Genomic DNA, 112,269 nt, shown 5'->3' with positions numbered 1-112,269 from the left:
CGCGTCCCAGTCATCGGACGAGAGCGGCCAGCCATGGTGGAAAACGATCGGCTGGGCATCCTTTGGGCCCCAGTCCTTATAGAAGATTTCGGTTCCGTCTGTCGTCTTAGCAAAGCCCATGATCGTTTCTCCTTTGGTTGCGTTGGCATTTCCGGCGCGTCCTGTTGTGCGCCGGTTTGATGGAGGGATGATGACGCAGGATAACAGTTGCGACAATTGCAACAATAATTGAGAGTGAATTGCTGTTTATGAAATTATCTTCGACTGCATGCCGCTTCTGGCACACGCAGCGAGCCGACCCACGCCCCTCACGCCCTGGTGAGAACGAGATCAAGGGCGGCCGGTTCCGTAAATTCGACGTATACTGGGCCTCAGTCTACCTCGGGATCGTATTCTCTCGGGCCGTCGTCCTTCGAAAACAGCACGCAGGGTCCGCGTGAGCCCCGGGGATCATAGGCATATCCCTTGGCGGTCAGGGCCTGCATGATATCGCGAACGCCAGCGAGACCGTAGAGGTGGTCATGCAGCTCCACGAAAATCCGCTCCACGCCGCTCAGGTCGGCCCTGCCAAGCAGATCGCGTTCCGCACCCTCGATATCCATGACAAGCGCCGTAATGCCGCGGCTCGCGATGAATTCATCGATGTTGGCGGAGGAGATTTCGATGCGTTTTTCATAGGGACCCTGATTTTCGTCCATGGACGACATCCAGAGATCCCTGCGAACGTAAAAAGAATAGGAGCTTGGCTCGTCGGCGGTAAGAAGCCCTTGCGAAAACACGACGTTGTCCCGGCAATTGGCCTTGATCACCCGCTCGGCCAGCGTCGCAGTCGCGGGGTTGGCCTCGAAAGCCCATACGGAAACATCCTTGATGCCTGCAATGATCGACGTGATGATCCCGATACCGGAACCCAGCTCCAGCACCCGATCACCGGGCTTGATGGCTTTCAGGACGCTGCGGGCCTCCTTCGCCTCGTAGCTGCCGTCGGTCAGCGCCTGCCAGATGATGGGCGACACCTCATCGGAAGAAAGAGGCAGGGCAACTCCATGCACGTCCAGTATTTCCATGTCTCAAGCCTTTTCGCAAAATCCGGTCGTCTCGCCGCAACGATCCCGTATCAACCGAAAATGCTCTACAGCATCGTTGCGGTAACCGGTATCGGTTTTCGCGCGCGACAGTATCACTTGGTAAAAATTCCAATGGCCGCCAGGACAGGCGCGTCTCAGGCAGAGCTCCAGGCGACGAGTTCCTTGGCCGGCAGCGGCCTGCTGATCAGATATCCCTGAACCTGGTCGCATCCCAGACGCCTGACGCATTCATATTGCTCTTCCGTCTCGATACCTTCCGCAATCGTCGTCATTCGCAAACTGCGGCCGACGCCGACCACGAATTCCACGATCGCCAGCGCATCCCGGTCGCTGGTGATATCGCGCAGAAAGGATCGGTCAATCTTGATCTTGTCGAAGGGGACGCCGCGCAGATTGGCGAGCGATGAATAGCCGGTGCCGAAATCATCCATGGCGATCTTGATGCCGACTGCCTTCAACCGCGACAGCGTGTTGATCGTCTGGTCGCTCTTGTTGAGCAGGATCGATTCGGTGATCTCAAGTTCGAGCCGGCTTGGTTCCAGTCCGCTTTTCTCAAGCGCGCCCATGACGTTTTGAATAAGGTTGGTACTGTGGAACTGAACGGGTGACAGATTGACGGCCACCTTCATGTCCTCGTCCCAGCCCATCGCCTCGCGGCAGGCGGTTTCCATCACCCACTTTCCGAGCGAATGGATGAGACCGGTTCTTTCCGCGACGGGAATGAACACGCTGGGAGGTACATCGCCGCGCACCGGATGTTTCCAGCGCAGCAAAGCCTCGAAACCGCAGAGCTTGCGCGTCTGCGTCGCCACCTGCGGCTGGTAATAAACCTCCATCTCGTCGTTCTGCAGTGCCGTCTGCAGATCGGCTTCGAAGGATTTCTTCTCGGTCAGCTGCTTCTGCATCCGAACCTTGAAAACGCTCGCACGGCCTGGACCGATGGCTTTCGCCTCGTAGAGCGCCAGATCCGCCCGCTTGAACAATTCATCCGCATCCACTGCACCGTGCGATATGGCGATGCCGATGCAGGTGCCGATTTTGACCTCCTGCTCACCCAGCTGATAGGTGCGGCTGATCTGATCGATGAGCTTGGTGGCAAGACGGCGCGCGGCGTCCTCATTCAGATCGTCGGAGACAACCGCGAACTCATCGCCTCCAAGGCGGCAAACCATGTCATAATCGCCGCCGATGGCCGAGAGGCGCTGCGCCACGGCCTGAAGCAGCGCATCGCCTGCATCGTGGCCGAGCGTGTCGTTGACATCCTTAAAGCCGTCGAGATCGAGCAACAATATGGCTGTCGTACCGGTGCCACCAAAGGACCGGCGCAGCCGCTCGATCAGTTCCTGCCGGAACAGCGCCCGGTTCGGCAGGCCCGTCAGCGCATCGTGATAGGCATCATGCTCCAGACGGACATTCTTTGCCTGCAACTCCAGCGTCGCGGCGCGCAGATCGTCCGTCAGCCCGCGCATGCTTTTCTGCGCGCGGTTCAGGAGATCGTTCTGGCGAAGCAGCAATATGACAAGCGCGATGCCACACAGGATGAGACCGCCGGCCAGCGCCGTATAGACGATGTGGAGCTTGCGGACATCCTCATGGGCCGTATCAATCAGATTCACATCATACGCAACGGAAGACGAGGCGAGCGTCGTCATCGGCGCATCCAGCGCGCTCATAGCGGCAAGAAGATCCGGCACGTCGCTCGAATTCAAGCTGTTTATCTGCTGTTCGAGACGCGCCAGAACGGCGTCAAGGCGGGTCACCAGATCCCGCCATTGCTGCTTTTCATTGATGAAAGCGCCGAGGTTGCCCTGCTTCAACAGCTCCAGGCGACTGAGCATGATATCCAGACGCAGCTGCAATTCATCCCGGTCAACCCTGCCGGGATTAAGCGCGAACACAGCGAGTTTATTCTGGAGGCGCAGATATTCGGCTACGGTCTGGCTGACGGCCCATGAGTCATTATAGCGGGCGAACTTCTGCAGAGCGGTCTGCCGCTCGGCAATGACGAAAGCGATATAGCCCGTTGCCAGGACGAAGCAACAGATGATCACCGCCACAAGTTTTCGCAAACGGCACCTTTATTCCACTATCAGTTTGGCGACTTGCCATGCGGACCGCGAATAATAAGTCTGCTTCTGCAGTTCCGGGTCGCTGTCATAGGGATAGATGACAAACAACGGGCCCTTTTCGCGTACTGTCATATAATTGCCATCCAGTTTGATGGCGAGGATAACATTGAATTTCTTAAAGTCTTCAACCGGTATCGTGCTCACATAATCGTTGAGAGCCACCGCCGTGACACTGGTGCCCTTTGCGCCGACGACATCCATCAGCTTGGCAAGCGACACACCGTCAAATCGGACACGGCCGTCGTGCCACGGTGTCGTCGTCTCCACGGTGTCCATGCCGAGCGCTTCCAGCATGTCGCGGTCAAATTCCGCAGCTCCATCGGTATTAGTGTTGGTGATGTTGCCGGATATGGTTAATATCGGTTTTCCCTGCGGCTTGGCTATGTCTCCCGCCTCGGCACAGGAAAGCCACAAGAGCGACATGAACGCACTGAGAAGTACCCGGGCGAAATTCATAATTTTTCTCCATCGATAACGTTCAGGTCGAGGGTTTTCGCCAACCCTGGAAGGTCAAGGGAACCGCCAACAGCATATATATCAGGAACCGATGTTATATCCTCACTGAGATTTTATCCGTATTTTCTCTAGGTATTGAGTAAACCCTTTGGATAATTTTTCCGTCTTATTGTACTTTTTGACGTTGCGCGCCCTGTTATGACGCAACCGGCAACGCCGCGCACCGCCCGCCCCTGATCCGTCCAGCGTGACCACGGCCGAATTGTGGCCGAATTTCCACCGTTTCCTTACGGAGCAACGTGATTCGCGCCCGCCGTTGCGGCCGAAAAACGGCATCGACTTCCATGGCGGCACAAACGGCGAATGATGGTTCCGCGTCACATAAAAATCATGGCATTACCTCGGGCAGCGGTTGAAACATACCGCCCGGAACTTAATATAAGCACTGTCGTTTCCGTTTCCGGCAGTCCAAGACCTCCGCCGGAAAAGCCCAGACACCTGTTCCACGCTGCGAAAGCTGCGACGCCGGATTTCGTCCGGCCAGGAAAATTCTGTTCACCTCTCCGGGCCGGGCGGCATTCGCCGTATCGGCCGCATCATGAAGGTAGCCCCTATGCACACCTATCCCGACATCAAACTTCTCATTGGTGGCGAATGGCGCGATGCCGTTTCCGGTAAGACAATCGCCGTCTCCGATCCGGCGACGGACGAAATCATCGGCGCGATTGCGCATGCCGAGAAGGAAGACCTCGATCTGGCGCTCGCCGCCGCCGAGCGGGGTTTCAAGGTGTGGCGCGACACCTCGCCCTTTGAGCGCTCCAAGATCATGCGCAGGGCGGCCGACATATTGCGCGAGCGCAAGGACAAGATCGCCTACATCATGACCCGCGAACAGGGCAAGCCGCTGGCGCAGTCCGCCACTGAAATCATGGGCGCGGCCGACACCATCGACTGGTTCGCAGAAGAGGCGCGCCGCACCTATGGGCAGGTCATCCCGGCGCGGGCAACCGGTGTCTCACAACTGGCCATCAAGCTGCCGGTCGGACCCGTTGCAGCGTTTACGCCATGGAACTTCCCGATCAACCAGATCGTCCGCAAGCTTTCCGCCGCGCTCGCAACCGGCTGCTCCATCATCGTCAAGGCGCCGGAAGAGACGCCGGCGTCGCCTGCCGAACTCATCCGCGCCTTTGTTGATGCGGGCGTTCCGGCGGGCGTCGTCGGCCTCGTCTATGGCGTACCGTCAGAGATTTCGGAATATCTCATTCCGCATCCGGTCATTCGCAAGATATCCTTCACAGGCTCCACGCCCGTTGGCAAACATCTGGCTGCACTAGCCGGCAGGCACATGAAGCGCGCAACGATGGAACTGGGCGGCCATGCGCCTGTCATGATCTTCGACGACGCCGATATCGACAAGGCCATCGAAGTCACCTCGCTTGCCAAGTTCCGCAATGCCGGCCAGGTCTGTGTCGCCCCTACCCGCTTCCTTGTGCAGGACGGTGTGGCCGATCAGTTCCTTGAAGGTTTTGTGGAAGCAACCAAGGCGATCAAGGTGGGCAATGGCCTGGAAGATGGTGTCGTGATGGGCCCGCTCGCCAATGAGCGTCGCATCCCGGCGCTGGAAGGCCTCATCAACGACGCCGTTTCGCATGGCGGCGAATTGAAGACCGGCGGCCGCCGCATCGGTAACAAGGGCAATTTCTTCGAGCCGACGGTTCTCGCCAATGTGCCGACATCAGCCAAGATCATGAATGACGAGCCCTTCGGCCCGGTCGCCATTATCAACCGGTTCTCAAGCTTCGATGACGCCATCACCGAGGCGAACCGCCTGCCCTTCGGCCTTGCATCCTATGCCTTCACCGGTTCGGTCAAGACCGCGCACGCGCTTGGCCAACAGGTCGAGGCCGGCATGCTGACCATCAACCACAACGGCCTTGCTCTTCCCGAAGTCCCCTTTGGCGGCATCAAGGACTCCGGTTATGGCACGGAAGGCGGCTCCGAAGCGGTCCAAGCCTATCTGGAGACGAAGTTCGTCAGCCAGATGAGCTGATTTTCCCAGAAAATTCTTCTCCCGCCGCGGAGAAGGTGGCCCGAAGTGCCGGATGAGGGGGCAAGCTCGCGACTTTTCGCTGACCTTGCCCTCTCATCCCGCTACCGCGAACTTCTCCCCGGACGGGGAGAAGACGTTTGTGGCGCGCGCTCGGTCCGTCAGCAGTATTCGAAAGCGACTCATTCTTCCCTTGCCTCGGATCTCCTCCTGCCTTAAAAGAACAAAAAGTGAACTTTGAGGACATTATGAGCGACACGGCGGCACCGGCACTGAAGGAAATCTTCAACCACGAGAAACTGCAGCATATCGCCGATCAGACCAGGGCCGTCCATCCGCCCTTTGACGTTTCCGCCTTCATGACGCTCGCCACCGAAAACCTTGAAGCGCTGGGCATCATGCAGCGCATGCGGCAGGTGGCAACAAGCCTGCATGCGACGCTTCCCGGCGACTATGCCCGCAACATCGAAATCCTCACAGCCGCAGCGCCCGGCATCGGCAACGGTTTCGCTTCGATTTCGCTTCCGGAGTATGTCGCGCTTTACGGCCTCGATGATTTCGATCTTTCCATGGACGCGCTGCAATATTTCACCCGCTTTGGCTCCTCGGAATTCGCCATCCGGCATTTTCTGCAAATGGACCTGACCGCCACCCTTGCCGTGATGGAAACCTGGTCACGGCACGAAAATGAGCATGTGCGGCGGCTTGCCAGCGAAGGCTGCCGGCCTCGCCTGCCATGGTCATTCCAGCTCAAGCCCCTGATCGATGATCCCTCGCCGGTTACCGCGATCCTCGACATCATGAAAGCAGACCAGGCGCTTTATGTGCGCAAATCCGTCGCCAACCACCTGAACGACATCACCAAGGATAATCCCGCTTTTGTGCTGGCGCTCATCGATGGATGGCCGAAGGACAACCCGCATACACGCTGGATCGTGCGGCAGGCCTTGCGCACGCTGATCAAGAAGGGCGACACCGCAGCGCTTGCCCATCTCGGGGCGCATGAGGAGGCGCAGATTACACTTGCGGCGTTCGAGGTGTTGCCGGCAAAAGTCGCTCTCGGCAATCCGGTGCGGATTTCCGCCTCTTTCACTTCGACGGCGAAGAGCCGGCAAAAGCTGGTGATCGATTACGCCGTGCATTATGTGAAGAAGAGCGGCGATGCCTCCGCGAAGGTCTTCAAGTGGAAGGAAGTCGAGCTTCCGCCCGCCGAGACATGTACATTGTCAATCAGCCGCGCCATACGTGATTTTACGACCCGCAAACACTATCCCGGTGTCCACCGGGTCGACCTTGTGATCAACGGCAGGCTGATAGCCGAAAGCGCATTCGAACTTCTGTTTTAAGCGGGCAAAGGCCCTTGGCGCCTTACGGCGCCGGGAAAATCTTCGCCCGGCGAATGATGACGGAACCGCGATCTCCGGCGGCGACGTCGTTTTCGGGCGGCACGTCGAATTCCAGAATATCGCCGCCGTCGGTACTGGCGATCACCCGGCGCTCACCGGCGCGGTCAAGGACGCGCTCCACGGACGCCGGTATGCCGTCATGCAGGTCTTCCCACTCCAGATCGCCGGGACGCGCGTAAATATCAACCGCGCCATCGCCCTGAGCATAGGAGAAGGGCAGTTCATTCTCACCCACATACACCTTTCCGCCGCGCGCCACACCGGCAACCCGGTTGGCGTCGCCCAGAAAGCGCATGACGAAGGCACTGTTCGGCTGGCGGCAGACCTCCTTCGGCGTGCCCTGCTGCACGATTTCGCCCTGATTGAGAATGACGACCCGGTCGGCCAGATCGAGCGCCTCTTCCTGGTCATGCGTCACGAAAATCGTCGTGATGCCGAGCGAATCGTGGATCTCGCGCAGCCAGCGGCGCAGGTCGCGACGCACATTGGCGTCCAGCGCTCCGAAAGGCTCATCCAGCAATAGCACCTTGGGATCGACCGAAAGCGCCCGCGCCAGCGCCACGCGCTGCCGTTGGCCGCCGGAAATCTGCGCGGGAAAACGGTCGCCCAGGCCATCGAGCTTCACCAGTCGCAGCAATTCTTCGACGCGCGCGGCGATAGCCGCTCTGTCCCGGTTCACCTTAGAGACCTTCATGCCGAAGGCGATATTTTCGTTGAGCGTCATATGCGGAAACAGCGCATAATGCTGGAACACAAATCCGACACCGCGGTCACGCACCGGAATATTGGTGGCATCCTCCTCCCCGAAGAAAATCTGGCCGCCATCGCTATATTCGAGGCCGGCGACCATGCGCAAAATCGTGGTCTTGCCGGAGCCTGACGGACCGAGCAGCGCCAGAAGCTCGCCGCTTTCGATATCAAGCGAAACATCGCGCACGGCACGGAACGTATCAAAGGTCTTCACCACATTTTCGAGGCGGATTTTCATGGGAATCAGGTCTCCGTGGCGATGGCGGCATCGCCGTTGGTCTTTTTACGCCCGCGCCCTGCGCCGCGCCGTTCCAGCGCCACCTTGGCGATGATGGTGACGACGGCGAGGGTCGCGAGGATCGACGCCGCGGCGAAAGCGCCAGCCGTCTGGTAATCGTGATAAAGCAGCTCGATATGCAGCGGCAGCGTATTGGTCTGACCGCGAATATTGCCTGACACCACAGATACGGCGCCAAATTCCCCCATTACGCGGGCGTTGCACAGCACGACACCATAAAGCAGCGCCCATTTGATGTTCGGCAAGGTCACCGAAAAGAAGGTTCGCCAGCCGGATGCGCCAAGCGAGGTCGCCGCCTCCTCGAGATCACGACCCTGCGCCTGCATGAGCGGAATGAGTTCACGCGCCACGAAAGGTGCCGTCACGAACATTGAGGCGATAACGATGCCGGGAAGCGCAAACAATATCTTGATATCATGCGCGTCGAGGAACGGCCCGAACAGGCCCTGCAAACCATATACGAAGAGATATGCGACACCGGCAACGATCGGTGAAATCGAGAAAGGTATCTCGATCAGCACCAGCAGGAAGCGCCGGCCCGGGAAATCGAACTTGGTGATGGACCATGCCGCTGCAACACCGAAGGCCGTATTGACCGGCACGGCGATCAGTGCGGTCAGCACCGTCAGCATAATGGCGTGACGAGTATCCGGATGGGTGATGGTGGCCGAATAGGCCTCCCAGCCCTGTGAGAACGCTTCGACACCGATGATGACGAGCGGTGCCACAACGAGAAGCGTGCCGATGATGAGCACGAAGGCGATCAGGCTGCGGCGCACAAGAGGTGCATCGCCGACACGGGGCGGTTTGCGATGTGAGGAAACGCCGCTCATCTTCTCAGCCCCTCGCCGTATATCGAAGCGCGCGCGCCTGCAGATAATTGGTCACCGCCAGCATTACGAAGGCGGTGATAAGCAACACGGAGGCGATGGCCGCTGCCGCCTGATAATCATATTCCTCGAGCCGGATGAAGATCAGCAGGGCGGTGATTTCCGTGGAGAACGGCTGATTGCCGGCGATGAAGATGATTGCCCCGAATTCACCCAGGCTGCGGGCGAAAGAGAGCGAGAGACCGGCGAGCAGAGCCGGAGTCAGGAGCGGCAGGATGATCTTGCGGAAAATTTCAAGATCGGAACCACCGAGCGACTGCGCCGCTTCTTCCAGCGCCGGATCGAGGTCTTCCAGCACCGGCTGCACGGTGCGCACGATGAAGGGCAGGCTGGTAAAAGCCATCGCCACCATGATGCCAAGTGGCGTATAGGCCACCTTGATGCCGAATTGCGCCAGCACCGAGCCGAACCAGCCATTGCCGGCAAACAGCGTCGTGAGGGCGATGCCGGCGACGGCGGTGGGAAGCGCGAAGGGAAGATCGACGATCGCATCGACAAAACGCCAGCCGGGAAAGCGGTAGCGCGTCAACACCCAGGCGAGCGCCAATCCGAAGATCACATTGAACAGGGTTGCGGCCAATGCGCAGAGCACGGTGACACGGTAACTGGCAACGGCCCGCGGCGAGGAAATGATGGACCAATACTCGGCGGGCCCGAGGCTTGCCGCCTTGAACACAAGCGCCGAGAGCGGCAAAAGCACAATGATGGCGACGTAAGTGACGGTAACGCCAAGGGACAATTTCAGCCCCGGCAGAACATTCCGCTTCAAACCCCGCCCCCATCAATCAAAAAGCGACCCGGCAGTTTCCCGCCGGGTCATTCAAATGTTGCTGTCGCTGTGATTAGCGGCTGCCGTAGAGCGTATCAAGCGTCGCGCCGGATGCAAAATGCTCTTTCTGGATTTTAGTCCAGCCACCGAAAACGTCATTGACGTTGACGAGGCGGATGGCCGGAAACTTGTCCTTGAACTCACCGACAACCTTTTCATTATGGACACGGTGGCCGAATTCAGCGGCGATGCGCTGCCCCTCTTCGGTATAGAGGAAGTCGAGATAGCTTTTCGCCAGATCGCGAGAGCCACGCTTGTCGACGACCTTGTCCACCACGGCAACCGGGAATTCGGCCAGCAGACTGACGGAGGGCACGACGCTTTCCACCTTCTGGGCGCCATATTGCTTGGCGATGCCGCGGGTCTCCGCTTCAAAGGTAATCAAGACGTCACCGATTTCACGCTCCACGAAAGTGGTGGTTGCAGCACGGCCTCCCGTGTCGAAAACAGGCGTATTGTCGAAGATTTTCTTGACGAATTCCTGGACCTTCGCGTCGTCGCCCTTGAACTTTTCCTTGGCGTAGGCCGTGGCGGCGAGATAGGTGTAACGGGCGTTACCGGAGGTCTTCGGATTGGGGAAAACGACCTTCACGTCGTCGCGGACAAGATCGTCCCAGTCTTTGATTCCCTTGGGGTTGCCGGCGCGGACAAGAAAAGAGGGGAAGGAATAGAAGGGCGATGCGTCATTCGGGAAATCCTTCTGCCAGTCAGCGGAAACGAAACCCTGCTTCACCAGAAAATCGACATCGGTCACCTGGTTGAAAGTGACGACATCGGCTTCAAGACCCTCGACGATGGCACGCGCCTGTTTGGAGGTGCCGGCATGCGACTGATCGACGGTTACGCCCGGATGCTGCTTGATGAACGCCTCGTTCTCGGCCGCGAAGACCTCGCGGGCGACATCATAGGACGCGTTGAGAATGGTAGTCGGAGACTGCGCCTGCGCCGCACCTGAAAAAAGAGCGGCGATGGCAGTTCCGATAATGAGAAGACGTTTCATGAATACCCCCGGCAATTCGAATGGTGCTCAACATAGCGGGCGGCAGCAACGCCCGCGAGAAACAACTATGCCTTGCCGGAGGGTGGATTGGAAATTTCGCCCAAATAATATTCAATTGGAAGGCGAGGATTTCATATAGGCCCCGAACCCGGATTTCTTTTGCGCCTGACTAAAGGCGATGATCGGGAAACAGGTTGCCGGAATGCTTGGCGAGATAGGGCGCAAGGTCCTCCTCCCGCACCTGTTCCAGCCGCGCCGGCGACCAGCGGGGATTGCGATCCTTGTCGACGAGGGCGGCGCGCACGCCCTCATAAAAATCACGTTGGCGCAATATCTCCGTGCCGGCAGCAAATTCCCGCTCAAGGCATTCGATGAGGCTCGCGCTTTCCCGACCCAGGCGCAGCAGCTTCAGGGTCAGCTTCAGGCTGGTGGGAGAGCGCTTTTGCAGAACCTCGAGGGTCTCGCGTGAAAATGCATCTTGGCGCGCCGAGAGCGCGGCAGAAATCTCCTCGACCGTGTCAAAACGGAATGTCGCGTCGATGATCTCCCGATTGAGGGATAAGATGCCTTCGCCGGCCTCAATCGCGTGCGCCGTGATGGCCGTCTCAACACTGTCCGTATCCACCGATCGCGATAGATCCTGAACCAGCCTGCCAAGGCGATCCGAAGGAACAAGATAATCGGCAAAGCCCGCATAGATGGCGTCGGCGGCAGTAACGGCATTGCCCGTCAGCCCCAGCCAGGTGCCGCATTCGCCCGGCGCCCGTGGCAAAAGCCAGGACCCGCCAACGTCAGGAAAATAGCCGATGCCCGTCTCCGGCATGGCGAGTTTTGTGCGCTCCGTGACGACACGATGGCTGCCATGAGCTGAAATGCCAACGCCGCCGCCCATGACAATGCCATCCATCAGCGCCACATAGGGCTTGCCGAAGTGGGCGATACGATAATTGAGCGGAAATTCTTCCCGCCAGAAATCAAGGACCTGTGGGTCCCCCGCCTTGCCGAGATCGTGAATGATGCGGACATCGCCCCCGGCGCAAAGCCCCCTGTCCCCTTCTCCGGTCAACACCACGCAGGCAACGCCGGGTTCCTCCTCGAAACGCTGAAGCGCATGGAACAGGTCGCGCACCATAGGCAAGGTCAGGCTGTTGATGGCCTTCGGCCGGTTGAGGCGAATGATGCCCGCCCCTCCCTGTTTTTCGACGATGACCTGCGCATCCGTTTCCATTCTCCGCTCCAAGACCGCCTCCTCCGCTGCCCGTTCGTTCGGCCATCTTGGCGGCCTTGGCGCAATCACGCAACGTTGATCTTGCGTGGCAGGAACGTCTTTCACTCAAACCGCTTTAACGGGCAGAAAATGCCACAAATCGGTTTTCGCAATGCAGCATGTTTGCTTGACGCCCGGAAAATCATGGCATGTAATGGCCTCTGGAAATGCCGGCATTGATTCCTGTCGAGCGTGTGCCGGACCAAAGCGGAATGTCGCCTTCTCATAGGCGCTGTAAACAGCAACGGGAGACGAGCATGCAGGTTTCGGAACACGAATGGATCAGTAAACGCGCATATACACTCTGGGAAAAGGAAGGCCACCCGCACGGGCGCGATGCGCACCATTGGGAACAGGCCAAACATGAATTTTCGCTGCTGAAGACGTCGGAAGCGACGAAGCCCGCAACGCGCAAGAAGGCCGCTCCCAAGGCCGCTGCGGCAGAGGCGGCACCGGCCGCAGAAGCCCCGACAAAACCCAAGAGCCGGGCGCGCAAGGTTACTGCCTCGAAGTAGCAGCTCCCAAAGCCAAAGTGCACCCATCCATGAAAAAGCCCGACAAACATGCCGGGCTCTATCTATTTATCGTGCATCACAACCAGGATCGCCGATCCGGCAGCCACCGCGAAAATTTTCCGATGCGGGCGCGCGCCGCGGATCGTCCCATTGACGGCGATCCGGCCGACGCTGGCCTTCATCCTGGGTCTGCTGGCCATCGCGGTTGCGGTCGCGATTTTCATCTTCCCAACGGCGGCGGTCATCGTCGCGACGCGGCCTGTCCTGATTTCTGTCGCCCTGGTTCCAGTCGCCGTAGCGACGTTCCCAACGACCATCATTCGGACCACCGCCCTGGCGGGGATCACGCCACTCATCGCGGCGGCCATCACGCCAGTCGTCCCGGCGACCATCGCGCCAGTCGTCACGCGGACGTGGGCGATCCCATCCAGCACTCGGGGGCGGGGCGTTCCAGTAACCGCCTGACGGCGGCGGGCGACGCCAACGGTCACGTTCGCGGTAAAAGTCGCGATCGCGATAATAACGGTCCCAATAACGGCCGGCTTCGAAGGTGATTATGGGAACGCCGAGATCGCGATAATAACGGGGCTCGACGTAGACCCGGTTTTGCCGGAATGTCGTCTGGATGTAGCGGCCGGCTACCCAGCCTCGACCGTTGACGAAAGACACATCACACCACGGCGTATCGGACAGGCAGCCGTGTACCGTCAATGGTGCGCCGACGGGGATCACGACGACAGCCGGATAGGCCGTGCTGGGACCGGAGCGCATATTCACATTCGCGGTGGCGAATCCCCGCGTCGCAGCTTCGGCAAGGGCCGGCGCGGCGAGCATGGCCACCAGCGCAATTGCGCCAAACAGTTTTTTCTTCACTTCTTTCTCCTCAAGCAAAGGCCCGCTTTGCCCTTGTCGGCATCCATCCTGTTCGATGGACGAGTATGCGTTCCGCATACTGCCACGATCGGAAAATACGCGTTCTTCCATGAACGCAGCATGAAACAAATGCGGGGCCGCATCAGTTCCCCTGCGGCAATGAGCGCCCGATAAATCGCTGCCGGGGAAAGCCTCCGGTCTTGACTTCGGGGGGCAATCGTCCGACTTCAATGCAACAGCAATATGGAGCAGAACCATGAGCGAGACCGCACAGACGACCGTCGACCAGAGCGAAGTGGATCGCTTCTCCGCGATGGCCGCAGAGTGGTGGAGCCCGACCGGCAAGTTCCGCCCGCTGCACAAATTTAATCCGGTGCGTCTCGAATATATCCGCAACCGCATCTGCGACAATTTCGGCCGGGACCCGAAGGCGCACCGCCCATTGGAAGGGCTGCGTGTTCTCGACATCGGCTGCGGCGGCGGTCTTCTCTCCGAACCCGTCGCCCGCATGGGCGCCGATGTGGTAGGCGCGGATCCCTCGGAAAAGAACATCGGCATCGCCTCCACCCACGCCCGTGAAAGCGGGGTCAGCGTCGACTACCGCGCGGTGACGGCCGAACAGCTGCAGGAAGCCGGCGAAACCTTCGACGTCATCCTCAACATGGAGGTGGTCGAACACGTGGCCAATGTCGATCTCTTCGTCACCACCTGCGCGAAAATGGTACGCCCCGGCGGCCTGATGTTCGCGGCCACCATCAACCGCACGCTGAAAGCCCGGGCATTGGCGATCTTTGCTGCCGAAAATGTTTTGCGCTGGCTGCCGCGCGGCACGCATCAATATGAAAAGCTGGTTCGCCCGGAAGAGCTTGAGCGGCCGCTGGTTGCAAGCGGAATGGATATCATCCACCGGACAGGCGTCTTCTACAACGTGCTGCAGGATCGCTGGAACCTCTCACCGGATATGGACGTCAACTACATGATGCTGGCAAAGCGCCCGGCGCAGGGGTAACGCCGGGCGCTCCGTAAGCGATGTCTCTGAAATTCAGTTGACGTCGTCGGGCAGCACCGGCAGCGGTGCGATCTCAATGCCCTCTTCCAGCAAGGCCCTGGCGTCCTGCACCGAGGCATTGCCGATGATGCCCCGCTCGTCCGCTTCGCCATAATGGATCTTGCGGGCTTCCTCGGGAAACCTGTCGCCGACATCCTCGGCAGTGGCGCGAATATTGGCGACGGCCTCGCGGATTTTTGCAAGCGCCTCTTTTCTGGCGGCATCCATGGCGAGCGTCTGGCGTTCGTCCTTCTTGCGGGCGGTGGAAACCGACGGCGCCATCAAAAGCTTGGAGACCTGCGCGGAATTGCAAACCGGGCAGGACAGGAAACCGCGCTGCAACTGATCATCGAAATCGTCGCTACCGGCAAACCAGCCTTCGAACTCGTGGCCCTTTTCACAGGCTAGCGCATACCGGATCACGCTGCCTCACCTCCCACAGGTTTGAGGGGAATGACCGTATCCAGCCCGAACTCGCGGGCATTGCGCAAATTGGGAATCTTTCCACGGGCGGTCGCCACCAGCGATGTATCGATCTCGGCGAAGATGATCTCCTCGCCAGCGCCGCCGGCGACTGCCAGAACCTTACCCCAGGGATCGATGATGATGGAATGGCCGAATGTTTCACGCCCGTCCTCATGTACGCCCGCCTGAGCGGCGGCGATGACGAACGCGCCGTTTTCAATGGCGCGGGCGCGCAGCAGAATTTCCCAATGGGCTTCCCCGGTCTGGCGCGTGAAGGCAGCGGGAACCGTCAGGATCTCAGCGCCGGCAAGAGCTTCCGCCCGGAAAAGTTGCGGAAAACGGACGTCGTAGCAGATTGCGAAGCCGAATTTACCCAGCGGCAGTTCAACGATGCGCGCCACCTCGCCGGGCTCGTAAGCGGCGCTTTCGCGCCAGCTCTCGCCATTGTCGAGATCGACATCGAACATGTGGATCTTGTCGTAGCTGCAGATGCGCGAGCCGTCCGGCGCGAAGAGGAAGCCGCGATTGGCGATCTTGCCGTCCGGGCGGGCAATAGCCGTAGAGCCCACATGGACGTGAATACCGAGTTCGCGTGCAAGGCGTGCGGCGGTCGCGACGATGATATCGCCGTCATCGTCGCGCAGCTGGGCCCGCAGCGCCTGCCTGTCCTTCTGGATTGCGCCCGTCATTTCCGGGGTCTGAACATAAACAGCCCCTTCGGCCGCGGCGGCGCGCACAAGCCGATCCATATCGGCGGCGTTCCTCGCCGTATCGACACCGGAGCGCATCTGAATGGCGGCAGCCTTGAAACTCATGATTTCCTCCGTCGGTCGGGCAGATCAGGCCGCCAGCATCGCGTCCAGCTTGCCGGCGCGGTCCAGCGCATGAAGATCATCGCAGCCGCCCACGTGCTGGCCATTGATGAAGATTTGCGGGAAGGTCGTTCCGCCCGATTTCTCGATCATCTCCTGCCGGTATTCGGGCGTCGTCGTGGCGTTATATTCGGCATAATCCACGCCCTTGCTATCCAGCAGCGCCTTGGCGCGCGCGCAATAACCACAAAAATCCCGCGTATAGATTGTCACCGGTGCCATGTTTTCAGAGCCTCGCAAACGTGCGGTCAAGCGCACGGTTTCCTCATGTCATTACGGCTTCATATAGGACCGGAAATGGCCATTGCAAAGGTCAAAACTGTCACTTCCGCAGCACCCGCTTTTCGAAGGGCCCGGCTCGCCGCACGCACTGTCGCGCCGGTGGTGTACACGTCATCCACCAGCACCACGTGCTTGCCTGAAACATCCGCTTCCCGACTAGGGGCAAGAGCGAAAGCGCCCCGCATATTGTCACGCCTGGCGATCGCCGAGAGCCCAACCTGCCGCTCCGTCGATTTCACCGCAGCAGGGTGCCTGCGAGCAAAGGCTTGTCGGCCGCCCGGGCCAGATGCCGGGCAAGCTCGGCGGACTGGTTGAAACGGCGGCGCAGGAAGCGGTAGCAATGCAGAGGAACGGGCACGATGCAATCGCAGGCGCTGACCGCTCCGTCGTCTGCGCGCAGCATCCACAACGCCATCAACCGCGCAAGCTCTGTCCGGTCCTGATATTTCAGACGGTGCACCAGCTTGCGGGCGACGCCCTGATGGCTGGCGGCGGCACGCAGACGGTCAAAAGGCGGCGGGTCGGCAATGGCCTCGGCGCTGACAATGTTTTCGCCATGGTCGCGGACAAAGGGAATGCCGAGAATTTCGCAATAAGGACGCTCGATAAAAACAATGTCCCGCCAGCACTCTGGGCACAACGCCCCTTCTGCGCCGATCATGCGGGTGCAGGCGGCACAGGTCGGCGGGTAAATCATGCGGAAGACCGAACGCAACGCGTCTCGTGCGACCCGCGGTACGACCGCAGATTTCGACAGCACCCCCGAAAACAGACCTTCACCAGCGCCCATGAGGTTGACTTTAGCGCCGAACGGGTGCCTTTGCGAGACAGATCATTCCGGCCGGTGCCGGAAAAGCAATGCCTGAAACGGCATGACACAGAATGCGGCCCCGCCGTACCGATGGCGCCAGAGGCCGAGCAGGCAAGACGATGGACATTCTTTTTGACCAGGCCGTGATCGAACAAAACCGTCGCCGGGCGTGGAACCGGCGCGACGACAAAGCCCTTTTTCTTCTCGACATGGCGGCTGAAGAACTGGCAGACAGGCTTGCCATTGTCGAACGCAAGTTCGAGTCCGCCATCGAGCTGCATGGCGGGACCGGCGTTGCCGCCCGGCGGCTGGCCCAGACGGGAAAGGTGAATTCCATTCGCCGCATAGAGACGGAAAGCTGTTTCACCACGGATGAAAATATTCCGGAGGCGGCATCCATGGAGCATCTGCCACTGGAAGAGGCCTCCGCCAATCTCATCGTTTCACCGCTTGCCCTGCATTTGACCAACGACACGCCCGGCGCGCTGATCCAGATCCGGCGGGCATTAAAGCCGGACGGCCTGTTTCTCGGCGCGATTCCCGGCAGCGGGACGCTGCAGGAACTGCGCGACGTGTTGTTGACGGCAGAGGCGGAACTGACCGGCGGGGCAAGCCCGCGCGTCATTCCCTTCGCCGATGTGCGCGATGTCGGCGCGCTTCTGCAACGCGCCGGTTTTGCGCTTCCCGTCACCGACGCGGAAACCTACACGGTACGTTACGATTCGATTTTCCCGCTGATGCGCGACCTGCGTGCGATGGGCATGGCCAATCCGCTGGCAGGCCGTAGCAGACGACCGCTCAACCGTGCCTTTTTCATGCGGGCGGCAGAGCTTTATGCTGAACGTTATGCCGATCCGGACGGGCGCATAAGGGCGACATTCTCCGTCATCTATGTCTCGGGCTGGGCGCCGCATGAGAGCCAGCAGAAACCGCTGAAGCCCGGCTCCGCCAAAGTGCGCCTGGCGGACGCCCTGAAGACCAGGGAAGTAAAGCTATCCTGAACGCAAGAATGACCGTTTCAGACACTGGCGAAAGTGTCGGCGATGAACTGAAACAGGGCATTGATGTTGCTGCTGATAGCGCTCGCGCCGCCGACAAGGGCGACGGAAATCACGGCCACTATCAGGCCATACTCAACGGCGCTGGCGCCGTCTTCATTCCTGCAGAAATCGATAAATGAACGCAGCACAGAATATGCCCAATCCGCCAGCCGGCAATATGACCTATTGAAGTCGGCTTATTCTAGACGGGCTATGTGAGAGATCGGTTACCGACAATGGTAAACGATCAGCAACCGCTCTCATTGCTGTAGCCCGTCACCACGCAGGGCATTTCCGGCATCGGCTGTGTTATGCTACGGCGGATGGAGTATGTCTTGCCCACATCTGTCTTCTTGATGGAGCCGGTGCTGATCATGTCGTAATTGTCGGGGAACTGCGCCACACGCGTGGAAGACTTTCCGGCGAGCATGGGTGTGATGATCAACGACAGGGCGATGACGGCCGTGCCGAAAAGCAATGCGACGTTCAGAACGCCGGTGCGACTGGATTTATCGGAATAAGAGTGACGACCTTCCACCGTCTTCCAGAAATCCTCGTTCATGACCAACCTCGTAACGCGCAGTTTACCGCTTCTTTAGCTTAACAATCTGCCAGAGGGTGCTGAACGATCTCTTAACACAGACCCGTTTTGACACGGCAAAGCACTGGCAACGGGGCATTTTCACGAAGCTGTGACGGGATCACAAGCGAGGGACGCCGGCGATTGCCTGTTCTAAAGCAGATCCTGCAGGAAGGGGATCAGCGGCTCATCGGCCGGCGGCATGGGATAATCGCGCAATGCCTGCGGTTTTACCCATTTCAGCGCCTGTCCTTCCCGGCCATGCGCAATGCCCTCGTAACGACGGCACACGTAAAGCGGCATCAGAAGGTGGAATGTTTCATAAGTGTGGCTGGCAAATGTCAAAGGCGCAAGGCAGGCGATCTTGGTTTTGATACCCAGCTCCTCGTCCAGTTCGCGCACGAGGGTTTCCTCGGGCGTCTCGCCCTGCTCCACCTTGCCGCCCGGAAACTCCCACAGGCCCGCGAGCGACTTGCCCTCCGGACGTTGCGCCAGAAGAATGCGGCCATCCTGATCGAGAAGGGCGCAGGCGGCGACCAGCAGGATTTTTTTGCCGGCCTCGCTCATTCTCCTGAACCCTTGCGCCAATAGCGATAGCGATAGGCCTCGGAGAAGCCGAATTTCTCATAAAGTGCGATTGCCGGTGCATTGGCGGCTTCAACTTGCAGCCACGCGCTTTTTGCGCCGCTGATCCTGGCCCAGCGCAGTGCGGATGACAGGATTTGCGTACCGAGGCCCTTCTTACGCTGCGACTTTTCGACATCGAGGGAAAGGATGCCGGCAAGATCGTTGTCCTGCACGCAGATGACGGTTGCAAGCGGATTGCCTTCCACTTCCTCATTGATGAAGAGACCGAGCGTCGGCTTGATGGAACTGACGATTTCAGCAATTGCCGGGCGCAGCGCCGGATCGCCATCGCTCACCTTGATGCTCGCCTCTACAAAACGGCCGATATCGTGGCTCGGAAGGCTGACCAGCGTTTCCGGCAACTCCATGTCGGAAAGATCGGCCGTCATGACCACAACCTCTTCGAACATCGACCAGCCGTCATTGACCAGAAATTCCACAAGCTGCGGCGGCATCAGCGTCGTTTCGCGCACCACCAGCGGCCGGCCGAAATCATCGAAACGCTTACGCGCCTTTTCCAGCCGCACCGCGCTGTTTCCGTAATCGGACGGATCGAGCGGCACTACGCAGTTGATACGCTTGGAGGGATGCGAACCCGTGAGACGAATTTGCCAGCTGCCGTCATAAATAACCGACGAGGCTGGCCACGCCCGGAAGCTGACGGCTTCCAGACGGCGAACCAGCGGCAGATTGACGGCCTTGTTGTCCTGCATTCTCTTCGGCTCCAACGGTCAGCTCCGGTAGTCGCCGTTGATCGCAACATATTCTTTCGTCAGGTCACAGGTCCAGACCGTGGCCGTTCCCTGACCGAGGCCGATATCGACCTTTACAGTGATGTCTTCCAGTTTCATGACGGCACTGGTTTCCGCTTCGGAATAGTTCGGGTCGCGTTCGCCGTTGACGGCCACGCGCACGCCGCCGAACCAGATGGCAAGACGGTCGCGGTCCGCCATTTCGCCTGATTTGCCGACGGCCATGACGACACGGCCCCAATTGGCGTCCTCACCGGCAACCGCGGTCTTCACCAGCGGTGAATTGGCGATGGAAAGGGCGATCTTCTTGGCGGCGGCGTCGTTTTCCGCTCCTGTCACGGTAACTTCCACCATCTTGCGCGCGCCTTCGCCATCACGAACGACCTGCAAGGCAAGGTCCTTCAGAAGATCGTTCAGCGCGGCGCGGAAGCCGGAAAGGCGCTCATCATCGGCATTCGTCACTTTCATCTGGCCGTCTTCGGCCGCAGCGCCCGTGGCGAACAGCATCAACGTGTCGGAGGTGGAGGTATCGCTGTCGACCGTTACGGAATTGAAGGTCGGGCCAACGCCGGCCGATAACAGGGCCTGCAACGCGGCAGGCTCAATATCCGCATCCGTCACAACGAAGGAAAGCATCGTCGCCATATCGGGCGCGATCATGCCGGCGCCCTTGGCGATACCGTTGATCGTCACGATCACGCCGCCGATCTCGGCGGTGCGGCTGGCGACTTTCGGATAGGTGTCGGTCGTCATGATCGCCTTGGCGGCTTCCTGCCAGAAATCGGCTTCTGCCCGAACATTCATGTCACCCAGGACACCGGCGAATTTCGAGGCATCCAGCGGTTCCCCAATCACGCCCGTCGATGCCAGAAAGACCTCTCCTTCGGAGCAGCCGACGGCAGCTGCGGCGGATTTCGCCGTCAGCTCGGTCGCGGCCTTGCCCTTGAGGCCGGTAAAGGCATTGGCATTGCCGGAATTGACCACCACGGCGCGCGCCGCGCCGCCGCCGAGATTGGCGCGGCAGAAATCAACCGGGGCGGAAGGGCATTTCGACTTGGTGAAGACGCCCGCAACGCTTGCAGGCTTGTCGAACACCATCAAGAGAACGTCCGTGCGGTTCTTGTACTTGATGCCGGCGGCGGCCGTCGCCATGCGAACGCCGCGGAGCGCAGGCATGTCAGGATAGGATTTCGGAGCGAGCGGAGAAACGGCAACGGACATGGGAAGCGCCTGAAATTCTGGAATGGATGTCTGGAGATGGCCTGAGATGAAACGGGGCGGCCGTTAAGCCGCCCCGTAATCCGAAATTTTACTGCTGCGGCTGTGCCTGCTGTTCCTTCGTGGCTTCGTCGTAGCCCTTCTTCAGTGTCTCATCCATGATTTCGATCTTCTGGTCAGCCTTGGCCTTCTCGATGAGGGCAACGTACTTGTCGCGCATGACAAGCTGACGAACCTGCGGCTCGACCTGCTCGAAAGCCGGCGGCGGCGCGATGCGCTTGTCTTCCAGCTTGATGACGTGGAAGCCGAACTGGGTCTTCACAGGCGTTTTGGTGTAGGCGCCCTTTTCGAGGCCGAAGGCGGCTTCTTCGAATTCCGGAACCATGCGGCCCTTGCCGAACCAACCGAGATCGCCACCGTCATCCTTGTTGGAATCGGTGGATTTTTCCTTGGCGAGGGCTGCGAAATCCTTGCCCGAATCAAGCTGCTTGATGATGTCCTTGGCTTCGTCCTCGCTGGCGACGAGGATGTGAGCTGCCTTGATCTCTTCTTCCTGCGGCAGGGCTGCGACTTCCTTGTCGTAGCGAGCCTTTACTTCGTCATTGGTGACGGCGTCGACCACGTGCTTGCGGAAATACGCGTTATGCAGCTCACGGTCCTGGATGAATTCCATGCGCTTCTTGAAATCTTCAGTCTTTTCCAGACCTTCGGCGCTGGCGTTCTTGACGAGAAGCTTGACATCGATCGCGCCGGAAAGGGCTGCGACCTTCTTCTGCTCGTCGGGAAGCTGCGCGAGTTGCGGATCGAGGTTGCTCATGGCGAGGTCGAGTTCGGACTGGTGGATTTCCAGATCGCCGACCTTGGCGACGACCTTGTCTTCCTGTGCGAAAGCCGGAAGCTGGAGGCCGAGCGTGGCCACAATCACCGCAGCCGCAATTTTATTATAGCGCAACATTTTGAACCTTTCGGGGACAATGCCGGCTCCAGACATGGTTTCCGGCTCTGAAAAAACTTCCAAACACCGGAATGTGGCCATTCTGTAACGGGCAGAACCGTTGACATCATTTGCCCCCCCTCTTATCTGTCACGCAACCTCGCGTCCAGATACGTTGAAGGGCGAAGTCCGTCATTTGTGCTGAAAACAGCGTGACGGACCAAAGCGCCCGGCAAAACGGAATTTCAGAAAGGGCCAGTAAGATGGTCAGTCTCGGCGGAATAGCCCGCAAGTTGTTCGGTTCGGCAAATGATCGCCGCGTCCGCTCTTATAAAAGCAAGATCGCAGCCATCAATGCGCTGGAAGAAGCCACCAAGGCGCTCTCCGACGAAGCGCTGGCGGCCAAGACCGCCGAGTTCCGCCAGCAGCTGGCAGACGGCAAGACACTCGACGACCTGCTGATCCCGGCATTTGCCGTGGCCCGCGAAGCATCGCGCCGCGTTCTCGGCATGCGTCCCTTCGACGTGCAGCTGACAGGCGGCATGATCCTGCATGGCGGCGCCATCGCCGAGATGAAAACGGGTGAAGGCAAGACGCTGGTGGCCACTCTTGCGGTGTACCTCAACGCGCTCGCCGGCAAGGGTGTGCACGTCGTCACCGTCAACGACTACCTCGCCCAGCGCGACGCCGCCACGATGAGCCGGCTCTATCGCTTCCTCGGCCTCACCACCGGCGTCATCGTTCATGGCCTTGACGACGACCAGCGCCGCGAGGCCTATGCCTGCGACATCACCTACGCGACGAATAACGAGCTCGGCTTCGATTACCTGCGCGACAACATGAAATATGACCGCGCCCAGATGGTTCAGCGCGGCCACAACTACGCAATCGTCGACGAAGTCGACTCGATCCTGGTCGATGAGGCGCGCACGCCGCTCATCATTTCCGGGCCGCTGGACGACCGTTCCGATCTCTACAATACCATCGACGCCTTCATTCCGCTCTTGACGCCGGAAGATTACGAAATCGATGAGAAGCAGCGCTCGGCCAACTTCTCCGAAGAAGGCACCGAAAAGCTCGAAAACCTGCTGCGGCAGGCGGGGCTGCTCAAGGGCGAATCGCTTTACGATGTCGAGAACGTCGCGATCGTCCACCACATCAATAATGCGCTGAAGGCCCACAAGCTCTTCACCCGCGACAAGGACTACATCGTCCGCAACGACGAAATCGTCATCATTGACGAATTTACCGGTCGCATGATGCCGGGCCGTCGTTACTCCGAAGGTCAGCACCAGGCTCTCGAAGCCAAGGAAAAGGTACAGATCCAGCCGGAAAACCAGACGCTGTCCTCCGTCACCTTCCAGAATTATTTCCGCATGTATGAAAAGCTGGCCGGCATGACGGGTACGGCAGCGACGGAAGCGGAAGAATTCGGCAACATCTACGGCCTCGATGTCATCGAGGTGCCGACCAACCTGCCGATCCAGCGTATCGACGAAGACGACGAGGTTTATCGCACCGGCGAAGAGAAATTCCAGGCGATCATTACCGAGATCAAGGCAGCGCATGAGCGCGGCCAGCCGGTTCTGGTGGGCACGACGTCGATTGAAAAATCCGAGCTTCTGGCACATCTCCTGCGCCAGTCCGGTTTCTCCGACTTCCAGGTCCTGAACGCCCGTTACCACGAGCAGGAAGCTTATATCGTCTCGCAGGCCGGTGTGCCGGGCGCCGTCACCATCGCCACCAACATGGCGGGCCGCGGTACCGACATCCAGCTTGGCGGCAATGTCGAGATGCGTCTCGAGCGCGAGCTGGAAGGCATGGAGCCGGGTCCGGAGCGCGATGCGAAGGAACAGGCGATTCGCGCCGAAATCAAGGTGCTCAAGGAAAAGGCGCTGGCCGCCGGCGGCCTCTACGTCATCGCCACCGAACGCCATGAAAGCCGCCGTATCGACAACCAGCTGCGTGGCCGTTCCGGCCGTCAGGGCGACCCGGGCCGCTCGAAATTCTACCTGTCGCTTCAGGACGACCTGATGCGTATCTTCGGTTCCGAGCGCATGGACTCGATGCTGCAGAAGCTGGGTCTCAAGGAAGGCGAGGCCATCGTCCATCCGTGGATCAACAAGGCGCTGGAACGCGCCCAGAAGAAGGTCGAAGCCCGCAACTTCGAGACCCGCAAGAACCTTCTGAAATATGACGACGTGCTGAACGATCAGCGCAAGGTGATCTTCGATCAGCGCCTTGAGTTGATGGAAGCCGATAATATCGGCGAAACCGCAGCCGATATGCGTCACGAAGTCATCGAAATGCTCGTCACCAAGCATATTCCCGAAAATGCCTATGCCGAACAGTGGGATATTGCAGGCCTGAAGGCCGGCATCGCCCAGTTCCTCAACCTCGACCTGCCGGTGGAAGAGTGGGCGAAGGAAGAAGGCATCGCCGAAGACGATATTCTCCAGCGCGTCACCGAGGCCGCCGACAAATACGCCGCCGAGCGTGCGGAACGTTTCGGCCCCGAGATCATGACCTATGTCGAACGCTCGGTCATTCTCCAGACGATCGACCATCTGTGGCGCGAGCATATCGTCAACCTCGATCATCTCCGCTCCGTCGTCGGTTTCCGCGGTTATGCGCAGCGCGACCCGCTGCAGGAGTACAAGGCGGAAGCCTTCGAACTCTTCCAGGCGCTGCTCGCCAATCTGCGCGAAGCCGTGACCGCCCAGCTGATGCGTGTGGAACTGGTTCAGCAGGAGCCGCAGCAGCCGGAACTGCCGGAAATGACTGCCCATCACCTTGACCCGAACACGGGCGAGGATGAAATGGCTCAGGGCTTGCAGGCGACGCCTGCCGCCTTCGTGCCGGCCGAGGAGCGCGATCCGAACAACCCCGCCACCTGGGGCCGTATCGGCCGCAATGAAATGTGCCCCTGCGGATCCGGCAAGAAATACAAGCACTGCCACGGCGTTTACGAACAGGCCTGAACGCCGCGCATATCCGATGAAGACCATCGCCCGTAACCCAGGTTGCGGGCGATTTTCTTTGCGCAATTCATTGTTGTTGACGGGCATGATCGGTTTCCAATATGGGAGCTGGATCATCCTCCGGAAAATGCTGCCATGGCCCCTCGCGATCTTGCCGCCTATGTTTTTCTCGCACTCGCATGGGGCGCGTCCTTCCTCCTGCTTCTACAGGTTGTGGATGCGTTCGGCTGGATCGGCGCAGTGACGTTGCGGTCACTGGTGACCGCCACCACTCTTTTCCTGATCGCGAGAACTGCGCGACGCAAACTGGCGTTTTCGGCAAGCTGGCAAGCCTTTGCCATTGTGGGCGCAACCACCGTTGCCGGCCAGTTGATCGGCCTTTCTTATGGCACGCCACTTGTCGGGACCGCCATGTCCGCAATATTGGTCGCGACCATCCCGCTTTTTTCCATGCTCATCTCGCAGGTCTGGGGGCTGGAGCGACTGACGAGGCAAGGTGTCGTGGGGCTGGTTTTGGGCTTCGGCGGCATTGTGCTGCTCGTGGGTTTTCCCGCCGTACCCGTCACGACCGGTTTTGTCATCGGCTGCATCGCCTGTGTCGCCGCCTGCATCTGCGCGGCCTTCGGCAGCAATTATGCCAGCAGGTATCTCAAAGGCGTGGGTTCATGGGAAATTACCATCGGCTCATTCATGACCGGTGGTATCATGACGCTGCCACTGCTGCTGGCAGTTCCGATTCCCCGCATTCCCGCGCCGATCGACTACCTATACCTGCTCATCCAGGCCATCGTCATGAGCGGCCTCACCTACATAACCTATTTCCGCCTCGTCTCGGTTATCGGCGCGACAAAGGCCATCAGTGTGGAGTTTGCAGTCACCGTTGTGGCGGTGCTTATCGGCGCCCTCGTGCTGGATGAGCCGCTGTCGCTGCCTCAGCTCTTCGGCGCGGGCATCATTATCCTCGGCTGCGCGCTGGTGCTCGATCTTCTACCCAAAAAGAAGGCTCCGCCCACACCGGCCGGCGCATGAAGGGTTTGTTAGCGTTTTCCACCAATAGTCGTGTCGGCTAGCGCAGATCACGCGTGATCGCATGTGCGACGCGAGGAGAAAATGCAACCGAGCAGTTCAGATTATGAACATTACTGGGACCCGTTGCGAGCGCTTCTGATGCTGCTCGGCATTCCCTATCATGCCTCACTGCTCTATAGCTACGCCTTGCCCTGGGACATCAAGGATTTTGAGACCAGCACGCTCCTGACCGCGCTTGGTGCCGGGCTCGTCACCTTCCGAATGCCGGCGTTTTTTCTGGTCGCCGGGTATTTTTCCACCATGGTCATCGGCAAAAAAGGCAAAATGCCTTGGCTCAGACAACGTTTCCTCCGCCTCGGCGTGCCCTTCGTCGTGACGCTCGTTCTGCTCGGGCCGCTGCAGCTTTTACTGTTGCGACTGGCCGGTATCGCCAAAGGCGAGATTGCAGCCGAAGGACTGATTGAGAGCCTGCCGGGTCTGCTGCGCCCGAGTGAACAATGGATCATGCATCTGTGGTTCCTGCCCGCTCTCATCGCCTATTCCGTGGTGCTTGCCGCTCTCTTGTATCTTCTGAAACGTCCGCCTTTTGCGCGCGCAGTAGACAGGCTCGACAGCCTGCGGCGGCGACATGCCGGGGTGTTTTTCGCCGCACTCTGCATCCTGCCCATTTTATGGGAGCTGGCGATATATGGTTCCAGCCTGATTGCGGCAGAAACCGAAAGCAGCCTGCTTTCTCTCTATGAGCGCGCTTCCGACCCCTATGGGCGCTACCTGCCCTTCTTCCTTGTCGGAGCCCTGCTCCACCGCGACCGGACCCTCTTTCACCGCTTTCGCCAGACCGGTATTCTCACGGCAATCGTAGCGACGGCCGCCATTGCGGCGGCAGTGACACTCAGGCTGCAAACCCCGTTTTCGAATTCGGCCCTGCTCGTGCTGGTGTCGGCAATTGCCGCAGTAACGGTGAGCCGCCTGCTGATCGACCTCGCCTGCCGGTATTTCGACCGGCCAAGCCGGTTTGCCAGACGGATGACGGATGCGTCCTTCACTATCTATCTGTTTCACCACCCGCTGATTTACGTTCTGGGTACGCTTTTTATTCTCATCTCCCTGCCGCCACTCGTTGAATTCACCATCATCGTCGCAGCCACGACCATCACGGCTTACTCTCTGCACCAGGCGATACGCCGCAGCCCGTTGGCTCTGTTCCTCTTCAATGGCATCCGCAAGCCGCGGGAAGCGAGTGACATCAGGACAGGCGCAGCCGCCTCCCAAACGCTTCGTTAAGGATGAAGGGCTTACAATCGGCCTGCCCATTCAACTGGAAATAATGGCGTGTGGATCATGGCTATCCTCAGCACGGCGGAAAAAGCCTTACCCGCAGGCCTGCGCGCGAAGATTTCGCCGCTGGGCGATAAAATCGCCCTCATTGCCTCCGCGAGGGACGAGGTTGCACGGGCACAGCGCATGGCGCTCGTCGCCTTCGCGGTGCGTATCGTCAGCGCCGGCATCGCCTTCATATCGCAGATCATGCTTGCCCGCCTGATGGGCGAGTTCGAATATGGCCTCTTCGCCTTCGTGTGGGTTCTGGTAATCCTGTTTGGCAATCTTTCCTGTCTCGGCTTTCACACCACCGTCATCCGCTTCCTGCCCGGCTACCGTCTGGAAGATGCCCATGACAAGATCATAGGGCTGACCTCGACGGCCCGCGTGTTCGCCATGCTGTCTGCCAGCACGCTGGCGCTTTGCGGTTTCATCTTTCTGTATTTCTTTGGCGAGCGCATCGCCGCCTATTATCTCATTCCTGTCTCGCTGGCGCTTTTCACCCTGCCGATGGTGGCGCTGGGCGATGTGTTGAACGGCACGGCGCGCGCCAATGGCTGGGCCATCTCTGCCCTTAGCCCCACCTATATCGTACGTCCCGTGCTGATCCTCCTGTTCATGCTGGTGGCCATTGCCCTGGGAGCCGAAAAGACTGCGACGACGGCCATGCTGACGGCGCTTCTCGCAACTTATGTCACCACCATTTTTCACTTCGTCTTGCTGAACCGCCGGCTCAACCGACATTTCCGCAGCGCCGCCCGAAGGGTTCATTTTCGTCACTGGATCAGGTTTGCCTTTCCGGTCTTTCTGATCGACGGCATCGGTTTTCTGATGACCAATTCCGATGTGGTGATCGTCGGCCTTTATCTGCCGCCGGACCAGGTCGGCATCTATTTCGCCGCGGCGAAAACCATCGTGTTGATGCAGTTTGTGTTTTTTTCCGTCCAGGCGGCGGCCGCACCACGTCTCGCGGCGCTGATTTCGGCCAATGACAGGCCGGGGCTTGCGAGCTTCGCCAGCCAGGCCGCACGTTGGGCCTTCTGGCCGTCTCTCGCCGTTGGCAGCGTGGTGCTTCTGGCCGGGCCATTCCTGCTGTCGCTGTTCGGTCCTGGCTTCGTAGAGGGTTACGAGCTGATGTTCTTCCTGTTTGCGGGGTTCCTGGCAAAAGCGCTCATCGGCCCAGGAGAGACACTGCTGAATATGGCCGGCAAACAAAAATTGTGCGTGATGCTTTATATTATCATCTTCGGTTGCAACATTGCACTCAACATGGCGCTCATTCCGGTCTATGGTCTGACAGGCGCCGCGGCAGCGGTGGCGATAGCCATGTCCATAGAGGCTGTGCTATTGCATGTTGCCATACGCCGTACACTCGGGATCGTCCTTTTTGCCTTCAACGACCCCCGGGCGAGTCAAAACACTGGTAAGGCGGTGTAACGATAAGCATGTCCAGCGATCCAAAGAATCCGGATTTTCAGGACCCGCGCATCGCGGCGCTCATGGCGTCTGCGGAGCGTGATCGCCCGGTGGCGGACAGCAGCCGGCGTGTGGGCCGGGAAGGCCGTGAATTCTGCATCTATCCGGGGCAGCTCGGTTACGACATGCAGGAGGAACTCGACTTTCTCTCCAACCGCGTCATGGAGGCAAACGTCTTTTTCACCGGCCGGCTTCTTGCTCCGGCCATGCCGCGTATCGACGACAAGACCGTGCGCTTCGCCCTCATTCGCGATGAGAACGGCGCCCGAAGCCGCATGCGGTTTCTGATGCCTTTTACCGTTGAAAAGCCGGGTTTTTCCATTGGTCCTTCCATTATTCGCGTCTGGGCCAATCCTTTCGGGCCGCTCGGGACGCCGCTGGTTGATACCGAAGGGGCGGCCGAGACCCTCGATAACCTTTTCGACGCCCTTTCCGACCGGGACATGCGGCTGCCGAATGTTCTGGTTCTGCCGGATGTGCGGCTGGAGGGGCCTTTTGCCCGCATGTTCCGAGCCATCGCGCTCAGCCGCAACCTGCCGGTGACGACGACGGGTCATTATCACCGGCCGATGCTGGAAAGCCTGCTCGATGGCCAGGCTTATCTGCAAAAAGCCCTTGCCCCGCATCATTTGCGGGAAATGCGCCGGCAGTGGCGACAGCTCGAGAGGTTGGGCGCGTTATCCTACACTGTTGCCCGCCAGCCGAAGGATATACGCTACCGCATGGAGGAATTTCTGGCGCTGGAGGCAAGCGGCTGGAAGGGCCGCAAACGCACCGCGCTGGTCAACGACCGGTATCGTGCGGCCTTCGCCCGTGAGGCGATCACCAACCTGGCCGAAGCCGATGCCGTGCGTATCCACACCATCGATCTCAACGGAAGCGCCATTGCCTCCATGATCGTCTTCATCACCGCTGGCGAGGCCTATACGTGGAAAACCGCCTTCGACGAGAATTACGCGCAATTCTCGCCCGGCAAGCTGCTGGTACAGAAACTGACCGACTGGCATCTGGACGACGCCAATATTCTCCGCAGTGACAGCTGCGCCGTCCCCGATCATCCTGTCATGAGCCGCTTCTGGCAGGAACGGCAGGAAATGGGCACGCTTGTCGTGGGGCTCACCCAGAACAGTGACAGGGACGTTCGACAGGTTTCCACGCACGTGGACATGTATCGCAACACCCGTAACCTCGCCCGCAGCCTGCGGCAGAAAATCCTGTCCTTTGGTCGCAAGGGCAACTGAGGCCGGAGGACGCCAACGGCATCCTCCGGATTGTTGGGTCCAGCTTCAGCGCGAGGCCGTCCGGATCATCTTGCACAATTGCGTCAAAGCTGCATCGTATCCACCACCCAGAATATCGATGCAACGCCGGGCGAGCCTGATCTGCTCGGTGCGCGACATGTCGTTATAAGCCTGAATGGCGTTACGCATGGCGCCAGGCGTTACCGGCCCCGATTTGCCGGGATTGTTCGGATTTCCCGGACTGCCCGGGTTTCCAGGATTGCCCGGATTACCGGGATTGCCCGCAGAACCTGAACCGCCAATGCCGAGACCGACATCAACGCCCAGGCCGCTGGATCCGCCGACATTTGCGCCGACATTGGCATTGACGCCGTTGGAGCCGCCAACGGAGGCGTTCACGCCCGCATTGACCCCGCTGGAACCGCCGACGGATGCGTTGACATCCGCATTGACCCCATTGCTGCCACCAACCGAAGCGTTGACATCCGCGCCCAATCCGCCGCCGCTTCTGCCGCCGACATCGGCACTGGCGTTGACGCCGCCGCTGCCACCGACGGAAGCATCGACCCCGAGCCCACCGCTGCCATTACCACCCACGCTCGCATTAACCCCATTCTCTCCACCGATCCCTATGTCCAGCGCGTGGGCGTTGACCGGCAGGATCAGGCAGGCAGACAATAATAAATTGCGAGAAAAAGCCCTCATAATTTCCTCCCTATGAGTTGGCTACTCCCGCCCCGCGTGGAAACTCCACCCGGTCATTATAAATTCAATTAGCAATTGCGTACATACTAATTTATTAGAACTATCTAAAATTATCATGAAAACGCAACCGAAGATGTATCATTTCGAGACAGCGTGGGCGGTAAAATCCGTCCACGCTGCCCTCGTCAGTTTCCGAACCGTTCGACAAGCGTTGCGAGATCAACATGGCCCCGGCAGCTTCCATTGCCTTTAGCCGGCTCTCCACGTTCCAGGCCACTCGCATAGACAACAGCGGGATCAGCCTCGAGACGCCTGCGCAACGCGGCTAGCTTTGGCCACCGGCCCGGGTCAGCCACATCGTGAATCTCCAGCCAGCGGGCGACACCGACCAGGATTCCATCCGCGAGGCTCGGCCTGTCGCCGATTGCAAAGGGGGTGACGCCAATCATCTCCTCCAGCAGGTCGTGCCGTCTGATGACGGCGTCCGTTCCATACTGCCGAAGAGCCGATTGCAGGGCCGGGTTCGGCGGCTCCATCTCAAGCGCAACCCACAGCGGGGTGAAAGCGCCGGTGAAGCCGGTGTTGATGAACGCCATAAACTGGTGCATCAGCTCGGCCTCCCGTGAATGGAGATCGAAACTGATACGCCGCTCGGTGTCGCGTGTTTCCAGCCATGCAGCGATCGCCATCGTCTCGGTCAGTATCTCGCCCCTGTCCGTGATAAGGACGGGTGTTTCGACGCGTCGATTGATACGCTTATAGGCTGCCTGCCGCATTTCACCGAGCATATCCACCCGGCAAAGCCTGTACGGCTTGCCAAGCCACTCAAGCGCCGCGACAAGCCCCATCGAACTTCCCGCCGGGAAGCCATAAAGTAAAATCGGTTCCATTTTTCCATACTCTCAGTTTCGAGGGCGCTGCGCAGCGGGTTGAACTTAGCGCCGGGCGGCGCCAAGTAAATTACGAACCTTTTTGTAACCACGAGGCACTGATGAAGGACCTTGTATCCCGCTGCCCCATCGAGGAGGTCATGCAGGTGCTGAGCGGGCGCTGGCCGACGCTCCTGATCTACTACCTGAAGGATGGCACAAAACGCTTCAGCGATCTGCGCAGGGACAACGCGACGATCTCGCATAAGATGCTCACACTGGAATTGCGCAAACTGGAAGACGCCGGCATCGTTCAACGGACAGAGTTTCAGGGTTATCCGTTGCGCGTCGAATACGACCTGACCCCCGCGGGCAACACGCTTGTACCGCTGATCGACTCTCTCGGCCAATGGTGGGAAACGACGAGCGCCATACCGGAAGCCAGCGGCCCGCCCGGCCACGCCCTACCTGGTGCTCAGGCACAGCGAAACGCTTAAAATTCCAGGGAATGGCAACGATGAGCTGCCATTTGAAAGGCGCGAAGTTACACGCTCAAACGCGCAAATTTCCAGCTTTTGGGGTTGCACGCAGGGTCTCGCCCGTGATAGACGCCGTGACATTACCACCGTTGCCCCAATGGCGGAATTGGTAGACGCGCCGCACTCAAAATGCGGTTCCGAAAGGAGTGCTGGTTCGATCCCGGCTTGGGGTACCATTACCTACCCATCTCGATTTTTCCCTGCTCCAGGTGCTTTTTTCAAAGCCGTTTCGATGGATTGCGTAGAGGCTGGTGTCCTCACGAAAGCTTGCTTATCCGCCTCCGTTTCTTACCAGGCTTTCATTTGCCAGTTGCAGAGGACTGGATTAGACGAATCCCGTAACATTCATAGAGATCGGCGACTTAATTTCGCCATCACGCCCGCCTTTTTGAAAGCCCGTTCGGGATATCTGCTTCTTCGCGAAGTTTGGGGAAATTTACATGGCCAATGCGACATCCGCCGATAACAGCCGCACACTCGCCGCTCTTGGCGTCACGGCGGGAATGATCTTTACCGTCGGCTCAGCCCTCGGTTTCCAGCATATTGGCGGTTACACGCCCTGCGCGCTGTGCCTGCTACAGCGCGATCCCTATTATTATGCCATTCCGCTTGGCATCTTGGCCATTGCATCCAGCATTTTCAAATTGCCGGTTCAAATAACACGGCTGCTTCTTGCCCTTATCGGCGTGGCCATGCTGATCGGGGCCGGCCTCGGCGTCTATCATGCGGGTGTGGAATGGGGTTTCTGGGCGGGGCCGATTACCTGCGCCACCGGGGCGCCTTCCATCACGACCAATGCCGGCGACCTGTTGGGCAACCTCAACGCCATCAAGGCGCCTTCCTGCAATGATGCAGCACTTCGCGTCCTCGGCCTGTCGTTCGCCGGATGGAATGTCATCGCAAGTCTGGCACTTGCGGCAGTCGCCTTTTTCGGCGCAAGCCGTAAAAGCCGCTAAGCGGAAAACCGCCTTGCAGTCCTGAAAGCTCAGGGCTGCAGCTCGGTGTCCCAGTAAAGATAGTCCATCCAGCTTTCATGCAGATAATTGGGCGGAAACAGACGCCCATTATTGTGCAGGTCCTGAACCGTCGGCTGGAAAGGCTTCTGCGCCGGGAACATGCCCGCCTGTTTGGGAAGCTTGCTGCCTTTTTTAAGGTTGCAGGGAGAGCACGCCGCCACGACATTGTGCCAGGTGGTTTCGCCGCCATGCGCGCGGGGAATCACATGGTCGAAGGTCAATTCGTCCCGTGTCCCGCAATACTGGCATTCAAACTTGTCCCGCAGGAAGACGTTGAAGCGTGTGAAAGCGGGGTTGCGGGTGGGCTGCACATAGGTCTTGAGGCTGACGACGCTCGGCAGCCGCATGGAAAAGCTGGGTGACGACACCGCATGATCATATTCTGCAATGATGTTCACACGGTCTAGAAAGACGGCCTTGATCGCGTCCTGCCAGGACCATAACGACAAGGGATAATAACTCAGCGGCCTATAGTCTGCGTTCAGAACGAGCGCCGGCAGGGCCTGTGGTGAAACTGCAATCGTCAAGGGCTTCTCCTGAGCGATTCGGCATCTGCACTTGTATATTAGGTCCGTTGTTACAGGATTGTGAAGCCTATAAATGCAGCGGAGAAGAGCTTAATTTTTCAGCGGGAAAAAGGCCCTTTTATGTTCCGGTGAGGCAGGCAGAGGCCGATGGATCGGGCGGCCGCACGACGAGACAGCGGCGGGCGATTCCATGCGCCGGAACCCTCAAATCCTTCTCACGATAGCTGCAGCATCAATGATATGATCAGCGATACGGCGAGATGAAAACGGCGCTGCCGGCGACGACCATTCGCGCGCCCCGGAGGAAACGGAATGACCGCGCATCGGCACCCAACAGCAGCATTTCGGGCGGCCCTTGCGAGCGGCGCATGGATCTTTGCCGCTTGCCTGGCGGGTTCGGCACTTGCCCAGCAATATCAGAATTTCGAGATCGCGCCGGATGGCCGCGGTGGTGCGCAGGGAACGATAGGCGGGCGAAATTTCGAAGTGCCCCGCAGTTACGACAGGCCGCCCGCCGGCCGCGTCTCCCCGGACACGCGGCGCGACCGGAGAACCAGCGTGCCGCAGCAGACATGTATCGTCGACGCCGAAGGCCGAACACGCTGCAACTGATGGCATTCCCGCGAGAAAAATGGGATTTCACTAAAAAGCAATCTATCGACTTAAATGGCCTGCAAGAAAGCATCGCTATGTTCCCGGGCATAAGGAAAACAACTGTGCAGGGGCAAGAACATGGCGAAGAAAACAACCCGTGTGGCGGCAAGTCTGGCCATTGCCATCGGCGTGGCGGCAGGCGTGGCGACGACGGCACCGGCCGTTCAGCTCGGCGGCCTCGCGAAAAACCCGTCGGCCTCGCGGCCCGGCCAATTCATGACGACAAGCCGTCCCACGATCGCGCCGATCGCCTTTGCCAAATTCTGCGACAATGCCGCCGACCAATGCGTGCGCATTGGTGATCGTGACACGATCGAACTGACCAAACAGAAACGCGTGGAGCTTCAGCGCATCAACTCCGAGATCAACACCGCAATAACCTATGTTGGCGAACTGGAGGGCGAAGACGAATGGAAGCTGAACCCGACAAGCGGTGATTGCGATGACTATGCGGTGAGCAAGCGGCAGCGCCTGCTGCGTGCCGGCTGGCCTTCCGGCGCCCTGCGCATCGCCACCGCCCGCACGCCGAGCGGTGTCGGCCACGCGGTTCTGGTGGTCAGCACCACTGAAGGGGATTTGGTGCTGGACAATCGCACCAATGTCGTCAAACCGTGGAAGTCCGTGGATCTGAAATGGATCAAGATCCAGTCGCACGAAAACCCGCGTGTCTGGCTGAAACTCTAGGTCTGACGCACACATGGTCTTTGCAGGCGAAAAAGAGTATCCTGCCGCTCGCCGATCGAGGCCCCGCCGCGCAAAAACCGCTTCTGGCGAAGCCCTCCGGCAGGGGCCGGGAGCGCGATTCTGACCGGGCACTTCCTGTCTCGGGCGGGTGACGCGGCATCAGCTTCCAACGCTCTTGACCTCGTGTAAGGGAGACAGTATCGGCAGCTATGCCCAAGGTGCTCAACTGGATTCGCGGTCGTAAACAACCAGCCCCCCGCGAGGCGCGGAGACGGCGCAGAGTTGAGCTCGGCGACAGGCTGACATCCTTTCCGATCTATGCCATCGGCGATGTGCACGGCAGTCTCGATCTGCTTTTGCAGGCAGAACAAAAAATCCTTGCGGATCTGGCCGGCGACCCCTCTCCCGCCCTTGTCGTGCTGCTCGGCGATTATGTCGATCGCGGACGCGATTCCTGTGGGGTTCTCGAACATCTGCTGCGGCCGCCGCCTGCGCCACTGCGCCGCATCGCGCTGTGCGGCAATCACGAGCAGTTGTTCAGCGACTTTCTCGAAAACCCGCGCGAAAACATGCACTGGCTGGATTTCGGCGGTCGCCAGACGCTTCTGTCCTATGGTGTGGATATTGATTATTTCATTGAAAAGGGCCGCCTGAGGGTTCAACCCTTCAAGGATGCCCTGCTGGGCGCCATTCCCCAGACTCACCGCCAGCTTTTGGCCAATCTGCCGATCTACGCCCGCATCGGGCCCTATATTTTTGTGCATGCCGGCCTGCGTCCGGGTCTGCCGCTCGAAGCGCAGACCGATGAGGACATGCTGTGGATCAGGGAACCTTTTCTGTCGCAGGGCGCGGGACTGGACCTCCTTGTCATCCATGGCCACACGCCGGTGACGGAACCGGAAACCGGGCCGCAACGGGTAGGCATCGATACCGGTGCTTTTACCACCGGCAGGCTGACGGTCCTGAAGATCGTGGAATCGGGTCTTTCGATTATCGTGTAACCCCGTCGCTTCTGTCACCGCCATACAACATGTCGTTTGAATAACCGTTTATTGTTTTGACGAGAGAAATTTCACTTTATTCCTGAAGAAAATTGCCTTTAAAAAAGATGGATACTTAAAATGACCGCCGCATATTTCCGGGAAAAACCGGCCATAATTTAAACATTCAGGACGCCCCCGTCAGACCTGCCGATACAAACAGGAACACTTTCCCTGATCCCCGATGAGGCTCCGCGGGCGTTTCCCACAAGCCTCGCACGCGAAACCGCAGCAGCAGATAACCCGCTCGGTCGTCGCTTCAGGTCCAGGGCCAGCCAACTGCAAGAGGCTTCATGCGTTATTCCATTCTCGTTCCGGCCTTCAACTCCGAAAAAACCCTGGCGCGCTCACTAGAAAGCCTTGGCCAACAGAGCTTCGGTGACTGGGAAGCCCTCATCATCGACGACGCTTCCACCGACGGTACGGCGGAGATGGCAGACGTCCACGCTGCGCGCGACCCGCGCTTCCGGGTCTTGCGCCAGCCGAAAAATGCGGGCCCGGCCGCATGCCGCAACGCCGGCATCGAGCATGCACGGGGAGAATGGATCGCGCTTCTCGATGCCGATGACGCCTACCTTCCCGATCGATTGAAAAGGCTGGCGGAAATATCCGACCGTGTCGGCCTCGATATGATCGCTGACAATCTCCTGCTTTACGACCTCGGGGCCGATACCATCGTTGGCCCCGCCTTTGCGATGGAGAACGCGCTTTCGAAATGGACAATTCGGAGTCTCTGCGAGAACGATGGCCCAGGCCGGCACAGCCACGCGGGATGGCTGAAGCCTGTTTTTCGCAAGCAATTGCTTACGGAGAATAATCTTCGCTACCACGACACATTTCGCGTCGGCGAGGATTTTCTTCTTTATGCCGAATTGATTCTCACCGGCTGCAGGGCAGCCATTCTTGATGAGGCGCTCTATCTATACACCACGCCCACCGGCGCAGTATCGGGTCAGCGTTCGACATCGCAGACAGTCGTCAATAATGCGCACTTACTCGCCTCGAGTGACATGCTCATCGAGCGGCTGCAGCAGGGGGACGGCGGGCGCAACGCCCTTCTTGAGCGAAGGGCGCGTCTTAATCTGTCGCAACGCCGGGAACCGGTGAAAGCCGAGATGGTAAAGCTCTATAAAAACAGGCAATTGCTGGCTCTTGCCCTAAAAACCATCCGTCACCCGGCCGCATTCCGGGATATTCTGCGCCCGCGGCCTGTCTCTCCCGGTCCTGAAAAATTGCGGGCGCTGCCCTTTTCCTGATGGGACACGACGGCGAAATAGTCTGCAATGCCCCGCTTCAGCGGCGCGACAGAATTTTGCGCAACTCTACCACCGAGGTTTTCGCGACCGCGGGCATGGCCGCGAAAATCAGCGCCGCGTAGATGCAGGCGCCCACCACGACCAGACATGCGAGAGAGATGATCGGAGGCAATCTCCCCTCGATGACCTGCTCCAATCCAAATACGGACGCTCCCATGACGATCGATGCACCGAGCGGGATGGCAATGACCCTCATGATTTTCTGGAATTCTACGCCGCCGTAACGCTGGGTATAAAAAACACCCACTGGCCAGACGCCGTATACTTTCGCGACATGCGCCCAGGCGACAGGATAAAGACCGAAAGGGGCGGCAAGGAAACTCAGTCCGATACCGGCGAGCAATTGCAGGACCGAAATTTTGAGATTGAGCCCTGGCCTTTTGATCGCCGCCAGAACACCCCAGGTGAAGGATTCCACCACGAAGGGTATGGCAATGAGGCAGAGGATTTGCAGCACCGGCACCGCGGGTTTCCAGTTCTCGCCAAACAATACTGGAATGAATATAGGCGCGACCGCTGCCATGCCGGCAAAACAGGGAAATGCGAGAAGGCCCGAAAAGCGGATGAAACCGAGACAGGCCTCTTCCACCGAGCCTTTCTGTGCATGGGCCTGCGAGTAGGTCGCCATGGCCACCGAACCGAAAGGAATAACGGCGAACTGGCTGACAAGATCGATACAGCGCCAGGAAAGCCTGATGTAACCCACGGCAGCCGGCGTCAGGAACATGGCCGCGATCAGTTCCTGAAGTCTGAGGTTCATGGCGAGCAGGAAGCTGGCCGAGAAAATTCTGGACCCGAAACTCCATTGGTCAGCCGCGTAATGCCTGACGAAACGGCGGCGCGGCATCCAGCCTGATGCGAGCCAGTTCATGATCGTCGTTGCGATACTGGCCAGCAGGCGCTGGGCCACCATGGCCCATATGCCCCATCCCTGGAGGGCAAGAACTATGGCAATGGCCCCGGCGAGCATGTTGGAAAAAATCGCCCGCATTGCCAGCTTTCGAAACGCGAACGCCCGCTGCAGCCGGGCCTCATGGATACTGCCGGCACCCATGATCAGGAGCACCGCAGAAAGCGCCATCAACACAGGGCCGAGTTCCGCGAGCTCGAACAGGCCGGCGAGGAACGGTGCCGCCACGGACAGCGCAACGCATAAGGTAGCGCCCCAGCCAAGGGAGAACCAGAAGGCTGTATCCGCATAGTCTTCTTCAAGTTGAGGCCGCTGCACCACCGCCTCCGGCAATCCGCCGCGCGCGATGACGAGAATGATATCGACAAAAACCGTGGCGATGGCGACGAGGCCAAACTCATCCGGCGTCAGCAGACGCGCGAGGATAAGAAAAACTGCAAATGAGAGGAAGACATTGCCGTAACCGCCGACGGCGCTCCACATGGCGCTCGTGACCGAACGCCTCTCAAGGCCGGGGGTATCGTCCTTCGTTTTCAACATGGCCGGCTCCAGTGCGGCCTGTTCAACCCTTCACCCACGGCATCGGGAGCAGGCTCGCGCCGTCGGCGGCCCGTCATGCCGCCGCGACCCTGCTTTTTGCCAGGACGTCCTCATAGAGTTTCACATAATTCTCGCCTACCCGACGTGAAGTGGATTCCTCGACAATATTTCCGAAGTCGGCTTCCGTCGGCAATTGCTCGCGTGACAGTGTCAGCACCCGGCGGATACGGGCAGCCAGATCGGCAGCATTGCCGGGTTCGAACAGCCAGTCATGATTGGTCTCGCCGATCAGTTCCGGAATGCCGCCGGAGGCGGCGCCGATGACCGGCACGCCCATCGCATAGGCCTCATAGATCGTGCGTGGTGAGGGTTCTGCCCAGAACGAGGGAACGATGAGAACATCGATCTGTTCGAAAAACTCCTTCGGTTTCGCCCAGCCGATGAATTCGATCGGCAGATCGCCGGCCTGCGCCTTGAAGCGCTCAATGGAATCGTCCATCGCGTGGCCCGCCACCAGACAGCGCCAGTTGCCATGACCGATTTCCCTGAAAGCATCGACCATGTTGCCGACGCCTTTCTCCGTATTGATGCGGCCTATGTAACCGAAGGTCATGGGCTGGCCGCTGCGGTCGATCTGTCGTCGCGCCACGGGGTCGCCTTCCGGGACCGTGCAGGAATAAAATATGACGCGCCGCAGGCTTTCCGGAATATGGTGGAAAAGCCCGTGATTGACATGCGTCCTGAGGATTTCCGTACCGACGCTAGCGACCGCGCCGATATAACGCTGTGTGAATTTCTTTGTGAAATTCACCACCTGACAGCCCAGATGAATATGGTCGCAGGGTTTGCCACCTTTGAACATGGCGGCGTTGCCGCATAGCAGGTCATATTCGCAAATCGTATGCACGATCGGAATGCGGCGCTTATGCGCCGCCCGCCACACCAGCGTGGTAACATCGAGCAACGAATGCGTGTTGAGGACATCGGGCCTGAAATCGTCAAGAACCGCCTCGAATTGCTTCTCGACGTTGAAATTCCATTGTTGCCTGATCTTCTGCATCCGCCTTTGCTGCGGCGTATATTGCGGCCAGTCTTCCAGCCAGAAATCATTGTTGTGGAACATGCGGTAGACGCTGACGCCATTGCGCACCGACTTCGCCTCGGCCTGGCGCTCTATGCAGGCGGCACCCACCGTATGCCCCATGGCAACCAGTTCCTCTGCCAGATGCTCGACCGAGCGTTCGCATCCACCGACGATATGCGGCGGGTAAAGACTGCTGAGATGGAGGATTCGCATGGGGCTACGCTCAATATCCTTTAAAATTTATATTTCCGCACCGGTACCGCTGAACCGACCAAAAGGAACGGTCGTGAAAGGGCGGCGACCAGGCCGAAGGAAGTAACAATTTAAAAAATCAACATCAGAATATCGGGCTTAAAGAGCACCGAAAACACCGCCGTTTCAAGTGATTTTTTTGCGGCGCCGCGGAATTCATGCCGTATTGCAAAAAAGAATCTCCGTTGCTAATTATATTCGAATATAAAACATAACAATATGCAGCCCCGCCGCTGCACCATTGATCTTATTATTTTATTTTAGAAAATTTGGATTCCCATGTCTTCTCAAAGTAGCGGAAAGCTTCCGAGAAACTACAATCTCGACATGTTGCGCGGTCTTGCCGCAGTTTGCGTTGCTTATTCTCATCTGGCGCTGAAGATGCACAATCGTGGCGATACTGATGGAGTGACCCGGGCCCTTTTCGATGTCACCAAGGTTTTTCTCGATGTCGGCAAATTCGGCGTGATCGTGCTGTTCGCGCTCGGCGGTTACTTCATTCTCTCATCGCTGCAAAGTGCCGCCATGCGGTATCGGAAACCGCTTACCGCCTTTGTACTGCATCGGTTTTTCCATCTTTATCCCGCCTACTGGCTGTCACTTTTTTTCGGCGTGCTGCTGCCCTGGGATGACCCCGGCAAGATATTCCCGGCCCATGTCGTCGCCATCAACGCCACGATGCTGCAGGGCTTTTTCATGACAGAAAATGTCATGGGGCTCTACTGGACCCTGCAGATCAATCTGACTTTTTACGCGCTGTGCGTGCTGCTGTTCCTGATGGGACGAGCAGCCGATTTGCGGGTGGTGACGGCTGCAACAGTTGCGCTTTTTGGTTTTGCGGCAATTCTCTCCCTCGTAAGATACAAGCTCGGCATCAAGATGCCGGTTGCCCTGCCGCTGATGGTGGGTGTGTGCTTTCTGGCATCGCTGTGGAAGGCGTCAGATGCCGGGCGCAACCGCGACAGTCGATATTGTGCCTGGATTGCGGTCGGCACTTTCTACGCAATGCTTCTCCCCATCTGCCTCCTGGCCTATTCGCATGACTACGGCTTCGAGGAGACCTGGTATCGCTACGCCATCAGCTACGGCACAGGCATGACGGTTTTCCTTGCGGTTTCGGCGATGAAGAGGCCTGTCCTCAATCGGCTGGCGCCCCTCGGCGGTGCAAGCTACGCCATTTTTCTGTGTCATCCGTCCGTCTATGCGGCTCTCGACAGGATCGGGTTTACGCCAGCCAATACATCGCTGTCCCCATCCATCGTTATGGCTATTTCTGTCCTCTTGGCCATCACATGCGGCCTGGCCGCCAATCGTTTTGTTTTAGCACCCGTGCTCGCCTGGGGAGAGAATGTCGTCAATTCGGCATCCCGCAGACATTTAAGTGCAACCTTGGCCCGTTAAATTGAGATAGGAACATAGTCAGCACGAATAACGGCAGGAGATGTTGATGAAAGAAAACAGGCCTGTCGGTGCTCGCTCCATGACGCGACGCACATTGCTGTCTGCAGCCTCTTTCGCCTTCGCCGCAGCCGGTGGTCTGCGTGCCGCACCGGCGCAGGTCAAAGCCGATTTTTCTGCCAATACCGAGGCATTTCTGGACAGCGTCGGAGTGTGCGGCCATTTCACCCGCACACGTGGTGTCTATCCGGAACAATTCGACCACATCCTTCCGGAACTCAAGGCTCTCGGAGTGCGCCATTTACGCGACGAAGGCATCATCTTTCCTGAAGACCGCCGGGAAAGCGCCTCCTTTAAGCGGCTGCGCCAGATCGTTGCGTCAGGCCTGCGCCTCACCGTCATCTGTTTTGACGATCTCAACCCCTATCTGAGCACGCCATTGGACAGGCTCGTGGATTTCTACGACTGGTGCGATGGCGGCATCGAGGTTTTCGAAGGCAGCAACGAACCCGTGCTTACGTCCGATCCGCAAAATGCGCCGCGCCTTTCGGCGCAACATCAGACGGCATTGCACGACGCGATCCGCGCAAACCCCGCGCTCAGGGAAATTCCCCTTGCCGCGCCAAGCTATGTCCTCAGCAACCGGGCGCTGGCGTTTGATCTCACCAAGGTTTGCCAATATGGCAATATTCATCCCTATGCGGGGATGGAACACCCCGAAACGACCGGGCCGGGCGCCCTCTCGAAGTCTCTTGCCGCTTCCGCGCACATAGCAGCGGGCAGGCCGACGCTCGCCACCGAAATCGGCTACCATAGCGCCCTGAAGACCCAGAGCTTTCATTTTCCTGTCACCGAAGGAATAAGGGCGCGCTACATGCCGCGCACGCTCCTGTGGTGCTTCATCAATGGTATCCGCCGGACATATATCTATGAAATGGTGTCAAGCTTCGCCCAGGATGACACCAATCCCGAGTCCTCCTTCGGCCTGCTGCGCCACGATCTGAGCCGCACCGCCGCCTATGAGGCGGTTCGCGCCCTGCTCTCGCTCCTGACGGCAAGACGCCAGACCGCGCCCACGCAATGCCAGCTCGAATTCATCGAAAGCGCCTCCGAAAGTGTTTCCCTGAGACTGTCGCGACCGGATGGCGCGCTGCTTGTGCCGGTGTGGCTTGCAATATCGGGCTGGCAATGGCCGGCGCAGATCGAAAACCCGCCAGCCGAACGTGCAGCAAGCTTTATCGTTACCGGTCCACACAGCCAGGTGATTGCCCACCGGTTTCAGGACGACGGCTCCGTTATCCAGCGCGTTATTCCGCAGGAAGGCGGGCAATATCGGCTTGCCGTCAGCGACCAGTTGACGGTGCTGGAAGTTTTTTGAACGAAAATGTTGTAGCGCCGGATTTTGTGCATTGCATGAAACTGCTATTTGGCATGATAGTAGCTCCATGTTTTTTACTCTTATGAGCGTCATAATTTTTTATAAATTTGTAGAAAGATGAGAACGCAAATATCTCAAACGTCTTTTGTAGGCGGATCAAGACGCCTCGATACCCTTCAGTTGATGCGCGCGGTGGCGGCCACGATGGTCGTTGCGCTGCATGCCCATGCCAACTGGAACTTTTCTCTTTTTCCGCTGCCAACGGAGAAGTTGGGCGCCGGCGTCGACTTGTTTTTCGTCATCTCCGGTTTTGTAATCGTCTATGCTTCCCAGTCCTATTTCACGAAATCAGGGGGCAGATCGGCCTTTCTGCTCCGTAGACTTATACGCATTGTCCCCCTTTACTGGTTCGCTCTTACCTTGCGCCTTGTAGCACTGGCAGCAGCGGCCATTCTCGGTATTAAGTCCTTCCCGTCACTCGAGTCTATCCTCACGTCTTATTTCTTCATTCCTTATGACAGCATGGGATATGGCGATAGGTATCCGTTCCCAATACTCGATCTTGGGTGGACACTGAACTACGAGATGTTTTTTTACGCAATATTCGCACTGTTCATCGTTCTATCAATGGAACGTGCCGTTTTATATGTGGCGGCGGCCTTGGTCAGTGGCGTCCTAGTGGGCTTGTTCTTCAATGTGGCGTTGCCGTTCAGCTTTTGGCTTCAACCCATCGTTCTCGAATTTGTTGGAGGAATGTTCCTGGCCGTCGCCTACCTTAGAGGGGTCAGCCTCAACCCGGTAATCGGCGCTGCGGTCGGCCTTTGCGGGCTGGCCGTCTGGAGCCTCATAGATCTGCGCATTTTCGAATCCTATGGTAACCCTGGTTTCTATTCCTTTCCTCGCCTTTCCGTTCTCGGCGGCGGTGCCTTTCTTTTGATGGCTGCAGCCACGTTGACACGAGAGATCGGTCTGCCTCGTTTCGCGCGGCCCATTTCGGCGCTCGGAGACTCCTCTTATGCGCTTTATTTGCTTCACCCGTTTATTTTTCTAGTTTTAAAGGGGATTCTCAACGTCGTGGAGATTCAACAGCAATGGAGTAGCGCCATCTATATTTCCGTTATCGGAATAACGATCACCATCGCACACCTCTTTCACCTCTTCGTAGAGAAGCCTACAACAGAATGGCTCAGAAGCCAGTTTAAGACGCGGCGGGCAAAAACGGTCACGTCTTGATGGTGAACATGGGAGTCGGTGAAGGCAGCCGTTAATTGTATTCAGAGTTACTGCGCCCAGAGTATTTTAGCACTTGATCCGCCGCCTAGCCTATGCGATCTAAGAAGAACATTTTAAGTGCTGAATAACCATATCGGCGTTGCGCGTAATTAAAGTCGTATTTTAAAAATTTGGAGAGTTGTGATGTCTCGCCTTCTTAATGGCTCGGCGCTCACCTGTGCGATATTGATTATCGGCACGGTTATAGTTTCCGCCTCAGCCCATGCACAGAATGTCGAACCTGCGCCAGGCGCGCCGCAGCAGCAGGCCGCGCCCGCCCAGAGCGTGGCGACAGGCGCACCGGTCAAATCCCCCGATGAAAGCACCGCCGCCTTTCTGGGGCGGGTGAACACGACCAGTCCGGACATGGTTCCCCTTGCCGCCGCTGAAGCGTTCAAACAGTCTCCGACGTCGCCAACGGTCAGGGATCTGATCGCCGTCGCTTCCAGCACCGATGCCGCCACGGCCGAGCTGGCGGCGAAGGTGACGGGCGGATTTCCGATCATCGCCGTCTCCACCAGTGCCGCGCAGTTTTCCGAGCAGATTTCCGCACTTGTACTGAGCGACTCCAGCCAGTTGCCCGCCGTCGTCGCATTGGCACAGAAGGTCGGCAACAAGGATTTCTCGGAAGTGGTGGGCGAAGGTCTGGCGCTTGCCTATTCCGCGGCGATGCAGAACAACAACACGATCCTTGCGGCCGCCATTCAGCTGCAGACGAAGGGCGCCGGCGTACCTTCCGATCTGCTGATCGCCTTCAGCGAAAACATTGAAGGAACCGCGGCCGGCCCGGCTGCGGCAGCAGCACCCGCGGCCGCAGCAGCCGCCTCGCCGATCGGCGGCGCGGGCTCCACTCCTGCGAGCGGCAACAGCGTCGGTGGTTCGGCGGGCGGCCAGACCGGGGCGGGTACCGCGCAGTCCGGTGGAACAGGCGCGCCTGCCGGCCGTGGCAGATCGCTTTCCACCGGCAGCACCAGTACGCCGGTCAGCACCAGCCCCGTTTAACAGGTCCGGCCTTGCCGATCCCTACGGGAGCGGCGATCGCCCGAAACGTGATGCAACCGGGACTTTGGCAGGCCCTGTGCCTGCCTAAAAAAGCGAGGCTGACAGTTGTTGCAAAGGCACGATCCACTGACGATGGCCGATTTCGATAAAAACGGCTTTACGGCTGACTTTATCGATATAGATGCCGCACTTGCGACAGTTCGCCGTCAGTGGCGCATCGTGCTGGCGGCCGTCGCCGTTGCCGGGGCAATCGGCCTTGCTTTCGCAGCCACAGCCGTTCCGATCTATTCGGCTACTGCAACCCTTTTGATAGACCGCAACAACAGCCAGGTTGTCGAACAGCTTTCGACGATCGGGGGCGTGATCGAGGACGAGGCGTCCATTCTCAGCCAGGTCGAGGTGCTGCAATCGGAAACCATCGGCCTCGCCGTGGTCGACAGCCTCAACCTGACGGAAAACCAGGAATTCAGGGCGACACGCGCCTCGTTCCTAAGCTCCGTGCTGAGCACCATCCGCTCACTTGTCAACGTATCGCAATGGTTCGCGCCGGCGACAAAAGAGGCGGTAGTGGATGACGGAACCCTGAAAAGGGGTCTTTCGGACCGGTTGCTGCAGGGTCTCAGCGTCAAGCGTATCGGCCGGACCTATGCGCTGGAACTCACCTATAATTCGACGTCGCCGGTCCTTGCAGCGCAGATCGTCAACGCGGTCGCCGCAGCCTATCTGGTGGACAAGCTGAACTCCAAATATGAGGCAACGAGGCGGGCGAGCGACTGGCTGTCCGATCGCATTGCCGAACTGCGCCAGAGGGCGCTCGACACCGACCTCGCCGTCCAGAAATTCCGTGCTGAGCATAACCTGATCTCGACCGGCAATAACGGGCTGCTTTCCGACCAGCAGCTGGCGGAGTCGAACAGCGCGCTTATCCTGGCGCAATCGGAAACCGCCAGGGCGCGGGCAAGAGTGCAACGTATCGAACACATCCTCGCCACCGACGATGTCGATGCGGTCGTGACGGATATTCTCGACAGTTCAGTCGCAAACGACCTGCGGAAGAAATATCTCGAATCCTCGAAGGTCGAAGCCGAGATCACCGGCCGGCTGGGCGCCAACCATGTGCAGGCGGTGCGTCTGCGCAACGAGATGCAGGAATATCGCAGGCTGATGTTCCAGGAAATCAGCCGTATCGCGCAAAGTTATAAGAGCGATCTGGAAGTTTCCGAAGCCAGGGAGAAATCCCTGGCCGAAACCGTCGCCAAGGCCACCAATATCAGCAACTCCGCTGGCGAGACGCAGGTTCAGCTTCGCGAATTGCAGCGCGAGGCGGAAACCTACAAGAACATGTATCAGACATTCCTGCAGCGTTATCAGGAGGCCATGCAGCAGCAGTCCTTCCCGGTGACGGAAGCGCGCGTGATCTCCAAGGCCGTACCGCCGAGAACGCCGAGCAAGCCGAACAAGGCGCTCATTCTGGCGCTGTTCATGATCATGGGCGCGGCCGCGGGCGGCGGCGTCGCCATGTTCCGCGAATTCCGCGATCGCTTTTTTCGCACGGGGGAGCAGGTCCGCGACGTGCTTGGCCTGGAATTTCTGGGCAATACACCGCTTGTGCCGAACAAGCTGGCCACAGACACGGAACCGAGAGGGCAAGATGGCGGCCCAACCGTCACGCGCCCCACCGGCGTTGCCCGTTATGCCGTAGACCACCCGCTCTCCTCCTTCGCCGAAACACTGCGCAGCACGCGGCTGGCGATCGATCTCGGCATAGCGGCAAAAAACGGCGCCAGGGTCGTCGGCGTCGTCTCCGCCCTGCCGAGTGAGGGAAAATCGACAATTTCCATCAATCTCGCGCAGCTTCTGGCCGCACAGGGCGCAAGGGTGCTGCTGCTCGATGCGGATATTCGCAACCCGGGCGCCACCCGCGCCCTTGCCCGCCACGCGACAGCAGGCCTGCTTGAAGTGCTGCTGGAAGGTCGCTCCATCCGCGATGCGCTTGTGCATGATGAAAAGACTCGGCTTGCTTTCCTGCCCACGGTCGTCAAGCAGCGTGTCCCGCACTCCTCGGAACTCCTGACTTCCGCGCAGATGCACCGCCTGCTGGCCGAGGCAAGCGGGGCCTTCGATTACATCATCGTCGACCTGCCGCCACTTGGCCCCGTTGTTGATGCGCGGGCGATGGCCGGCCGGATCGATGGCTTCGTTTTCGTCACGGAATGGGGCAAAACCGCACGGCGGGCGGTTCGCAACACCATCGAAAACGAAGTTCAAATCCGCAAGAAATGTCTGGGCGTCATTCTCAACAAGGTCGACACGGAGAAGCTCAAGCTTTACCGGGCTTACGGTTCAAGCGAATATTATCATTCCCGCTACACGCGATATTATCATGACTAGGACCGCTGGCGTGCCGAGCCTGCGCAGGGTCCTGACGGTCACGCCGGTATTGATCGTTTCGCTATTTGTGTTGTTGCTCGCGGCCCAGGCTTTTTCCGAAACACGACGATTTTCCGATATCATCGCTTTGGCGCGCATTGCCGACGAGGACAATGGTCTCTCTCCCGATCTGCTGACGAAAACCGTCGAGGGTCTGCAGCCCGTCATTGCCGAAAAAATCTGCCGTTGGGATATCATCAAGGCCGGGATGCGGCTCGTGCTTGCCGATATCGACGCCCATGCCGGGGATGCATCGCCAGAAGCGGATGCCATGCGCCTCGGTTTTGCCGAAACCTATATGCGCCACGCCCTGTCGTGTCTTCCCGCCAATGGCGATGTCTGGCTGCGCCTCGCCATGGTTCGCTCGTTGCGCAACGCATCTGCCATGGAAATCGCCGTGCTGACGAATTTCTCCCAGCTTTATGGCCCCGCCGATGCCAATCTGATCCGCGGGCGCTTCGTCATCTGGCAACAATTTACCAAAAGCGCCCTACCGCAGGCTGAGGCGGCCCGTGAAGCCGATACCGCGATTGTCTGCGGCAGGCAGGGAGAAATATTGCGATGGTCGTTGCGGCATGTCTGCGCCCCGGAGCTTCGGACCGGCATGCAAAGCGCCAAACCACGGCCCTGAGATACACGGAAGCGCCAAGTCCTTTCTTTAGTTCATCGTCACCACAACAAGCAGATCTCAAAAGCCGAACATCATGCAGACCCTCGACGCTCCACCGGAATTGCTGTCATCCTCGCCGCCCCGGCCGGCATTTGTTCTGCATCGCGCCCAGGCAATCGTCACGATCGCTTTCTGGACCATATTCCTGCTTGCCTTGCTCAATCGCGGCGCAACCGACACCGAAAGCCGGATCGTCATCACATTCGCCGCCTATCTGCTGCTCCTTGCCGCCCTGCCTCTCTTCGGCCCGCCCCAGCCCGCCATAGGGAAGGCCCTGGCAGCGGCCTGTCTTCTGCTCGGCGCACTGATACTTCAGGTCTTGCTTCAGACATCCGCCAGGCACGGCATATTGCCGCCCAACCCCGCCTGGTCCGCCGCAGCGATGTTTACGCAGGTGGCACCCGCGGCCACGATCTCGCTCACGCCGGCAGATGATTGGCTGGGCCTGCTGAGCGCCGCCTTGCCCTTTGGCGCCTTCATGACCGGGCTCGTGATCTGTAATACGGACGAGCGTGCGGCAAAAGCACTGCGATGGTTCGCAATCGCCGGCGGCTGGCTTTCGCTGGGCGCGATCCTGCAATTTCTCCTGTTTCCCGATATGCTCGGCCTTATTCAAAAGCGTTTTTATCTCGGCAGCCTGACGGGACTCTTCGTCAACCGCAATACGGCGGCGACTTTCTTCGGGCTTATCCTGCTCACGCTTGTGGTGCTGCTGAATAACAAGCTGGCGGCTCCGGATTGGGGAAGGGTGAGAGCGCTTGTGGCAAACCGCCTGACGGTGCCGGGCGATCAAAAACGCCTCATCCGCCACGCCGCCTTCATCAGCCTTCTGACCGGGTTCTGTTTCATCGCCCTGTTGCTGACGGGATCACGCGCGGGCATCATGTCCAGTTTCGCGGCGCTGCTTTTGCTCATATTTCTCATCGTTTTCAACTCTCCCGGGCCCGGCCGGAATGTCGCGCCCTCACGGCGCAGAAGACGCGGCTCCAGACGACGCGCAGCAATCCTGCTCGCCATCGCCATCGGCCTCTTCGCCCTTTTTGCAAATCGTGTAGCGCTGCGTATGGAAACACGCCTCGAAGACGACATGCGCTTCTGCTATATGCCCGGTATTGCACGCGCGATAACGGATAACTGGCCCCTGGGCGCGGGGCTGGCCAGCTTTTCAGAAACCTACGCTCCCTATCATTCCGCGCAATGCGGCGTCGATGCCGTCGTCACCCATGCCCATAATGTGTATGCCGAGGGCTTGCTGACCCTCGGAGCCGCTTTCCCGTTTTATGCGGCATTTTTCCTGTTCGGCCAGTTGCTTATTTTCATTCGCGGGGCCCGCAGGCGCAAAACTTATCGTTATGCCTCGCATCTCGGCCTCGCCGGGCTGCTGCTGGTGGCGCTGCACTCGTCCCTCGATTTTTCACTGCAAGTGCCGGGCTTCGCCATGGCTTACGCCGTTTTCCTCGCACCCATCGTCACCCTTTGCCTGCACCCACCAGGAGCAGATCGGCGCAGACAAACTTCGGCCAATGCCGCTTCCTCCGTCTCGGCCGCCGGCACAGGAATTTAAACATGCGTATCTTGCAGGTGACATCACTGTTTTCTCCCGACCGCGTAGGAGGCGCGGAGATATTCGTCGAAGACCTTGCCCGGGGTTTGGCTGGGAAAGGACATACAATCGCGGTTGCCGCCATTTCCCGGGAGCGCCAGACCGCAGAATTGCGAGACGGTTTCGCCATTCATCGGCTTGGACATACGACGCCCTTTTTCATTGGGGATTGGGAGCGGCAAGCAGAATGGAAACGCAAATATTACAAGGTCGCCGTCCAGATCGATCCCCGGCTGGTACAGCGGCTGGCGCGCGTCATTGAGGATTTTCGCCCGGATGTGGTCAATACCCATTCCCTCTCGGAACTGACGCCGCTGATCTGGCCGATGATTGGCAGACGCGGTATTCCGCTTGTGCACTCGCTGCATGATTTCACCAGCATGTGCACCAATGGCTCCCTGTTTCACGAAGGGCATATCTGCGATGGCAGGAGCAAAAAATGCCGGGCCTTGTCCTGTCTGCACCGGCGCTGCCAAGGCGCGGTGGATGCTGTCACCGGCGTTGGCAGCGACATTCTGAAACGCCATCTGGAGGCGGGTTTTTTCACACATGTTCCTGAAAATCGCCGCGCGATAATCTGGAACGCCATCGCGCAACCAGAATCGTTGAACCCCCGCAAAGCCCGTGTTGCAGGAGAACCGCTGGTTTTCGGTTATCTCGGACGTATCGAAGAACCCAAGGGCGCCGATCTCCTTATCGGGGCCATGCGGCTCCTGCCCCCGCAAGGTTGGCGAATGACCATGGCCGGTCGAGCGCCCGGCGGCATCGAAACTTATAAGCGAAAGGCATCAGGCCTGCCCGTCGACTTTCCCGGATATGTCGAGGCCGACAGTTTTTTTGCTGGCATAGATTGCCTCGTCGTGCCGCCTTTGTGGCCGGAGGCTTTCGGCAGAACGGTAGCGGAGGCCATTTTGCGCGGCGTCCCTGTCATTGGAGCCAATCTCGCCGGAGTTGCCGAACAGATTGGCCGCGACAGGCCGGACCGCCTTTTTGCGCCAGGTAATGCCAACGAACTTGCCGCCCGTATGATCGAGGCCATGAAAAATCCTGCCGTTCTCACAGAGTTGGCGCAAACCAGAGAGCGGATTTCTCAAGGCGTCGCGCCGGAACGGGTGATTTCCGCGTATGAAAAACTTTATGCTGATCTGCGGCGGCCGATCACGGCATAGTCAGGCCGTCTCGTGGAAAAGCTGCGCATATGTCTCCGCCGCCTTTTCCCAGGAATAAAGGCTGCGGTTTTCGTAACCCGCCTGGCGCAGCGTCTCCGCAAGCGCCGGCTCGCGAAAGAGCCGCTCCAGAGTTGCGACGAGACTATCGGTGTCCGAGGGATCGAAGGTCAGCGCGCCCATACCGGCAATTTCTGGTGTCGCAGAACGATTGGAGCAGACGACCGGGCATCCCAGTTGCTGCGCCTCCAGCACCGGCAGGCAGAAGCCCTCATAAGTGGAAGGCACGCAAAGGCAGGCTGCATGACGATAAAGTTCCGCCAGTTCCCGGTCATCTATGCCTGAAAGCCGGATAAGCCGGGCCTTCAATCCCGGATCGTCAAGCGTGTTGGCGATTTCTTCCGCCTCGTCGCGGCCCACATGGACAATACGCAGGTCCGGCATCGTCGGGCCCAATCGCGCAAAAGCCTTGCCCAGAAGGGCAAAATTCTTGTTCGAGGTCGCGTTTCCAACCGCCAGTATATAACGCCCCGCGATCGGCGGCGGCGCAGCCGTGGCCCCTGCATCCAGCTTCAACGTGCTGTCGGAATGAATGGTCACGCTCTTGCGGGCAGCGCCGGGATAAAAACGCGCAAGATCCATTCGCGTCGCGTCGGATACACACGCGATCCGGTGCGAACCGGCCAGCATGAGGCGAAAAATGAAATCGGTGGTCAAGGCCGCCCGCCAGCCAATCTGTTCAGGTATGGTCTTGAAATAGAGATCGTGAACAAGGGTGATCCGACGCCTGCCGCCCAGCGGACTGCCAAAAGGATCGGCATTAAAAAGCACGTCAATGCCTTCCCGGCGGCAAAGCACCGGCAGCGTCATGGCCTGCCGCAGCACGTCAAGCACCATGATGTGCGGCCGAGCCGTCTCTATCAGCCGCAGGCGGCTGTCGCGCAATTCCGCGGGCAATTGCGCCCGCGTCCAGGGCGAGCGCAGGATATAATCATCATCAGTCTGCTCCAGAAGCCGCTCCAGCAGGCTGAAGGTTACGCGGGCAACGCCGGAAGCTTTCCCGCCATACTGGCTCGGCATGTTCACGAGAATGCGCATTCCAACCTTCCACCCGTTTGGGATTGCCGCCTGTGAGCGGTCGCAGACCGCAACGTCACGCTACTTCAGACAAAAGCGCGGAGATCGTCCTGCAGGTTTCCTCGAGCGAAAAACGCCGCATCACATCTTCCCGCCCCTTCTTCGCCAGTTTTTCAGCCAACGTCGGGTCCGTCAGGATGCGGCCCAGCGCCGCGGCCAGTGCCGGCGCATCCGCAGGCGGCACAAGCAGGCCGGTTTCACCATCACGGATGATCTCGGTGACCCCACCGCCGCGGGTGGCGACAACCGGTCGTCCGCACATCATGGCCTCCACCACCACACGACCGAACGGTTCGGCAACAACTGAGGTATGGGCAACCGCGTCCATCGCCGCCATCAACTCCGTTACATCCGGGCGAAAACCGAGAAATCGGACACGGGAATCAAGACCGAGACTGGATGCCAGCGTGCGGATGCGGGCTTCGTAAGCCTCCTGCCCGAAAAGCGCGCTGCCAACGATCACGGCCTGGACCCCCTCCATTGCAGCAATCGCCTCCAGGAAAACATGCTGCCCCTTCCATTCGCTCAACCGGCCGAACAATCCGATCAGCGGCTGTGGGCCAAGGCCGAGCTCCCTGCGCAATTGCTGCGCTCTTGCGGGGTCATAAACGGACGCTTTGCCTGGGTCGAAACCGTTATAGACGATGCGGACCTTTTCCTCCTCGCCTCCCGCCTTCACAAAAGCCCTGCCCGTCTCTTGCGAATTGACGGCAACCAGCCTTGCGAAAAGACGCGAGAATGTCAGCGAAGCGCGGCGGTTTGCGGCGCTGAAGGCGGGGTCGGTGACGATATCATGCAGGATCCAGATCAACGGCCGACGACTGAGCTTCGCCGCCAACGCGCAGACAAAAAGCGCCTTTTGCGAATTGGCGCAGATCACGTCATGGTTTTTTGCCTGACGGCTGAGCTGCCAGGCAACGGCCAAAACATCGAGGGCCCCTCGCAGCATCGCACCGAACGACGAATCCCGCCGGATCGACAGCATTTTTTCTCCCGCAGACAGCAGAAGAGGCGGCCTGCCGCATTCCGCCAGATCGTCTGCTGCCCCACCGCCACTGAGGAAGCAGGCTCGCCAGGAGCGCGGCCCGGCCTTGACGATATCCGCCAGAAAAAGTTCGGCACCGCCCTTTTCCCCCGTGTGGCTGACGAAAAGCGCCGATGTCATGCCTTGAGCTCCACGGCATGCAGACACCAAGGATAGCACCACTCCGTCTTGCGGGCATCACCGGGGTCGGGGTCAGAACGACCGCCCCCTCCGTCAGTGGCGGCGGGATATTCGGCGGAGACAGCAATTGAGAAATAACAATACTTGATCGCGCGGAAAAAAAGTGACATTCAAACCTTCGTGCGGATCACAAATCCGACCCAGATAAAATAAAAAATCTATTTTATTTATATGCTTTAGTTGAAATCGAAGAAAATTCGTGACGTGCAGTTTTATTGCGATTCAGCGTCCGGCTCCCTGTGTTTTTCCCCGGGCCTCACCGCGAGGTTATTCTCAAGGGGCAGACAAGGAGACCGAAATGATGCTGCTTGAAGACAAGATATGCATATATATGACCGGAACGGAAGAGGTGCCGGCATGATAGGCGTATCGCTCGGCATTTCCCAACAAAACCGCACGGCGATGGCGGGATCAGTCGATGCGTTCTCCCCCCTGCGGGCCCGTCTTGTTGCGGGCAAGAACGCCACGATCTTTGTGAATGGCGACAGCACCGCCCATGCGGACGACGGGCCATTCCAGCAATTCGCCATCATGCTTGGCGGCCTGCATGATATCAAGGTCGTGCTTTACCGCTGGGCGGAATGGCAGACCCATGCCGCGACGGGTCCCAAGGCCTATGCCGACCCGGTTATACTGCGCGCCGGCACGGGCGCGACGCTGACTGTCTATCTTGCAACGCTGCCGGTTGGCAGGCCGGGCTACATGCTTGCCGAACAGCGCATCGCGGCGCTGCAAATTCCACGCCCCGACCTTTGCATCATGCATCACGGATATAATATGCAGAGCTTCGAAACGCCCGGCGGCATTCGAAGCCCCGGAAGGGCTGCCCTGCTTGGGCCGCTGGGCATGACCGAATGGCATTGGCCGGGCGCTGCACAGCTCATCACCACCCAAAACCCCTGGAAGGATGGAACGGGCTACGACAAGGTCTATCACACCATACTGGACGTCGCCCGGGCGCACCCGAACCTGACGCTGGTGGACACCCATGCGGCATTTATCGCAAACGGCAAGGACGCCACGCTTTACAACGACAATATTCATCCCAGCAGCACAGGTTCGGCGCTCATCGCCAGAACCTTGTTCGCGGCCTATCTGGCGTCAGTGCCGAATAGCGGCTTCGAAACCCCCTGCTGGCCAAAACTATCCGCCACCAACCTGATCGCCAACGGCGATTTCACCGAATGGTCCGGGCCCGCTCCTTCAGGCTGGTCCCTTGCAGAGTCAGCCTCTGCCACCAAAAGCACGGAGGTCACCTTCTCCCCCTCTTTCGCCTATAGCCTCGCCTTGCGAGCAAATGGCGGCGAGTTCAGCGGGCTTTTCCATTATTTCCGCAACGAAGAAGCGGCCGCGATGATCGGCAAGACTCTCTCCTTTGCGGTGCTCTATAAGAACAGCGCAGGACAACGCACTCCTTTTGTAGACTTGGTTGCTAAAAGCGGGGGCGATCTCAGGACGATCATCTGCGGCACCTTGCAATTTGGAGACGCTGGCATCCTCGATAACAGCGGCTGGATGTGGGCCACAGCCAATGGAATTCCGCTGGATCCCGACATCGATCCGAGCGGATACAGTTTCTACCTCCGAGTCCTCCCAGCCTTTGGCTATAGTGTCCCGACGTCCAATGCACCGCTTTACCTTCAAAGGATAATTGCGGTGGAAGGAAATTTGCCGAAAGGTAATCTCACCGGCTGAAGAATAAAGGAAAGGACTTGCACGCCGACGTGATCAGGATCACTATCCAACGCCTCACCCCACGGTCGCGGCGCCCAACAACCTCAGGACAATTTCATTGTCTGCAGCGAAGAATAAAGGCCGCGAATGACAAGTCATGCAAATAACGGGGCTGCTTATCCATCACCGATACCAGGTTTCGTCGTGGCGATGCCGTTTTATCCTTCCAAAATCATCGGTGTGCCTGGCGTGATCCTAGCGATCTTCGTTTTTTCCATTGGCTTTTTTATTCAATGCAACATCGTGACGAGCAATATCGGACTGCGCTTCCTGAACATTAGCGACATGCTGGTGTTGGTAACGCTTCCCGTTATCGCCATTCTCTATATTCGCTGCCTCACCCCCTCAATCATTCTTCTCTATCTCGTTCCGCTGACCGTTTTTTTTCTACTTTCTACTTTCTTCGCGGATGATCGTGGCGAAGGCGAATTTTATACGACAGCGCTGACATATTTTTACGCGATTTATTTCCTCTTTTTCGCCTATATGCTTTTCAAGGAGAACCTTCTCGAATTATTCTCTTGGGGCATGTTCATCGGTTTCATCGCGGTGACTATCCTGTTGTTCCTGGATATCGTCATTCATGACAGGCTCGCCTCGCTTGGCCTATCCTTCATGTTCGATGAGGCGTCGGTGCTGGAGTCCGCGGCTCGAGGTGAAATAAGCCCGCTATTATTACGTTTGGAGAAGGCGGGGGGAATATGGCCGGTGGGCAATACGGCCGGACCGGCTTTCGCTCTAGCCGGTGCGGCAGCCGCTCATCTTGCGGAGCGCTACAAGCGCCCAATGCTCTTTGCTATATTTATACTGGTATATTTGGCCAGCTTCACGCTGACGCTCAATCGATCGGGCCTATTTGCCGTAATCGCGATCGGACTCTATTTTTACTTTAGAAATTTTTCGATACGAATGCTGTTCAGCACCTATTTCGGTTTCGCTCTATCTGCGCTCGTCATCGCTGCCGTTTTGCCCTTCGGAATTCTCGATTTCGCAGAACAGGCGTTCTCGAAACGCTTTGTGGAGGACAGCCACAGTACCGACAACGTGCAGGAACGATGGACAACCATCGCAGGCGGCTTCCAAGTGATGCTCGATCACCCTTTCGGCGTCGGTTTCACGGCACGAATTCAGGAGCTTACGCAGGTCGCGGGTATCGGCACGCCGCATAACGGCTTTCTGGCTACTGCCTACGCCTCCGGCATCCCGTTTTGCCTTCTAGCTGCCTTCGCACTCGTCTATACGATCCTTCGGAAACGCAAAGTCGGTTTTTTCGCCTATTCCGCGATAGCGGTCATTATCGGTTACCAATTTGAAGAACTGAATTTTAATCCCGTCTTCATGGCGCATGTGGGACTAGCACTGGCGTACGCCTCTATCGACCTCGATTTCAGGTTTTTCCTGAAGAACGCCATGATGCGGCTGACGGCAATGGCCAGCGGTGGAGGCAGCTCGGCAGTGCCATTTTCCCGGTGATAATGTTGGTGCCAATGCCAAGGAGCCGGTCACGAAATGTCGACAATTTCAATCTCCCTGTCAGCCAGTCCGACAAAGTCTCCGACCGCTCGTCCCATCAAGGCCCGCGCCACAGGAGAAACATAGGACATCGAGCCCGTGGCGGGATTGGCCTCATCCTCGCCAACGATCCGCAACCGCTGCGTGCGGCCATCGTCGCGGCGGAAGGTTACCAGATTGCCGAATGCCACAACGGCATTTGTGGGCGGATCTGGCATCACCTGAGCCGTACGGACTCGCTCCGCAAAATAACGGATGTCTCGCAATGGGCCGGCGGAAGCGCGCCGCCTTTCATTTACATCCTCGATCGCGCCAGCGGCTTCACAGGCTTCACGGGCCAATTGTAACTGCCCTTCCAGAGCTTTCAGCCCTGTCTTGGTCACCAGATTGGGATGAGGTGAAATCACCCGATCCGGCAGAACCGTTTCGGCTGCGGTCTCCGCACTGTCTTCCTTGGTAAAGGCTACACTCAATCCTGCAACTCCATTGCGACGGGATGCTGACAACAACCGCTAACCCGGAGCGATTTTGCCACTACCGGCAGCAACGCAGCAAGAGCACAAATCCAAGAAACGATCTTTCGATGTCGATCGAACAGGAACAAGCCAACTCTCTGCGTAACATCTCCCGTCCGTCCGGAACGGAACATACCCCTCATTTCTGGCCCTAACAGGAAGCTTTTCGCGCTGTTAGGCTGTTGTTCAGGAGGAGGGAGGAAGCGACGCAAACGGACAGGAGAAGGCTTATGGCCAGAACAGTTGTGAATGCGCTTGGAGACACACTCTACTATAGCGGCAGTTCCACCGGATTTTTCTCCGCCACGGGCTCCGGCCCGCTGCTTGCCGGTACGGCCGGCAATGATTCCATGTGGGGCGACAGTTCCGTCAATGTGACAATGGCGGGCGGCACCGGGGACGATATTTATTATCTTTATTCCAGCATCAATCGCGCCGTCGAGAATGCCGGAGAGGGTATCGATACGATCGACACCTGGATGAGCTATACACTTCCCGAAAATTTCGAAAACTTGCGGGTCACGGGCGATGGCCGTTATGCCTTCGGCAATTCGCTCGACAATATCATCACCGGCGGATCTGGCAGCCAGACGATTGACGGCGGTGCCGGCAATGATGTGTTGATTGGCGGCGGCGGTGCGGATACGTTCGTATTCACGAGCGGCAATGGCACCGATCTCATCATGGATTTCAGCGCCAATGACACGATCCGCCTCAATGGCTACGGCATTACCTCCTTCGATCAGCTTGCAAGCAATGCCACGCAGCATGGCAATGATCTGTGGCTGAATTTCTCGAATGGCGAAGCCGTCGTTTTGGCCGGAACGACCATAGACGATATCCAGCCCGATCAGTTCGAGCTCAGCCTCGACCGGTCATCCCTGACACAAACCTTTGCAGACGAGTTTGATACGCTGTCACTGCGCAACGGTGATCAGGGAACCTGGGATGCCAAATATTGGTGGGCACCGGAGAAGGGCAGTTCCCTGACGACGAATGGCGAGGCGCAGTGGTATATCAACCCGGCATATACCGGTACGTCGGAGGTAGACCCGTTCAGCGTCAGAAACGGCGTCCTGACCATCACGGCTGCCGAGACCCCGCAATCGATCGCCGACGAGGTCGAGGGATATGATTACACCTCCGGGATGCTGAACACCTATTCCTCCTTCAGCCAGACCTATGGATATTTTGAAATTCGCGCCGATATGCCGACCGATCGTGGTGCCTGGCCGGCCTTCTGGCTTCTGCCGGAAGACGGGTCGTGGCCGCCGGAACTGGACGTCATCGAAATGCGCGGCCAAAATCCCAATACGCTCATCATGTCCACACATTCGAATGCGACCGGCGAACAGACTTCTGTCATCAACAATGTCAGCGTGCCGAGCACGGAGGGGTTTCACACATACGGCGTGTTGTGGGATGCCGAACACATCACCTGGTATTTCGATGATGTCGCCGTTGCGCAAACGGATACGCCTGACGATATGCATGATCCGATGTACATGGTCGTCAATCTTGCCGTCGGCGGCATGGCGGGAACACCCTCGGCAGGTGATTTCAGCGACGGTTCGCAAATGATGATCGACTACATCAGGGCCTATTCGCTCTCCGACTGGGCAGGTTGAACAGAAATGCCGGCAGCCGCGTCCGCAACTGCCGGCGTCTCCGGCGTCGGCCGATCGCGGCCGCGCCCAATTCGGTTCCCTTACTCTGCTGCGAGCAGTGTCCGTTCGGCATTAAGCGTCATCAGACGCCGCGCCGTTTCGAGGCTTGCGGGCTGCTCGGCCCGATAGCGACGGCCGATTTCCATCATCAAAACGGTGTCAGGCAGGAAGGTCAGTTCGGAGAAGATGCTCTCCCATTCGATGTCGCCCCAGCCGAGCGGCATATGCAGATCGCCGATGCCGAGCGCCGTGTTTTCCTGCGGAAAATAGGGCTGGTAGAAACCCTGCGGCCGGCCGAAGGAATCGTGGACATGGAGATGACCGGCGACCGGCGCCATGGCACGAAGCTGTTCACGGAAGTCCAGGCCACGATAAGTGGATTCGAGATATGCATGGCTGAAGTCGATCAGCGCCACGACATTGTCGTGGCCGACAGCCTTAACGGTCGCTGCCACCTCAGCCGGTGTCTGGCGGTATTGGCCGGGTTCGGTGGTGAAGATATTTTCGAGCGCAATCCGCACACCATAGGGCCGGCAGAATTCCGCGAGTTCGAAAAGCGCGTCGCGTTCACGATGATCGGCCTCTGCCCGCTCGGCCATCTGGTCAGCGCGCAGCGCGCCGCCATGCTGGACAAGAATACCCGCACCGATGCGGTCACAGAGAACGGCAAGCGCCTTCGCGGCATCGATCTGGTAGCGGCAGGTCACCGGATCCATGAAGTTGGATGAAACCAGGCCGTGCACCGTGTAACGGAAATCAAACTGCCTTGCGAGCGACACGAGACGGTCCGCGCGCTCCTCGATGATACGGCCGCCGGCAACCACGTCGAGACTGGTGGCGGCGATTTCAACGGTGTCGCAGCCAATATCGGCAAGGGCACGCAAATCGTTTTCAAGCGTGGCGAACTCGCCATCGTCCGAGCCGGCGTTAAAACCGGTACCAATAAGATTGCTCACTTCGTCATCTCCAGAGCTAAGAAAGTTATGCGAATTCGCGCGACCGCGCAGCGCGTCATGCCGCATCGAAAAATCAGGCCGGCCAGCACAGACATGGTCTGTCTCGGCCGAAGCGACGTGATAAGAAAAGTCCGTGCCCGCCGGCGAGGCCAACGGGTGGACTGTGGTGATGCGTCTCCATCGAGACCGATCACTCAATTAGGTTTGTTCATTTACAGCTTTATGACATTCCGCTGTGCGAAGTCCGCAAATCGACGTGGCGGAAGCGGCGCTACAGGGCTGCGGAGGAGCCGGACTGGATGTCCACTCAGTTTCGGGGGGTGCGACAGTCTCCAAGTTCCAATGCCCGAATTAGTGGCGGACGATATCGGCGGTTGAGCCCGTTTTTGGGCAGGAGGAGTCAACCGAGATTACGCACCATGAAATAGATCAGCAGACAATGCCCAATCGCAAGCACTGCCCATGCCCATTTCGCGACCCTGATATCGGCGTCGACGACCATGTTGCTGATTTCCGCCCGGCGTCCCGCTTCTTCCCCCTCGCGCACTTCCAACGGGCGCGTCGGGAACGCCACCCTGGCCTCCGCCTCTTCCACGACATGAAGCCTGTCTTTATGAGCTTGCGGACGTGGATCCCCCTCGGCGCGCTCCGTCGAAAACGCACGGCTGTCGGAAGCGCTATTCACCGCCAGAAGCTGCGATGACACCCGCCTGTTACGCATGTTACCTTGATTGGGCATCATAATTTTCCACACAATAAAAATAAAAATATGCACCGGTATTCCCCGACCAAGCCTGAGCTCTGCCAGGTGAATCTACCGAACCCCCTCTGTCCGCGCGCCGCGTTCTCCCCTGAACGCGAAGCACCCCGCAATCAGCGCGCCGCGCCCGCGGGAAAACTCCGCCCGCCCGGGTGAGGTTTCGCCTCCCGCTGGATCAGGAAAACTGATTTCTCCACCGGCAGCGGCTCCACCGTCCGGTAACGCTGAAAACGTCTGGAATATTCGAACCGGATGAGCCTGTCGTCGAATTTACCCGCCAGAACGCGATAGCCGTTGACCACCTCGTTCAGGATTTCCAGTTCCTCTCCCCACAGCCAGCCGCCATAGAAAGTGCCTTCGTTCGAACGCAGCACGATCTCGAAGAAGTGTCCGCCCGCCACGGCAGGCATGCGGAAGAGAATGTCGAGATTGTCCTCATCCTGATCATCGCATTTTTCCGCCGACAGCCTTGCATGCGCGACCTTCGCGTGAACCAGCGCCGAGACCGGATAAAACGGGCGGCCTTTGAACCACATGAATTCACTAACCGCGTATCCGACGTCATCGGCGCGCTGGTAAGGCTCAATACGCGGCTCGAATGCCATGTAGCTTCCGTTGAACGCTATCACTTTCGATGATCCCCGATACCTATCGCCTGCCGGTTCCGCCCGTCATTCACGCTTCTGTTTGCGACAATAGGCAGGCGGCGTCACACCAGCGTCAAATCGAATGCTATGATGACTTTCAATTTCCCGGGCACGTTGTTAGATGGTGATTCAAGGGGGACGAAAGTGGCTGGGAACGATGAACTGATAGCGATCCGGCTTTTTGGCACCCCGCGCTGTGAAGCGGTGCGGGAGGCATTTTTTCCGTCCAAGGGTTTTGCCCTCACGGCCGCCCTGATCCTTGCTCCCAACCAGTCCCTGTCCCGCCAGCACCTCGCATCGCTGCTGTGGGAAGATGTCGAGCAAAAAAGGGCGCTGGGCAATTTGCGGCAGCTCATTCTGCGCCTTCAGAAACTCTTCGGCGACGACGAGGCCATTCTGCTGACGGAAGGGAATGATCTGAAGGCCGGAAAGCTGGCGCAGCGCACGGACCTCGCGCTTTTTCTCGCCGATGCGAGAGCCGAAGACCCGATGCGGCGGCTGAAGGCCCTTCTGGAGTTCGGCGGCGACCTTCTGGAGGGACTGGATGCCGGCCAGGACCATCTCTACCTCTGGCTGCTTTCAGAGCGTCGCCGTCTCAAGGACCTGTTTTTTTCGAGCTACACGCAGCTTCTGGAGGAGCTGACCCGCTTCGGTCGCGCCAGCTCGAATGATATCGCCAGACTTTCCGAGCGCGCGCGCAATATCGAGCCGGAGCGCGAAGAAACCTATCGTGCCGCCATGGCCTCCTATGCGCGGATCGGCAATATCAGCGGTTGCGAGAGCATGTACCAGCTGTTGCTGGAACAGCTCCGCCAGGAGGGACGCCCGCCGGAAGCCGAAACCGTCGCGCTGAGGCGGCGAATACAAAGCCTCACCGCGACAATCGCGACCCCCGCCGAGCCGGAGGAAAGCAGTCGCCGGCAATCGCTGGCAAGACCGCGTGTGGCTTTCGGCCGGCCGGCGCGGGTGGACGGGCTATCCGTTTCACCGGTGATGCAGGCCTTTGTCGAAGACGTCGCAAACAGCCTTGTACGGTATCGGACCTTCACCGTCCTTTCACCGCACAGTACCTTTGCGCTCTCGCATGACCGGGCGGATGACGGATATGCCATGTTGCGGGCCGATTATCGCATCATGTCGACAGTTTTTGACGATGCCCGCATGTCCGTGGCGCTGATCGAGGAAACGACCGGTGAAATCGTCTGGTCGCTGGAGGCGGTGCTGACCGAAAGGCACATCCACGCGGCCTTCCGGCTGCTGTCCAAACAGGTGGCTGCTGCGCTTGCGCGGGAGATCGAGCGGCTTCAGGTGGAACCCGACCGTAACCACAGTGGCGAGGCTTACCGGCAATTGCTGGAGGGCCAGCAGCTTCTGCGCGGCAAATGCGACCTGCCGCTCCTGCGCAGGGCCCGCTCGATGTTCCGCAAGGCTGTCGATCTCGATCACGGAATGGCGGTCGCCCGCGCCCGCGTTGCGCAAAGTCTGCAACTGGAGTGGCTGATGCTGGGCGGTAACGACCCTCACCTGCTGCACCGCGCCAAGGCCGAGGCTGACGCCTCTGTGGAGATTGATCCGGCCCTCGGCGTCGGCCACTGGATGTGCGCGGTGGTGGCGCTTTATCAGCGGGATTTCGACATGTCTGCCGAGAAATTCTTCGAGGCGGAAGCGCTCGCCCCAAACTCAGCCGACCTGCTTCTCCAGCATGCCGATGCGCTCGCCCATTTCGGTGAGGCGGAAGTCGCGTGGGAAAAATTTCAGCAGGCCATCGACCTCAACCCGCTCGCCCCCGATATTTACTGGTGGGCTGGCGCCAGCATCGCATTCAAGCGAGAAGATTATGGGGCCGCGGTGGAACTCTGCGGTCGCATGGAAGACGATGAGCCCGCGCTGCGAGTTCTGACCGCAAGTCACGCGCTCCACGGTGATCTGGCCGCCGCCCGGGAAGCCGGCAGCAGGCTACAGGAAAACTATCCGGGCATGACGGCAAGGGAGATCAGCAGCCTGTCTCCGGACCGCGACCCGGTAGCAAACGAAAAATTTTATCAAGCGCTTCGTTTAGCCGGGATCAAATAGGAGAGAATATGTCGTCGCATTTCTTTATCGTCGGGAGAAAGGGTTTTGGCGTTCTGTTCATTCGCACCACGCCGCTCAGGGTTGCTTCGGTATCGCACGAAACGATCACCGCCTATGAGGCGAGCCGCCCCGGCGTGGATGGTTACGCCCGCGTGGCTGCAGCAGCCAAGGCCATGCTTGTCCGCCAGGACGGCCAACCTGAAGCCGAACTGGACCAGGTCCAGATTCAAGGCATCGAGGCGCTCGTCTCAGGCGGCGCCGTCGTGTCCGAAGCCGATTTCGCCTTTATCGGTGAAGTGGTCGATGCCGGCTGGGATTTCAACCGCATGGTGCTGACGCCAATCGAAGCGGCACTGAAGGCAGTCGGGCCCGCGGGTTCGATCACCGGCGAATTGTTCGACGCGATCCTTGCCGACGACCCGAACGCCGCGCCCTGACGGCGATTGTGAAGCCTTGACCGCTCAAGGTCCTTCCATGTCAGCGACGACGGCCAAAGGTGATGCAGACGCTTCCATCTTCGATCCCGAACTGCTCCGGCGGTTCGGGATTACCCGTGTCGGCGACGTGACCGGCCTCGATATTGTCGGCATACCCGTCTGGTTTGCGGTTCGCCCCAATTCGCGCGGTTTATCGGTGTCACAGGGCAAGGGACCGGTTCCGGCGCAGGCGAGGCTCTCTGCCGTGATGGAGGGGATCGAAGGCGCGGTTGCCGAGGATACCCGCAGACACACGGCCGCTTTCGGCTCAATCCAGGATATGCGCGACAGGGGTTTTCCCCTTATCCCCTTCGAGCGCGTTGGCAGGGTCGATATGGACATGCTCAACCCCCAGCGTGAACGCGCGTGGGTGAAGGGAACATCGGTTCGTCGGCAGCAGGAGATCTACGCTCCCTTTGAGCTGATCGGCATGGATTTTCGAGCGGATTTCCCCTGGGACCGGCAAGCCTTCCTCATGAGTTCGCAGGGCCTCGCAGCCGGTTTCAATCATGACCACGCCGTCCTCCATGCCCTGCAGGAATTGATCGAAAACGACGCCTGCTTTCTCGTGGACGCTTTCGAAACCCGCGCCGTCAGCCCCAGACCGATCCTGTTCCCACCGGGCGTCGAAACATCATTCGACAGGCTTGTCCGGCATCTTTCGGACATCGGTCTGCCGCCCTCCTTCTTTGACATGACAAACGCACTCGGCGTGCCGGTGGTGATGGCAAGCCTGCCGCGGTCGCTTCAAGCGCAGGATGGGCCGGCGACCCGCAGCGCTGCCGGGGCGGCCTGCCGTCCCGACGTTTACGACGCCGCGCTTGCTGCGCTACTGGAGGCGGTCCAGTCGCGGTTGACGGATATTAGTGGTGCCCGCGACGATCTCTCCCCGCTTCGTTATCGGCGTGACGGGGTTGCTTCCAAGCCCGTGGCCCCTGGGGCAAATCAGGCAGAACAGGCGCCAGGCAGTCTCGACTTATCGCGTTTCGAAACCTCTTTGCCGCCATGGCGCCAGCTTGCGGAACACCTTTTTGCGCGTGGCATCGACGATGTCCATGTTTTTACGCTGGAAACGGGCCTTTCCGGGCTGCACGTCGTGCGCGTCCTGGCAAGCGGGCTGGCCCCGCTCAGCCGCGGAATGCAACGCATATCGCAACGAACGCTCGAGGGTTTTCTGAAGGCCGGGGGGACGACATGAGACCGGCGGTTTTTGCGGGCCCATCCATCCACGGCATTGCCGGCCAGTTCGCCGGCCTTGATCTTCGCGGCCCGGCGGCATGCGGCGATATTCTCGGTGCGGTCGGTCAAGGCATCAAGGTCATTGGGCTGATCGATGGGCTTTATGGCGATTGCGCCGCCGTCTGGCACAAGGAAATCCTTTACGCGCTTGCATCAGGCGTCACCGTTTTCGGTGCCGCCAGCATGGGCGCGCTGCGCGCGGCGGAATGCGCCGCCTTTGGCATGATCGGCATTGGTCACGTCTTCGAAGACTATCGGGATGGACGGCGTTTTTCCGATGCCGATGTGGCCGTGAACCACGCCCCAAGAGAGCTCGGTTACAGCCCGCTCACAGTCGCGCTGATTGATGCCGAAGCAACGCTCGCGGCGTGCGGAACCTCTTTCGGGCCCGCAGAGCGGAACGCCCTGCTGCATGCCGCCCGTTCTCTGCATTTCACCCGCAGAACCTGGCGCTCCGTCACCACGGAGGCCGGTCTCGAAGACGAAGCGGCAAATCTTCTTGCCGCTCAAGCTGTTTCCGTCAAACGAAACGACGCCGCCCTGCTTCTGGCCACACTGAACGGCGGCGCGTTACCGACCCCACCGCCGCCAGGCTGGAAATTCCAGAATACTCTCTTCTTCCAGCAATTGGCGTCCGGACGGACCGCGGGAGGTCCACGCGGTGACCACTGATCGGCCTTCGCCTCTGATAGCCGATTGTGGCGGCCTCATTGAGACGATCGCGCTCTCGCTGCCCGCCGCTTGGTTTGCCGACGCCGGGATCGGCTTTACCGTTTCACCTCTTGCTCCCATCGGTAACCTGCTTTTGACCCTGCCGCGAAATGTCGCGGTTCTTCTGCTGGTTGATCGTCCGTGCCTTGCAGCCGCGCGGAGCTGGCTCGATCGTCTCGCTGTCACGTGTCAGGTAGACTTGGTAACGCTTGATGAACCCGGCACCGTTCCGCACCCGTGGATACAGGATATGTTCCATGTCCGGCTGCGCGCAGACGCCCTGACACCGGAATTGGTCTCAAGCGGGGAGAGCGCTGTAAGCCAGGCGCTTGCAGCCCGTTTAGGCTTCGCGACCGCAATCTCCGATGTCATCTTGCCCGGCGGCAACCAACTTGTCGGCCCGGATTACCGGCTGGTCGGCCACGCCAGCCTGCAGGGCGGCGCAGAAAGCGCGCGAAGCGCGCCGGCCACCCTTTCACGTCGTTGGCTGCGGATCGAGGCTCTTGACGCACGGGCCGTCTTCAGCTTCGGCTATAGGCCGGAAGACCTCGGCGAAACAGCCCAACCCGACCTTTCGCAGACGGGGTCCGGACCGGCAATGGCCGCCAGGAACATCCACCAGTGCGGTTTCCACGTCGATCAGTTCGTTTCGATAACCGGACTTCGGCGCGACGGGCGGCCGCTTCTGCTCGTCGCCGATCCGGAAGCCGGTGACATGCGCTACCCCCGTGCCGCCGAGGAGCTGAAACGGAAGCTGGACGCTTCTGCTCTTTCACTCGCGCGCCAGGGTTTCGCCATCCTGCGAAATCCCGTGCCGGTTTTGCCTACCATCGACACCAACAAATGCCTGCCGAGGCTTTACAACAACGTCCTCCTTGAAAACGTGACGCGCAACGGCGAGACCCAGCCGTTGGTCTGGGTTCCGCATTTCGGCGATCTGGAACTGCTCACGAACTTCGATGCGGAAAATCGGCGCATATGGGAAAGCCTCGGCTTTCGTGCGATCGGCGTTTTGGGATTCAGTCATCTTGCAAGCCGCAACGGGGCGTTGCGCTGCGCTACAAAGGTTATAATGCGGGGCCTCTGACAATCGATTCCAGATGAAAAACCCTGTTCTTTTGGCAATAAAGGTTCATAATACCCGTGGAAATTGTGTTGAATGTATACCTTCGACAATATTAATTGACGATCATCGAATTTAGCCCTCACAGCCGGAGGAATTTGTAATGCAAGCGAAACTACCCAGCCCGATCGATGTGCATGTGGGCGCGCAAATCAGAATGCGCCGCAAGTCGCTCGGCATGAGCCAGAGCGCGCTGGCCGGGCGATTGGGCATCACCTTTCAGCAGGTGCAGAAATACGAAAAAGGCGCCAATCGCGTCGGCGCATCACGCCTGCAGGCCATAGCATCCATCCTCGGTGTAGATGTCAGCTCGCTATTCGCCAATGCCACGCCCGATGGCGGAGAAGCTAATCCGGCCCTCGGCTCGATCAACGCCATGCAGACATTTGTCGCCTCCAACGAAGGTTTTTCGCTCAACCAGGCCTTTTCGCGCATCAGGAGCGCCGCCGTGCGCAAGAGTATTGTTGCCCTCGTCACATCATTGGCAGCTTCCGAAGCCATTGAAAATGCTGGCACCGCGGAAACCAAAAACGACGATTGACGCAGGTGTGACGCTCGCGTGACGCTCGATGTGGTCGAAAATGAACAACGCGGTTTCACGCGTTCTCATACTGTCGACTGTCGAGAGGGAATCATGGTCACGCCTACCACAGCAGTACTTGAACAGGACGATGCAGACGAGATTCTGGCGCTTGGGCGGATGGTTTCCTACCTATGCCAGCGGTCGAAATCTCTGGAACTCGGCATGTCGACCTATTTCCTGGAAATGGCCTTGTTGTCGCTCGCCCAGGACATCAATCAGCACGGCCTGCCGCTGACAGCCGCGGAGGCGAATGGGGGTGGTTTCGCTCAGGCCGACCTGCATTGAACAGGCGGCCGGCGTGATCTGCAGGATTGAGCGCCTCCATCTCGATCTCCGGTCATGAGGCGTCGGTCCGCTTTTTTCGTGCCGCTCCGGCGCGGCCGGTCCGTCGGTAGCACTTCCGGTTTTCTGCAAATCCAATAACAAAGGCCCGGCTTACCACCGGGCCTTTGTCATCAACAAGCGCTGCGAAAGGAAGTCCGAAGCCGCTTCGGATTTGCGCGTCTTCGGACGGAATATTCGACAGTCAGGATACGACCGCGCCGGGGCCTGCCACGGCACCCGCAGGCACCTTGCCCAGAATGATCATCCCGAGCACTTCGTCCTTGGTCACATCCTGGGTGCGGGCATGGCCCACCACCTTGCCGTTTTTCATCACGAACACACGATCGGCGAGATCGAAAACGTCGTGAATATCGTGGCTGATGAGAAAGATGCCGATGCCCTGCCGTTTCAGCTCCTTGACGAGATCGCCGACCTGCGCGGTCTCCTGCGGACCGAGCGCCGCCGTCGGCTCGTCCATGATAAGGATGCGGGCGTCAAAGAGAATGGCACGGGCAATGGCAACGGACTGCCGCTGGCCGCCGGACAGCGCCTTTACCGGCTCCTTGAACCGCCGAAAATTCGGGTTGAGACGTCCCATGACCTCACGCGCGGAGGCTTCCATGGCGACATCGTCCAGCGTGCCCCATTTCGTCTTCAGCTCGCGGCCGAGATAAAGATTGGCTGCCGCATCGACATTGTCGGCCACGGCAAGCGTCTGGTAGATGGTCTCGATGCCATATTTCTTGGCGTCACGGGGATTGCGGATATCCGCCTCTTCGCCATTGATGAGGATATCGCCGCTATCGCGCCGATAGGCGCCTGAGAGGATCTTGATCAGGGTCGATTTGCCTGCGCCGTTATGGCCGAGAAGGGCGACAACCTCGCCGGGGAAAAGATCGACAGAGGCGTTTTCCACCGCGTGGATGCCGCCGAAGGAAATGGAAATATTGCGCATTTCCACGAGGGGCGTGACTTGGTCCGTCATAGGAGTTCTCCTCGGTTCTTACTTGGCGCGGGCGCGGTAGATGGTGTCGAGCCAGACGGCGACGACCAGAACCACACCGACGACGATGCGCTGGAAGGGCGTATCGATGCCCACCAGCACCATGCCGGATTGCAGCGACTGCATGACGAGCGCGCCGAGCATCGCACCCGCTATGGTTCCGACGCCGCCGGCAAGCGAGGTGCCGCCGATGACGGCTGCCGCGATGGTGTAGAGTTCATCGAGCTCACCCTGGGCATTGGTAGCGGCATTGAGGCGAGCGGTTGAAATCGCCGCGGCGATGGCGCACAGAACCCCCATCAGCGTGAAGATCTTCACCGTGACCCAGCGGGTCTTGATACCGGCAAGTTCGGCAGCTTCAGGGTTACCGCCGATGGCGAAGACATACCGTCCGAAACGAAGCCGTGTGGCGATAAAGGTCATGACCGCACCGACGGCGAGCGCCATCAAAACGGGAATGGCGATGCCGTGCGGAATGAACAGGCCGCCATCCGGCCAGGCGATGCCGTTGGCATCGGCATAGTTGCGGGCAATGTTGACCGGCCATGGGTAGCTGTTGACGACGGCCACGAAACCGATGACGACAAGGCATCCGAGCGCGGCCAGAAAATACTCCGCCCAGACGGGCCGTAGCGGAAAGCCGAAACGTCGGCGCTGATGACGTGAATTCAGGATTGCCGCCACAATGGCGACGCAGGCGACGGCCGCGGCTATCCAGCTCCATGTCGCACCGATCGAGCCGCTGGTGCCGCCCCCCATCAGGCGGAAGGTGGAATCCATCGGCGCCACCGTGCGGCCGCTGGTGATGAACCACGTGCCGCCGCGCCAGACGAGCAGGCCACCGAGCGTCACGATGAAGGAGGGTACGTTGAGGAAGGCGATGATGGAGCCCTGCAACATGCCGATCGCGCCGCCGACGAGAATGCCGACCGCAAGCGTGACAATCCATGTGGCCCAATGTTCGAAGCCAAGGATCTGCGGCAGGATTTCCGCCTGCATGACACCCATGATCATACCCGAAAAACCGAGGATGGAACCCACCGAGAGATCGATGTTGCGGGTGACGATGACGAGGACCATGCCGGTTGCCATAACGGCCACGGACGCGGTCTGCACGGAAAGGTTCCAGAGATTTCGCGGCGTCAGGAACAGGCCGCCGGACAGGATATGAAATCCGATCCAGATCAGAAGAAGTGCGCCGACCATCCCGAGCAGGCGGGTATCGAGTTCCGTGGCGCTGATGAAGCGCGCAATCGAGCCGGTCTTTTCCGTCTTGGCGGACGCTGTGGAATTGGATTGGGTCATATCGGCCATGAACTGCCGGTGCTCCTCACATCTTAAAGGGCGCCGCGCCATGAACCATGGCGCGGCGCCCGAACCGGGACATATTCGATCAGTCGCAGGCCTTGACGGACCCGGCCTTCACGCCCTGGCAGGCGGTTTCCTTCTTGATCCAGCCCGCATCGATAACGACGTTCAGATTGTCCTTGGTGATGGCGATCGGCTTGAGGAACACCGACTGCATCGTCACCTTCTTCGGACCTCCGTCAAAAGCGGTGACGCCCTTGATCTCCGTCATCTTCTTGCCACCGGCCAGTTCCAGCGCGATGCCGGCTGCTTCCTTGCCGAGTTCGCGGCTGTCCTTCCAGACTGAGACGGTCTGTGTGCCGAGCGCGACGCGGTTCAGCGCGGCGAAATCGGCATCCTGCCCGGAAACCGGGACCGACCCCGCCAAGCCCTGCGCGGCGAGCGCGGCGATTGCGCCACCGGCCGTGCCGTCATTCGAGGCGACGACCGCATCGACCTTGTTGTTGTTCTTGGTCAGGAACTGTTCCATGTTCTTCTGGGCATTTTCCGGCTTCCAGCCATCGGTATAGGCTTCGCCGACATTCTTGATCTTGCCGCCGTCAATGGCCGCCTTCAACACTTCCTGCTGGCCCGCAAAGAGGAAATCCGCGTTCGGATCGGAAGATGAGCCCTTGATGAAAACATAGTTGCCTTCCGGCTTCACCTTGAAGACTTCGGCTGCCTGCAGACGACCGACTTCCTTGTTGTCGAAGGTGATGTAGAAGGCGTTCTTGTTTTCGATCAGGCGGTCATAACCGACAACCGGAATACCCTCGGCAACTGCCTTTTCAACAGCCGGGCCGATGGCGTCGCTGTCCTGCGCCAGGATGATCAGCGCGTTGGCGCCCTGGGAAATCAACGATTCCACATCAGTCAGCTGCTTGGCCGCGGATGACTGCGCATCGGCGGAGATATACTTTGCGCCTGCCTTGTCGAGGGCTGCCTTGATGGCCGCCTCATCGGTCTTCCAGCGCTCTTCCTGGAAATTCGACCAGGATACACCGACGACGAGGTCAGCCGCAATAGCGGCCGTGTGCAGGGAAACGAGTACGGCTGTACCCGCCAGAAGCTTGGCAAATGAATTCATGATGTCCTCCCGGTAAGAGCGCTGCCCCACACCTCCATGCGGGGAAAACGCCTGAAAAAGCTGCCGGTCGCTGTGGTTTCACAATTTTCTCGACAGTCGAGAAAATTAATGTCAGAGATTCCCCATGCTGTCAACAACGGCTGCGGGCAGCATCCGGGTGCCTTGATCTTGTCCAGCACATGCGCCATGGACAGGTCTAGCACGACAGGAAAAAGGCCGTTCAGGGAGCATGCCCCAGCCCATGTCCGCCATTGCAAGCACGGAACTGGTGCGCCAGAAAAACAGCCTGTCGGTGATGGCAGCACTGCGCCTGCACGGCAGTCTCTCCCATACGGACATGTCGACTTTCACCGGGCTTGCTTCAGCAACCGTTTCCGCCATTACCACCGAGCTTGAGCGGGCGGGCCTCATATTACGGAAAGAACAGCTCGCAACCGCCGGTCGGGGCCGGCCGCGCATTCTCTTCGGGCCACGCGGGGCTTTCTGTCACGTCGCCATCATCATCATTTCTTCAGATAGCGTGCAATATTCGCTGGTCGATTATGCCGGCAAGCTGGTGGACCGCTTTACCGAACAGAGGATCGCCGCTGAAAAAGGCACGTTCGGCGGCGCGATCCTTGGCGGCCTTGCACGGCTTGCCGACCGCTCACGCATCGACAGTCATGATATTCTCCAGGTCTCGATCAGCAGCAAGGGGCTGGTTGATGCGGGCGCGGCAACGCTTCTCTGGTCTCCGGTTCTCGGCGACGAAAAGATAGATTTCCAGCAGCTTGTTTCGCAAGACGGGCGCACCCGCGTGACGTTGAACAACGAGACGCTGCTGGCCGCAAAAGCCATCTGGATGGGAGAGCATGCGAAGGGCAATCCCGCGCCGGATGCCCTTGTTACCCTGTCGCTCGGCCATAGTATTGGCCTTGGCGTCGCCCGTGCAACGGGCGGCACGATCGAGGTTAGCGCCCCCAACTTCGGACATATGCTGCATCTGGCCGACGGCGCCTTGTGCCGCTGCGGCACCAAGGGCTGCATCGAGGCTTATTCCGGCTTCTACGCCATCCTGCGCTCGGCTTTCGAGGCCCCACCGCAGGCCGAACCTGCGAAGTTCGTGCCGACAGCCGAGGTGGACAAGATCGCCGCTTCAGCCCGCGCGGGGGGACGCATGGCGCGGTTTGCGTTCCGCACCGCTGGGCTGGCGCTCGGCAACGGCCTTTCACGCCTCTTCAGCCTGCATGGTCATATGCCGGTTTTCATCACCGGCCCCGGCACACGTTATTTCGACCTCCTGGAAAGCGGCCTGCGCGACGGGCTGGCGCAATCGCAAGCAGTGCGTTTCGGCGGCATGCCGGAAATTGCAATAGCACCGAACGAACCGGAACTGGTGTTCGAAGGGCATATGGAACACGCTCTTTCCGCCGCCGATGACTATATATTGAGTGCAGAAAGCTTTCCGAAACCGGCGAGGAACTCCACAGCCTGACACTAGCGGAAGACGTTCAGGCTCGCTCCACCGCAGCTTCCGCCTCTTTCCTTCCACCCGTCAGCTTGGATACGAAGTCATCCAGCTCGGCGGCCTCGGCCTTGTTCAGGCGAAGGCCCTGTTTCGTGCGTCGCCAGAGAATGTCCTCGGCCGTGCAGGCCCATTCCTGCTCAACCAGCCAGCGCACCTCGCATTCATAGAGCGTGCCGCCGAAATGCCGGCCGAGCCCGGCGGCATCGGTAACGCTGCCCAACAATTCCGCAGCCTTCGTACCGTAGTTTCTGACTAGCCGCTCGGCATGGTGTCCATCGAGGAAAGGATATCGGGAGACAAGCGCCCGCACCCGCGTCTCATATCTCTCCGCGCCGAAATCTCCACCTGGCAGGTGTGAGCCCGCCGTCCATGGCTTGCCCTTTTCGCCGATCGCCGCGCCGATCTTTTCCAGCGCATGTTCCGCCAGCCGTCGATAGGTGGTGAGCTTGCCGCCGAAAATATTGAGGAGTGGAGCTTGCCCGTTGCCCTCCTCAACCTTCAGCACGTAATCGCGTGTGGCTTCCTGCGCTTTCGAAGCACCATCATCAAAGAGCGGCCGCACGCCGGAGTAGGTCCAGACGATGTCTTCCGGCCGAACCGGCTCGCTGAAATAGTCGCTGGCGGCGTTGCAGAGATAGGAAATCTCTTCCTCGGAAATGCGAACCTTGGCCGGATCGCCCTTGTAGTCGCGATCCGTGGTGCCGATCAGCGTGAAATCCCGCTCATAGGGAATGGCGAAGATGATGCGGTTGTCAGGGTTCTGGAAGAAATAGGCGCGCGGATCGGAAAACTTCCGGCGCACGATAATATGGCTGCCCTGCACGAGCCGGACATTATGCACATCCTTTCGCCCGAAGACGCCGGAAAGCACCGTATCCACCCAGGGACCAGCGGCGTTCACCAGCATACGTGCCTTGTGCACGCCCGCACGGCCGGTTTTTTCGTCCAGAGTTTCGATGAGCCATAGCCCACCTTCGCGTCGTGCGGAAACGACCCGCGTGCGGTTCATGATCGTCGCGCCGCGATTAGCGGCATCGCGCGCATTGAGAACCACGAAACGGGCATCATCCACCCAACCGTCGGAATATTCGAAGGCCCTGGCAAAAGCCGGCTTCAGAGGCTTTCCAGCCGGGTCCTTCCGCAGATCGAGCGTTCGGGTGGCTGGCAAAAGTTTCCGGCCGCCGAGATTGTCATAAAGAAACAGGCCAAGCCGAACCATCCATGCCGGGCGCACCCCGCCCTTCTGAATGGGCAGGACGAAACGCATGGGCCAGATGACATGCGGCGCCATGGCCCAGAGAATTTCCCGCTCCATCAGCGCCTCGCGCACCAGACGAAACTCGTAATGTTCGAGATACCGCAGGCCGCCATGGATGAGCTTGGTGGCGGCGGACGACGTGCCGGAAGCGAAATCGCCTTTTTCCGCAAGCGCCACGGAATAACCCCTGCCCACCGCATCGCGGGCAATGCCGCAGCCATTGATGCCGCCGCCGATGACAAAAAGATCAAAAATGTTTTCGCTGGACATGAAGCCTCCGCGACAATGCAAGGGAGAAACCCTTTATGGAAAGACAATTACATAAAAACGAAAACAAAACGAATGTCAAAAGAAAACAAACGAACCACGAAAGCACGTGTGAAAGCGCCGCCGTGAGCATTGCCTCACAGGGTCAGCCTCCTAGAAGATTTATGTTTCAGCCGTGTGTCTGAGAAACCTGCTCGAGCTCATAAAGCACCCCGCCCATATCCTTCGGATGCAGGAAAAGAACGGGATTGCCGTGCGCGCCGATCTTTGGCGTGCCATCGCCGAGAATACGGACGCCTTTTTGAATGACGTCGTCGCGCGCCGCCAGTAGATCCGGCACCTCGAAGCAGAGATGATGTGTGCCGCCGCCCGGATTGCGTTCAAGAAAAGTGGCAATCGGCGAGTTTTCCCCGAGCGGGTGAAGAAGTTCGATCTTGGTGTTATCAGCCTGAATGAAAACAACCGTCACGCCATGTTCAGGCAGGGCTTGTGGTTCCGAAACCGCCCCGCCAAGCGCCCTGTAACGGGCAATGGCGGCATCGAGGTCGGGTACCGCGATGGCGACGTGATTCAATCTTCCGAACATGGCCGCCTTCCCTCACACGTTCCGCCTGATGCCTTCGAGCAGGTCGAGCACCTTGTTGGCCGCATCCATGACATTGGTACCGGGGCCGAAGATGGCCGAGACTCCGTGGTCGAGCAGGAACTGATAATCCTGGCGCGGAATGACCCCACCGACAACAACGATGACGTCTTGCGCGCCTTTCTGTTTCAGCGCCTCGACCAGCTGCGGCGCAAGCGTCTTGTGCCCTGCGGCGAGCGACGACATGCCGACCACATGCACCTTGTTCTCAACGGCAAGCTCGGCCGCCTCCGCCGGTGTCTGGAACAGGGGACCGGCCAACACGTCGAAACCAATATCGCCGAAGGCAGACGCAATAACCTTTGCGCCACGATCATGCCCATCCTGCCCCAGCTTGGCGACCATGATGCGCGGTTTTGTGCCGATCCGTTCAGCCACACCTGAAAGGCGGGCGGCAAGCGTAGCGAGTTCCGGCTCATCCTTATAAGCCTCGCCGTAGATATCGCTAACCACCTCGGGCACCGCAGCGTGGTCTCCGAAGGCCGCGCGCAGCGCATCGGAAATCTCTCCCACCGTGGCGCGTGCACGGGCCGCGACGACGGCGGCTTCGAGAATATTGCCCTTGCCGCTGCGGGCCACCTCCGAGAGCGCCTGCAAAGCGGCGGTCACGTCCTTGCCATCGCGGCGCCGGCGCGTGTCTTCGATGCGGCGGATTTGCGCGGCCCGCACGGCGGCGTTATCGATATCGAGAACATCGATATCCTCTTCATTCTCGAGACGATAGCGGTTGACGCCGACGATCACCTCCTCGCCCTTGTCCACCGCCGCCTGCCGGCGTGTCGCGGCCTCCTCAATCAGCCGTTTCGGCAGGCCTTCCGCCACCGCCCTGGTCATGCCGCCAAGCGTTTCGACCTCCTCGATCAGCGCCCAGGCCTTCTCGGCCAGCTCACTCGTCAGGCTTTCCACATAATAGGAACCGGCCAAGGGATCGACGACCCTGGTGACGCCGGTTTCGTGCTGGAGGATCAGCTGGGTATTGCGGGCAATGCGGGCGGAGAATTCCGTCGGCAGCGCAATCGCCTCATCGAAGGAATTGGTGTGCAGTGATTGCGTGCCGCCGAGCACGGCGGACATGGCCTCGAAGGCAGTGCGGACGATGTTGTTATAGGGGTCCTGCTCCTGGAGCGACACGCCCGACGTCTGGCAATGGGTGCGCAGCATCAGCGACGACGCCTTTTGCGGCTTGAATTCCTCCATGATGCGTGACCAGAGCAGGCGCGCGGCGCGCAGCTTGGCCGCCTCCATGAAGAAATTCATGCCGATGGCGAAGAAGAACGACAGGCGGCCGGCAAAATCGTCAACATTCAGCCCCTTGGCCAGCGCCGCCCGCACATATTCGCGGCCATCCGCGAGTGTGAAGGCAAGCTCCTGCACCAGCGTCGCCCCGGCTTCCTGCATGTGATAGCCGGAAATGGAGATGGAGTTGAATTTCGGCATCTCCCTCGCCGTATATTCGATGATGTCGGCGATGATCCGCATCGAGGGTTCGGGCGGATAGATATAGGTGTTGCGGACCATGAACTCCTTGAGGATGTCGTTCTGGATGGTGCCGGAAAGCGCTGCACGCGGCACGCCCTGCTCCTCCCCCGCGACGATAAAATTGGCAAGAACGGGAATGACCGCGCCATTCATCGTCATGGACACCGAGACCTTGTCGAGCGGGATGCCGTCGAACAGGATTTTCATGTCCTCGACGCTATCGACCGCCACGCCCGCCTTGCCGACATCGCCCTCCACGCGCGGATGGTCGCTGTCATAACCGCGATGGGTAGCGAGATCGAAGGCGACGGAAACGCCCTGCTGACCGGCAGCCAGCGCCTTGCGGTAAAAGGCATTCGAGGCTTCCGCGGTGGAGAAACCGGCATATTGGCGGATGGTCCAGGGCCGTCCCGCATACATGGTGGCGCGCGGGCCGCGGGTGAAAGGCGCAAATCCCGGCAGGCTGTTCAGATGGGAAACGTGTTGCAGGTCGTCGGCCGTATAGAGCGGCTTGACCTCGATACCCTCGGGCGTGTGCCAGACGAGTGTGTCCGGTGAGCGCTTCAGCTCCTTTTCAACAAGGTGAAGCCAATCCCGCACCGTTTTTTCACCCGACATGCATCTCTCCCCGTTTACATTTCGCTCTAGCATTCCAGCGGGAGATCAAGGCAGATTCGCCCGGCCCGTCCGCAGGTCCGACCCCGTAAACCGCCCCGGCCGGTATCCGTTCCGGACAAACCGGCAGCGACCTTCACTCGAACTCGAGAATAACCTCATCCACAGCGAGACTATCGCCGGGTTTCGCCGCCACTCTCGCAACACGACCGCGTTTTTCGGCACGCAGGATGTTTTCCATCTTCATGGCTTCCACCGTCGCCAGTGCCTGCCCGGCCTCTACCTCGTCACCCTCACCCACCGAAATACCGGTGATGACCCCCGGCATGGGGCAGAGTAGCAGTTTCGACGTATCCGGCGGCAGTTTTTCCGGCATCAGCAGCGCCAGTTCCGCCACGCGCGGGCTGCGCACGCGGGCGAGAACATCCATGCCACCCCAGCGCAGACGAACCGCTGCGCCTGCAAGATCGACCTTGACGGCAATGACCTCGCCCGCCACCGTAAACAGGCCAAGGCTTTGACCGGGAAGCCAGCCGGTAGCGATGGTGAGCGCTGTCCCATCTTCAAAACGGACCGCCGCGCCATCCGCACCGGTTTCAATGCTGAGCCGGTGGCGAAACGCACCAAACGAAACCATCCAGTCTTGCCCGATAATGCGGCGATGATTGCCGATGGTACCGGAAATTTCCACCGCTCGGTTCTGCACACGCTGATTGATGATAGCGGCAATGGCAGAAAGCCTGCGTGCTGCGGCTTCATCCGGCTCGACGCCGGAGAACCCTTCCGGAAACTCTTCCGCGATGAAGCCCGTCGTGAGCCTGCCAGAGCGAAAGCGCTCATGCTGCATGACGGCCGACAGGAAGGGCAGATTGTGGCCGATGCCCTCCACTTCGAAACGGTCGAGCGCCCGCCCCATGGCATCGATGGCCGTTTCGCGATCCTTGCCCCAGCTGCACAGCTTGGCGATCATCGGATCGTAATACATCGAAATCTCGCCGCCTTCGAAAACACCGGTATCGTTGCGGAGAATGGTGCCGTTTTCCTGCGCCCCCTCCTTCGGCGGCCGATAACGCGTCAGACGACCGATCGAAGGAAGGAAGTTGCGATAGGGATCCTCGGCATAAAGCCGGCTTTCGATCGCCCACCCCTTGAGCTTCACATCCGACTGTCCGAAGGCAAGTTTTTCACCCGAGGCCACACGGATCATCTGTTCTACCAGATCGATGCCGGTAATCAGTTCCGTTACCGGATGCTCCACTTGCAGGCGGGTGTTCATTTCGAGGAAATAAAAGTTGCGGTCGCCATCAACAATGAATTCCACCGTGCCGGCGGAGTGGTAACCGACCGCTCTCGCCAGCGCCACGGCCTGCTCGCCCATGGCATGCCGAGTCACCTCGTCCAGAAACGGCGACGGCGCTTCCTCGATGACCTTCTGGTTGCGCCGCTGGATCGAGCATTCGCGCTCCCCGAGATAAAGGATGGTGCCGTGCCTGTCGCCCAGCACCTGAATTTCAATATGGCGCGGCTGGGTGACGAATTTTTCGATGAAGATGCGGTCGTCACCAAAAGAGGATTTCGCCTCGTTTTTCGAGGACTGGAAACCCTCGCGCGCCTCAGCGTCGTTGAAGGCGATGCGCATGCCCTTGCCGCCACCGCCGGCAGACGCCTTGATCATGACGGGATAACCAATCTGCGAGGCGATCTTCACCGCCTCATCCGCATCCTCGATCAGCCCCATATGGCCGGGTACGGTGGAAACGCCGGCTTTCGCCGCCAGTTTCTTCGACGTGATCTTGTCACCCATAGCCTCGATCGCGCCGACGGGCGGACCGATAAAAACGACACCCGCCTTTTCCAGCGCCTGCGCAAAGGCGGCGTTTTCCGACAGGAATCCGTAGCCAGGATGGACCGCATCCGCTCCAGTCTTCTTGATCGCCTCAAGGATCTTGTCGATGACGATATAGGACTGTGACGAGGGTGCCGGGCCGATATGAACGGCTTCATCTGCCTGTCTCACATGCAGCGCATTGGCATCGGCATCCGAATAGACCGCAACGGTGGCGATGCCCATCTTCTTCGCCGTCTTGATGACCCGGCAGGCAATCTCGCCGCGATTGGCGATAAGGATTTTCTTGATCATGCGGTTTTTGCCCTCTCCCTCAGCACAAACCCTTAAACAGCCCTCAAATCTCGAAAAAATTCTCGAAGGATTCCGGGAAATTCTGCCGGGCGACGCGTTCGTCTATGACGAGCATTGCCTGATAGGAAACAGGGTCGAAATTTTTCTCCGCAGGTACGACCTCGCGGCCGAAAAGCAGGTTGAGGCGGGCGGCGTCGAGATTGCCCCGCTCGAAGGGCTCGGCACCGAAATGGTGCCAGAGCGAGTGCAGAAAGGCGGCATCGATGCGATGCTCCTTGGTGTCGTTGCGCGCCCGGCGGGGTATCATCTTGATCGGTGTTACCCCTTTGGGGTTGGCGCGGCGGATGGTGAACTGGACGCCCGTGCTCGGCATACCGGAAGGAAATCCCTTGTGTTTGGTCATTTCGGGCAGGTTCGCCATCTTTAGTCCTTCTCGTATCTGTTACGCCTTGCCGATCTTGTCCTGCGTCTTCGTGTCGAAGTCGGAGGCATCGTGGCGTTCATGCAATTGTTCAGACGGATCGCCGGAGGTCTTGTTGACGATCACGCCGCGTTTTACAGCAGGGCGTTCGCCGATTTCCAGCGTCCAGCGCATGACGTTCTTATAACCGTCTGCTTCAAGGAAAGCACCCGCATCGCCATATGCCTGGCCAAGCGCGATCTTGCCATACCACGGCCACACCGCCATGTCGGCAATCGTGTATTCCGAACCGGCGAGATAACGGTTTTTGGCGAGATGGCGATCCAGCACGTCGAGCTGGCGTTTGACTTCCATGGCGTAACGATCGATGGCGTATTTGATCTTGATCGGCGCATAGGCATAAAAATGGCCGAAACCACCGCCGAGGAAGGGGGCGGAGCCCATCTGCCAGAACAGCCAGTTCAGCGCTTGCGTGCGTGCATTGCCGTCTTTCGGCAGGAAGGCGCCGAATTTTTCCGCGAGGTAAACGAGGATGGAGCCGCTTTCGAAAACGCGCGTCGGCTCAGGCGTCGAATAATCCATCAGCGCCGGGATCTTGGAGTTCGGATTGACCTCGACAAAACCGGAACCGAACTGGTCGCCTTCGCCGATCTTGATGAGCCAGGCATCGTATTCGGCGCCCTTGTGGCCGGCAGCAAGCAATTCTTCCAGCATGATGGTGACCTTCTGGCCATTCGGCGTCGCCAGCGAATAAAGCTGCAGCGGATGCTTGCCGACGGGAAGTTCCTTTTCATGGGTGGGACCGGCGATCGGCCGGTTGATATTGGCGAACTGGCCGCCATTGCCCTTGTCCCAGGTCCAGACCTTGGGCACTTCATATCCGACGGGGAAATTATCTGCTGAGGATTTTTCGGCCATGAAAATGTGTCCTTGTGCGTTTCAAGAGGACATCCGGACATCCGGGCGCCTGAACATCCATATAGTAAGGTGGCCGAAGCATTTTTCCAGCCCTTCAGCAGATCAGAGCGGAATGGTGTCGTGTTTCTTCCAGCGGGTTTCCACGCTCTTGTTGCGCAGCGACGCAAACGCCCGGGCGATGCGGCGGCGCGAGGAATGCGGCATGATGACCTCATCGATAAATCCGCGCTCCGCCGCGACGAAGGGATTGGCGAAACGCTCCTCATACTCTCTTGTGCGCGCAGCGATCTTCTCGGGATCGGCAAGCTCCGAACGATAGAGGATTTCCGCCGCGCCCTTGGCACCCATCACGGCAATTTCGGCCGTTGGCCAGGCGTAGTTGACGTCCGCGCCGATATGTTTGGAGGCCATCACGTCGTAAGCCCCGCCATAGGCCTTGCGGGTAATCAGCGTCACCATCGGTACGGTTGCCTCCGAATAGGCGAAGAGAAGTTTCGCGCCGTGCTTGATGACGCCGCCATATTCCTGGGCCGTGCCGGGCAGGAAACCCGGCACATCCACCAGCGTCAGCAACGGAATGTTGAAGGCGTCGCAGAAGCGCACGAAGCGGGCGGCCTTGCGCGAACTGTCGATATCGAGGCAGCCGGCCAGCACCATCGGCTGATTGGCGACGACGCCGACCGTCTGGCCTTCGAGACGAATGAAGCCGGTGATGATGTTTCGGGCAAAGGCCTCCTGCAATTCGAAGAAATCGCCCTCGTCGGCCAGCGCGTGGATCAGCTCCTTCATATCATAGGGCTTGTTGGAACTGTCAGGGATCAGCGTATCGAGCCGCGCTTCCAGGCGCGCCGGATCGTCGTGGAACGGCCGCACCGGCGGCTTTTCGCGATTGTTGAGCGGCAGGAAATCGAACAGCAGCCGCACATGCTCCAGCGTCTCGATGTCGTTTTCGTAAGCGCCGTCAGCGACGGAGGATTTTTTGGTATGGGTCGAGGCGCCGCCCAGTTCTTCGGCCGTGACGATCTCGTTCGTCACCGTCTTCACCACATCCGGCCCCGTCACGAACATGTAGGAGGTATCGCGCACCATGAAGATGAAATCGGTCATGGCAGGCGAATAAACCGCACCACCCGCACATGGCCCCATGATGACGGAGATCTGTGGCACGACGCCGGAGGCGACGACATTGCGCTTGAAGACATCGGCATAACCGCCAAGCGAGGCCACGCCTTCCTGAATGCGCGCGCCGCCGCTGTCGTTGAGGCCGATAACAGGCGCGCCGTTACGCACCGCCATATCCATGATCTTGCAGATTTTCTGCGCATGGGTCTCGGATAGCGAACCGCCGAGCACGGTAAAATCCTGGGAAAACACATAGACCTGCCGGCCATTGATGGTGCCCCACCCGGTCACGACGCCATCGCCCGCGATCTTCTGGCCCGCCATGCCGAAATCCACCGCTCGGTGGGTGACATACATGTCGTATTCTTCGAAGGAACCCTCATCCAAGAGCACATCGATGCGCTCGCGCGCCGTCAGCTTGCCCTTTGCGTGCTGCGCCTCGATGCGCTTGACGCCGCCACCGAGCCGAGCCTCTTCCCGCCGCGTTTCCAACTGCTCCAGAATGCCGGGCATGTATCCTCCATGCGTTATGCCAAGATCAATAACCCAGAAAATACTCTGCCAGAAGCCTTGATCGTGCGCGTATGCGTGCCATAAATATTTGCAATATTTAATTTTGCAAAGTTGCAACATGGCGACGGAAAAACTCTTCATCGGCCGCAAGGTGCGCGGCCTTCGCGAAAATGCCCGCGCCACGCAGGCGCAATTTGCCGAACGGCTGGGCATTTCCGCGAGCTATCTGAACCAGATCGAAAACAACCAGCGCCCCGTTTCGGCCAGCGTTCTGGTGACGCTGGTGGAAAAATTCCAGCTCGACATGGCGGAACTGGCGACAGGCGAAAGCGACCGGCTGGTTTCCGCCGTGCGCGAGGCGCTGAAGGACCCGCTGTTCATGAATTATGAGCCGGGGCTTCAGGAGTTGAAGCTGATTGCCCAGAACGCACCTGGTTTTGCCCATGCGCTGCTGCGGGCCCATCAGGCCTATCGCCAGAACAGCGAACAGCTGGTGCAACTGGATGACCGCCTGGGCCGCGGCACCGCACAGGTTGAAAGAACCCCCTATGAGGAGGTCCGCGATTTCTTTCACTTCGTCGACAATTACGTTGCCGAGATTGATCTTCTGGCCGAGGAGCTGGCGCAGGAACTGGAGATCGAGGGAGGCGAGACCGACAGCATTCTGTCAGCGCATCTCAGGAACCGTTACGGCATCCATATCACAAGAACCGCGGCGGCAGGCGGGCTGATCCGGCATTTCGATCCTGTCGGCAAAACGCTCGCCCTCAGTTCCTACATGGCCGCATCCACCCGCTGTTTTCAGCTCGCGTTGCAGATCGCCCAGCTTCACGCCGGCCCGACGGTGGACAGGGTGCTGGCCGGCGCCGGTTTCCGCAACACGGAAGCGGCCGAAATCTGTCGTATCGGACTGCACAATTATTTTGCCGCAGCGCTCATCCTGCCCTATGGGCAATTTCACCGGGCGGCACAGGAACTGCGCCATGATCTCGAACTTCTCGCCGTGCGTTTTGGCGCGAGCCTTGAGCAGGTGGCCCACCGTCTGAGCACCCTGCAGCGACCCGGCATGAAGGGCGTACCCATCTTTTTCGCCAAGATCGACCGCGCCGGCAACATCACCAAACGCCACAGCGCCACGCGGCTGCAATTTGCCCGGTTCGGCGCGGCCTGTCCGCTGTGGAATATCCATCAGGCTTTCGAAAGCTCCGACAGGATCGTGCGGCAGCTGGCGGAAACACCTGACGGCGTGCGCTATCTTTCCATCGCCACCCAGATCGAAAAGGCCGGCGCCGGTTTCAATACGGAAAGGCCGCGTTACGCCATCGCACTCGGCTGCGAGATTTCCCATGCGCAGAATTTCGTCTACGCCGACACGCTCGATCTCGGCAATGCGGCTTCCTTCAAACCGATCGGCATTTCCTGTCGGGTGTGCGAAAGGGTGGATTGCGTGCAGCGCGCCGTGCCGCCGCTGAAACGCAAGCTGCATTTCGATCATCTTTCACGCGGCGCCCTGCCCTATCGGATTGCCGATTTTTGACCCCGCTCAGGGCAGTGGCACCATCGCGCGCCGCATGATGTTGGCGTAATAACCCCAGAAAAGCCGGGCGGCGACGGAGCGCCATGGCGACCAGAGCGTCGCGCGTTCCGCGAGCCATTTCGCTTCCGGCCTGATCTCCAGATCGAGCGCATGTGCCACCGCTGATCTCAGCGCCACATCGCCAACGGGAAAGATATCCGGATGGCCTCCGCAGAACATCAGATAGACCTCGGCCGTCCATGGGCCTATGCCACGAAGCGCCACGAGTTCAGAAAGGGCTGCACTCCCCTCCTTGCGCACCACGCCGTCAAGGTCGATCTGTCCTTCGGTAACGGCGCGAGCCAGTCCTTCCAGCGTCGTCGCCTTGGCGCGCGAAAGGCCGAAGGTGGCGCGCAACTCCTCCGGTGCGGCGAGATAATTTTCCGCCGTGACCGCGCCGCCGGTGCCGGCGATGATACGCGCCCAGATGGCATTGGCACTGGCGCGCGACACCATCTGCGAGACGACGATATGAGCAAGGCCGGCAAAGCCGGGCTCGTGGATGCGCAGTTCCAGCGGACCGGCTATCTCAATGACAGGCGCAAGTGCGGGGTCGAGGCGGGCGAGATGCTCCAGTCCTTCGCTGATGTCATCCATCCCGGTGATGATTTTCATGTCGGTCATTCCATATGCCGCCAGCCCGCTGGCGGGGTGCATTAAAACATGGCAGAAGAAACCATGCCTTCATCCATCCGTCAAAAACCGGTTTACCGTTTCGCGCCAAGCCCCAACGGCCCGCTGCATCTCGGCCATGCGTTTTCCGCATTCCTGAACCATGACATGGCGCTGGACAATGGCGGCCGCTTTCTGCTGCGTATAGAGGATATAGACCAGACGCGCTGCACGCCGCAGCTGGAGCAGGCGATCTATGATGATCTCGGCTGGCTGGAACTCTCTTGGGAAGAGCCAGTGCGGCGACAATCGGAGCATTTCGATGAGTACCGGATGGCGCTGCACAGGCTGATCGAGGCGGATCTTGCCTATCCTGCCTTTCTCAGCCGTGGCGAAACCAGGGCCATTGTCGGTGCCTTCGAAGCGGAAGGCGGGATATGGCCGCGCGATCCTGACGGAGCGCCGCTCTATCCGTCCGTCGACCGCGAGAGACCGAAGGCGGAACGGGCGGCCCTGCTCGCATCCGGCCGGCAACACGCCTGGCGGCTCGACACGGACAAGGCGATCCGCGCCGCCCGCACCCCTCTGTTCTGGCAGGAGAGCGGCGACGGGGTGACGGGGCAGATCGAGGCCCTGCCCGCGCTCTGGGGCGATGTGGTGCTGTCGCGTTCCGACGCGCCTTCGAGCTATCATCTTTCCGTTGTGGTTGACGATGCACTGCAGGGGATCACCCATGTGGTGCGCGGCATGGATCTCTTCCATGCCACCGCCATCCACCGGCTGCTGCAGCAGCTGCTGGACCTACCGCAGCCCGCTTATCATCATCACCGGCTGATTCTGGGCACGGACGGGCGCAAGCTTTCGAAAAGCGGAGGCAGTACCGGGCTTTCCGCCCTTCGCGCCGAAGGAGCGACGCCCTCAGATATCCGCCGGCTTGTCGGCCTCCTCTAGCGCCTGCCCGCGACGCGCGCCATTGCCGCCGATGTTACGGCGGATAATCTGCCGGACCTTGTATTTCATCAACGCGGCATTCACCTCCGCGCCGAGCATGAAGATGACGCCGACCATATAAAGGAACACCAGAACCACCATGACGGAGGCGAGACCGGCATAGGTGGCGGCATAATTGGCGAAGGTGGAGAGATAATAGGCGAAGATAGCCGCGCCGATGACCCAGAATATCATCGTCAGCAAAATACCCGGCCAGACATCCCAGATGCGGCGCTTGCCTGCGGGTAGCCACAGATGCGCCGCCACCAGCCCCGCCGTCAGCACCACGATGGTGCCATAAAGGCCGAGGCTGGAAATGGTGTTCAGCACATCCGTCAGCCACGGAAACCGCCGTTCGGCGAAGGACATGGCGACCGGCACGGCGACGAGCACGGTGCTGATGCCGGCAAAGACCACAACGGCAATCAGGACATAAAGCAGGCTGAGCAGCCGGGTCACATACCACCAGCGCGTTTCCGTGACGCGATAGGCGCGGTTCAGCGAAATGCGCAGCGCCTCGACGCCGTTCGAGGCGAAGTATGCAGCCGCCAGTACCGAAATCGTCAGCAGGCCGCCGCGCGGGATGGTGAGAACCTGCTGCACCTGAGCTGCCAGCGGACCGGCAATTGCTTCCGGCCAGGTGTCGAAAATCAGATGCACCGCCGTTTCTGAGAACTGGTCGGCGCCCAGAAAACCGGCCAGCGCCGTGCCGAAGATCAGGAACGGAAACAGCGCCAGCAGGATGGACAGCGCCATGTGGCTCGCCATCGCCCAGCCGTCATCCTCGGCGAAATGGGAATAGGCATCGAAGGCAACCTTGCCTGCCAGGCGCACTGCGGCAACCATGTCGCCTCCATTCATCGGCATTTCATTTGTAACTTCGCCCCGAATATGGGAAATCAGCTTCGTTTTGTACAGCGCGCAAGGCCGGCTTTCGGTTCCATGAACGAAAAGGATTTCGCGCAATTTAATTTTGTAAACCTGAGCGCACCTTGGCGCAAAGACCATTGGCGGGGCGGAACATGTCTGAAAGACCGGTCATCATCATCACCGGCTGCTCCTCGGGCATCGGCGCCTATTGCGCCGGCGCTGTCCACCGGGACGGCTGGCGGGTCTTTGCCACCGTGCGGCGCATCGCTGACATGGCAGCCCTCGAAAATCAGGGCATAGAAACCCTGATCATGGATTACACCAAGCCCGAAACCATCGCCGCGCTGGTGGACACCGTCGCCGCCCGCACCGGCGGCCGCATCGATGCGCTTTTCAACAATGGCGCCTATGGCCAGCCGGGCGCGGTGGAGGACCTGCCGGTCGAAGCGCTGAGAGCCCAGTTCGAAACCAATGTCTTCGGCTGGCACGATCTGACGCGGCGGGTCATTCCCTTTATGCGGGCGCGTGGTGCGGGCCGCATCGTGCATTGCTCGTCCATTCTAGGGCTTGTACCCTATCGCTATCGCGGTGCCTACACCGCTTCGAAATTCGCGCTTGAGGGGCTGGGGGTCACCCTGCGCATGGAGCTTCAGGACAGCGGTATCCATGTCAGCCTGATCGAACCCGGCCCGATCACGTCGAAATTCACCGCGACGGCGCTTGCTCATATCAATGAGCATATCGATCTCGAAAACTCGGCCCATGCGGCAGAATATAAACGCCAGCTGGCGCGTATGGATGGTTCCGGCCCCGTCAACCGTCACAAGCTCGGCCCGGATGCCGTTTATGCCGTGCTGAAACACGCCCTGACGGCTGCAAGGCCGAAACCACATTATCCCGTTACCGTTCCGGCCAAACAGGGGCTTATGCTGAAACGGCTCTTGCCTGCCGGACTTTTCTATCGTCTGCTGCGCAGATTCGATTGAGGAGGAGTAATACCGCATGTCCGGCTTCACCACCGTTCTGGCCCTTATCGTCATGGGGCTTGTCGTCATCGTGTTGATACGCGGCCTCTTCAACATGCTGAAGGGACAGGACGCCAACCGGTCCAACAAGCTGATGCAGCTTCGCCTGCTTCTGCAGGCCATTGCCATCGCTCTGATCATGCTCACCCTCTGGCTCACCGGAGGCGGCCGCTGACATGGTGAAGCTGAACAAGATCTACACCCGCACCGGCGACAAGGGCACGACGGCGCTGGTTTCCGGCCCGCGCCGACCGAAGCACGATCTGCGCGTCGAAGCCTACGGCACGGTGGACGAGACCAATTCGGCCATCGGTGTCGCGCGGCTTCACACGGCCGGGCTGGAAAAGCTGGATGCCATGCTTTTCCGCATCCAGAACGATCTTTTCGACCTCGGCGCCGATCTTGCCACGCCTGACGATGACGAACCGCTGCCTTACGAACCGTTGCGTATAGTCGAAAGCCAGGTCACACGGCTGGAAAGCGAAATCGACGACCTCAACGCCACCCTCGAACCGTTGACGTCCTTCGTGCTGCCGGGCGGCAGCGCCGCGGCGGCAAATCTGCATTTGGCACGCACGGTTTGCCGGCGCGCAGAAAGGCTGATGGTGGAGCTTTCCGTCACCGAGAATGAGATCGTCAGCCCGGCCGCCATCAAATATGCCAATCGCCTCTCCGACTTCCTGTTTGTCGCGGCCCGTTTCGCCAATGATGCCGGCAAGGCCGACATATTGTGGGTTCCGGGCAAGAACCGCTAAGGCGTTTCAACGACGCAACCAAAGGGCGTTCGATGTTCATACCGCTGCACGATGCGAATTCCCTCAAGCATATCCGGCTGCAATATGTCACCATCGGCCTGATCGTGGTCAACGTGCTGGTCTGGCTGTTTACCGGCGTGCTGGCCAGCGACACCGAAGCCAATGCCGCTGCCCTCGGCCTCGGCTTCATTCCCGCCGTGGTGTTCGATTACGCCTATCTGGAACCCGCCCTGCAGGTCGTGCCTGATGACCTCACTGCCATCACCTATGCCTTTCTTCATCTCGATTTCTGGCATCTGGCCGGCAACATGCTGTTTCTCTGGGTCTTCGGCGACAATGTCGAGGATGCGCTCGGCCATTTTCGTTTCCTGATCTTCTATCTCGCCTGTGCCATCGCCGGCGCGCTGTTTCACGGTTTCGTCTCACCCACCTCGGAAGGACCACTGATCGGTGCCTCGGGTGCGGTTTCCGGCGTCGTCGCGGCCTATTTCCTGCTGCATCCAAAAGTGCGCGTCTGGGTGCTGGTCCTCATGCGCATTCCGCTTCCACTGCCCGCCTTCATTCCCCTGGCGCTGTGGATCGGCCAGCAGTTCCTGATGCTGGCGCTCGGGCTGGAAGAGAATGTCTCCTGGGGCGCGCATGTCGGCGGCATCTTGGCGGGCGCCATCATGGTAATTTTCATGCGCAGACGGGGCGTTCCCCTGTTTGATCGCACCATTGTCCCGCCGAGGGCGGCGCAGTTCAAAAATACGTCGCAAACGGCGGGGTTGTCGCAAATCGAACGCGGCTATGACGGGGGTAGATGAGAGGTCACGTCAGAGATAGAGTATTTACGTTAACGTCAACGTAAGATATGCCTTGTGTGCATGCGATAATGAAGATTGCTCCGTTGTAATTGCGGGAAAAATGCTTATCCATGTCGCCAACCTGTTTTTGGAGGTCCGCTCGGCATTGCCAAGCGGACAGGAGTTTGAGGAAAGCCGCCGATGAAAATCCTTGTCCCCGTTAAACGAGTCGTCGATTACAACGTGAAGATCCGCGTGAAGGCGGATGGTTCTGGCGTTGAGCTTGCCAATGTGAAGATGTCGATGAACCCGTTCGACGAAATCTCGGTGGAAGAGGCCCTTCGCCTGAAGGAAGCCGGCAAGGCTGAAGAAGTCGTCGTCGTCTCCATTGGACCTGCCAAGGCGGAAGAAACGCTGCGCACCGCGCTTGCGATGGGTGCCGATCGCGCCATCCTGATCGAGACCGATGAAACGGTCGAGCCGCTCGCTGTCGCCAAGCTCCTGAAGGGCGTGGCCGAGGCTGAGCAGCCCGGTCTAGTCATTGTCGGCAAGCAGGCGATCGATGACGACTCGAACCAGACCGGCCAGATGCTTGCGGCCCTCCTCGGCTGGGGCCAGGGCACCTTCGCCTCAAAGGTCGTGCCTGCCGACGGCAAGGTTGCGGTGACCCGCGAAGTCGATGGCGGCCTGCAGACCGTGGAACTGAAGCTTCCCGCTGTCGTCACCACCGATCTTCGTTTGAACGAGCCGCGTTATGCCTCGCTGCCGAACATCATGAAGGCGAAAAAGAAGCCGCTCGACAAGAAGGCTCCGGCCGATTTCGGCGTCGATGTTTCGCCGCGCCTGAAGGTGTTGAAGACCGAAGAGCCGGCGGGCCGCAAGGCCGGCATCAAGGTGGGCTCGGTTGCCGAGCTGGTCGAAAAGCTCAAAGCCGACGGCGTCCTCTAAGGTTTCGGAAAAGGGAGATATTCTCATGGCCATTCTTCTTCTGGCAGAACACGACAACGCAACCCTTTCCGACCTGACGGCAAAGACCCTGACGGCGGCAACTCAGATTGGCGGCGACGTCCATGTGCTGGTCGCCGGATCCGGCGCCAGGGGCGCTGCCGACGCCGCAGCAAAACTTTCCGGTGTTTCCAAGGTGCTGCTTGCCGACGATGCATCCTATGCAAACCAGCTGGCGGAACCGCTGGCGGCGCTGATCGTTTCGCTTGCCCCGTCCTATGACGTCATCATCGCTCCTGCGACCGCCTCGGCAAAGAACGTCACGCCGCGTGTTGCTGCGCTTCTCGACGTGGCTCAGGTCTCGGAAATCATCGAAGTTGTCAGCCCGGATACCTTCAAGCGCCCGATCTATGCCGGCAATGCCATCCAGACCGTTCAGGCAACCGATGGCAAGAAGGTCATCACCGTTCGCCCGACGGCCTTTGCGGCAGCGGCAGAAGGCGGTTCGGCAGCGGTCGAGACGATCGCCGCCGCCGAAAACCCCGGCGTCTCCTCTTTCGTTTCTGATGCACTGGCCTCGTCCGACCGTCCGGAACTGACCTCGGCGAAGATCATCATCTCGGGTGGCCGTGCTCTCGGTTCTTCGGAAAAATTCAAGGAAGTCATCCTTCCTGTCGCCGACAAGCTCGGTGCTGCCGTTGGTGCATCGCGCGCTGCCGTCGATGCCGGCTATGCGCCGAATGACTGGCAGGTGGGCCAGACCGGCAAGGTCGTCGCCCCACAGCTTTACATCGCGGCGGGCATTTCCGGTGCCATCCAGCATCTGGCCGGCATGAAGGACAGCAAGGTCATCGTCGCCATCAACAAGGACGAAGAAGCGCCGATCTTCCAGGTTGCCGATTACGGCCTTGTGGCGGACCTCTTCGAGGCATTGCCGGAACTGCAAAAGGCCCTCTAATTTCAAATAGATGATGAAGGCGGCGCGTTTTTTGAACGCGCCGCCTTCTCTTTTTCGGCGATATGCGTAACATCGCCAGCGAATTTGCACATGCAGCACATGGGAGAACAGCATATGACCGCCCCCTTTAAGAACATCGGTGTCATCGGAGCCGGTCAGATGGGGTGCGGCATCGCACATGTCTCTGCGGTTGCCGGCTACAGGGTTCATATTTACGATCTTTCCAAAGACGGCATCGAGGCCGGCCTTGCCACCATCAACGGCAATCTCGCGCGCCAGGTCACCAACGGCAAGCTTTCCGACGAGGCCCGCAAGCAGGCCCTGGCGCTCATCAGCGGTTCGACCGATGTCAACGATCTGGCACCCATGGACCTCGTCATCGAGGCTGCCACCGAGAACGAAGAGATCAAGCGCAAGATCTATGCGCAGATCTGCCCGGTCCTGAAGCGGGAGGCGCTTCTCGCCACCAACACGTCTTCACTTTCCATCACCCGGCTTGCCTCTGCCACCGACCGTCCGGAACAGTTCATGGGCATCCACTTCATGAACCCGGTGCCGGTCATGAAACTGGTGGAACTGGTGCGCGGCATCGCGACCAATGAAAAGACCTTCGATGCGGCCAAGGACTATGTGCGGACGCTCGAAAAGGCGATCACCGTTGCCGAAGATTTCCCGGCCTTCATCGTCAACCGTATCCTGCTGCCGATGATCAATGAGGCGATCTATACGCTTTATGAGGGCGTCGGTTCGGTGGAAGCCATCGACACCGCCATGCGCCTCGGCGCAAACCACCCGATGGGACCGCTGCAACTCGCAGACTTCATCGGTCTCGATACCTGTTTATCGATCATGCAGGTGCTGCATGACGGCCTCTCCGACAGCAAATACCGCCCCTGCCCGCTGCTGGTGAAATATGTTGAAGCCGGCTGGCTCGGCCGCAAATCCGGCCGTGGTTTTTACGATTATCGGGGTGAGACGCCGGTTCCGACGCGGTAAAAATCGACCTTGTGCTGAGGGAGAGGAAATATCTCTCCCCCAAGCCGAAAACTCAAAGCTACCTGGATGTTGCGGCCGTCACCAACGCCTTGGCATCTTCGCTATCCCACGCCGCCGGCCCGTTCATCGCTGCGAGAAGACAGCCGTTTTCATCCAGCAGCAGGGTGGCCGGCAGGCCGAAAGCGAGACCTTCCTTTTTCAGAACGTTGAAGACGCCCATGGAACTGTCGCGATAGTGCTTCAGGGAATCGATCTTGTATTCGTCCATGAAGGCTTTCGGCTTTTCATCCCCGCCCGTATCGATGTTAACAGCCACGACTTCAAAGCCGTTACCGCCCATTTCCTTCTCCAGCGCGTTCAGCGCCGGCATTTCTTCCCGGCAGGGCACGCACCACGTCGCCCAGAGATTGAGCAGCACCGCTTTACCCTTGAGATCGGCAAGGCTCATATCTTTCCCCTCCGACCCTTTGAAGGAGAGCGGAATAACGCGCGGGGTGTCTGCCGCCGACATAGCCGCCACCTGGCCCTTCAGAAAGGGTTTCAGCGTGGCAATGCGGTTCGCCGCACCTTCACATAAACCGGCGTCGGCCACCGCTGCCCCTTGAACCGGGCTCTCAGACCCAATATGCCTGAACCAGACCGCGCCTGCACCGGCGAGCACACCGGCAACGGCAGCAATTGCAACCAATTTGGCGGAAGGAAGCCTGAACGGCCTTTTCTCTGTCATCGAATACTCCAGGGCATCACACATGGCTGACGGCACAGATCAGAAATCCTCCAACCAGATGTGGGGCGGGCGTTTCGCTTCCGGGCCATCTGCCATCATGGAAGAGATAAATGCCTCCATCGGCTTCGACAAGAAACTTTACGCCCAGGATATCCGCGGCTCTATGGCGCATGCCGCCATGCTGGCATCTAAAGGCATTATTTCGCCTGAAGATAAAGACAAGATCACCGAGGGCCTGAACACGATCCTGTCAGAGATCGAATCCGGCAGCTTCGAATTCTCCCGCAAGCTCGAAGATATTCACATGAATATCGAAGCGCGGCTTGCCACCCTCATCGGCCCGGCAGCCGGCCGTCTGCACACCGCCCGCTCGCGCAACGACCAGGTGGCGCTCGATTTCCGCCTGTGGGTCAAGGAAGAATTGCAGAAGACCGAAGGCATGCTGACGGCGCTCATCGCTGCCTTCCTCGACCGCGCCGAGGAAAACGCCGATACGGTGATGCCCGGCTTCACGCATTTGCAGACGGCGCAGCCTGTCACCTTCGGCCATCATTGCATGGCCTATGTGGAAATGTTCGGCCGTGACCGCGCCCGCGTACGCCACGCCATCGAGCACATGGACGAAAGCCCGATTGGTGCGGCTGCCCTTGCCGGCACCGGCTATCCGATTGATCGCCACATGACGGCCAAGGCGCTCGGTTTCCGCGAGCCGACCCGCAACTCCATCGACACCGTGTCCGACCGCGATTTCGCGCTGGAATTCCTGTCGATAGCCTCCATCTGCGCCACGCATCTGTCGCGTCTTGCCGAAGAGATCGTCATCTGGTCGACGCCGCAATTTGGTTTCATCCGGCTGTCGGACGCCTTTTCCACAGGCTCGTCGATCATGCCGCAGAAGAAGAACCCTGATGCCGCTGAGCTGGTGCGCGCCAAGACCGGCCGCATCAACGGCTCGCTGATCGCTCTCCTCACCGTGATGAAGGGTCTGCCGCTCGCCTATTCCAAGGACATGCAGGAAGACAAGGAACAGGTTTTCGACGCCGCCGAAAGCCTGGAACTGGCGATCGCCGCCATGACCGGCATGATCCGCGACCTCGAAGTACGCAAGGACCGCATGCGCGCAGCGGCGGGTTCAGGTTATTCCACCGCGACCGATCTGGCCGACTGGCTGGTGCGAGAAGCAGGTCTGCCCTTCCGCGATGCCCACCATGTGACCGGCAATGCCGTGGCGCTGGCGGAAAAGAAAGGCTGCGATCTCGCCGATCTTTCGCTGGAGGAATTGCAGGCCATCCACCCCGGCATCACCGATAGCGTTTTCGATGTTCTTTCGGTGGAAGCATCGGTCGCTAGTCGCACAAGCTTCGGCGGCACGGCTCCTTCGGAGGTACGCAAGCAGATCGCCTGGTGGCGCGGACGCAACTGATAAATCTGCGTTACGCTGCGATCACAAGAAACAGGGTGCACAAGCGCCCTGTTTTTCGTTATCAGAGAAGCACATATTTCCTTTGGACAGGCCCATGCTTTCAAAATCCGTGCGCAAACTCATCGTTCCCATCGGCATGACGCTTGCCGTAAGCCTCGCTCTCAGCGCCTGCGGGCGCAAGGGCGACATCGATCCGCCGAGCACGCCGGTCGAAATGCGCAACAAGCGCGCCGCCGATGGCAGTGAGCCGAAGCCGGCAACGGCGGAACGGCCCTTCATTCTCGACAAGCTTCTCTGACGGGTAAAAAGCCTTGAACCATTTTGGCTATATCGACGGCGTGCTGCACGCCGAAAACGTGCCCGTGCCCGAGATCGCCAAGGCGGTCGGCACGCCCTTCTACGTCTATTCGACCGCAACCCTGGAGCGCCACTACAAGGTGTTCTCAGGTGCGTTTGCGGATGTGGACGCCATGGTCTGTTATGCCATGAAGGCCAACTCCAACCAGGCCGTGCTGAAGACGCTGGCAAAGCTCGGCGCTGGCATCGACGTCGTCTCCGGCGGTGAATTGCGTCGCGCTCTGGCTGCTGGCGTGCCGGCAAACCGCATCATGTTCTCCGGCGTCGGCAAGACGGTTGCGGAAATGGATTATGCGCTGGATGTGGGCATTTATTGTTTCAACATCGAATCCGAGCCGGAGCTGGAAGTCCTCAATCTACGCGCCATCAAGGCGGGCAAGCGGGCGCATGTCTCCTTTCGCATCAACCCTGATGTGGATGCGCGCACCCACGCCAAGATTTCCACCGGCAAGAAAGAAAACAAGTTCGGCATTTCCTATGAGCGGGCGCGCGCCGTCTATGCCCATGCTGCAACCCTGCCCGGCATCGAAGTCACGGGCATCGACATGCATATCGGCAGCCAGATCACCGAGTTGCAGCCTTTCGAGGACGCCTTCCGGCTGCTGCGCGAACTGGTGGAAGCGCTTCGCGGCGATGGCCATGCGATCAGCCACGTCGATATCGGCGGCGGCCTCGGCATTCCCTACCGCGACGACAACAATCCGCCGCCGCTGCCGGATGCCTATGCGCATATCGTCAAGAACGAGTTGAAAAGCCTCGACTGCAAGATCGTCACCGAGCCCGGCCGTCTGATCGTCGGTAATGCCGGCGTTCTGGTAACGGAAGTCATCTATGTGAAGGATGGCGGCGAAAAGACCTTTGTAATCGTTGACGGCGCGATGAACGACCTCATCCGTCCGACGCTATATGAGGCCTATCACGGCATCCGCCCGGTGGTGCAACCGGCAGAGGATACGCCGCGCATCAAGGCCGATATCGTCGGCCCGGTCTGCGAAACCGGCGATTATCTGGCGCTGGACCGTGAGATGGCCGCACCGCAACCGGGCGATCTCATCGCCGTCAGTTCCGCTGGCGCCTATGGTGCGGTGCAGGCAGGAACCTATAATTCTCGCCTGCTGGTGCCGGAAGTGCTGGTCAAGGGTGACAAATTCCACGTCATCCGCCCCCGCGGCACGTATGAAGAACTGATCGCCCTCGATTCCGTGCCCGCCTGGCTCGACTGATCCGCTTGCAGCCGATCACAATTGAGCGAAGCTGCCTAAAAAATGGGGGTGAGGGCTTGGCTGCCCTCGTCTTCGCCACAAAGAATGTTATCCTTGCCTCTGTGATATGGAGAACTCGCCGTTCCGGGAATGGCGTTGACGTGGCCAGAACCGGGAGAACGGATTGATGACCACAGCCGGAGAGGACAGGACAGGCAGAAAGCGCTCCACTGGCGCATTCGTGCAGCGGCCGGACCTTGCCCGCCGGGTTGCCGCCAAGCGTTTCTTCGCAAAAATCGTTCTGCTTTCGGAGAAGATCGCCCCGAAAACGCTATGGCCGCTCTCTATTGCCGCTCTGTTTCTGGTGCTTGCCTGGTTCGGCCTTTACCGGCACATGCCGGATTTTCTGCGGCTCGGCGTCGTTTTCGTGCTCGTGTTCGCCTTCATTGCCACTCTCCTGCCGATCGCGCGGCTGAAATGGCCGACTGACAACGACGCTTCCCGCCTTCTCGAAGATCGCAACGGTCTTGCACACCAACCTGTTGGAGTACAGGAAGACGAACCGGCCTTCGACACGCCTTTTTCCAGAACGCTCTGGAAGGAACACCAGATCCGCATGGCGGAGCGTATCGCCGCACTGAATGCCGGTCTGCCGAAGCCCGATATCGCCCGTTATGACCGTCTCGCCCTACGCGCCATTCCCGCCCTTCTTCTGGCTGCTGCCTTCGGTTTTTCCTTTTCCAACGGCGCAGGCACGATTGCCGATGCCTTCCGCAGCCAACCGACCGTGGGTCCGCTCAATCTCGATATTCGACTGGACGCCTGGGTTACGCCGCCCTCTTATACCGGACGCGCACCGATTTTCCTGACTGGGCGTGACGCGACCAACCGCGACGCGGTTTCCGTGCCGCAGTCCTCCAGGCTGACGATCCGCATGACCGGTGGTGATGGCGGCGAAGAAGTGACCTTCGAACCGGAAATGGCGGGCGCCCTGCAAAAGCTCGCTCCCGAGACAACCCGGGCCGACAGTGCGAGCGGTGATGTCTCGGTTCCGGCGCAGGCTCCTTTGGCGGATCAGCCCTTGGCACCGCGCACCTTCGCGATGGATGTTACCGAAAGCGGCATGATAACCGCCAATGGTGAGCAATGGTTGTTCAATGTCATCCCGGACCAGCCGCCCAGCATTGCCTTCGACAACATGCCGCGCCGCGCCGTCAACGGCGCGCTGGAAATCGGCTTCACCGCCAAGGATGATTACGGGTTGAAGGAAGCTCACGCAATTATTGAGCCTATCGGCGTTGCCGAAGGCGCGACAGCGCTTTACCCGCCGCCGGAATTCAAGCTCGATCTGCCGCGGCAGAACAATCGCGAGATCAAGGGGCTGACCAGCCGCAACCTGACCGAACATCCGATGGCCGGGAAACGCGTGCGTATTACACTGGTGGCGACTGACGGTGCAGGCCAGACCGGCCGCAGCCCTCCGCATGAAATGGTGCTGCCGGGCCGCAATTTCTCGGAACCGCTGGCTGCTTCCATTGCCGAACAGCGGCAGATTTTTTCGCTCGACACACGCCAGATGCCAAAGGCGATCGCCTATAACGAGGCGGTCGGAATGCGTCCGGAAGAGACCATTCCCAACACGACGCATTATCTCCTGCTGCAATCGGCGCAGACCCGCATGCGGCTCGCCTATAATGAGGAAATGCTGAAGGACACGGCGGATTACCTCTGGGAGATCGCACTGGGCATCGAGGATGGTGATCTTTCGCAGGCGGAAAAGCGCCTGCGCGATGCACAGACCGCCCTTTCCGAGGCGCTTCAGCGCAATGCCTCCGATGAAGAAGTGGCCAAGCTCATGCAGGAGCTGCGCGAGGCGATGCAGCAGTTCATGAGCGAGCTTGCGCAACGCATGCAGAATGCGCCGCAAGCCAACATGAACCAACAGGCACAGAACGTGCTGCGCCAACGCGATCTGGAAAACATGATGAACCAGATCGAGAATCTCGCCCGTTCCGGCAATCGCGATGCCGCGCAGGAAATGCTCTCGCAATTGCAGCGCATGATGAACAATCTGCAAGCCGGCCGACCGCAGCGTCAGGGGCAGCAAGGCCAGCAGCAGAGCAGCAAGATGCGCCAGCAGATCGACAAGCTAGGCGAAATCCTGCAGCAGCAGCAGAAGCTGATGGACGAAACCTTCAAGCTGGATCAGGCATTGCGCGACCGGATGCAGCGCGGTGATCCGCAGCAGGGCGGCGAAAGCGACGACCAGCAGATGGGCGAAAACGGCCAGCAACAGCCTCAGGGCCAGCAAGGCCAACAGGGTGAAAATGGCCAACAGGGCGGACAGCAGCAGACTGACCAGATGACCGCCGAGCAATTGCGCGAAGCGCTGAAAAACCTGCGGGCCCAGCAGGATGCCCTCGGCAAGCAGCTCGGCGAATTGCAGCAGGGACTTCGCGATCTCGGCATGGAGCCGGGCGAAAATTTCGGCAAGGCGCAGCAGGAAATGCAGGGCGCCGGTGAGGCGTTGGGCAAGAGCCAGGGTGAACAGGCCGTCGAGGGCCAGGGCAATGCGCTGAATGCGCTGCGCCAGGGCGCACAGGACATGATGGGCCAGATCATGCAGGCCATGCGCCAGCAGGGCCAGCAGCCGGGTCAGGGGCAGGAAGGCATGGCCGGTCAAGGCGGCCAGAACGGCCGCGATCCGCTCGGCCGTCCGCGCAGCACCACCGGCCCTGACTTTGGCGATCAGGTGAAGGTGCCTGACGAAATAGACGTGCAACGCGCCCGCGAGATTCTTGACGCCATCCGCGAAAAGCTCGGCAACAATCCGCCGGGTGAGGTGGAACGGCGTTATCTCGAGCGGTTGCTGGATATCAGGTGACGGTTAGCACAGGTAATGGTGCGCCTCGTTACATCCTTTTTCAGAAGCTAAAGTTTCCGTCATGCCGGACTTGATCCGGCATCCAGCAGACGCGCGTCTGCGCGGCGGAAAGAGTTCTTTCAGCCCAAGGACTTGGGCTGGTTGGATTCCGGCTCAAGGCCGGAATGACGGAGGTAGGGAACTGCGCTGAGCCAGGGGGCTGACCAACAAAAAAGGCGGCCCGACGGCCGCCCTTTAAATCTCTGCGCCCTTACCACTCAGGCCGCAAGCGCCCGCGCCACGGCCTTGCGAATATCCGGAAGCGCAAAAGGTTTGGAAACCACGTCCACGATCTTCGTCGCCAGATCATCCGCCCGTTCGCGCTGCTCGGCGTAACCGGTCATCAACAAAATACGCATGGCCGGGAAGCTTTCGGCGGCGCGGTGCGCCAGCTCGATGCCATCCATGACCGGCATGCGGATATCCGAAAGAAGAAGATCGAAACTGGTTTCCTGAAGCTTTTCCAGGCCCTGCTCGCCGTCTGCCGCCTCATGGGTCTCGTGACCGTCGAGACGGAGCGCCCGCGCCACGAAAGAACGCAGCGCATCCTCGTCTTCGGTAATCAGAATCTTCGCCATTACTCATTGCTCCTGGGCATCATTTCCAGCCGTGAGCAACATCGCAGGCTCCTCTTTTCAAGAGGTAAACACCCAGGCTTTGGCTGGGTGAATGGTTAATGAGGCGTCTCTTCGCTGTGCCGTTCCGGCACGGGAAAACTGCTCAGGCGTCGCCGGTGACAACGCCGACGAAGGGCAGCTCGCGGAACGCATAAGCGACATCCATGCCGTAACCCACCACGAAATAATCAGGACATTCGAAACCGACATAATCGGCTTCCAGATCCTCCTTGCGCTTGACTTTCTTGTCGAGAAGCACGGCGATGGTGACGTTGCGAGCGCCACGTTCGTAAAGAAGTTCCTTGGCGAAGCGCAGCGTGCGGCCGGATTCGAGAATGTCGTCAATCAGCAGGACGTCGCGGTCTTTCACGTCGCTGTCGATATCCTTGACGATCCTCACGCCCTGCGAAACCGTGCCGGTGCCATAGCTCGACAGCGTAATGAATTCGACCTCGGGGGCAAGACCACTGTCATGCAGCGCGCGGATAAGGTCGGCCGCGAAAATGAACGATCCCTTGAGCACGGCAATGACGAGCAGATCCTTGGTCGGGCCGCTGGCAATGTGCTTGGCCATGTCGCGATTGCGCTCTGCAATCTGCTCGGCGGTATAAAGCGGCTCGATATTTTTTCCACGGACGACGGGCATTCTTACTCCTGTGCTGCGCCTTGCCGATTTTACCTTTCAGTAAAAATAGAAGACAGGCGTTAGCACAGTCAGCGTCCGGACGCACCCGCCTCAACGAAGGAAAGCTTGATCTCGGGCGTTTTTCCACCGGGATGGCGCAGTTTTGCCGAAAAACCGTGGCTGAAACCGGGCTGCATCTGTTTAACCGGCGGTTCAATGACCATGCTGGCCACCAGTTGTCCCTTGGCGGCAAAAAGGTCCGCGCGAAGGGCCGGCGCCTCTTCGAGCTTGCCGCCGTTATTCTCCACGATACCATTGATAAGCAGGATATCCATACCGCCCGCCTCCTGCGGCGTCACGGTGACATGGGAAATGGCGAGGGGGCTGACCGACGCTGCTACAGCGGTCTTTTCCGGCACCACCACTGAGAGGCCGCCTGAACAGACAAAAACAAGAATTGCGAGCCCCGCCACCAGCGCGGAATAAGCGTCCGCCGAAAGGAGGGATAATCTGCGATCCAGCCAGCCGATGAAGGCGAGGCCGAGCACACCGATGGTGACAGGTGGTTTTGCACCGTCCAGGGGCCTCGCGCCGCGATTGTCGTTTCCGGGCTGGCGCGGACGGTTTTCCTTGATGGTGACAAATTCCGCGTCTACCACGTCAACTGTCGGGTTTGCCGCCCGCGCCGTGCGGCGCAGCGGCGTCTCCGGCATCAGGAGGTCAAAATCGAATGCCGCTTGCCGGCGAGATGAACGGAATATAGCCATAGAATTCCTTGGGTGAGGTTTTCCGGCCCGCAAAACTGGGCATTGCAACGAATCCTGCCAAGTTTTAAATTTAAATGGTTAATGCTTCGCAAAAACCGCTCGCCGGGCGTCCCGAACCGGGGTAGACCGCGCCCTCCGGCTTCATCCCAGCGGCTTGCGAACCACCACGAAACGAAGAGACTGGAAGTCCGTTGATCCATTTCGAAAATGTCGGGTTGCGTTACGGCATGGGACCCGAAATCCTGAGGGACATGACCTTCGATATTCCCAAAGGGTCGTTCCAGTTTCTGACCGGCCCCTCGGGCGCCGGCAAGACGACGCTCCTGCGCCTGCTACTGATGTCGCTGCAGCCGACCCGCGGCAATATCCGCATGTTCAATCGCGATGTGTCACGCATTCCGCGCAGCGAGCTGCCGATGTTGCGTCGACGCGTCGGCATCGTGTTTCAGGATTTCCGGCTGCTTGATCATCTGACGACCTATGAGAATGTCGCCCTGCCGCTGCGCGTGCGTGGCAAGGAAGAAAGCGCCTATCGCAATGACGTGATCGAGCTTCTGAAATGGGTTGGGCTCGGCGAGCGTGTCAACGTGCTGCCGGCGATCCTTTCCGGCGGCGAGAAGCAGCGCGCCGCCATTGCCCGCGCGCTGATGGACCAGCCGGAAATATTGCTGGCCGACGAGCCGACCGGCAATGTTGATCCGCCGATGGCCAAGCGCCTTCTCAACCTGTTTCTGGAACTCAACCGGCTGGGCACCGCCGTCGTTATCGCCACCCATGACTTCGGCCTGATGGACCAGATCGATGCGCGCCGGATGATCCTGACCGAAGGGCGGCTCGACATCTATGAATGAGATCACCCTTAAACCGTTGAAGCCGGAAGCGGCGCAGCCGAAGCGTCCGCCCATGCGCATCCGCCCGATGGCACCCATTCTGCCGCCCTCCAACATTCAGGGCAATGCGCTGATGGTGGTCATCGCCATCATGGCTTTTCTCGCCTGCCTCACGCTCGGCGCCGTTTCCATGGTGCGCGCCACCGCCGCCACGTGGCAGAGCCAGATTTCCCGTGAGATCACCATCCAGATCAAACCCGAGGACGGGCTGGACATGAATGCAGCGCTGAACAAGGCGCGCAATCTGGCGCTCACCTTCGTCGGCACCCGCGATGGCACCATTCTTGACGATGCAGCGACATCGCGCCTGCTGGAGCCGTGGCTCGGCAGCGGGCTCGATCTCTCCGAACTTCCCATACCGCGTCTCGTCGTCATCACCATCGATGAAAACAATCCGCCCGATTTCCAGGCGATGCGGGATATGCTGAAGGCCGAGATTCCACAGGCATTTCTGGACGACCATCGCACCTGGGTCGACCGGCTCGTTTCCATGGCAAGAACCACTGTCATGATCGGCGTTGGCGTCCTCATTCTCGTGTTCACAGCCATGGTGCTGACCGTCGTATTTGCAACCCGCGGCGCGCTTTCCGGCAACCGGCACATTGTCGAGGTTCTGCATTTTGTCGGCGCGGAGAGCAGCTTCGTGGCGCGGGAATTCCAGAAACACTTCCTGAAGATCAGCCTCAAGGGCGCGGCGGCGGGCAGTGCGCTGGCGGCCGCCGTGTTCCTCGTCGCCGGTTTCTGGCAGTCGAGCACCGTCGCCACCCCCCAGAGCGACCAGGCAAGTGCGCTTTTTGGCTCCTTTTCCGTCGGCCTTGGCGGTTATTTCGGCATTGCGATGACGATGATCATCATCGCGCTTCTCACCACCATCACCGCACGCGTCACCGTCATCCGCACCATCGACGATATCGATCGTGTCCGGTCCGATCCGTCGAAAAGCGACGGCCTGGCATCGTGATGACACGATGAATCTAGCGGAAAAACTGAAACCGTCACGAACGGGATGTAACCTGCGGACGGTGGACAAAAATGCCTGTTCCTTGCCTTAATCGGCGAGTAATCAGGAGGAATGTTTGTGAGTCGGACGGACCAGGATCAGGCAGCGACGCGACCGGCCCGAAAGGGGCTTTTGGCGCGGCGTGGTCCATTGCGCCGTTTTATCCGCGGCCTCATCCTGCTCTGTGTCATCGCGCTCGGCGCATTTTCCGGTGGTTTCCTGTGGTTTGCCGATTCTGTCGCCTCGATGCGCCCGCCCGAGGGTGCCAGAGGCGATGCCATCATCGTGCTCACTGGCGGTTATCAGCGCATCGAACAGGCGGTCGGCCTTCTGAGAGACGGCGTGGGCAAACGGCTTTTGATTTCAGGCGTCAACCCGGCCACAACCCGCTCGCAGATACGCAAGATGACGCAAGGGTCGTCCGATATGTTCACCTGCTGCGTGGACATGGGCTACAAGGCGATAGATACGATCGGTAACGCCAATGAGGCGGCGAGCTGGATACGCGATCACAACTACTCTTCCATCGTGGTCGTCACAAATAATTATCACATGCATCGCAGCCTTCATGAATTGCGCAGTGCCAGCCCACACACACAATTCATCGCCTATCCCGTCATCAGCGCCGATCTTGCCCGCACGAACTGGTTCGTGGAACCGGATGTGGTGAGAACCATGCTTTATGAATATCTGAAATTCGTGGCGGCGGCCGGACGTGACCTGACGGGCTTCGGCAAGGGCGATGGCCTGCGCAAGGCCACTGCCGCACTGCAGCTTCCTCATAAGCATCCAGAAACACGCTTGCTGCCGCCCCTTGTTTTCGTGTAGGCGTCTGACATCGGCATCCGGCATCGAAACGCTAAAGACTTCGAACCGGCTGCGTCCCGGGAAGGCTGTTGATGCTCAAGCTGCGCTCTTTTCTTTTCAATACGCTGTTTTATCTCAACCTGATTGTCCGCATGATCGTGCTGACGCCGATCTATTTTATCCTGCCACGCAAGATCGCCTACGAAATCCCGAAGAACTGGGCGCGCTCCAATCACTGGCTGATGAAAACCATCGTCGGCACCACCTTCGAGATCGAAGGGCTGGAAAACATTCCAGAGACTGGCTGCATCTTCGCGCCGAAGCACCAGTCCTTCTGGGACACCTATGCGCTGCTGCCCAACCTTCCCGATCCGGTCTACATTCTAAAGCGCGAACTTTTGTGGATCCCGCTGTTCGGCTGGTACGCGATGAAACAGAGGATGATCCCGGTCAACCGCGCCGCACGCGGCAAGGTGATGCTGAAGGTGATGGAGCGCGCGAAAGAGGAAATGGCCGCGGGCCGCGAACTCATCATCTATCCCGAAGGGACACGCCGGCCGCCGGGCGCCGAGCCTGAATATCGTTACGGCATCGCGAGGCTGTACCGTGACCTTCAGGTTCCGGTCATTCCCGTCGCCATGCATCCGGGCCTCTTCTGGCCGCGCCGTTCCACCATGCGTTATCCCGGCCATTTCAAGGTGCGTATCCTGCCCGCCATCGAACCGGGGCTCGACCCCGATGTGTTCTTCAAGCGCCTGATCGATGTCACGGAAAAGGCGAGCGACGAATTGCTGCTGGAAACCGTGCGCAACAATCCGCATTTGCCCTTGCCGCCGACTGCGGTGAAGCGGATTGCCGAACTTCAGGGCAAGGAATCAACGGCTGGCTGAGCGACAAGCGCGCCGACATTGGCAGCGATGCTCTCCAGCAAGGAATCGCGTATGCCCATCTCCTGCAGATGCTGCACGGTGTTGAAGACGTAATCCGTGTTCGGACCGGAGCGACCGGCCGCAGCCGCGATGATGGTGGCCGATTCGGCAACGCCGAGACCGCCGATATATTGTTCATGCGCGGGATCGGCCACATAGGTCACGGCGCTGCCGCGCCGGCCGTCGGAAAGCGCGATCGAAACTACCCGCTCTTTGTAGACGTTCGTCACCAGTTCGCGCTCACGCAGATAGGCCATGACGGGATCATGATCCTTGCCCCGCACGCGAAAAGCGACGCCAAGACATGAACCACCGCGTTCCAGCCCGAGAACGAGGCCGGGCTTTTCTTCCGTGCCTCTGTAAAAATTGGAGCTGATGCAGAGCGAGCGCCGATAACCGTGCAATCGTGCCTGCTGCCTCTCCTCAAAGGCGAAGCCAGGGTTCCACATTAACGAACCGTAGCCAAAGACCCAAAAATCGTCCATATCCCAAGCCAAATCAAAATTCCCTGAAGTCTGTTCATCGGAGATCAATATGGCAGCGTCAAGCCAATCCGGCACGGCCAAAAAATTCCTCTGGCTCGCCATCGCCATCCTCGTGGTTATCGGACTTTATACCGCCGGGTGGTTTTACGCCGCCGACAGGCTGAAGCAGACTGTCCTGAACGTGATTTCCCCCTCGCAGGCCCGCAGCGTCAGCGGCGAATGCAGCGATATCGCCTTCAAGGGTTATCCCTTCCGCATCGGCCTCTTCTGCTCGAAGGTGACGGTGGATGACAGCCAGAACGGCGTCTCCGCCTCCTTTGGCGAATTGCGCTCGGCGGCACAGGTCTACAATCCCGGCCATATCGTCTGGGAACTCGATTCGCCTGCGGAAATCCGCTCGGCCCACGGCCTGACCATTTCAGCAGAATGGAAGAACATGCAGTCCAGCATCGTCACCAGGCTGAAGGGCATTGACCGCAGCTCACTCATCATCGATGGGCTAAAGGCGCAGGCGGTTTCCTCGGTCACCGGCCAGACCATCGACTTCGATGCCGTCAAGACGGAGATGCACCTGCGCCAGAACGGCGCTGATCTCGATGGCGCGATCACGCTCACGGACTCCGCGACCGTCATCAAGGACTGGCCGCAGATTCTTCCGCGCCTCAACGCCATTGCCGATGTCACACTCGCCGGCAAAGCGGGCATGGTGGATGGCAGCGATACAGCTGGCCTTTATGGCGCAAGCGGCGAGCTTCGCCGGCTGGTCGCCGATATCGGCGAAGGCCGTGTCATGCGCATCAGCGGCCCCTTCTCCTTCGATAACGAGGGTTATCTCTCCGGCAAGTTCAAGCTGGAGATCGAAAAGCTCGGCGCGTGGTCTGACAATGCCAAGCAGGCGTTTCCACAGCTGCAATCTACCATCGACACGGCGCGCAAGCTGCTCGGCGCACTCGCCGGCGGCGGTGACAGGGCGTCCGTCGATCTCGTAGTGGACCGCGGCCGCGCCACGATCAGCGGCTTTATCCCGCTGGGCAAGATTCCGCCGATCTGAGGGTTAGCCCGTAATCGACGTCATCCTTGGGACAAGCCCGCGGATGACGAAAGCAAGGCCTTGACACTTTACCAGCGGTTTGATGGCCGGATCGAATCCGGCCAAGACTGTCGCCAGCGGCGCCCTACTTCTTCTGATCCAGCGCGTGACGACCGAAGTCGGGCGCATCGACGTCCTGACCTGCCTGCACGATCGAGCGACGAATAGCGCGGGTGCGCGAGAACAGCTCGAACAGCTTGTCGCCCTCTCCCCAGCGAATCGCCCTTTGCAGGGAGGCGAGATCCTCGGAAAACCGGGCCAGCATCTCAAGGATGGCGTCCTTGTTGTGCAGGCAGACGTCGCGCCACATGGTAGGATCGGAGGCGGCCAGACGTGTGAAGTCGCGGAAACCGGAGGCAGAATATTTGATGACTTCCGATTCGGTCACCGTCTCCAGATCATCCGCGGTGCCGACGATGTTATAGGCGATGATGTGCGGCAGATGCGAAACGATGGCCAGAACCTTGTCGTGGTGTTCGGCATCCATTTCATCCACGCGCGAACCGAGCGCCCGCCAGAAATCCTTCAGCTTTTCCAGCGCCGCCGCGTCCGTGCCCGGCAGCGGTGTGAAGATGCACCAGCGGTCACGGAAGAGGCCGGCAAAACCGGCATCCGGGCCGGATTTTTCCGTACCTGCCAGCGGATGGCCGGGAATGAAATGCACGTTGTCAGGCATATGCGGCGCCATCTGTGCGATGACGGAAGCCTTGGTGGAACCCACATCGGTAACGATGGCGCTCGGTTTCAGATGCGGTGCGATCTGCCGCGCCACGCTTTCAGACGCGCCGACCGGCACCGAAACGATGACGAGATCGGCATCCTTCACCGCTTCCGCCGCCGAGACGGTATAATCCGTGCCAAGCGCCAGTTCTTCCGCCCGTTTCAGCGTATCTTCGCTGCGGGTGGAAATAATCACATGGCGGGCGAGCCCCAGTTCCTTGATATCCCGGGCAATGGACGAACCGATCAGGCCGATGCCGATCAGCGCGATGCGTTCAAACATGATCTCAGCCATCAAGCCCGCCCCATGAACTCGGTGAGAGCAGCGATGACGCCAAGATTGGCCTCTTCCGAACCGATGGTCATTCTGAGCGCATTGGGGAAACCGTAACCGCGCACCGCACGCAGAATGTACCCGCGGCGGCTCAGGAACTCGTCAGCGTCCGTTGCCCGCTTGCCGTCCTGATCCGGAAAATGGATGAGGATGAAGTTGGTGACTGACGGCGTGACGGTGAGGCCGAGGCCGGTAAAGGTCGTGACCAGCTTTTCCATCCACACCGCGTTGTGCGCCACGGCTTTTTCGACGAAAGCCTGATCGCGGATGGCAGCGGCACCCGCTGCGATGGCCGGCGCGCTCATGTTGAACGGTCCGCGCACACGGTTCAGCGCGTCGACGATGGCGGCCGGACCATACATCCAGCCCACGCGCAGGGCAGCAAGGCCGTAGACCTTCGAGAAGGTGCGGGTCATCACCACGTTGCGGTTGCCGGAAACCAGTTCCAGCCCGGCCTCATAGTCGTTCTTGCGCACATATTCGGCATAGGCCGCATCCAGCACCAGCAGAACATGTTTCGGCAGGGCGGCCTGCAGGCGGCGAATTTCCGCAACCGGAACATAGGTGCCGGTGGGATTGCCGGGATTGGCGATGAACACCATCTTCGTCTTCGGCGTCACGGCGGCGAGGATCGCGTCCACATCGACAGCGCAATCCTTTTCCTTCACCGTCACCGGTGTCGCGCCCGCGCCCATGATCTGGATCTTGTAGACGAGAAAACCGTGTTCGGTGATGATCGCCTCATCGCCCACACCCAGATAGACGTGGCAAAGCAGGCCAAGAAGCTCGTCGGAGCCGTTGCCGCACAGGATATTCGCGATGTTAAGGCCATGCACGTCGGCAATGGCCTGCCGCAACGCAATCGCCTGCCCGTCCGGATAGATTTCCAGATGGCTGGCCGCCGTACTGAAAGCCTCGATGGCTTTCGGGCTTGGCCCGAGCGGGGTTTCATTGGAGGAGAGCTTATAAACCTTCCCAACGCCATCCACATGCTCCTTGCCCGGAACATAAGCGGCGATATCCAGAATACCCGGACGCGGAACAGGTTGGCTAAGCTCTGCACTCATTTGTTCGACCTTTGGAAAGCGCCGGAGAACCCGGCAAAAGCAATGCCGGAGGCATTAGACCGGAACGGTCGCTTTGTCGAGGGTCAGCGCGGCTTTCCTTGGCTTGCGGCCGCGCGGGTGGTGGGCACCCCCTGTGGCGCGAGTACCGGCACGAAAACCCGGCGCGAGGCGCGCTGGGTGACTGGCAATCCCTGATAGAGACGCTTCTGCGCTTCCACCACGATGACGCCGGAAAACAGCGGCCAGAGACGACGCCCGGTATGTTCGAGGTAACGGCGGAATTTCAGCACCGGCCGGCTTGTAGTGGGCGGAAAGAACAGCGCCTCGGCGGTGGCGCCCGGCGTGAAATTGGTTTCGCGCAACAGCGCCGTCAGCTGCCCGCGCGAATAGGGCCGGCCGGAACCGAAAGGCGTGTGTTCCATGCGCGCCCAGACGCCGCGGCGGTTCGGCACCACGATGACCAGGCGGCCGCCCGGCGCAAGTACCCGCCATAGTTCCTTGAGGCTTTCCCGCGGATTTTCGGCAAATTCCAGCGCATGCACCATGAGAACCCGGTCTATCGACGAATCGGGCAGCGGCAATTCCTCATCGAACACCAGCGCGGTGGAGGAAAGCTCTCCCGCCGGCCAGTTTACCGCCCCCTGCCCGGCCGGCATGAAGGCGAAGGTGCGCTCCGTATCGCGGCGGAACCGGTCCAGAAACGGCACGGCATAACCGAGGCCCACCAGCCGCTCTTCCGGCAAGGGAGGCCACAGCGTCGAAAGCGCCATGGTGATCGCCTGCTCGGCAGAGCGGCCAAGCGGAGAATGATAGAATTCGCGCAGATCGACGATATCGGTATTCATGGGCGAGAATGTAGCATCAGGCGGTTGGACTTCAAGGCGTCTGCCCTTACATTGGAAGTCGGTTGGGAAAGTCAGGCAGGCGAATGCGCCGGTTTTGGCCGGCAAATGGAGAGGATACGATGAAACCTTTGGAAATAGACGTCTTTCTTTGCCGCAGCGACAATTTCGGGGTTTTGTTGCACGACGCCGAAAGCGGGGCGACTGCCGCCATCGACGCGCCGGAAGAAGGCCCTATCCTGCACGCTCTCGACGGCCACGGCTGGAAGCTCACCCATATTTTCACCACGCATCACCATCAGGACCATGTGGAAGCCAATCTTGCGCTGAAAGACAAGTTTCAGTGCGAAATTTACGGCCCTTACGATGAGGCCGTGGCCATACCGGGGCTCGACCGCTCGCAGGCCGATGGCGACGAATTCGAATTCGCCGGCCGCCGCGTTCAGATCATCGCCACACCCGGCCATACGGCGGGGCATATCTGTTATTATATGCCGGATGACGGGCTGCTGTTTGCCGCTGATACGCTGTTTGCCATGGGCTGCGGCCGCCTTTTCGAACGCCCGGCGGCGGATATGTGGCATTCCTTCCAGAAGCTGATGGCTTTGCCGGATGAGACCAAGGTCTATTTCGGCCATGAATACACGCTGAGCAATGCCCGCTTTGCCCTGACCGTCGACCCCGATAATGCCGCGCTGCGTGACCGCGCGGAAAAGGTGGAAAAGGCACGGCAGGCGAATGAATTCACGATTCCCACCACCATCGGGCTCGAAAAACAGACCAACCCCTATATGCGGGTGGCGGATACGGGCATTCGCAAAAATCTTGGTCTGGAAAGCGCCACCGATGCCGACGTCTTCGCGGAAATCCGCACGCGCAAGGATAATTTCTGATGGGAACGGATATATCTGCGCAGGCGATCATTCGTGAACTGGGGCTGGAGCCGCATCCCGAGGGCGGTTTTTACCACCAGACTTTCCGTGACAAGGCTGGCGGCGATCGCGGTCATTCGACGGCCATCTATTATCTCCTGGAAAAAGGCGATCGCTCGCACTGGCATCGGGTAACCGATGCGGTGGAAGTCTGGCACTATTATGCCGGCGCGCCGATCGCGCTGCATCTTTCGCAGGATGGCCGGGAAGTGCAGACCTTCACGCTCGGCCCTGCCATTCTGGAAGGCGAGCGCCCGCAGGTCATCGTTCCCGCCAATTGCTGGCAGTCGGCCGAAAGCCTCGGTGATTATACCCTCGTCGGCTGCACCGTCTCGCCGGGCTTTGCCTTTTCGAGTTTCGTCATGGCCGAACCCGGCTGGTCGCCTGGGGATGCGCAGTAACTTTCAGAGCAATGCTGGCAGCGGGATGAGGAGGCAAAGCGAGAGCTTGCCCTCTCATCCGACCCTTCGGGCCACCCTCTCCCTGGCGGCGAGAAAAAATACGCCGCAACGTCTGCTTTTCTTACACTACCATCAGCCTTAGTCAGCCGCCGTATTTCGTGGCGGTGATGTAGACCTGTCCCACCCGCGTCGGGATGATCGCATAAACAGGCGCATAGACATCCATGTTGTTCGACTTGGCGAACCAGATCTCCATCGAAATGGATTTCAGATATTCGATATCCTTGCGCCCCTGCCGGTAACCCGACTTCGGCACATAACGCGCCTTGCAGACGATGGCATCGCCATTAAAACCATTGGTCTTGAACGGCTTGGTGCCGCTGGAGCTCAAAACGAGATCGAGTCGCGATTCGCCGTCATAGATCGGCAGGCGAGTCGGGCAGATGCGGCCGCCCGCGGGAATGATGAGACCGGAAATTGGATCGAGAACCGAGCGCAGGTCGCGGTCCTTGACATCAACCCAATTGTCCGGCCGTGTCTTCGGCTCCGGTTTCACCGTCGTCGATGTCACGTTGCCGTTGCGATAGACGACGTCATAGGTGCGCACGCGTTTGCCGTCCTTATAGACCAGCGAATACTCGTTGGCCTGCAGCCGGTGGCCACGTCTGGCGCCGGAAACGGTCGTCTTGCCGGAAATATCCTTGAGAATGCTGGCAAGACCGGCTGCACTGAAGGACCCGGAGATCGAATAATTTGGTCCATCCATGCGAGTCGAAAAACTCGCTTTGGCAATCGGCAAAATGCCGAGATTGATGCTGTATTCGCTTGTGTGGCGCGCTTCGGCAGCGAGCGAGGGGGAGACACCCGCTAACGCCATTGTCGCGGCCACGAAAATGCTTTTTCCTCTGGCAATCATTTCGATATCACCTTAAAAGAGGCGCGGAAGCGGCCTTATCGGGCGATGATATACGCCGACTTGTGGCAATAAAAAAGCGGATGCCGGTTGAAAACGCCGGAATTTCCTTTCATTTGCTCGCGAGCGGCTTGACTGTTAAGTCTCGTCTGACTATAGAACCGCAACTTTCCAATCATGGCCAGTTGGATTGCCACCCCGGTTTTGCCGGTGGCGAGCCAGTGGTGAAACAGACGAAACGAAATAGGTGTACCCATGTCCCGTGTATGCGAATTGACCGGCAAGGGCGTCCAGACGGGCAACAACGTCAGCCACGCCAACAACAAGACCAAGCGCCGGTTCCTTCCGAACCTCTGCCAGGTTACGTTGATCTCCGATGCTCTCGGCCAGCGCTTCCGCCTGCGTGTTTCAGCAGCCGCTCTGCGCTCCGTTGAACACCGTGGCGGCCTCGATGCTTTCCTTCTGAAGTCCGGCGAAAACGAACTGAGCATGCGCGCTCGTCTCCTGCGCCGCCAGATCGCCAAGAAGACGGCTGAAGCTGCTTAATTAGCGGCTTCAACATCATCTGATATTCAGAAGGCTTGAATGGCTTTTGCCGCTCAAGCCTTTTGTTTGTTCCAGATTTCACTTGCATCTGACTTTCCCGAACCCGCTTGAGATGTTTCGAAAAGTCCGATGTGTGGCTCCAACTGGTGGCATCACCCAGGATAAAAAAATGCCCTATCTTCGCTATACGCTTATCTATGTTCTGCTGATGACACTGGTGGTCGTCGCCTCCAATATTCTGGTGCAGTATCCGCTTGCTGGATCGCTGTTCGGCATCAATCTCGCCGACCTTCTGACCTGGGGGGCCTTCACCTACCCGGTCGCCTTCCTTGTTACCGACCTGACCAACCGCCAGTTCGGCCCGTCCATCGCGCGCCGTGTCGTATTTGCCGGCTTCGTCGTGGGCGTCACCTTGTCTTTCTGGACCTCCATTCCGCGCATCGCAGTTGCTTCAGGCACCGCCTATCTAATCGGCCAGCTGCTCGATATTTCGGTCTTCAACCGCCTGCGCCGTCAGCGCTGGTGGCATGCACCACTTGCGGGTTCCATGCTGGGTTCGGTGCTGGATACGGCCCTGTTCTTCTCCATCGCCTTTGCCGCAAGTTTCTCCTTTGTCGGACCCAACGATGCCTTTGCCATCGAAAGCGCGCCACTGCTCGGCGTCTTCGCTCTGGAGGCCCCGCGGTGGATATCCTGGGCGATGGGTGATCTCTCCGTAAAGGTCCTCGTCGGCCTCGTCATGCTCCTGCCCTACGGCGCGCTGATGAATACGTTAAAGCCGATGCCAAGGACGACATGACGCCAAGAAACAAGAAGGCCAGATAAAGGCCTGCGGCTCTTGCGAAAATAACGGTTGCAAACCGACCGTTAGCAATACAG

108 protein-coding genes, 1 tRNA gene and 1 pseudogene (1 of these 110 only partly in view) are annotated in these 112,269 nt (G+C 59.3%); 58 read left to right on the top strand and 52 right to left on the bottom strand.

Features of this window, described 5'->3' with window-relative positions:
• The 4 genes from BLU28_RS10900 to BLU28_RS10885 form a co-directional block, all read right to left on the bottom strand.
• A protein-coding gene (locus BLU28_RS10900) for an alpha/beta fold hydrolase (protein WP_077985717.1) crosses the window boundary here: on the bottom strand, positions 1 to 120 show its 5' end (the start). The gene continues 717 nt to the left of window position 1, outside the view; 120 of the gene's 837 nt are visible here — the first part of the coding sequence; the start codon lies at positions 118 to 120; the stop codon falls past the left edge of the window.
• A 251-nt stretch (positions 121 to 371) separates the two neighbouring features.
• Positions 372 to 1,067, bottom strand: a complete 696-nt coding sequence (locus BLU28_RS10895) for an FkbM family methyltransferase (protein WP_077985718.1) — start codon at positions 1,065 to 1,067, stop codon at positions 372 to 374.
• A 155-nt stretch (positions 1,068 to 1,222) separates the two neighbouring features.
• The gene (locus BLU28_RS10890; RefSeq protein ID WP_006698481.1) at positions 1,223 to 3,145 is read right to left on the bottom strand and encodes a putative bifunctional diguanylate cyclase/phosphodiesterase; all 1,923 of its coding nucleotides are present in this window, start codon (positions 3,143 to 3,145) and stop codon (positions 1,223 to 1,225) included.
• Between the two features lie 21 nt (positions 3,146 to 3,166).
• Entirely contained in the window at positions 3,167 to 3,673 is a 507-nt protein-coding gene (locus tag BLU28_RS10885; RefSeq protein WP_077985719.1) for a putative pterin-binding protein, read from the bottom strand.
• 613 nt (positions 3,674 to 4,286) lie between these two features.
• Here BLU28_RS10885 and BLU28_RS10880 point away from each other — a divergent pair.
• Positions 4,287 to 5,723 carry an NAD-dependent succinate-semialdehyde dehydrogenase gene (locus BLU28_RS10880; RefSeq protein ID WP_077985720.1) on the top strand — a complete coding sequence of 479 codons (1,437 nt, stop codon included), beginning with the start codon at positions 4,287 to 4,289 and terminating at the stop codon, positions 5,721 to 5,723.
• Between the two features lie 245 nt (positions 5,724 to 5,968).
• On the top strand, positions 5,969 to 7,066 hold the full coding sequence (locus BLU28_RS10875; RefSeq protein ID WP_092651297.1) for a DNA alkylation repair protein: 1,098 nt from the start codon (positions 5,969 to 5,971) through the stop codon (positions 7,064 to 7,066).
• A 22-nt stretch (positions 7,067 to 7,088) separates the two neighbouring features.
• On the opposite strand, the gene BLU28_RS10870 is transcribed toward BLU28_RS10875, so the two are convergent.
• From BLU28_RS10870 to BLU28_RS10850, 5 genes are all read right to left on the bottom strand, one after another.
• Positions 7,089 to 8,114, bottom strand: a complete 1,026-nt coding sequence (locus BLU28_RS10870; protein WP_006698485.1) for a sulfate/molybdate ABC transporter ATP-binding protein — start codon at positions 8,112 to 8,114, stop codon at positions 7,089 to 7,091.
• 5 nt (positions 8,115 to 8,119) lie between these two features.
• Positions 8,120 to 9,007, bottom strand: a complete 888-nt coding sequence (gene cysW / locus BLU28_RS10865; RefSeq protein WP_077985721.1) for a sulfate ABC transporter permease subunit CysW — start codon at positions 9,005 to 9,007, stop codon at positions 8,120 to 8,122.
• Positions 9,008 to 9,011: 4 nt separating this feature from the next.
• The gene (cysT, locus tag BLU28_RS10860; RefSeq protein ID WP_077985722.1) at positions 9,012 to 9,833 is read right to left on the bottom strand and encodes a sulfate ABC transporter permease subunit CysT; all 822 of its coding nucleotides are present in this window, start codon (positions 9,831 to 9,833) and stop codon (positions 9,012 to 9,014) included.
• 73 nt (positions 9,834 to 9,906) lie between these two features.
• The gene (cysP, locus tag BLU28_RS10855; RefSeq protein ID WP_077985723.1) at positions 9,907 to 10,893 is read right to left on the bottom strand and encodes a thiosulfate ABC transporter substrate-binding protein CysP; all 987 of its coding nucleotides are present in this window, start codon (positions 10,891 to 10,893) and stop codon (positions 9,907 to 9,909) included.
• A 169-nt stretch (positions 10,894 to 11,062) separates the two neighbouring features.
• The gene (locus tag BLU28_RS10850; protein ID WP_077985724.1) at positions 11,063 to 12,121 is read right to left on the bottom strand and encodes an enoyl-CoA hydratase/isomerase family protein; all 1,059 of its coding nucleotides are present in this window, start codon (positions 12,119 to 12,121) and stop codon (positions 11,063 to 11,065) included.
• 296 nt (positions 12,122 to 12,417) lie between these two features.
• On the opposite strand from BLU28_RS10850, the gene BLU28_RS10845 reads away from it, so the two are divergent.
• On the top strand, positions 12,418 to 12,675 hold the full coding sequence (locus tag BLU28_RS10845; protein ID WP_037093244.1) for a DUF2934 domain-containing protein: 258 nt from the start codon (positions 12,418 to 12,420) through the stop codon (positions 12,673 to 12,675).
• A 66-nt stretch (positions 12,676 to 12,741) separates the two neighbouring features.
• On the opposite strand, the gene BLU28_RS10840 is transcribed toward BLU28_RS10845, so the two are convergent.
• Positions 12,742 to 13,548 (bottom strand): SH3 domain-containing protein, encoded by an 807-nt coding sequence (locus BLU28_RS10840; protein ID WP_035211675.1) that lies wholly within the window; start codon positions 13,546 to 13,548, stop codon positions 12,742 to 12,744.
• Between the two features lie 256 nt (positions 13,549 to 13,804).
• On the opposite strand from BLU28_RS10840, the gene ubiG reads away from it, so the two are divergent.
• A complete protein-coding gene (gene ubiG, locus BLU28_RS10835; protein ID WP_003585646.1) occupies positions 13,805 to 14,557 on the top strand; it encodes a bifunctional 2-polyprenyl-6-hydroxyphenol methylase/3-demethylubiquinol 3-O-methyltransferase UbiG in 753 nt (250 codons plus the stop codon).
• Between the two features lie 33 nt (positions 14,558 to 14,590).
• Here ubiG and BLU28_RS10830 read toward each other — a convergent pair whose 3' ends face one another.
• The 4 genes and pseudogenes from BLU28_RS10830 to BLU28_RS10815 all read right to left on the bottom strand — a co-directional run bounded on the left by BLU28_RS10830 (position 14,591) and on the right by BLU28_RS10815 (position 17,005).
• The gene (locus BLU28_RS10830) at positions 14,591 to 15,019 is read right to left on the bottom strand and encodes a DUF1178 family protein (protein WP_003585644.1); all 429 of its coding nucleotides are present in this window, start codon (positions 15,017 to 15,019) and stop codon (positions 14,591 to 14,593) included.
• A complete protein-coding gene (locus tag BLU28_RS10825) occupies positions 15,016 to 15,876 on the bottom strand; it encodes a carbon-nitrogen hydrolase family protein (RefSeq protein WP_022562951.1) in 861 nt (286 codons plus the stop codon). Before BLU28_RS10825 ends, BLU28_RS10830 begins: the two co-directional genes overlap by 4 nt.
• A gap of 24 nt (positions 15,877 to 15,900) precedes the next feature.
• Complete coding sequence (gene grxC / locus BLU28_RS10820) at positions 15,901 to 16,155, bottom strand: glutaredoxin 3 (protein WP_003585640.1); 255 nt, start codon at positions 16,153 to 16,155, stop codon at positions 15,901 to 15,903.
• Positions 16,156 to 16,214: 59 nt separating this feature from the next.
• Positions 16,215 to 17,005, bottom strand: a pseudogene (locus BLU28_RS10815) (ComF family protein).
• Positions 17,006 to 17,145: 140 nt separating this feature from the next.
• Between BLU28_RS10815 and BLU28_RS10810 the strand changes: the two are divergent.
• Positions 17,146 to 18,027, top strand: a complete 882-nt coding sequence (locus BLU28_RS10810) for a methyltransferase domain-containing protein (RefSeq protein ID WP_077985906.1) — start codon at positions 17,146 to 17,148, stop codon at positions 18,025 to 18,027.
• A 17-nt stretch (positions 18,028 to 18,044) separates the two neighbouring features.
• Here BLU28_RS10810 and BLU28_RS26875 read toward each other — a convergent pair whose 3' ends face one another.
• The 6 genes from BLU28_RS26875 to BLU28_RS10780 all read right to left on the bottom strand — a co-directional run bounded on the left by BLU28_RS26875 (position 18,045) and on the right by BLU28_RS10780 (position 22,198).
• Positions 18,045 to 18,215 (bottom strand): Flp family type IVb pilin, encoded by a 171-nt coding sequence (locus BLU28_RS26875; protein WP_077985725.1) that lies wholly within the window; start codon positions 18,213 to 18,215, stop codon positions 18,045 to 18,047.
• Positions 18,216 to 18,313: 98 nt separating this feature from the next.
• Positions 18,314 to 18,628: a hypothetical protein gene (locus tag BLU28_RS10800; protein WP_003585635.1), complete on the bottom strand. Its 315-nt coding sequence runs from the start codon at positions 18,626 to 18,628 to the stop codon at positions 18,314 to 18,316.
• A gap of 171 nt (positions 18,629 to 18,799) precedes the next feature.
• Complete coding sequence (gene mutT / locus BLU28_RS10795; RefSeq protein WP_003585633.1) at positions 18,800 to 19,213, bottom strand: 8-oxo-dGTP diphosphatase MutT; 414 nt, start codon at positions 19,211 to 19,213, stop codon at positions 18,800 to 18,802.
• A complete protein-coding gene (locus tag BLU28_RS10790; RefSeq protein ID WP_006698498.1) occupies positions 19,210 to 19,986 on the bottom strand; it encodes a GNAT family N-acetyltransferase in 777 nt (258 codons plus the stop codon). The genes mutT and BLU28_RS10790 overlap by 4 nt, the downstream gene beginning before the upstream one ends.
• Before the next feature lie 18 nt (positions 19,987 to 20,004).
• Positions 20,005 to 21,246: a bifunctional glutamate N-acetyltransferase/amino-acid acetyltransferase ArgJ gene (argJ, locus tag BLU28_RS10785; RefSeq protein WP_077985726.1), complete on the bottom strand. Its 1,242-nt coding sequence runs from the start codon at positions 21,244 to 21,246 to the stop codon at positions 20,005 to 20,007.
• Positions 21,247 to 21,334: 88 nt separating this feature from the next.
• The gene (locus tag BLU28_RS10780; RefSeq protein WP_035211677.1) at positions 21,335 to 22,198 is read right to left on the bottom strand and encodes a peptidylprolyl isomerase; all 864 of its coding nucleotides are present in this window, start codon (positions 22,196 to 22,198) and stop codon (positions 21,335 to 21,337) included.
• A gap of 242 nt (positions 22,199 to 22,440) precedes the next feature.
• On the opposite strand from BLU28_RS10780, the gene secA reads away from it, so the two are divergent.
• From secA to BLU28_RS10755, 5 genes are all read left to right on the top strand, one after another.
• Complete coding sequence (secA, locus tag BLU28_RS10775) at positions 22,441 to 25,158, top strand: preprotein translocase subunit SecA (RefSeq protein ID WP_022562957.1); 2,718 nt, start codon at positions 22,441 to 22,443, stop codon at positions 25,156 to 25,158.
• Positions 25,159 to 25,293: 135 nt separating this feature from the next.
• Complete coding sequence (locus tag BLU28_RS10770) at positions 25,294 to 26,187, top strand: DMT family transporter (RefSeq protein WP_077985907.1); 894 nt, start codon at positions 25,294 to 25,296, stop codon at positions 26,185 to 26,187.
• A gap of 81 nt (positions 26,188 to 26,268) precedes the next feature.
• Entirely contained in the window at positions 26,269 to 27,471 is a 1,203-nt protein-coding gene (locus BLU28_RS10765) for an acyltransferase family protein (RefSeq protein ID WP_077985727.1), read from the top strand.
• Between the two features lie 57 nt (positions 27,472 to 27,528).
• The gene (uppV, locus tag BLU28_RS10760) at positions 27,529 to 28,944 is read left to right on the top strand and encodes a Wzx-type polysaccharide biosynthesis protein UppV (RefSeq protein WP_077985728.1); all 1,416 of its coding nucleotides are present in this window, start codon (positions 27,529 to 27,531) and stop codon (positions 28,942 to 28,944) included.
• An 8-nt stretch (positions 28,945 to 28,952) separates the two neighbouring features.
• A complete protein-coding gene (locus tag BLU28_RS10755; protein ID WP_077985729.1) occupies positions 28,953 to 30,224 on the top strand; it encodes a GNAT family N-acetyltransferase in 1,272 nt (423 codons plus the stop codon).
• Positions 30,225 to 30,269: 45 nt separating this feature from the next.
• Here the strand turns inward: BLU28_RS10755 and uppQ are convergent, their stop codons facing one another.
• Together uppQ and BLU28_RS10745 are read right to left on the bottom strand one after the other, a co-directional pair.
• Positions 30,270 to 30,929, bottom strand: a complete 660-nt coding sequence (gene uppQ / locus BLU28_RS10750; RefSeq protein ID WP_077985730.1) for a polysaccharide biosynthesis GNAT family N-acetyltransferase UppQ — start codon at positions 30,927 to 30,929, stop codon at positions 30,270 to 30,272.
• Positions 30,930 to 31,114: 185 nt separating this feature from the next.
• Entirely contained in the window at positions 31,115 to 31,819 is a 705-nt protein-coding gene (locus tag BLU28_RS10745; protein WP_077985731.1) for a glutathione S-transferase family protein, read from the bottom strand.
• 101 nt (positions 31,820 to 31,920) lie between these two features.
• On the opposite strand from BLU28_RS10745, the gene BLU28_RS10740 reads away from it, so the two are divergent.
• From BLU28_RS10740 to BLU28_RS10730, 3 genes are all read left to right on the top strand, one after another.
• The gene (locus BLU28_RS10740) at positions 31,921 to 32,295 is read left to right on the top strand and encodes a winged helix-turn-helix transcriptional regulator (RefSeq protein ID WP_077985732.1); all 375 of its coding nucleotides are present in this window, start codon (positions 31,921 to 31,923) and stop codon (positions 32,293 to 32,295) included.
• 133 nt (positions 32,296 to 32,428) lie between these two features.
• Positions 32,429 to 32,513, top strand: a tRNA-Leu gene (locus tag BLU28_RS10735).
• A gap of 264 nt (positions 32,514 to 32,777) precedes the next feature.
• Positions 32,778 to 33,293: a disulfide bond formation protein B gene (locus tag BLU28_RS10730; protein ID WP_003585612.1), complete on the top strand. Its 516-nt coding sequence runs from the start codon at positions 32,778 to 32,780 to the stop codon at positions 33,291 to 33,293.
• 29 nt (positions 33,294 to 33,322) lie between these two features.
• Here BLU28_RS10730 and BLU28_RS10725 read toward each other — a convergent pair whose 3' ends face one another.
• Positions 33,323 to 33,880, bottom strand: coding sequence for an HNH endonuclease (locus BLU28_RS10725; protein ID WP_003585610.1), 558 nt, complete (start codon positions 33,878 to 33,880; stop codon positions 33,323 to 33,325).
• A 312-nt stretch (positions 33,881 to 34,192) separates the two neighbouring features.
• Between BLU28_RS10725 and BLU28_RS10720 the strand changes: the two genes are divergently transcribed.
• The 4 genes from BLU28_RS10720 (at position 34,193) to BLU28_RS10705 (ending at position 37,514) form a co-directional block, all read left to right on the top strand.
• Positions 34,193 to 34,492 carry a hypothetical protein gene (locus tag BLU28_RS10720; RefSeq protein WP_077985733.1) on the top strand — a complete coding sequence of 100 codons (300 nt, stop codon included), beginning with the start codon at positions 34,193 to 34,195 and terminating at the stop codon, positions 34,490 to 34,492.
• Positions 34,493 to 34,612: 120 nt separating this feature from the next.
• Positions 34,613 to 35,218 (top strand): transglutaminase-like cysteine peptidase, encoded by a 606-nt coding sequence (locus tag BLU28_RS10715; RefSeq protein ID WP_077985734.1) that lies wholly within the window; start codon positions 34,613 to 34,615, stop codon positions 35,216 to 35,218.
• Between the two features lie 209 nt (positions 35,219 to 35,427).
• Positions 35,428 to 36,219, top strand: a complete 792-nt coding sequence (locus BLU28_RS10710) for a metallophosphoesterase family protein (RefSeq protein ID WP_022562966.1) — start codon at positions 35,428 to 35,430, stop codon at positions 36,217 to 36,219.
• Positions 36,220 to 36,551: 332 nt separating this feature from the next.
• A complete protein-coding gene (locus BLU28_RS10705; RefSeq protein ID WP_077985735.1) occupies positions 36,552 to 37,514 on the top strand; it encodes a glycosyltransferase family 2 protein in 963 nt (320 codons plus the stop codon).
• Positions 37,515 to 37,551: 37 nt separating this feature from the next.
• Here BLU28_RS10705 and BLU28_RS10700 read toward each other — a convergent pair whose 3' ends face one another.
• Together BLU28_RS10700 and BLU28_RS10695 are read right to left on the bottom strand one after the other, a co-directional pair.
• Complete coding sequence (locus BLU28_RS10700) at positions 37,552 to 39,024, bottom strand: lipopolysaccharide biosynthesis protein (protein WP_077985736.1); 1,473 nt, start codon at positions 39,022 to 39,024, stop codon at positions 37,552 to 37,554.
• 73 nt (positions 39,025 to 39,097) lie between these two features.
• Complete coding sequence (locus BLU28_RS10695; RefSeq protein ID WP_077985737.1) at positions 39,098 to 40,321, bottom strand: glycosyltransferase family 4 protein; 1,224 nt, start codon at positions 40,319 to 40,321, stop codon at positions 39,098 to 39,100.
• 318 nt (positions 40,322 to 40,639) lie between these two features.
• Here BLU28_RS10695 and BLU28_RS10690 point away from each other — a divergent pair, with 318 nt between their 5' ends.
• The 8 genes from BLU28_RS10690 (at position 40,640) to BLU28_RS10655 (ending at position 51,282) form a co-directional block, all read left to right on the top strand.
• Positions 40,640 to 41,761 (top strand): acyltransferase family protein, encoded by a 1,122-nt coding sequence (locus BLU28_RS10690; RefSeq protein ID WP_077985738.1) that lies wholly within the window; start codon positions 40,640 to 40,642, stop codon positions 41,759 to 41,761.
• A 46-nt stretch (positions 41,762 to 41,807) separates the two neighbouring features.
• Positions 41,808 to 43,136 carry a hypothetical protein gene (locus BLU28_RS10685; protein WP_077985739.1) on the top strand — a complete coding sequence of 443 codons (1,329 nt, stop codon included), beginning with the start codon at positions 41,808 to 41,810 and terminating at the stop codon, positions 43,134 to 43,136.
• A 117-nt stretch (positions 43,137 to 43,253) separates the two neighbouring features.
• Positions 43,254 to 44,369, top strand: coding sequence for an acyltransferase family protein (locus BLU28_RS10680; RefSeq protein WP_077985740.1), 1,116 nt, complete (start codon positions 43,254 to 43,256; stop codon positions 44,367 to 44,369).
• Between the two features lie 183 nt (positions 44,370 to 44,552).
• Entirely contained in the window at positions 44,553 to 45,410 is an 858-nt protein-coding gene (locus tag BLU28_RS10675) for a hypothetical protein (RefSeq protein ID WP_022562974.1), read from the top strand.
• Between the two features lie 132 nt (positions 45,411 to 45,542).
• Positions 45,543 to 47,801, top strand: a complete 2,259-nt coding sequence (locus BLU28_RS10670; RefSeq protein ID WP_077985741.1) for a polysaccharide biosynthesis tyrosine autokinase — start codon at positions 45,543 to 45,545, stop codon at positions 47,799 to 47,801.
• Positions 47,794 to 48,471 carry a hypothetical protein gene (locus BLU28_RS10665; RefSeq protein ID WP_077985742.1) on the top strand — a complete coding sequence of 226 codons (678 nt, stop codon included), beginning with the start codon at positions 47,794 to 47,796 and terminating at the stop codon, positions 48,469 to 48,471. Before BLU28_RS10670 ends, BLU28_RS10665 begins: the two co-directional genes overlap by 8 nt.
• A 73-nt stretch (positions 48,472 to 48,544) precedes the next feature.
• Positions 48,545 to 50,074 carry an O-antigen ligase family protein gene (locus BLU28_RS10660; RefSeq protein WP_077985743.1) on the top strand — a complete coding sequence of 510 codons (1,530 nt, stop codon included), beginning with the start codon at positions 48,545 to 48,547 and terminating at the stop codon, positions 50,072 to 50,074.
• A 2-nt stretch (positions 50,075 to 50,076) separates the two neighbouring features.
• Positions 50,077 to 51,282 (top strand): glycosyltransferase family 4 protein, encoded by a 1,206-nt coding sequence (locus BLU28_RS10655; protein WP_077985744.1) that lies wholly within the window; start codon positions 50,077 to 50,079, stop codon positions 51,280 to 51,282.
• Here the strand turns inward: BLU28_RS10655 and BLU28_RS10650 are convergent, their stop codons facing one another.
• Positions 51,283 to 52,377: a glycosyltransferase family 4 protein gene (locus tag BLU28_RS10650; protein ID WP_044459173.1), complete on the bottom strand. Its 1,095-nt coding sequence runs from the start codon at positions 52,375 to 52,377 to the stop codon at positions 51,283 to 51,285.
• A 55-nt stretch (positions 52,378 to 52,432) separates the two neighbouring features.
• Positions 52,433 to 53,581 carry a glycosyltransferase family 4 protein gene (locus tag BLU28_RS10645; RefSeq protein ID WP_077985745.1) on the bottom strand — a complete coding sequence of 383 codons (1,149 nt, stop codon included), beginning with the start codon at positions 53,579 to 53,581 and terminating at the stop codon, positions 52,433 to 52,435.
• A gap of 417 nt (positions 53,582 to 53,998) precedes the next feature.
• On the opposite strand from BLU28_RS10645, the gene BLU28_RS10640 reads away from it, so the two are divergent.
• Together BLU28_RS10640 and BLU28_RS26310 are read left to right on the top strand one after the other, a co-directional pair.
• Entirely contained in the window at positions 53,999 to 55,336 is a 1,338-nt protein-coding gene (locus BLU28_RS10640) for an SGNH/GDSL hydrolase family protein (RefSeq protein WP_077985908.1), read from the top strand.
• Positions 55,337 to 55,462: 126 nt separating this feature from the next.
• On the top strand, positions 55,463 to 56,848 hold the full coding sequence (locus BLU28_RS26310) for an O-antigen ligase family protein (protein WP_175477685.1): 1,386 nt from the start codon (positions 55,463 to 55,465) through the stop codon (positions 56,846 to 56,848).
• A gap of 29 nt (positions 56,849 to 56,877) precedes the next feature.
• Here the strand turns inward: BLU28_RS26310 and greA are convergent, their stop codons facing one another.
• Positions 56,878 to 57,360, bottom strand: a complete 483-nt coding sequence (greA, locus tag BLU28_RS10630; protein ID WP_077985746.1) for a transcription elongation factor GreA — start codon at positions 57,358 to 57,360, stop codon at positions 56,878 to 56,880.
• Between the two features lie 272 nt (positions 57,361 to 57,632).
• Between greA and eglC the strand changes: the two genes are divergently transcribed.
• Positions 57,633 to 59,030 carry an endo-1,3-1,4-beta-glycanase EglC gene (gene eglC / locus BLU28_RS10625; RefSeq protein WP_077985747.1) on the top strand — a complete coding sequence of 466 codons (1,398 nt, stop codon included), beginning with the start codon at positions 57,633 to 57,635 and terminating at the stop codon, positions 59,028 to 59,030.
• An 80-nt stretch (positions 59,031 to 59,110) separates the two neighbouring features.
• Here eglC and BLU28_RS10620 read toward each other — a convergent pair whose 3' ends face one another.
• From BLU28_RS10620 to BLU28_RS10610, 3 genes are all read right to left on the bottom strand, one after another.
• Entirely contained in the window at positions 59,111 to 60,025 is a 915-nt protein-coding gene (locus BLU28_RS10620) for a TIM barrel protein (protein WP_175477684.1), read from the bottom strand.
• 400 nt (positions 60,026 to 60,425) lie between these two features.
• On the bottom strand, positions 60,426 to 60,764 hold the full coding sequence (locus BLU28_RS10615) for a hypothetical protein (protein ID WP_077985748.1): 339 nt from the start codon (positions 60,762 to 60,764) through the stop codon (positions 60,426 to 60,428).
• A gap of 134 nt (positions 60,765 to 60,898) precedes the next feature.
• Positions 60,899 to 61,390: a hypothetical protein gene (locus tag BLU28_RS10610; protein ID WP_004445587.1), complete on the bottom strand. Its 492-nt coding sequence runs from the start codon at positions 61,388 to 61,390 to the stop codon at positions 60,899 to 60,901.
• Positions 61,391 to 61,522: 132 nt separating this feature from the next.
• Here BLU28_RS10610 and BLU28_RS10605 point away from each other — a divergent pair, with 132 nt between their 5' ends.
• The 7 genes from BLU28_RS10605 to BLU28_RS10575 all read left to right on the top strand — a co-directional run bounded on the left by BLU28_RS10605 (position 61,523) and on the right by BLU28_RS10575 (position 67,922).
• Positions 61,523 to 63,505, top strand: a complete 1,983-nt coding sequence (locus BLU28_RS10605) for an AfsR/SARP family transcriptional regulator (RefSeq protein ID WP_175477683.1) — start codon at positions 61,523 to 61,525, stop codon at positions 63,503 to 63,505.
• An 8-nt stretch (positions 63,506 to 63,513) separates the two neighbouring features.
• Positions 63,514 to 63,942 (top strand): hypothetical protein, encoded by a 429-nt coding sequence (locus tag BLU28_RS10600; RefSeq protein ID WP_077985750.1) that lies wholly within the window; start codon positions 63,514 to 63,516, stop codon positions 63,940 to 63,942.
• 37 nt (positions 63,943 to 63,979) lie between these two features.
• Complete coding sequence (locus BLU28_RS10595) at positions 63,980 to 65,179, top strand: YcaO-like family protein (RefSeq protein WP_077985751.1); 1,200 nt, start codon at positions 63,980 to 63,982, stop codon at positions 65,177 to 65,179.
• Positions 65,176 to 65,892 (top strand): TfuA-like protein, encoded by a 717-nt coding sequence (locus BLU28_RS10590; RefSeq protein WP_077985752.1) that lies wholly within the window; start codon positions 65,176 to 65,178, stop codon positions 65,890 to 65,892. The genes BLU28_RS10595 and BLU28_RS10590 overlap by 4 nt, the downstream gene beginning before the upstream one ends.
• On the top strand, positions 65,882 to 67,018 hold the full coding sequence (locus tag BLU28_RS10585; protein ID WP_077985753.1) for a hypothetical protein: 1,137 nt from the start codon (positions 65,882 to 65,884) through the stop codon (positions 67,016 to 67,018). Before BLU28_RS10590 ends, BLU28_RS10585 begins: the two co-directional genes overlap by 11 nt.
• Before the next feature lie 139 nt (positions 67,019 to 67,157).
• Positions 67,158 to 67,595, top strand: a complete 438-nt coding sequence (locus BLU28_RS10580) for a helix-turn-helix domain-containing protein (protein ID WP_004445593.1) — start codon at positions 67,158 to 67,160, stop codon at positions 67,593 to 67,595.
• 93 nt (positions 67,596 to 67,688) lie between these two features.
• Positions 67,689 to 67,922: a hypothetical protein gene (locus BLU28_RS10575; RefSeq protein ID WP_077985911.1), complete on the top strand. Its 234-nt coding sequence runs from the start codon at positions 67,689 to 67,691 to the stop codon at positions 67,920 to 67,922.
• A gap of 241 nt (positions 67,923 to 68,163) precedes the next feature.
• Here the strand turns inward: BLU28_RS10575 and BLU28_RS10570 are convergent, their stop codons facing one another.
• The 3 genes from BLU28_RS10570 to xylF form a co-directional block, all read right to left on the bottom strand.
• Positions 68,164 to 68,946 (bottom strand): ATP-binding cassette domain-containing protein, encoded by a 783-nt coding sequence (locus tag BLU28_RS10570; protein ID WP_004445595.1) that lies wholly within the window; start codon positions 68,944 to 68,946, stop codon positions 68,164 to 68,166.
• Positions 68,947 to 68,964: 18 nt separating this feature from the next.
• Complete coding sequence (locus tag BLU28_RS10565; RefSeq protein WP_004445596.1) at positions 68,965 to 70,278, bottom strand: sugar ABC transporter permease; 1,314 nt, start codon at positions 70,276 to 70,278, stop codon at positions 68,965 to 68,967.
• 79 nt (positions 70,279 to 70,357) lie between these two features.
• Complete coding sequence (gene xylF, locus BLU28_RS10560; protein WP_004445598.1) at positions 70,358 to 71,398, bottom strand: D-xylose ABC transporter substrate-binding protein; 1,041 nt, start codon at positions 71,396 to 71,398, stop codon at positions 70,358 to 70,360.
• A 241-nt stretch (positions 71,399 to 71,639) separates the two neighbouring features.
• Here xylF and BLU28_RS10555 point away from each other — a divergent pair, with 241 nt between their 5' ends.
• Entirely contained in the window at positions 71,640 to 72,872 is a 1,233-nt protein-coding gene (locus BLU28_RS10555) for an ROK family transcriptional regulator (RefSeq protein WP_162719188.1), read from the top strand.
• A 16-nt stretch (positions 72,873 to 72,888) separates the two neighbouring features.
• Here the strand turns inward: BLU28_RS10555 and BLU28_RS10550 are convergent, their stop codons facing one another.
• The 7 genes from BLU28_RS10550 to BLU28_RS10520 all read right to left on the bottom strand — a co-directional run bounded on the left by BLU28_RS10550 (position 72,889) and on the right by BLU28_RS10520 (position 82,281).
• Positions 72,889 to 74,433: a glycerol-3-phosphate dehydrogenase gene (locus tag BLU28_RS10550; protein WP_077985755.1), complete on the bottom strand. Its 1,545-nt coding sequence runs from the start codon at positions 74,431 to 74,433 to the stop codon at positions 72,889 to 72,891.
• A 166-nt stretch (positions 74,434 to 74,599) separates the two neighbouring features.
• Positions 74,600 to 75,016, bottom strand: coding sequence for a methylmalonyl-CoA epimerase (gene mce / locus BLU28_RS10545; RefSeq protein WP_077985756.1), 417 nt, complete (start codon positions 75,014 to 75,016; stop codon positions 74,600 to 74,602).
• 12 nt (positions 75,017 to 75,028) lie between these two features.
• Positions 75,029 to 77,170: a methylmalonyl-CoA mutase gene (gene scpA, locus BLU28_RS10540; protein WP_077985757.1), complete on the bottom strand. Its 2,142-nt coding sequence runs from the start codon at positions 77,168 to 77,170 to the stop codon at positions 75,029 to 75,031.
• Between the two features lie 133 nt (positions 77,171 to 77,303).
• Positions 77,304 to 79,307 carry an acetyl-CoA carboxylase biotin carboxylase subunit gene (locus tag BLU28_RS10535; protein WP_077985758.1) on the bottom strand — a complete coding sequence of 668 codons (2,004 nt, stop codon included), beginning with the start codon at positions 79,305 to 79,307 and terminating at the stop codon, positions 77,304 to 77,306.
• 43 nt (positions 79,308 to 79,350) lie between these two features.
• The gene (locus BLU28_RS10530) at positions 79,351 to 79,728 is read right to left on the bottom strand and encodes a hypothetical protein (RefSeq protein WP_004445608.1); all 378 of its coding nucleotides are present in this window, start codon (positions 79,726 to 79,728) and stop codon (positions 79,351 to 79,353) included.
• 21 nt (positions 79,729 to 79,749) lie between these two features.
• Positions 79,750 to 80,646, bottom strand: coding sequence for a glutathione-dependent disulfide-bond oxidoreductase (yghU, locus tag BLU28_RS10525; RefSeq protein ID WP_077985759.1), 897 nt, complete (start codon positions 80,644 to 80,646; stop codon positions 79,750 to 79,752).
• Between the two features lie 102 nt (positions 80,647 to 80,748).
• A complete protein-coding gene (locus BLU28_RS10520) occupies positions 80,749 to 82,281 on the bottom strand; it encodes an acyl-CoA carboxylase subunit beta (RefSeq protein WP_022562997.1) in 1,533 nt (510 codons plus the stop codon).
• 118 nt (positions 82,282 to 82,399) lie between these two features.
• Here BLU28_RS10520 and BLU28_RS10515 point away from each other — a divergent pair, with 118 nt between their 5' ends.
• On the top strand, positions 82,400 to 83,818 hold the full coding sequence (locus BLU28_RS10515; protein ID WP_004445612.1) for a helix-turn-helix domain-containing protein: 1,419 nt from the start codon (positions 82,400 to 82,402) through the stop codon (positions 83,816 to 83,818).
• Between the two features lie 6 nt (positions 83,819 to 83,824).
• Here the strand turns inward: BLU28_RS10515 and BLU28_RS10510 are convergent, their stop codons facing one another.
• On the bottom strand, positions 83,825 to 84,481 hold the full coding sequence (locus BLU28_RS10510; protein ID WP_175477682.1) for a DNA-3-methyladenine glycosylase family protein: 657 nt from the start codon (positions 84,479 to 84,481) through the stop codon (positions 83,825 to 83,827).
• A 39-nt stretch (positions 84,482 to 84,520) separates the two neighbouring features.
• On the opposite strand from BLU28_RS10510, the gene gluQRS reads away from it, so the two are divergent.
• A complete protein-coding gene (gluQRS, locus tag BLU28_RS10505; protein WP_077985760.1) occupies positions 84,521 to 85,420 on the top strand; it encodes a tRNA glutamyl-Q(34) synthetase GluQRS in 900 nt (299 codons plus the stop codon).
• Here the strand turns inward: gluQRS and BLU28_RS10500 are convergent.
• A complete protein-coding gene (locus tag BLU28_RS10500; RefSeq protein WP_004445618.1) occupies positions 85,388 to 86,305 on the bottom strand; it encodes a YihY/virulence factor BrkB family protein in 918 nt (305 codons plus the stop codon). The genes gluQRS and BLU28_RS10500 overlap by 33 nt on opposite strands.
• Positions 86,306 to 86,481: 176 nt before the next feature.
• Between BLU28_RS10500 and BLU28_RS10495 the strand changes: the two genes are divergently transcribed.
• The 7 genes from BLU28_RS10495 to BLU28_RS10465 all read left to right on the top strand — a co-directional run bounded on the left by BLU28_RS10495 (position 86,482) and on the right by BLU28_RS10465 (position 91,793).
• Positions 86,482 to 87,315 carry an SDR family oxidoreductase gene (locus BLU28_RS10495; RefSeq protein WP_077985761.1) on the top strand — a complete coding sequence of 278 codons (834 nt, stop codon included), beginning with the start codon at positions 86,482 to 86,484 and terminating at the stop codon, positions 87,313 to 87,315.
• 16 nt (positions 87,316 to 87,331) lie between these two features.
• Entirely contained in the window at positions 87,332 to 87,529 is a 198-nt protein-coding gene (locus BLU28_RS10490; RefSeq protein ID WP_004445622.1) for a twin transmembrane helix small protein, read from the top strand.
• Between the two features lies 1 nt (position 87,530).
• Complete coding sequence (locus tag BLU28_RS10485) at positions 87,531 to 88,109, top strand: cob(I)yrinic acid a,c-diamide adenosyltransferase (protein ID WP_044459167.1); 579 nt, start codon at positions 87,531 to 87,533, stop codon at positions 88,107 to 88,109.
• 32 nt (positions 88,110 to 88,141) lie between these two features.
• The gene (locus tag BLU28_RS10480; protein WP_035209118.1) at positions 88,142 to 88,915 is read left to right on the top strand and encodes a rhomboid family intramembrane serine protease; all 774 of its coding nucleotides are present in this window, start codon (positions 88,142 to 88,144) and stop codon (positions 88,913 to 88,915) included.
• Positions 88,916 to 89,095: 180 nt separating this feature from the next.
• Complete coding sequence (locus BLU28_RS10475) at positions 89,096 to 89,842, top strand: electron transfer flavoprotein subunit beta/FixA family protein (RefSeq protein ID WP_022563006.1); 747 nt, start codon at positions 89,096 to 89,098, stop codon at positions 89,840 to 89,842.
• A gap of 25 nt (positions 89,843 to 89,867) precedes the next feature.
• Positions 89,868 to 90,797 (top strand): electron transfer flavoprotein subunit alpha/FixB family protein, encoded by a 930-nt coding sequence (locus BLU28_RS10470; RefSeq protein WP_006697715.1) that lies wholly within the window; start codon positions 89,868 to 89,870, stop codon positions 90,795 to 90,797.
• Positions 90,798 to 90,911: 114 nt separating this feature from the next.
• A complete protein-coding gene (locus BLU28_RS10465; RefSeq protein WP_077985762.1) occupies positions 90,912 to 91,793 on the top strand; it encodes a 3-hydroxybutyryl-CoA dehydrogenase in 882 nt (293 codons plus the stop codon).
• A 58-nt stretch (positions 91,794 to 91,851) separates the two neighbouring features.
• On the opposite strand, the gene tlpA is transcribed toward BLU28_RS10465, so the two are convergent.
• A complete protein-coding gene (gene tlpA / locus BLU28_RS10460) occupies positions 91,852 to 92,520 on the bottom strand; it encodes a thiol:disulfide interchange protein TlpA (RefSeq protein ID WP_077985913.1) in 669 nt (222 codons plus the stop codon).
• 22 nt (positions 92,521 to 92,542) lie between these two features.
• On the opposite strand from tlpA, the gene argH reads away from it, so the two are divergent.
• From argH to BLU28_RS10440, 4 genes are all read left to right on the top strand, one after another.
• Complete coding sequence (argH, locus tag BLU28_RS10455) at positions 92,543 to 93,943, top strand: argininosuccinate lyase (protein ID WP_006697718.1); 1,401 nt, start codon at positions 92,543 to 92,545, stop codon at positions 93,941 to 93,943.
• Positions 93,944 to 94,037: 94 nt separating this feature from the next.
• On the top strand, positions 94,038 to 94,241 hold the full coding sequence (gene lptM / locus BLU28_RS10450) for an LPS translocon maturation chaperone LptM (protein WP_004445637.1): 204 nt from the start codon (positions 94,038 to 94,040) through the stop codon (positions 94,239 to 94,241).
• 13 nt (positions 94,242 to 94,254) lie between these two features.
• On the top strand, positions 94,255 to 95,523 hold the full coding sequence (gene lysA, locus BLU28_RS10445) for a diaminopimelate decarboxylase (RefSeq protein WP_006697719.1): 1,269 nt from the start codon (positions 94,255 to 94,257) through the stop codon (positions 95,521 to 95,523).
• Positions 95,524 to 95,689: 166 nt separating this feature from the next.
• Positions 95,690 to 98,386, top strand: a complete 2,697-nt coding sequence (locus BLU28_RS10440) for a TIGR02302 family protein (protein WP_077985763.1) — start codon at positions 95,690 to 95,692, stop codon at positions 98,384 to 98,386.
• A gap of 257 nt (positions 98,387 to 98,643) precedes the next feature.
• Here the strand turns inward: BLU28_RS10440 and BLU28_RS10435 are convergent, their stop codons facing one another.
• The 3 genes from BLU28_RS10435 to BLU28_RS10425 form a co-directional block, all read right to left on the bottom strand.
• Positions 98,644 to 99,003, bottom strand: a complete 360-nt coding sequence (locus tag BLU28_RS10435; RefSeq protein ID WP_004445642.1) for a response regulator — start codon at positions 99,001 to 99,003, stop codon at positions 98,644 to 98,646.
• Between the two features lie 142 nt (positions 99,004 to 99,145).
• On the bottom strand, positions 99,146 to 99,688 hold the full coding sequence (gene hpt, locus BLU28_RS10430; protein WP_004445644.1) for a hypoxanthine phosphoribosyltransferase: 543 nt from the start codon (positions 99,686 to 99,688) through the stop codon (positions 99,146 to 99,148).
• Between the two features lie 68 nt (positions 99,689 to 99,756).
• On the bottom strand, positions 99,757 to 100,434 hold the full coding sequence (locus BLU28_RS10425; RefSeq protein ID WP_175477681.1) for a DUF3426 domain-containing protein: 678 nt from the start codon (positions 100,432 to 100,434) through the stop codon (positions 99,757 to 99,759).
• Positions 100,435 to 100,625: 191 nt separating this feature from the next.
• On the opposite strand from BLU28_RS10425, the gene ftsE reads away from it, so the two are divergent.
• The 4 genes from ftsE (at position 100,626) to BLU28_RS10405 (ending at position 104,021) form a co-directional block, all read left to right on the top strand.
• Positions 100,626 to 101,285 carry a cell division ATP-binding protein FtsE gene (gene ftsE, locus BLU28_RS10420; protein ID WP_004445648.1) on the top strand — a complete coding sequence of 220 codons (660 nt, stop codon included), beginning with the start codon at positions 100,626 to 100,628 and terminating at the stop codon, positions 101,283 to 101,285.
• On the top strand, positions 101,278 to 102,285 hold the full coding sequence (locus tag BLU28_RS10415; RefSeq protein ID WP_077985764.1) for a cell division protein FtsX: 1,008 nt from the start codon (positions 101,278 to 101,280) through the stop codon (positions 102,283 to 102,285). Before ftsE ends, BLU28_RS10415 begins: the two co-directional genes overlap by 8 nt.
• 111 nt (positions 102,286 to 102,396) lie before the next feature.
• Positions 102,397 to 103,152: a YdcF family protein gene (locus BLU28_RS10410; RefSeq protein WP_077985765.1), complete on the top strand. Its 756-nt coding sequence runs from the start codon at positions 102,397 to 102,399 to the stop codon at positions 103,150 to 103,152.
• Between the two features lie 71 nt (positions 103,153 to 103,223).
• Positions 103,224 to 104,021, top strand: a complete 798-nt coding sequence (locus BLU28_RS10405; protein ID WP_004445653.1) for a lysophospholipid acyltransferase family protein — start codon at positions 103,224 to 103,226, stop codon at positions 104,019 to 104,021.
• Here BLU28_RS10405 and BLU28_RS10400 read toward each other — a convergent pair.
• Positions 103,994 to 104,545, bottom strand: coding sequence for a gamma-glutamylcyclotransferase (locus tag BLU28_RS10400; protein WP_077985766.1), 552 nt, complete (start codon positions 104,543 to 104,545; stop codon positions 103,994 to 103,996). The two genes, BLU28_RS10405 and BLU28_RS10400, sit on opposite strands and share 28 nt — an antisense overlap.
• A 49-nt stretch (positions 104,546 to 104,594) precedes the next feature.
• Between BLU28_RS10400 and BLU28_RS10395 the strand changes: the two genes are divergently transcribed.
• Positions 104,595 to 105,596 carry a DUF2125 domain-containing protein gene (locus tag BLU28_RS10395; protein ID WP_077985767.1) on the top strand — a complete coding sequence of 334 codons (1,002 nt, stop codon included), beginning with the start codon at positions 104,595 to 104,597 and terminating at the stop codon, positions 105,594 to 105,596.
• Positions 105,597 to 105,720: 124 nt separating this feature from the next.
• On the opposite strand, the gene BLU28_RS10390 is transcribed toward BLU28_RS10395, so the two are convergent.
• The 3 genes from BLU28_RS10390 to BLU28_RS10380 all read right to left on the bottom strand — a co-directional run bounded on the left by BLU28_RS10390 (position 105,721) and on the right by BLU28_RS10380 (position 108,601).
• Complete coding sequence (locus BLU28_RS10390; RefSeq protein ID WP_077985768.1) at positions 105,721 to 106,650, bottom strand: prephenate/arogenate dehydrogenase family protein; 930 nt, start codon at positions 106,648 to 106,650, stop codon at positions 105,721 to 105,723.
• The gene (gene hisC / locus BLU28_RS10385; protein WP_077985769.1) at positions 106,650 to 107,756 is read right to left on the bottom strand and encodes a histidinol-phosphate transaminase; all 1,107 of its coding nucleotides are present in this window, start codon (positions 107,754 to 107,756) and stop codon (positions 106,650 to 106,652) included. Before hisC ends, BLU28_RS10390 begins: the two co-directional genes overlap by 1 nt.
• 83 nt (positions 107,757 to 107,839) lie before the next feature.
• Complete coding sequence (locus tag BLU28_RS10380) at positions 107,840 to 108,601, bottom strand: class I SAM-dependent methyltransferase (RefSeq protein WP_004445660.1); 762 nt, start codon at positions 108,599 to 108,601, stop codon at positions 107,840 to 107,842.
• Between the two features lie 119 nt (positions 108,602 to 108,720).
• Here BLU28_RS10380 and gloB point away from each other — a divergent pair, with 119 nt between their 5' ends.
• Both gloB and BLU28_RS10370 read left to right on the top strand, forming a co-directional pair.
• The gene (gene gloB / locus BLU28_RS10375) at positions 108,721 to 109,491 is read left to right on the top strand and encodes a hydroxyacylglutathione hydrolase (protein WP_077985915.1); all 771 of its coding nucleotides are present in this window, start codon (positions 108,721 to 108,723) and stop codon (positions 109,489 to 109,491) included.
• On the top strand, positions 109,491 to 109,931 hold the full coding sequence (locus BLU28_RS10370; protein ID WP_004445662.1) for a cupin domain-containing protein: 441 nt from the start codon (positions 109,491 to 109,493) through the stop codon (positions 109,929 to 109,931). The genes gloB and BLU28_RS10370 overlap by 1 nt, the downstream gene beginning before the upstream one ends.
• A 142-nt stretch (positions 109,932 to 110,073) precedes the next feature.
• Here BLU28_RS10370 and BLU28_RS10365 read toward each other — a convergent pair whose 3' ends face one another.
• Positions 110,074 to 110,847, bottom strand: coding sequence for a DUF3108 domain-containing protein (locus BLU28_RS10365; RefSeq protein ID WP_004445663.1), 774 nt, complete (start codon positions 110,845 to 110,847; stop codon positions 110,074 to 110,076).
• Between the two features lie 252 nt (positions 110,848 to 111,099).
• Here BLU28_RS10365 and rpmB point away from each other — a divergent pair, with 252 nt between their 5' ends.
• Entirely contained in the window at positions 111,100 to 111,390 is a 291-nt protein-coding gene (gene rpmB / locus BLU28_RS10360) for a 50S ribosomal protein L28 (RefSeq protein WP_003509888.1), read from the top strand.
• A 169-nt stretch (positions 111,391 to 111,559) separates the two neighbouring features.
• Positions 111,560 to 112,189 carry a queuosine precursor transporter gene (locus tag BLU28_RS10355; RefSeq protein WP_077985770.1) on the top strand — a complete coding sequence of 210 codons (630 nt, stop codon included), beginning with the start codon at positions 111,560 to 111,562 and terminating at the stop codon, positions 112,187 to 112,189.
• Positions 112,190 to 112,269 lie beyond the last annotated feature (80 nt).

Source organism: Agrobacterium pusense (genome assembly GCF_900102105.1).
GTDB lineage: Bacteria > Pseudomonadota > Alphaproteobacteria > Rhizobiales > Rhizobiaceae > Agrobacterium > Agrobacterium pusense.
Note: the sequence above shows the minus strand (reverse complement) of the source record. Positions and strands in the feature narration are given on the sequence as shown.

Excerpts from the sequence above, each read along its gene's own strand:
- BLU28_RS10895 (WP_077985718.1), bottom strand. The coding sequence starts at position 1,067 with ATGGAAATACTGGACGTGCATGGAGTTGCCCTGCCTCTTTCTTCCGAT.
- BLU28_RS10885 (WP_077985719.1), bottom strand. The coding sequence starts at position 3,673 with ATGAATTTCGCCCGGGTACTTCTCAGTGCGTTCATGTCGCTCTTGTGG.
- BLU28_RS10880 (WP_077985720.1), top strand. The coding sequence starts at position 4,287 with ATGCACACCTATCCCGACATCAAACTTCTCATTGGTGGCGAATGGCGC.
- BLU28_RS10875 (WP_092651297.1), top strand. The coding sequence starts at position 5,969 with ATGAGCGACACGGCGGCACCGGCACTGAAGGAAATCTTCAACCACGAG.
- BLU28_RS10870 (WP_006698485.1), bottom strand. The coding sequence starts at position 8,114 with ATGAAAATCCGCCTCGAAAATGTGGTGAAGACCTTTGATACGTTCCGT.
- cysW (WP_077985721.1), bottom strand. The coding sequence starts at position 9,007 with ATGAGCGGCGTTTCCTCACATCGCAAACCGCCCCGTGTCGGCGATGCA.
- cysP (WP_077985723.1), bottom strand. The coding sequence starts at position 10,893 with ATGAAACGTCTTCTCATTATCGGAACTGCCATCGCCGCTCTTTTTTCA.
- BLU28_RS10850 (WP_077985724.1), bottom strand. The coding sequence starts at position 12,121 with ATGGAAACGGATGCGCAGGTCATCGTCGAAAAACAGGGAGGGGCGGGC.
- BLU28_RS10845 (WP_037093244.1), top strand. The coding sequence starts at position 12,418 with ATGCAGGTTTCGGAACACGAATGGATCAGTAAACGCGCATATACACTC.
- ubiG (WP_003585646.1), top strand. The coding sequence starts at position 13,805 with ATGAGCGAGACCGCACAGACGACCGTCGACCAGAGCGAAGTGGATCGC.
- BLU28_RS10825 (WP_022562951.1), bottom strand. The coding sequence starts at position 15,876 with ATGAGTTTCAAGGCTGCCGCCATTCAGATGCGCTCCGGTGTCGATACG.
- grxC (WP_003585640.1), bottom strand. The coding sequence starts at position 16,155 with ATGGCACCGGTGACAATCTATACGCGGGATTTTTGTGGTTATTGCGCG.
- BLU28_RS10810 (WP_077985906.1), top strand. The coding sequence starts at position 17,146 with ATGGACATTCTTTTTGACCAGGCCGTGATCGAACAAAACCGTCGCCGG.
- BLU28_RS10800 (WP_003585635.1), bottom strand. The coding sequence starts at position 18,628 with ATGAACGAGGATTTCTGGAAGACGGTGGAAGGTCGTCACTCTTATTCC.
- mutT (WP_003585633.1), bottom strand. The coding sequence starts at position 19,213 with ATGAGCGAGGCCGGCAAAAAAATCCTGCTGGTCGCCGCCTGCGCCCTT.
- BLU28_RS10790 (WP_006698498.1), bottom strand. The coding sequence starts at position 19,986 with ATGCAGGACAACAAGGCCGTCAATCTGCCGCTGGTTCGCCGTCTGGAA.
- argJ (WP_077985726.1), bottom strand. The coding sequence starts at position 21,246 with ATGTCCGTTGCCGTTTCTCCGCTCGCTCCGAAATCCTATCCTGACATG.
- BLU28_RS10780 (WP_035211677.1), bottom strand. The coding sequence starts at position 22,198 with ATGTTGCGCTATAATAAAATTGCGGCTGCGGTGATTGTGGCCACGCTC.
- secA (WP_022562957.1), top strand. The coding sequence starts at position 22,441 with ATGGTCAGTCTCGGCGGAATAGCCCGCAAGTTGTTCGGTTCGGCAAAT.
- BLU28_RS10770 (WP_077985907.1), top strand. The coding sequence starts at position 25,294 with ATGGCCCCTCGCGATCTTGCCGCCTATGTTTTTCTCGCACTCGCATGG.
- BLU28_RS10765 (WP_077985727.1), top strand. The coding sequence starts at position 26,269 with ATGCAACCGAGCAGTTCAGATTATGAACATTACTGGGACCCGTTGCGA.
- uppV (WP_077985728.1), top strand. The coding sequence starts at position 27,529 with ATGGCTATCCTCAGCACGGCGGAAAAAGCCTTACCCGCAGGCCTGCGC.
- BLU28_RS10755 (WP_077985729.1), top strand. The coding sequence starts at position 28,953 with ATGTCCAGCGATCCAAAGAATCCGGATTTTCAGGACCCGCGCATCGCG.
- uppQ (WP_077985730.1), bottom strand. The coding sequence starts at position 30,929 with ATGAGGGCTTTTTCTCGCAATTTATTATTGTCTGCCTGCCTGATCCTG.
- BLU28_RS10745 (WP_077985731.1), bottom strand. The coding sequence starts at position 31,819 with ATGGAACCGATTTTACTTTATGGCTTCCCGGCGGGAAGTTCGATGGGG.
- BLU28_RS10740 (WP_077985732.1), top strand. The coding sequence starts at position 31,921 with ATGAAGGACCTTGTATCCCGCTGCCCCATCGAGGAGGTCATGCAGGTG.
- BLU28_RS10730 (WP_003585612.1), top strand. The coding sequence starts at position 32,778 with ATGGCCAATGCGACATCCGCCGATAACAGCCGCACACTCGCCGCTCTT.
- BLU28_RS10720 (WP_077985733.1), top strand. The coding sequence starts at position 34,193 with ATGACCGCGCATCGGCACCCAACAGCAGCATTTCGGGCGGCCCTTGCG.
- BLU28_RS10715 (WP_077985734.1), top strand. The coding sequence starts at position 34,613 with ATGGCGAAGAAAACAACCCGTGTGGCGGCAAGTCTGGCCATTGCCATC.
- BLU28_RS10710 (WP_022562966.1), top strand. The coding sequence starts at position 35,428 with ATGCCCAAGGTGCTCAACTGGATTCGCGGTCGTAAACAACCAGCCCCC.
- BLU28_RS10705 (WP_077985735.1), top strand. The coding sequence starts at position 36,552 with ATGCGTTATTCCATTCTCGTTCCGGCCTTCAACTCCGAAAAAACCCTG.
- BLU28_RS10700 (WP_077985736.1), bottom strand. The coding sequence starts at position 39,024 with ATGTTGAAAACGAAGGACGATACCCCCGGCCTTGAGAGGCGTTCGGTC.
- BLU28_RS10695 (WP_077985737.1), bottom strand. The coding sequence starts at position 40,321 with ATGCGAATCCTCCATCTCAGCAGTCTTTACCCGCCGCATATCGTCGGT.
- BLU28_RS10690 (WP_077985738.1), top strand. The coding sequence starts at position 40,640 with ATGTCTTCTCAAAGTAGCGGAAAGCTTCCGAGAAACTACAATCTCGAC.
- BLU28_RS10685 (WP_077985739.1), top strand. The coding sequence starts at position 41,808 with ATGAAAGAAAACAGGCCTGTCGGTGCTCGCTCCATGACGCGACGCACA.
- BLU28_RS10680 (WP_077985740.1), top strand. The coding sequence starts at position 43,254 with ATGAGAACGCAAATATCTCAAACGTCTTTTGTAGGCGGATCAAGACGC.
- BLU28_RS10675 (WP_022562974.1), top strand. The coding sequence starts at position 44,553 with ATGTCTCGCCTTCTTAATGGCTCGGCGCTCACCTGTGCGATATTGATT.
- BLU28_RS10670 (WP_077985741.1), top strand. The coding sequence starts at position 45,543 with ATGGCCGATTTCGATAAAAACGGCTTTACGGCTGACTTTATCGATATA.
- BLU28_RS10665 (WP_077985742.1), top strand. The coding sequence starts at position 47,794 with ATGACTAGGACCGCTGGCGTGCCGAGCCTGCGCAGGGTCCTGACGGTC.
- BLU28_RS10660 (WP_077985743.1), top strand. The coding sequence starts at position 48,545 with ATGCAGACCCTCGACGCTCCACCGGAATTGCTGTCATCCTCGCCGCCC.
- BLU28_RS10655 (WP_077985744.1), top strand. The coding sequence starts at position 50,077 with ATGCGTATCTTGCAGGTGACATCACTGTTTTCTCCCGACCGCGTAGGA.
- BLU28_RS10650 (WP_044459173.1), bottom strand. The coding sequence starts at position 52,377 with ATGCGCATTCTCGTGAACATGCCGAGCCAGTATGGCGGGAAAGCTTCC.
- BLU28_RS10645 (WP_077985745.1), bottom strand. The coding sequence starts at position 53,581 with ATGACATCGGCGCTTTTCGTCAGCCACACGGGGGAAAAGGGCGGTGCC.
- BLU28_RS10640 (WP_077985908.1), top strand. The coding sequence starts at position 53,999 with ATGATAGGCGTATCGCTCGGCATTTCCCAACAAAACCGCACGGCGATG.
- BLU28_RS26310 (WP_175477685.1), top strand. The coding sequence starts at position 55,463 with ATGACAAGTCATGCAAATAACGGGGCTGCTTATCCATCACCGATACCA.
- eglC (WP_077985747.1), top strand. The coding sequence starts at position 57,633 with ATGGCCAGAACAGTTGTGAATGCGCTTGGAGACACACTCTACTATAGC.
- BLU28_RS10615 (WP_077985748.1), bottom strand. The coding sequence starts at position 60,764 with ATGCCCAATCAAGGTAACATGCGTAACAGGCGGGTGTCATCGCAGCTT.
- BLU28_RS10610 (WP_004445587.1), bottom strand. The coding sequence starts at position 61,390 with ATGGCATTCGAGCCGCGTATTGAGCCTTACCAGCGCGCCGATGACGTC.
- BLU28_RS10605 (WP_175477683.1), top strand. The coding sequence starts at position 61,523 with ATGACTTTCAATTTCCCGGGCACGTTGTTAGATGGTGATTCAAGGGGG.
- BLU28_RS10600 (WP_077985750.1), top strand. The coding sequence starts at position 63,514 with ATGTCGTCGCATTTCTTTATCGTCGGGAGAAAGGGTTTTGGCGTTCTG.
- BLU28_RS10595 (WP_077985751.1), top strand. The coding sequence starts at position 63,980 with ATGTCAGCGACGACGGCCAAAGGTGATGCAGACGCTTCCATCTTCGAT.
- BLU28_RS10590 (WP_077985752.1), top strand. The coding sequence starts at position 65,176 with ATGAGACCGGCGGTTTTTGCGGGCCCATCCATCCACGGCATTGCCGGC.
- BLU28_RS10580 (WP_004445593.1), top strand. The coding sequence starts at position 67,158 with ATGCAAGCGAAACTACCCAGCCCGATCGATGTGCATGTGGGCGCGCAA.
- BLU28_RS10575 (WP_077985911.1), top strand. The coding sequence starts at position 67,689 with ATGGTCACGCCTACCACAGCAGTACTTGAACAGGACGATGCAGACGAG.
- BLU28_RS10570 (WP_004445595.1), bottom strand. The coding sequence starts at position 68,946 with ATGACGGACCAAGTCACGCCCCTCGTGGAAATGCGCAATATTTCCATT.
- BLU28_RS10565 (WP_004445596.1), bottom strand. The coding sequence starts at position 70,278 with ATGGCCGATATGACCCAATCCAATTCCACAGCGTCCGCCAAGACGGAA.
- xylF (WP_004445598.1), bottom strand. The coding sequence starts at position 71,398 with ATGAATTCATTTGCCAAGCTTCTGGCGGGTACAGCCGTACTCGTTTCC.
- BLU28_RS10555 (WP_162719188.1), top strand. The coding sequence starts at position 71,640 with ATGTCCGCCATTGCAAGCACGGAACTGGTGCGCCAGAAAAACAGCCTG.
- BLU28_RS10550 (WP_077985755.1), bottom strand. The coding sequence starts at position 74,433 with ATGTCCAGCGAAAACATTTTTGATCTTTTTGTCATCGGCGGCGGCATC.
- mce (WP_077985756.1), bottom strand. The coding sequence starts at position 75,016 with ATGTTCGGAAGATTGAATCACGTCGCCATCGCGGTACCCGACCTCGAT.
- scpA (WP_077985757.1), bottom strand. The coding sequence starts at position 77,170 with ATGTCGGGTGAAAAAACGGTGCGGGATTGGCTTCACCTTGTTGAAAAG.
- BLU28_RS10535 (WP_077985758.1), bottom strand. The coding sequence starts at position 79,307 with ATGATCAAGAAAATCCTTATCGCCAATCGCGGCGAGATTGCCTGCCGG.
- BLU28_RS10530 (WP_004445608.1), bottom strand. The coding sequence starts at position 79,728 with ATGGCGAACCTGCCCGAAATGACCAAACACAAGGGATTTCCTTCCGGT.
- yghU (WP_077985759.1), bottom strand. The coding sequence starts at position 80,646 with ATGGCCGAAAAATCCTCAGCAGATAATTTCCCCGTCGGATATGAAGTG.
- BLU28_RS10520 (WP_022562997.1), bottom strand. The coding sequence starts at position 82,281 with ATGCCCGGCATTCTGGAGCAGTTGGAAACGCGGCGGGAAGAGGCTCGG.
- BLU28_RS10515 (WP_004445612.1), top strand. The coding sequence starts at position 82,400 with ATGGCGACGGAAAAACTCTTCATCGGCCGCAAGGTGCGCGGCCTTCGC.
- BLU28_RS10510 (WP_175477682.1), bottom strand. The coding sequence starts at position 84,481 with ATGACCGACATGAAAATCATCACCGGGATGGATGACATCAGCGAAGGA.
- gluQRS (WP_077985760.1), top strand. The coding sequence starts at position 84,521 with ATGGCAGAAGAAACCATGCCTTCATCCATCCGTCAAAAACCGGTTTAC.
- BLU28_RS10500 (WP_004445618.1), bottom strand. The coding sequence starts at position 86,305 with ATGGTTGCCGCAGTGCGCCTGGCAGGCAAGGTTGCCTTCGATGCCTAT.
- BLU28_RS10495 (WP_077985761.1), top strand. The coding sequence starts at position 86,482 with ATGTCTGAAAGACCGGTCATCATCATCACCGGCTGCTCCTCGGGCATC.
- BLU28_RS10490 (WP_004445622.1), top strand. The coding sequence starts at position 87,332 with ATGTCCGGCTTCACCACCGTTCTGGCCCTTATCGTCATGGGGCTTGTC.
- BLU28_RS10485 (WP_044459167.1), top strand. The coding sequence starts at position 87,531 with ATGGTGAAGCTGAACAAGATCTACACCCGCACCGGCGACAAGGGCACG.
- BLU28_RS10480 (WP_035209118.1), top strand. The coding sequence starts at position 88,142 with ATGTTCATACCGCTGCACGATGCGAATTCCCTCAAGCATATCCGGCTG.
- BLU28_RS10475 (WP_022563006.1), top strand. The coding sequence starts at position 89,096 with ATGAAAATCCTTGTCCCCGTTAAACGAGTCGTCGATTACAACGTGAAG.
- BLU28_RS10470 (WP_006697715.1), top strand. The coding sequence starts at position 89,868 with ATGGCCATTCTTCTTCTGGCAGAACACGACAACGCAACCCTTTCCGAC.
- BLU28_RS10465 (WP_077985762.1), top strand. The coding sequence starts at position 90,912 with ATGACCGCCCCCTTTAAGAACATCGGTGTCATCGGAGCCGGTCAGATG.
- tlpA (WP_077985913.1), bottom strand. The coding sequence starts at position 92,520 with ATGACAGAGAAAAGGCCGTTCAGGCTTCCTTCCGCCAAATTGGTTGCA.
- argH (WP_006697718.1), top strand. The coding sequence starts at position 92,543 with ATGGCTGACGGCACAGATCAGAAATCCTCCAACCAGATGTGGGGCGGG.
- lptM (WP_004445637.1), top strand. The coding sequence starts at position 94,038 with ATGCTTTCAAAATCCGTGCGCAAACTCATCGTTCCCATCGGCATGACG.
- BLU28_RS10440 (WP_077985763.1), top strand. The coding sequence starts at position 95,690 with ATGACCACAGCCGGAGAGGACAGGACAGGCAGAAAGCGCTCCACTGGC.
- BLU28_RS10435 (WP_004445642.1), bottom strand. The coding sequence starts at position 99,003 with ATGGCGAAGATTCTGATTACCGAAGACGAGGATGCGCTGCGTTCTTTC.
- hpt (WP_004445644.1), bottom strand. The coding sequence starts at position 99,688 with ATGCCCGTCGTCCGTGGAAAAAATATCGAGCCGCTTTATACCGCCGAG.
- BLU28_RS10425 (WP_175477681.1), bottom strand. The coding sequence starts at position 100,434 with ATGGCTATATTCCGTTCATCTCGCCGGCAAGCGGCATTCGATTTTGAC.
- BLU28_RS10415 (WP_077985764.1), top strand. The coding sequence starts at position 101,278 with ATGAATGAGATCACCCTTAAACCGTTGAAGCCGGAAGCGGCGCAGCCG.
- BLU28_RS10410 (WP_077985765.1), top strand. The coding sequence starts at position 102,397 with ATGTTTGTGAGTCGGACGGACCAGGATCAGGCAGCGACGCGACCGGCC.
- BLU28_RS10405 (WP_004445653.1), top strand. The coding sequence starts at position 103,224 with ATGCTCAAGCTGCGCTCTTTTCTTTTCAATACGCTGTTTTATCTCAAC.
- BLU28_RS10400 (WP_077985766.1), bottom strand. The coding sequence starts at position 104,545 with ATGGACGATTTTTGGGTCTTTGGCTACGGTTCGTTAATGTGGAACCCT.
- BLU28_RS10395 (WP_077985767.1), top strand. The coding sequence starts at position 104,595 with ATGGCAGCGTCAAGCCAATCCGGCACGGCCAAAAAATTCCTCTGGCTC.
- BLU28_RS10390 (WP_077985768.1), bottom strand. The coding sequence starts at position 106,650 with ATGGCTGAGATCATGTTTGAACGCATCGCGCTGATCGGCATCGGCCTG.
- hisC (WP_077985769.1), bottom strand. The coding sequence starts at position 107,756 with ATGAGTGCAGAGCTTAGCCAACCTGTTCCGCGTCCGGGTATTCTGGAT.
- BLU28_RS10380 (WP_004445660.1), bottom strand. The coding sequence starts at position 108,601 with ATGAATACCGATATCGTCGATCTGCGCGAATTCTATCATTCTCCGCTT.
- gloB (WP_077985915.1), top strand. The coding sequence starts at position 108,721 with ATGAAACCTTTGGAAATAGACGTCTTTCTTTGCCGCAGCGACAATTTC.
- BLU28_RS10370 (WP_004445662.1), top strand. The coding sequence starts at position 109,491 with ATGGGAACGGATATATCTGCGCAGGCGATCATTCGTGAACTGGGGCTG.
- BLU28_RS10365 (WP_004445663.1), bottom strand. The coding sequence starts at position 110,847 with ATGATTGCCAGAGGAAAAAGCATTTTCGTGGCCGCGACAATGGCGTTA.
- rpmB (WP_003509888.1), top strand. The coding sequence starts at position 111,100 with ATGTCCCGTGTATGCGAATTGACCGGCAAGGGCGTCCAGACGGGCAAC.
- BLU28_RS10355 (WP_077985770.1), top strand. The coding sequence starts at position 111,560 with ATGCCCTATCTTCGCTATACGCTTATCTATGTTCTGCTGATGACACTG.